The 115343-nt window shown below is 64.5% G+C and carries 106 protein-coding genes and 1 tRNA gene; 65 read left to right on the top strand and 42 right to left on the bottom strand.

All coding sequences use genetic code 11. From position 1 onward, the window contains the following. On the top strand, positions 1-199 hold a 199-nt coding region (locus tag GTP90_RS07900; RefSeq protein WP_161082986.1), incomplete at its 5' end, for a hypothetical protein. After that, complete coding sequence (gene rsmI / locus GTP90_RS07905) at positions 196-1104, top strand: 16S rRNA (cytidine(1402)-2'-O)-methyltransferase (RefSeq protein WP_161082987.1); 909 nt, start codon at positions 196-198, stop codon at positions 1102-1104. The genes GTP90_RS07900 and rsmI, both read left to right, overlap by 4 nt. Here rsmI and GTP90_RS07910 read toward each other — a convergent pair whose 3' ends face one another. Then, positions 1105-1737, bottom strand: coding sequence for a hypothetical protein (locus tag GTP90_RS07910; RefSeq protein ID WP_161082988.1), 633 nt, complete (start codon positions 1735-1737; stop codon positions 1105-1107). Positions 1738-1872: 135 nt separating this feature from the next. Here GTP90_RS07910 and GTP90_RS07915 point away from each other — a divergent pair. The 3 genes from GTP90_RS07915 to GTP90_RS07925 all read left to right on the top strand — a co-directional run bounded on the left by GTP90_RS07915 (position 1873) and on the right by GTP90_RS07925 (position 7395). Then, positions 1873-1949 (top strand) — tRNA-Pro (locus GTP90_RS07915). Positions 1950-2274: 325 nt separating this feature from the next. After that, positions 2275-5040 carry a TonB-dependent receptor gene (locus GTP90_RS07920; RefSeq protein WP_161082989.1) on the top strand — a complete coding sequence of 922 codons (2766 nt, stop codon included), beginning with the start codon at positions 2275-2277 and terminating at the stop codon, positions 5038-5040. Continuing rightward, positions 5041-7395: a beta-galactosidase gene (locus GTP90_RS07925; protein WP_161082990.1), complete on the top strand. Its 2355-nt coding sequence runs from the start codon at positions 5041-5043 to the stop codon at positions 7393-7395. A 4-nt stretch (positions 7396-7399) separates the two neighbouring features. On the opposite strand, the gene GTP90_RS07930 is transcribed toward GTP90_RS07925, so the two are convergent. From GTP90_RS07930 to GTP90_RS07980, 11 genes are all read right to left on the bottom strand, one after another. Beyond that, positions 7400-8311, bottom strand: coding sequence for a hydroxymethylglutaryl-CoA lyase (locus tag GTP90_RS07930; protein ID WP_161082991.1), 912 nt, complete (start codon positions 8309-8311; stop codon positions 7400-7402). 1 nt (position 8312) lies between these two features. After that, entirely contained in the window at positions 8313-9245 is a 933-nt protein-coding gene (locus tag GTP90_RS07935) for a 2-hydroxyacid dehydrogenase (RefSeq protein ID WP_161082992.1), read from the bottom strand. A gap of 11 nt (positions 9246-9256) precedes the next feature. Next, entirely contained in the window at positions 9257-11293 is a 2037-nt protein-coding gene (locus GTP90_RS07940; protein WP_161082993.1) for an acetyl/propionyl/methylcrotonyl-CoA carboxylase subunit alpha, read from the bottom strand. 62 nt (positions 11294-11355) lie between these two features. Then, positions 11356-12405 carry a biotin synthase BioB gene (bioB, locus tag GTP90_RS07945; protein ID WP_161082994.1) on the bottom strand — a complete coding sequence of 350 codons (1050 nt, stop codon included), beginning with the start codon at positions 12403-12405 and terminating at the stop codon, positions 11356-11358. 17 nt (positions 12406-12422) lie between these two features. After that, a complete protein-coding gene (gene bioD, locus GTP90_RS07950; protein WP_161082995.1) occupies positions 12423-13205 on the bottom strand; it encodes a dethiobiotin synthase in 783 nt (260 codons plus the stop codon). A gap of 1 nt (position 13206) precedes the next feature. After that, positions 13207-14391, bottom strand: a complete 1185-nt coding sequence (gene bioF / locus GTP90_RS07955; RefSeq protein WP_161082996.1) for an 8-amino-7-oxononanoate synthase — start codon at positions 14389-14391, stop codon at positions 13207-13209. Between the two features lie 2 nt (positions 14392-14393). Then, on the bottom strand, positions 14394-15722 hold the full coding sequence (gene bioA / locus GTP90_RS07960) for an adenosylmethionine--8-amino-7-oxononanoate transaminase (protein ID WP_161082997.1): 1329 nt from the start codon (positions 15720-15722) through the stop codon (positions 14394-14396). An 18-nt stretch (positions 15723-15740) separates the two neighbouring features. Next, positions 15741-16526 carry an enoyl-CoA hydratase/isomerase family protein gene (locus GTP90_RS07965; protein ID WP_161082998.1) on the bottom strand — a complete coding sequence of 262 codons (786 nt, stop codon included), beginning with the start codon at positions 16524-16526 and terminating at the stop codon, positions 15741-15743. Positions 16527-16528: 2 nt separating this feature from the next. Next, complete coding sequence (locus GTP90_RS07970) at positions 16529-17404, bottom strand: dienelactone hydrolase family protein (protein WP_161082999.1); 876 nt, start codon at positions 17402-17404, stop codon at positions 16529-16531. 7 nt (positions 17405-17411) lie between these two features. Continuing rightward, positions 17412-19034: a carboxyl transferase domain-containing protein gene (locus tag GTP90_RS07975; RefSeq protein ID WP_161083000.1), complete on the bottom strand. Its 1623-nt coding sequence runs from the start codon at positions 19032-19034 to the stop codon at positions 17412-17414. 46 nt (positions 19035-19080) lie between these two features. Then, positions 19081-19515 (bottom strand): YchJ family protein, encoded by a 435-nt coding sequence (locus GTP90_RS07980; RefSeq protein WP_161083001.1) that lies wholly within the window; start codon positions 19513-19515, stop codon positions 19081-19083. Positions 19516-19672: 157 nt separating this feature from the next. Here GTP90_RS07980 and GTP90_RS07985 point away from each other — a divergent pair, with 157 nt between their 5' ends. The 3 genes from GTP90_RS07985 to GTP90_RS07995 are packed head-to-tail and all read left to right on the top strand — an operon-like array spanning position 19673 to position 21755. Further along, the gene (locus GTP90_RS07985) at positions 19673-20413 is read left to right on the top strand and encodes a GntR family transcriptional regulator (protein WP_117012246.1); all 741 of its coding nucleotides are present in this window, start codon (positions 19673-19675) and stop codon (positions 20411-20413) included. A gap of 11 nt (positions 20414-20424) precedes the next feature. Then, a complete protein-coding gene (gene murQ, locus GTP90_RS07990) occupies positions 20425-21306 on the top strand; it encodes an N-acetylmuramic acid 6-phosphate etherase (protein ID WP_161083002.1) in 882 nt (293 codons plus the stop codon). Continuing rightward, positions 21303-21755 carry a GNAT family N-acetyltransferase gene (locus tag GTP90_RS07995; protein WP_161083003.1) on the top strand — a complete coding sequence of 151 codons (453 nt, stop codon included), beginning with the start codon at positions 21303-21305 and terminating at the stop codon, positions 21753-21755. The genes murQ and GTP90_RS07995 overlap by 4 nt, the downstream gene beginning before the upstream one ends. Positions 21756-21759: 4 nt before the next feature. Here the strand turns inward: GTP90_RS07995 and GTP90_RS08000 are convergent, their stop codons facing one another. Both GTP90_RS08000 and GTP90_RS08005 read right to left on the bottom strand, forming a co-directional pair. Beyond that, entirely contained in the window at positions 21760-22248 is a 489-nt protein-coding gene (locus tag GTP90_RS08000) for a GNAT family N-acetyltransferase (RefSeq protein ID WP_254451773.1), read from the bottom strand. A gap of 20 nt (positions 22249-22268) precedes the next feature. Continuing rightward, positions 22269-22559 carry a type II toxin-antitoxin system TacA family antitoxin gene (locus GTP90_RS08005; protein WP_161083005.1) on the bottom strand — a complete coding sequence of 97 codons (291 nt, stop codon included), beginning with the start codon at positions 22557-22559 and terminating at the stop codon, positions 22269-22271. A gap of 64 nt (positions 22560-22623) precedes the next feature. Between GTP90_RS08005 and GTP90_RS08010 the strand changes: the two genes are divergently transcribed. The 7 genes from GTP90_RS08010 (at position 22624) to GTP90_RS08040 (ending at position 28813) form a co-directional block, all read left to right on the top strand. Further along, positions 22624-23892, top strand: coding sequence for an MFS transporter (locus GTP90_RS08010; protein WP_161083006.1), 1269 nt, complete (start codon positions 22624-22626; stop codon positions 23890-23892). 43 nt (positions 23893-23935) lie between these two features. Then, positions 23936-25576 carry a glycoside hydrolase family 10-like protein gene (locus GTP90_RS08015; protein ID WP_161083007.1) on the top strand — a complete coding sequence of 547 codons (1641 nt, stop codon included), beginning with the start codon at positions 23936-23938 and terminating at the stop codon, positions 25574-25576. Between the two features lie 17 nt (positions 25577-25593). After that, positions 25594-26493: an N-acetylglucosamine kinase gene (locus GTP90_RS08020; RefSeq protein ID WP_161083008.1), complete on the top strand. Its 900-nt coding sequence runs from the start codon at positions 25594-25596 to the stop codon at positions 26491-26493. Positions 26494-26515: 22 nt separating this feature from the next. Then, a complete protein-coding gene (locus tag GTP90_RS08025) occupies positions 26516-27388 on the top strand; it encodes an N-acetylmuramoyl-L-alanine amidase (protein WP_161083087.1) in 873 nt (290 codons plus the stop codon). Between the two features lie 17 nt (positions 27389-27405). Beyond that, positions 27406-28017 carry a M15 family metallopeptidase gene (locus GTP90_RS08030; protein ID WP_161083009.1) on the top strand — a complete coding sequence of 204 codons (612 nt, stop codon included), beginning with the start codon at positions 27406-27408 and terminating at the stop codon, positions 28015-28017. Between the two features lie 137 nt (positions 28018-28154). After that, positions 28155-28406 carry a type II toxin-antitoxin system TacA family antitoxin gene (locus GTP90_RS08035; protein ID WP_161083010.1) on the top strand — a complete coding sequence of 84 codons (252 nt, stop codon included), beginning with the start codon at positions 28155-28157 and terminating at the stop codon, positions 28404-28406. After that, positions 28403-28813, top strand: coding sequence for a GNAT family N-acetyltransferase (locus tag GTP90_RS08040; RefSeq protein WP_161083011.1), 411 nt, complete (start codon positions 28403-28405; stop codon positions 28811-28813). Before GTP90_RS08035 ends, GTP90_RS08040 begins: the two co-directional genes overlap by 4 nt. 43 nt (positions 28814-28856) lie before the next feature. Here the strand turns inward: GTP90_RS08040 and GTP90_RS08045 are convergent, their stop codons facing one another. Continuing rightward, positions 28857-29834 carry an aldo/keto reductase gene (locus GTP90_RS08045; RefSeq protein ID WP_161083012.1) on the bottom strand — a complete coding sequence of 326 codons (978 nt, stop codon included), beginning with the start codon at positions 29832-29834 and terminating at the stop codon, positions 28857-28859. Between the two features lie 110 nt (positions 29835-29944). Between GTP90_RS08045 and GTP90_RS08050 the strand changes: the two genes are divergently transcribed. Continuing rightward, positions 29945-30844 carry a LysR family transcriptional regulator gene (locus tag GTP90_RS08050; RefSeq protein WP_161083013.1) on the top strand — a complete coding sequence of 300 codons (900 nt, stop codon included), beginning with the start codon at positions 29945-29947 and terminating at the stop codon, positions 30842-30844. Here the strand turns inward: GTP90_RS08050 and GTP90_RS08055 are convergent, their stop codons facing one another. From GTP90_RS08055 to GTP90_RS08070, 4 genes are all read right to left on the bottom strand, one after another. Continuing rightward, the gene (locus GTP90_RS08055) at positions 30845-31669 is read right to left on the bottom strand and encodes a DUF3037 domain-containing protein (RefSeq protein ID WP_161083014.1); all 825 of its coding nucleotides are present in this window, start codon (positions 31667-31669) and stop codon (positions 30845-30847) included. Further along, positions 31666-32409: a HipA family kinase gene (locus tag GTP90_RS08060; RefSeq protein ID WP_161083015.1), complete on the bottom strand. Its 744-nt coding sequence runs from the start codon at positions 32407-32409 to the stop codon at positions 31666-31668. Before GTP90_RS08060 ends, GTP90_RS08055 begins: the two co-directional genes overlap by 4 nt. A gap of 68 nt (positions 32410-32477) precedes the next feature. After that, the gene (gene dacB / locus GTP90_RS08065; protein WP_161083016.1) at positions 32478-34052 is read right to left on the bottom strand and encodes a D-alanyl-D-alanine carboxypeptidase/D-alanyl-D-alanine endopeptidase; all 1575 of its coding nucleotides are present in this window, start codon (positions 34050-34052) and stop codon (positions 32478-32480) included. 11 nt (positions 34053-34063) lie between these two features. After that, positions 34064-35302: a spore maturation protein gene (locus tag GTP90_RS08070; RefSeq protein ID WP_161083017.1), complete on the bottom strand. Its 1239-nt coding sequence runs from the start codon at positions 35300-35302 to the stop codon at positions 34064-34066. Positions 35303-35410: 108 nt separating this feature from the next. On the opposite strand from GTP90_RS08070, the gene GTP90_RS08075 reads away from it, so the two are divergent. The 7 genes from GTP90_RS08075 (at position 35411) to GTP90_RS08105 (ending at position 41788) form a co-directional block, all read left to right on the top strand. Then, positions 35411-37120 carry an ABC transporter substrate-binding protein gene (locus tag GTP90_RS08075; RefSeq protein ID WP_371875035.1) on the top strand — a complete coding sequence of 570 codons (1710 nt, stop codon included), beginning with the start codon at positions 35411-35413 and terminating at the stop codon, positions 37118-37120. Between the two features lie 20 nt (positions 37121-37140). Beyond that, positions 37141-38058 carry a YihY/virulence factor BrkB family protein gene (locus GTP90_RS08080; RefSeq protein ID WP_161083019.1) on the top strand — a complete coding sequence of 306 codons (918 nt, stop codon included), beginning with the start codon at positions 37141-37143 and terminating at the stop codon, positions 38056-38058. A 376-nt stretch (positions 38059-38434) separates the two neighbouring features. Beyond that, positions 38435-38749 carry an ArsR/SmtB family transcription factor gene (locus GTP90_RS08085; protein WP_161083020.1) on the top strand — a complete coding sequence of 105 codons (315 nt, stop codon included), beginning with the start codon at positions 38435-38437 and terminating at the stop codon, positions 38747-38749. Continuing rightward, positions 38746-39219 carry an arsenate reductase ArsC gene (locus GTP90_RS08090; protein ID WP_161083021.1) on the top strand — a complete coding sequence of 158 codons (474 nt, stop codon included), beginning with the start codon at positions 38746-38748 and terminating at the stop codon, positions 39217-39219. Before GTP90_RS08085 ends, GTP90_RS08090 begins: the two co-directional genes overlap by 4 nt. Continuing rightward, positions 39219-40499: an arsenic transporter gene (locus GTP90_RS08095; RefSeq protein ID WP_161083022.1), complete on the top strand. Its 1281-nt coding sequence runs from the start codon at positions 39219-39221 to the stop codon at positions 40497-40499. The genes GTP90_RS08090 and GTP90_RS08095 overlap by 1 nt, the downstream gene beginning before the upstream one ends. 9 nt (positions 40500-40508) lie before the next feature. Continuing rightward, positions 40509-41213, top strand: coding sequence for an arsenical resistance protein ArsH (arsH, locus tag GTP90_RS08100; RefSeq protein WP_161083023.1), 705 nt, complete (start codon positions 40509-40511; stop codon positions 41211-41213). Further along, positions 41213-41788 (top strand): flavin reductase family protein, encoded by a 576-nt coding sequence (locus GTP90_RS08105; protein ID WP_161083024.1) that lies wholly within the window; start codon positions 41213-41215, stop codon positions 41786-41788. Before arsH ends, GTP90_RS08105 begins: the two co-directional genes overlap by 1 nt. A gap of 129 nt (positions 41789-41917) precedes the next feature. Here the strand turns inward: GTP90_RS08105 and GTP90_RS08110 are convergent, their stop codons facing one another. From GTP90_RS08110 to GTP90_RS08135, 6 genes are all read right to left on the bottom strand, one after another. Then, a complete protein-coding gene (locus GTP90_RS08110; RefSeq protein ID WP_161083025.1) occupies positions 41918-43045 on the bottom strand; it encodes an acyl-CoA dehydrogenase family protein in 1128 nt (375 codons plus the stop codon). Positions 43046-43069: 24 nt separating this feature from the next. After that, positions 43070-43738: an SDR family oxidoreductase gene (locus tag GTP90_RS08115; protein ID WP_161083026.1), complete on the bottom strand. Its 669-nt coding sequence runs from the start codon at positions 43736-43738 to the stop codon at positions 43070-43072. A 4-nt stretch (positions 43739-43742) separates the two neighbouring features. After that, positions 43743-44942, bottom strand: coding sequence for an acetyl-CoA C-acyltransferase (locus GTP90_RS08120; protein WP_161083027.1), 1200 nt, complete (start codon positions 44940-44942; stop codon positions 43743-43745). Beyond that, positions 44935-46758: a bifunctional isocitrate dehydrogenase kinase/phosphatase gene (gene aceK / locus GTP90_RS08125; protein WP_161083028.1), complete on the bottom strand. Its 1824-nt coding sequence runs from the start codon at positions 46756-46758 to the stop codon at positions 44935-44937. The genes GTP90_RS08120 and aceK overlap by 8 nt, the downstream gene beginning before the upstream one ends. A 67-nt stretch (positions 46759-46825) precedes the next feature. Beyond that, the gene (locus GTP90_RS08130) at positions 46826-48010 is read right to left on the bottom strand and encodes an isovaleryl-CoA dehydrogenase (RefSeq protein ID WP_161083029.1); all 1185 of its coding nucleotides are present in this window, start codon (positions 48008-48010) and stop codon (positions 46826-46828) included. A gap of 112 nt (positions 48011-48122) precedes the next feature. Continuing rightward, on the bottom strand, positions 48123-48527 hold the full coding sequence (locus GTP90_RS08135; RefSeq protein ID WP_161083030.1) for a MerR family transcriptional regulator: 405 nt from the start codon (positions 48525-48527) through the stop codon (positions 48123-48125). A gap of 88 nt (positions 48528-48615) precedes the next feature. On the opposite strand from GTP90_RS08135, the gene GTP90_RS08140 reads away from it, so the two are divergent. The 3 genes from GTP90_RS08140 (at position 48616) to GTP90_RS36380 (ending at position 50725) form a co-directional block, all read left to right on the top strand. Continuing rightward, complete coding sequence (locus GTP90_RS08140; RefSeq protein ID WP_161083031.1) at positions 48616-49656, top strand: MBL fold metallo-hydrolase; 1041 nt, start codon at positions 48616-48618, stop codon at positions 49654-49656. A 243-nt stretch (positions 49657-49899) separates the two neighbouring features. Then, positions 49900-50307 (top strand): hypothetical protein, encoded by a 408-nt coding sequence (locus tag GTP90_RS08145; protein WP_028819584.1) that lies wholly within the window; start codon positions 49900-49902, stop codon positions 50305-50307. A gap of 247 nt (positions 50308-50554) precedes the next feature. Further along, entirely contained in the window at positions 50555-50725 is a 171-nt protein-coding gene (locus GTP90_RS36380) for a hypothetical protein (RefSeq protein WP_008443115.1), read from the top strand. 15 nt (positions 50726-50740) lie between these two features. Here GTP90_RS36380 and GTP90_RS08150 read toward each other — a convergent pair whose 3' ends face one another. From GTP90_RS08150 to GTP90_RS08160, 3 genes are all read right to left on the bottom strand, one after another. Next, the gene (locus tag GTP90_RS08150; RefSeq protein ID WP_161083032.1) at positions 50741-51337 is read right to left on the bottom strand and encodes a UbiX family flavin prenyltransferase; all 597 of its coding nucleotides are present in this window, start codon (positions 51335-51337) and stop codon (positions 50741-50743) included. Beyond that, entirely contained in the window at positions 51330-51641 is a 312-nt protein-coding gene (gene grxD / locus GTP90_RS08155) for a Grx4 family monothiol glutaredoxin (protein WP_161016047.1), read from the bottom strand. The genes GTP90_RS08150 and grxD overlap by 8 nt, the downstream gene beginning before the upstream one ends. Positions 51642-51722: 81 nt before the next feature. Beyond that, entirely contained in the window at positions 51723-54071 is a 2349-nt protein-coding gene (locus tag GTP90_RS08160) for a Tex family protein (RefSeq protein WP_161083033.1), read from the bottom strand. Positions 54072-54274: 203 nt separating this feature from the next. On the opposite strand from GTP90_RS08160, the gene GTP90_RS08165 reads away from it, so the two are divergent. The 31 genes from GTP90_RS08165 to tatC all read left to right on the top strand — a co-directional run bounded on the left by GTP90_RS08165 (position 54275) and on the right by tatC (position 85402). After that, positions 54275-57403: a DEAD/DEAH box helicase gene (locus GTP90_RS08165; protein WP_161083034.1), complete on the top strand. Its 3129-nt coding sequence runs from the start codon at positions 54275-54277 to the stop codon at positions 57401-57403. Further along, positions 57404-58537 (top strand): PAS domain-containing sensor histidine kinase, encoded by a 1134-nt coding sequence (locus GTP90_RS08170; RefSeq protein WP_161083035.1) that lies wholly within the window; start codon positions 57404-57406, stop codon positions 58535-58537. A 55-nt stretch (positions 58538-58592) separates the two neighbouring features. Continuing rightward, positions 58593-59273, top strand: a complete 681-nt coding sequence (locus tag GTP90_RS08175; protein ID WP_117012214.1) for a response regulator transcription factor — start codon at positions 58593-58595, stop codon at positions 59271-59273. 104 nt (positions 59274-59377) lie between these two features. Next, complete coding sequence (locus GTP90_RS08180) at positions 59378-60973, top strand: methyl-accepting chemotaxis protein (RefSeq protein WP_161083036.1); 1596 nt, start codon at positions 59378-59380, stop codon at positions 60971-60973. A 57-nt stretch (positions 60974-61030) separates the two neighbouring features. Next, entirely contained in the window at positions 61031-61732 is a 702-nt protein-coding gene (locus GTP90_RS08185) for an REP-associated tyrosine transposase (protein WP_161083037.1), read from the top strand. Positions 61733-61924: 192 nt separating this feature from the next. Beyond that, positions 61925-66652 carry a glutamate synthase-related protein gene (locus GTP90_RS08190; RefSeq protein ID WP_161083038.1) on the top strand — a complete coding sequence of 1576 codons (4728 nt, stop codon included), beginning with the start codon at positions 61925-61927 and terminating at the stop codon, positions 66650-66652. A gap of 35 nt (positions 66653-66687) precedes the next feature. Beyond that, positions 66688-68151 (top strand): glutamate synthase subunit beta, encoded by a 1464-nt coding sequence (locus GTP90_RS08195; protein ID WP_161083039.1) that lies wholly within the window; start codon positions 66688-66690, stop codon positions 68149-68151. A gap of 255 nt (positions 68152-68406) precedes the next feature. Next, positions 68407-69210 carry an ABC transporter ATP-binding protein gene (locus GTP90_RS08200; RefSeq protein ID WP_161083040.1) on the top strand — a complete coding sequence of 268 codons (804 nt, stop codon included), beginning with the start codon at positions 68407-68409 and terminating at the stop codon, positions 69208-69210. Next, positions 69207-69992 (top strand): lipid asymmetry maintenance ABC transporter permease subunit MlaE, encoded by a 786-nt coding sequence (gene mlaE, locus GTP90_RS08205; protein WP_161083041.1) that lies wholly within the window; start codon positions 69207-69209, stop codon positions 69990-69992. The genes GTP90_RS08200 and mlaE overlap by 4 nt, the downstream gene beginning before the upstream one ends. A 24-nt stretch (positions 69993-70016) precedes the next feature. Beyond that, on the top strand, positions 70017-70487 hold the full coding sequence (gene mlaD, locus GTP90_RS08210; protein WP_161083042.1) for an outer membrane lipid asymmetry maintenance protein MlaD: 471 nt from the start codon (positions 70017-70019) through the stop codon (positions 70485-70487). Next, positions 70484-71347, top strand: a complete 864-nt coding sequence (locus tag GTP90_RS08215) for an MlaA family lipoprotein (RefSeq protein WP_161083043.1) — start codon at positions 70484-70486, stop codon at positions 71345-71347. The genes mlaD and GTP90_RS08215 overlap by 4 nt, the downstream gene beginning before the upstream one ends. 31 nt (positions 71348-71378) lie before the next feature. Continuing rightward, positions 71379-72023, top strand: coding sequence for an MlaC/ttg2D family ABC transporter substrate-binding protein (locus GTP90_RS08220; protein ID WP_161083044.1), 645 nt, complete (start codon positions 71379-71381; stop codon positions 72021-72023). A gap of 11 nt (positions 72024-72034) precedes the next feature. Continuing rightward, positions 72035-72460, top strand: a complete 426-nt coding sequence (locus tag GTP90_RS08225; protein ID WP_161083045.1) for an STAS domain-containing protein — start codon at positions 72035-72037, stop codon at positions 72458-72460. 184 nt (positions 72461-72644) lie between these two features. Then, positions 72645-73559, top strand: coding sequence for an ABC transporter ATP-binding protein (locus tag GTP90_RS08230; RefSeq protein WP_161083046.1), 915 nt, complete (start codon positions 72645-72647; stop codon positions 73557-73559). Beyond that, entirely contained in the window at positions 73556-74323 is a 768-nt protein-coding gene (locus tag GTP90_RS08235; RefSeq protein ID WP_161083047.1) for an ABC transporter permease, read from the top strand. The genes GTP90_RS08230 and GTP90_RS08235 overlap by 4 nt, the downstream gene beginning before the upstream one ends. Before the next feature lie 26 nt (positions 74324-74349). After that, complete coding sequence (locus tag GTP90_RS08240) at positions 74350-74586, top strand: BolA family protein (protein WP_161083048.1); 237 nt, start codon at positions 74350-74352, stop codon at positions 74584-74586. Positions 74587-74588: 2 nt separating this feature from the next. Then, entirely contained in the window at positions 74589-75839 is a 1251-nt protein-coding gene (gene murA / locus GTP90_RS08245) for a UDP-N-acetylglucosamine 1-carboxyvinyltransferase (RefSeq protein ID WP_161083049.1), read from the top strand. Position 75840: 1 nt separating this feature from the next. Then, a complete protein-coding gene (gene hisG, locus GTP90_RS08250; RefSeq protein ID WP_161083050.1) occupies positions 75841-76503 on the top strand; it encodes an ATP phosphoribosyltransferase in 663 nt (220 codons plus the stop codon). Positions 76504-76509: 6 nt separating this feature from the next. After that, positions 76510-77826, top strand: coding sequence for a histidinol dehydrogenase (gene hisD, locus GTP90_RS08255; RefSeq protein ID WP_161083051.1), 1317 nt, complete (start codon positions 76510-76512; stop codon positions 77824-77826). Beyond that, positions 77823-78641, top strand: a complete 819-nt coding sequence (locus GTP90_RS08260; protein ID WP_161083052.1) for a DNA-methyltransferase — start codon at positions 77823-77825, stop codon at positions 78639-78641. Before hisD ends, GTP90_RS08260 begins: the two co-directional genes overlap by 4 nt. A gap of 13 nt (positions 78642-78654) precedes the next feature. After that, a complete protein-coding gene (gene hisC, locus GTP90_RS08265; RefSeq protein WP_161083053.1) occupies positions 78655-79749 on the top strand; it encodes a histidinol-phosphate transaminase in 1095 nt (364 codons plus the stop codon). 30 nt (positions 79750-79779) lie between these two features. Then, complete coding sequence (gene hisB / locus GTP90_RS08270; RefSeq protein WP_117012196.1) at positions 79780-80370, top strand: imidazoleglycerol-phosphate dehydratase HisB; 591 nt, start codon at positions 79780-79782, stop codon at positions 80368-80370. An 8-nt stretch (positions 80371-80378) separates the two neighbouring features. After that, on the top strand, positions 80379-81017 hold the full coding sequence (gene hisH, locus GTP90_RS08275) for an imidazole glycerol phosphate synthase subunit HisH (RefSeq protein ID WP_161083054.1): 639 nt from the start codon (positions 80379-80381) through the stop codon (positions 81015-81017). A 32-nt stretch (positions 81018-81049) separates the two neighbouring features. Then, entirely contained in the window at positions 81050-81841 is a 792-nt protein-coding gene (hisA, locus tag GTP90_RS08280; RefSeq protein ID WP_161083055.1) for a 1-(5-phosphoribosyl)-5-[(5-phosphoribosylamino)methylideneamino]imidazole-4-carboxamide isomerase, read from the top strand. Then, positions 81841-82602, top strand: coding sequence for an imidazole glycerol phosphate synthase subunit HisF (gene hisF, locus GTP90_RS08285; RefSeq protein WP_161083056.1), 762 nt, complete (start codon positions 81841-81843; stop codon positions 82600-82602). The genes hisA and hisF overlap by 1 nt, the downstream gene beginning before the upstream one ends. Positions 82603-82615: 13 nt before the next feature. Then, positions 82616-83077, top strand: a complete 462-nt coding sequence (gene hisI, locus GTP90_RS08290; protein ID WP_161083057.1) for a phosphoribosyl-AMP cyclohydrolase — start codon at positions 82616-82618, stop codon at positions 83075-83077. Further along, positions 83074-83412 carry a phosphoribosyl-ATP diphosphatase gene (locus tag GTP90_RS08295; RefSeq protein ID WP_117012191.1) on the top strand — a complete coding sequence of 113 codons (339 nt, stop codon included), beginning with the start codon at positions 83074-83076 and terminating at the stop codon, positions 83410-83412. The genes hisI and GTP90_RS08295 overlap by 4 nt, the downstream gene beginning before the upstream one ends. A 21-nt stretch (positions 83413-83433) precedes the next feature. Beyond that, positions 83434-83805, top strand: coding sequence for a histidine triad nucleotide-binding protein (locus tag GTP90_RS08300; protein ID WP_161083058.1), 372 nt, complete (start codon positions 83434-83436; stop codon positions 83803-83805). Between the two features lie 102 nt (positions 83806-83907). Then, positions 83908-84111, top strand: coding sequence for a Sec-independent protein translocase subunit TatA (tatA, locus tag GTP90_RS08305; RefSeq protein ID WP_117012745.1), 204 nt, complete (start codon positions 83908-83910; stop codon positions 84109-84111). Between the two features lie 40 nt (positions 84112-84151). Beyond that, complete coding sequence (tatB, locus tag GTP90_RS08310; protein ID WP_161083059.1) at positions 84152-84646, top strand: Sec-independent protein translocase protein TatB; 495 nt, start codon at positions 84152-84154, stop codon at positions 84644-84646. Then, entirely contained in the window at positions 84647-85402 is a 756-nt protein-coding gene (gene tatC, locus GTP90_RS08315) for a twin-arginine translocase subunit TatC (protein ID WP_161083060.1), read from the top strand. 2 nt (positions 85403-85404) lie between these two features. Here tatC and GTP90_RS08320 read toward each other — a convergent pair whose 3' ends face one another. The 5 genes from GTP90_RS08320 to GTP90_RS08340 all read right to left on the bottom strand — a co-directional run bounded on the left by GTP90_RS08320 (position 85405) and on the right by GTP90_RS08340 (position 95061). Next, positions 85405-86208 (bottom strand): DUF1640 domain-containing protein, encoded by an 804-nt coding sequence (locus GTP90_RS08320; RefSeq protein WP_161083061.1) that lies wholly within the window; start codon positions 86206-86208, stop codon positions 85405-85407. Positions 86209-86316: 108 nt separating this feature from the next. Beyond that, positions 86317-88269, bottom strand: coding sequence for a DUF885 domain-containing protein (locus tag GTP90_RS08325; RefSeq protein ID WP_161083062.1), 1953 nt, complete (start codon positions 88267-88269; stop codon positions 86317-86319). Between the two features lie 143 nt (positions 88270-88412). Then, complete coding sequence (locus GTP90_RS08330) at positions 88413-88847, bottom strand: CBS domain-containing protein (RefSeq protein ID WP_161083063.1); 435 nt, start codon at positions 88845-88847, stop codon at positions 88413-88415. Between the two features lie 70 nt (positions 88848-88917). Next, positions 88918-93081 carry a DEAD/DEAH box helicase gene (locus GTP90_RS08335; RefSeq protein ID WP_161083064.1) on the bottom strand — a complete coding sequence of 1388 codons (4164 nt, stop codon included), beginning with the start codon at positions 93079-93081 and terminating at the stop codon, positions 88918-88920. Positions 93082-93087: 6 nt separating this feature from the next. Then, positions 93088-95061 carry a dipeptidyl-peptidase 5 gene (locus GTP90_RS08340; protein ID WP_161083065.1) on the bottom strand — a complete coding sequence of 658 codons (1974 nt, stop codon included), beginning with the start codon at positions 95059-95061 and terminating at the stop codon, positions 93088-93090. Between the two features lie 114 nt (positions 95062-95175). Here GTP90_RS08340 and hemE point away from each other — a divergent pair, with 114 nt between their 5' ends. Then, positions 95176-96258, top strand: coding sequence for a uroporphyrinogen decarboxylase (gene hemE, locus GTP90_RS08345; RefSeq protein WP_117012183.1), 1083 nt, complete (start codon positions 95176-95178; stop codon positions 96256-96258). Between the two features lie 567 nt (positions 96259-96825). Here the strand turns inward: hemE and GTP90_RS08350 are convergent. Then, positions 96826-97044 (bottom strand): hypothetical protein, encoded by a 219-nt coding sequence (locus GTP90_RS08350; protein WP_161083066.1) that lies wholly within the window; start codon positions 97042-97044, stop codon positions 96826-96828. Here GTP90_RS08350 and GTP90_RS08355 point away from each other — a divergent pair. Then, complete coding sequence (locus GTP90_RS08355; RefSeq protein WP_161083067.1) at positions 97043-99076, top strand: primosomal protein N'; 2034 nt, start codon at positions 97043-97045, stop codon at positions 99074-99076. The two genes, GTP90_RS08350 and GTP90_RS08355, sit on opposite strands and share 2 nt — an antisense overlap. Before the next feature lie 105 nt (positions 99077-99181). On the opposite strand, the gene GTP90_RS08360 is transcribed toward GTP90_RS08355, so the two are convergent. Further along, positions 99182-100072 (bottom strand): ArgP/LysG family DNA-binding transcriptional regulator, encoded by an 891-nt coding sequence (locus GTP90_RS08360; protein ID WP_161083068.1) that lies wholly within the window; start codon positions 100070-100072, stop codon positions 99182-99184. Between the two features lie 146 nt (positions 100073-100218). Between GTP90_RS08360 and GTP90_RS08365 the strand changes: the two genes are divergently transcribed. Further along, a complete protein-coding gene (locus tag GTP90_RS08365) occupies positions 100219-101661 on the top strand; it encodes a dihydrolipoyl dehydrogenase (RefSeq protein WP_161083069.1) in 1443 nt (480 codons plus the stop codon). A gap of 98 nt (positions 101662-101759) precedes the next feature. On the opposite strand, the gene GTP90_RS08370 is transcribed toward GTP90_RS08365, so the two are convergent. Next, the gene (locus GTP90_RS08370) at positions 101760-102242 is read right to left on the bottom strand and encodes an SRPBCC family protein (protein ID WP_161083070.1); all 483 of its coding nucleotides are present in this window, start codon (positions 102240-102242) and stop codon (positions 101760-101762) included. A gap of 135 nt (positions 102243-102377) precedes the next feature. Here GTP90_RS08370 and GTP90_RS08375 point away from each other — a divergent pair, with 135 nt between their 5' ends. From GTP90_RS08375 to GTP90_RS37295, 3 genes are all read left to right on the top strand, one after another. Next, complete coding sequence (locus GTP90_RS08375) at positions 102378-104438, top strand: UvrD-helicase domain-containing protein (protein ID WP_161083071.1); 2061 nt, start codon at positions 102378-102380, stop codon at positions 104436-104438. A 63-nt stretch (positions 104439-104501) separates the two neighbouring features. Then, on the top strand, positions 104502-104957 hold the full coding sequence (locus tag GTP90_RS08380) for a cache domain-containing protein (RefSeq protein WP_161083072.1): 456 nt from the start codon (positions 104502-104504) through the stop codon (positions 104955-104957). Positions 104958-104986: 29 nt separating this feature from the next. After that, entirely contained in the window at positions 104987-105202 is a 216-nt protein-coding gene (locus GTP90_RS37295; protein WP_161083073.1) for a SlyX family protein, read from the top strand. Here the strand turns inward: GTP90_RS37295 and GTP90_RS08390 are convergent, their stop codons facing one another. Both GTP90_RS08390 and GTP90_RS08395 read right to left on the bottom strand, forming a co-directional pair. Beyond that, a complete protein-coding gene (locus GTP90_RS08390; protein WP_161083074.1) occupies positions 105203-105670 on the bottom strand; it encodes a heme-degrading domain-containing protein in 468 nt (155 codons plus the stop codon). It abuts the gene before it with no gap. A 49-nt stretch (positions 105671-105719) separates the two neighbouring features. Beyond that, the gene (locus tag GTP90_RS08395) at positions 105720-107354 is read right to left on the bottom strand and encodes a TonB family protein (protein ID WP_161083075.1); all 1635 of its coding nucleotides are present in this window, start codon (positions 107352-107354) and stop codon (positions 105720-105722) included. A gap of 160 nt (positions 107355-107514) precedes the next feature. Here GTP90_RS08395 and GTP90_RS08400 point away from each other — a divergent pair, with 160 nt between their 5' ends. Then, a complete protein-coding gene (locus tag GTP90_RS08400) occupies positions 107515-107961 on the top strand; it encodes an SRPBCC family protein (protein WP_117012175.1) in 447 nt (148 codons plus the stop codon). 4 nt (positions 107962-107965) lie between these two features. Here the strand turns inward: GTP90_RS08400 and GTP90_RS08405 are convergent, their stop codons facing one another. The 3 genes from GTP90_RS08405 to GTP90_RS08415 form a co-directional block, all read right to left on the bottom strand. Continuing rightward, positions 107966-108355 carry a hypothetical protein gene (locus GTP90_RS08405; protein ID WP_161083076.1) on the bottom strand — a complete coding sequence of 130 codons (390 nt, stop codon included), beginning with the start codon at positions 108353-108355 and terminating at the stop codon, positions 107966-107968. Positions 108356-108513: 158 nt separating this feature from the next. Further along, the gene (locus tag GTP90_RS08410; protein ID WP_161083077.1) at positions 108514-110427 is read right to left on the bottom strand and encodes an NPCBM/NEW2 domain-containing protein; all 1914 of its coding nucleotides are present in this window, start codon (positions 110425-110427) and stop codon (positions 108514-108516) included. A gap of 13 nt (positions 110428-110440) precedes the next feature. Continuing rightward, complete coding sequence (locus GTP90_RS08415; RefSeq protein WP_161083078.1) at positions 110441-112402, bottom strand: sialate O-acetylesterase; 1962 nt, start codon at positions 112400-112402, stop codon at positions 110441-110443. Between the two features lie 170 nt (positions 112403-112572). Here GTP90_RS08415 and GTP90_RS08420 point away from each other — a divergent pair, with 170 nt between their 5' ends. Beyond that, a complete protein-coding gene (locus GTP90_RS08420; RefSeq protein ID WP_161083079.1) occupies positions 112573-114882 on the top strand; it encodes a glycoside hydrolase family 31 protein in 2310 nt (769 codons plus the stop codon). A gap of 7 nt (positions 114883-114889) precedes the next feature. Here the strand turns inward: GTP90_RS08420 and GTP90_RS08425 are convergent, their stop codons facing one another. After that, on the bottom strand, positions 114890-115288 hold the full coding sequence (locus tag GTP90_RS08425) for a VOC family protein (protein ID WP_161083080.1): 399 nt from the start codon (positions 115286-115288) through the stop codon (positions 114890-114892). Between the last annotated feature and the right edge of the window lie 55 nt (positions 115289-115343).

Consider the following 115343-nt stretch of genomic DNA (forward strand, 5'->3'; position numbering starts at 1 on the left):
CGTCGGCTCGGGCGGTGGCTTGGGCAGCGGCGCGGGGGCCGGCGGCGGCAGCGCGGCGGGCGCGACACTTGTATTTGACGAGCCGGGCGCGCACAATCCCCCGGGCGCATTGCAGAACGGCGTGCTGCACGCGCTCACCAGCGCCGCGGCCGCACACAGCAGCGACAACTTCACACTATTCATCCTACCCCCACAATGACCGCACAAGAATCCAGCTCCATCGCCACTCTGCCCGTGATGGGCGAAACGGCGCACCAGACCTATCCTAGCGCAACCTTGTACGTCGTGGCGACCCCGATCGGCAATGTGACGGATATCAGCCTGCGGGCGTTGCACGTTTTGAGCCTGGTCAATGCCGTGGCCTGCGAGGACACCCGCAACACCGCCCAGCTGATGACCCGCTTCGGCCTGCACAAGCCGCTGATCGCGGCGCACCAGCACAACGAGCGCGAAGTGGCGGAAACGCTGATCGCCCGCCTGCAGGCCGGCGAGCGCATCGCGCTGGTGTCGGACGCGGGCACGCCGGCCGTGTCCGATCCGGGCGCGCGCATCGTCGACGCGGTGCGCGCGGCCGGCCTGCGCGTGCTGCCGCTGCCGGGCGCGTCGGCGGCGGTGACGGCCTTGTCGGCCAGCGGGCTGGTGAACGATCAGTTCTACTTTGTCGGCTTCCTGCCGGCCAAGGCCAAGCAGCGCGAGAACTTCCTCGCCACGCTGCGCGCGGTGACCGCCACGATGGTGTTCTACGAGGCGCCGCACCGCATCCTCGATTGCGCCACGGCGCTGGCGGCGGTGTTCGAGCCGGAGCGCCAGGTGGTGTTCGCGCGCGAGCTGACCAAGATGTTCGAGGAAATCCACCGCTGCCCGCTGTCCGAGGCGGAGGCCTGGATCAAGGCCGACCCGCACCGCGAGAAGGGCGAATTCGTCGTGCTGCTGGCCGGCGCGCCGGCCGCCGAGGACGAGCAGGACGTGGAGGCCGAGCGCATCCTGAAGATCCTGCTGACCGAGTGCTCGGTCAAGCAGGCCGCCAACCTGGCGGCGCAGATCACCGGCCGCAAGAAGAACGCGCTGTACGACCGCGCGCTGCAACTCAAGGGCGGCGACTGATCAGAACTTGCAGCCGCTGTCCTTCTTGTCCAGCATCCAGATGAGCGGCGCCAGCAGGCCGCCGCTGCTCTTCCGGCAGTCGGGCCGGGTGGCGCCCTGGATGTCGCGCCCCAGCTTGGATTCGCGTTGCTCTGGATACAGCGGATGATCATCCAGCTGGGCCACCGGCAGGCCCGCCCGCGCCGGATCCTTGGCGTTGGCTTCCTTGCGGGCTGTTTTCAGCGCCGCGTTCATGTCGAATTTCTTCGGTTGCAGTTCCGGGTGCAGCGGATCGGGCGCCGTGCTGGCCGGCGCCGGCAGCGTGATCGCCTGCGCCGTGACCTGTGCGGGCGCCTCCACCTCCACCTCCGCCTTGGCCGGCGCTCTGGCGCGCTCCGCCACCTGCGGCCGTTCGCGTCTGCGCGGCTGGGCAGGCTCCGGCTTCGGCGGCGGTTCCACCTTGGCGACGATGGGCTTGGGCGGCTCGGCCGGCCGCAGCCACACGGTCATGGCCTTGGCCGGCTGCGTCGGTTCCGGCGCGGTGGGCGCCGCCAGCCGGTAGCCGAAGATCAGCGCCGCATGCAACACCAGCGAAACGGCGATGCCCGCAATGATCCTTGGCCGCCGCATCGGGGTGGGCTGGAATGAAGTCAAGGTCGCGCTCATGGCTTTTTAGATAATTTATTCACACCGCCATAATCTCACATTGAAAAAATTTCGCCATGGTCGATACTGATTTCATAGTGGCACTTGACGGATACTGAACCAGCTTGTATTATCTTGCTTCTTCGGAGTGTGGCGCAGCCCGGTAGCGCACCTGGTTTGGGACCAGGGGGTCCAAGGTTCGAATCCTTGTACTCCGACCAGTTTCAGAAAAAAAGACTCAAGAGTTTCGGCTCTTGGGTCTTTTTTTTATTCCCCCACGGTTCATCGAGCTATACGAATTGATCATAGATTCGATTGAATACGCAATTGGTTGGCAAGCGAGCTCTTACGTAATATGAAATGAGCGCGGGCAAAACGCGCATAAGAAAATTACGGAGAGACCATGCATTCGACCAAGTTCAGCCGCCCCATCGCCTGCTAGCTCGCCGCATCGCGCGAGCGCCTGCTGTCCAAAACCAGAGCTATATGCCGCACCAGGCAGGCCTTCGCACATTCATTCATTCCTAATAAGAGCACGGAGACACAATGAAAATGAATACTTCCAAGACGGTCATAGCCGCCCTGATCGCCGAAATGTTGATGATGACGGGCGCGTCGGCGCAAACCGCCGGCGAGGCCAAGCCGCTCGACACCAGCGCGACCGTGGTGGTCAGCGGCATCCGCGCCTCGCTGTCGTCGTCGCTGACCACCAAGCGCCTGCAGGACGGCGTGGTCGACGCGGTCTCCGCCGAAGACGCCGGCAAATTCCCGGACACGAACATCGCCGAATCGCTGCAGCGCGTCACCGGCGTGCAGATCCAGCGCAACAACGGCGAAGGCCGCTACATCTCCGTGCGCGGCCTCGGGCCGGAATTCAACAACGTGCTGGTCAACGGCCGCACCATGACCAGCGACACCGGCGGCCGCGAGTTCTCCTTCGACCTGCTGTCCTCCGACCTGATCTCGAAAGCGCTGGTCTACAAGACCTCGCAAGCCTTCCTGCCGGAGGGCGGCATCGGCTCGACCGTGGACATCCAGACCGCGCGCCCGCTGTCGGGCAAGCTGGGCCACTCGTCGGTGGTCAACGTCTCGGACTCGTACGACACCAACTCCAAGAAGAACACGCCCAACATCGCCGGCATGTACTCGTTCGCCAACGAGAACCGCACCTTCGGCGTGACCGGTTCGCTCTCCTACACCGACCGCGCCTCCAAGCAGAACAAGGCCGTCAACGACGCATGGAACTACCGCGACGTCTCGATGATCAACGGCGACCTCAACTCCAAGGGGTTGACCATGGCCGACGTGACCACCAAGAAGCTCTACATGCCGCAGAGTTACGGCTTCCAGCAGGAGAATGAAAGCCGCAAGCGCCTGGTCGGCAACCTGACGGTGCAATACAACCCGTCGCCGACGTGGAAACTGACGGCCGACGCCCTGTACTCGCGCCTCGACCAGAAGAACGACGTGATCGCGTTCAGCGACTGGAACAATCCGCAGCAGCTGGGCGTGAAGACCGACTCGAATAACCAAGTCACCAGCTTCCTGCGCCCCGGCTCGATCTTCTACGCGAACAATCCGGAACTGGCCGGCAGCGGCAAGCTGCTGGGCGAGGCCAATTCGAACGACATGATCGTCAAGGGCGGCGACCGCCTGTCCACCACGCAGGCGTTCGGCCTGAACTCCAAATGGGCGCTGGCGCCGGAGCTGAAACTGGAAGGCGACATCTCCAGCTCGCGCACCACCTCCAAGTCGCCGAACATGTGGATCGTGGCCGGCATGGTGCCGAAGAACGGCGACGTGCTGACCTTCGGCAGCACGCCGGGCCTGGTGTTCGGCGACGGCATCGCCGACCCGACCGCGGTGCGCGCGCACGCCGTCTCGTATGGCGACATCCGCAATCTCGACGACCTGCAGGAAGGCCGCTTCAACCTGTCGTGGAACCACGAGATGGGCTACTTCAAGGGCATCGATTCCGGCGTGGCCCACTCGCAGCGCAACGTCGAGCGCACGCAGTGGAACAACGACGCATGGAACGCCTTCAGCGGCTACCACGTCTCCCTGCCATCGTCGCTGTTCACGGTCACGCCGATGGATAACTTCCTGGGCAATGGCGCGCAGATTCCAAGCGCCTACCTGAGTTTCAATCCGTACGCGTACATGAACTACCTGAACCAGCCGTCGCTGCTGGCGCAGTCGAACGACCCGGCGCTGTACCTGGACAAGAGCAAGTACCCGAACGGCCCGATGGCGATCGACTACACCAAGCCTGACATGTGGGGCGTGAAGGAGAAGGTATCGAGCTTCTTCCTGGATTCGAAATGGGAAGGCGAACACTGGTCGGCCAACGCCGGCGTGCGCGTGGTGCACGTGAACTCCACGTCGACCGGTATCAGCCGCGTGCTGCTGTCGGCGACCAAGAGCCCCAACGACACGACCTATATCCTGAACTGGGGCCCGAACGCGGTGAACTCCGTCAGCAACAGCTACAACAGCTATCTGCCATCGGCCAACCTGAAGATCGACCTGACGCCGGACATGATGCTGCGCCTTGCCGCGTCGAAGACCGAGACCCGTCCTACGCTGAACCAGATGGGCGTCAGCAATTCCTACGGCGGCCGCTTCGGCGACGTGCAGACCGGCGGCGGCAATCCCTACCTGAAGCCCATGCAGTCGAAGAACTACGACCTGTCGTATGAATGGTATCTGTCGAAGACCAACTACGTCAGCGCCGCCATCTTCCGCAAGGATGTCTCCAACTTCCTGGAGACCAAAATGGTCGACATGAAGATTCCGCAGTACGATGAAATCGTCCACGACACCCGCGTGCGCAACGGACAAGAGGGCAAGATCAAGGGCGTGGAACTGGCCGGCCAGTACGCCTTCGATAACAGCGTCTCGTGGCTGAAGGGCTTTGGCGTGGCCGCTAACTACACCTACGTGGACGCCAGCGCCACCCGCGAATCCGACGCCACCGCGCCGGCCTGTGGCTACCCTGGCCTGTCGCCGCAGTCGTACAACGGCTCGGTGTTCTACGAGAACGACAAGTTCATGGCACGTGTGAGCTACAACTGGCGCAACCACTTCTCCGTCGATTGCGGCGGCGGCAGCACGCTGCCGCGCAACCGCGCGGCCTACGGCCAGACCGACGCCAGCCTGCGCTACAATCTGACGCCGAAGATGGCGCTGTACGCGGACTTCATCAATCTCTCCAACTCGCGGATGCACGAATATGCCAACAACGAATCGCAGTTCCTCACCCTGGAAGATGTCGGCCGCCGCGCCAACGTTGGCCTGCGAGTGGCGTTCTAAATGATGCGTGCGAACCTGCCTCGCCGCCGCCTGTTGCAAGGCGCCGCCGCCGCCGCTGGGGGCGCCCTGCTGCCGATCCACGCCGGCGCACAAGCGGCGCCGCGCTTCGCGGTCGGCGCCAGCGACTTCCTCATCGACGGCAAGCCGTTCCAGATCCGCTGCGGCGAAATGCACTTCGCCCGCGTGCCGCGCGAGTACTGGGGCCACCGCCTGAAGGCCATCAAGGCGATGGGCCTGAACACGGTGTGTGCCTACCTGTTCTGGAACTATCACGAATGGCGCGAAGGGAAGTTCGACTGGAGCGGCCAGCGCGACGCGGTGGAGTTCTGCCGCCTCGCGCAGCAGGAAGGGCTGTGGGTAATCCTGCGCCCCGGCCCCTACGCCTGCGCCGAGTGGGAGATGGGCGGCCTGCCGTGGTGGCTGTTGAAGAAGAATCCGGGCGACGCCTTCCTGCGTACGCGCGATCCGGCCTTTATCGATCCGGCGCGGCGCTACCTGCGTGAAGTCGGCCGCGTGCTCGGGCCGATGCAGGTGACGCAGGGCGGGCCGATATTGATGGTCCAGGTGGAGAACGAGTACGGCTTCTTCGGCGAAGACCTGGACTACATGCGCGTGCTGCGCCAGGCGCTGCTCGATGCGCGTTTCGACGTGCCGCTGTTCCAGTGTAATCCGACCAACGCGGTGGCCAAGACCCACCTGGCCGGCATGCTCTCGGTGGCCAACTTCGGCAGCGATCCGGCCGGCGGCTTCAAGGCGCTGGCGGCGGTGCAGCAGGCGCCGTTGATGTGCGGCGAATACTACTCCGGCTGGTTCGACACCTGGGGCAATCCGCACCGCCGTGGCGACAACACCAGCGCCGTCGTCGACATCCAGGCCATGCTGAAGGCGAACGGCTCGTTCAGCCTTTACATGGCGCATGGCGGCACCACCTTCGGCCTGTGGGGCGGTTGCGACCGTCCCTTCCGGCCGGACACCACCAGCTACGACTACGACGCGCCGATCAGCGAAGCCGGTTGGATGGGCGCCAAGTTCAACGCCTACCGCGAGGGCATGCGTCCCTTCCTGGCGGCGGGCGAAGTGCTGCCCGAAGCGCCGGCGCGCAATCCCGTCATGAGCATCGACGCCTTCGCGCTGAGCGAATCGGCGCCGGTGCTGGCCAACCTGCCGCCGCGCGCGATCAAGGCCGTGTCGCCTGAGCCGATCGAGCAGTACGACATCAGCCGAGGGCTGGTCGCCTATCGCGTGCAGCTGCCGGCCGGTCCTGCGGGCCTGCTGGCAGCCGCCAAGGTGCGCGACCTGGCCTGGGTCTACATCGACGGCAAGCTGGCGGGAACGATGGACACGCGCCACCGCCGCTTCTCGGTCGCGGTGCCGGCGCGCAGCAAGGCCGTGACGGTGGAGATCCTGCTGTACACCATTGCGCGGGTTAACTTCGGGCTGGAGGTCCACGACCGCAAAGGCCTGCATGGTCCGGTGACCTTTACCGCCAAGGGCGGCGCGGCGCAGGCGGTGGAGAACTGGGAAATCCGCGCCATCGATTTCGACGCCGACGGCGTGCTGCCACCGCTGTCGTTCAAGCGCGGACGCGCCAAGGGCCCGGCTTTCTGGCGCGGTGGTTTCGAAGCCAGCCGGCAGGCCGATACCTTCCTCGACATGTCGAGCTGGGGCCAGGGCATCGTGTGGATCAACGGCCGCTGCCTGGGCCGCTACTGGAGCATCGGACCGACGCAGACCATGTACCTGCCCGGCCCGTGGATCAGGAAGGGCCGCAACGAAATCGTGGTGCTGGACCTGACCGGCCCGCGCAGCGCGCGCATCGCCGGCCTGACGGAGCCGATACTCGACCAGCTCAATCCGGAGCTGGACCTGGCGCGTCCACCGAGCACGGTCAAGCCGGCGCTGGAGGGCGTTGTGCCGGCGCAGGCGGGCGAGTTCGCGCCCGGCGGCGCGACGCAGGATGTGATGTTCGCCGCGCCGGTCAAGGGCAAGCAGTTCTGCCTTGAATCGCTGAGCGCCTTCGACGGCAAGCAGTACGCGGCGGTGGCCGAGATTTCACTGCTGGGCAAGGATGGCAAGACCATCAACCAGCAATCGTGGACGATCGCCTACGCCAGCAGCGAGGAGTTGAAGAAGGAGGACGGCTCGGCGCTCAACGCCATCAACGGGCAGGCGTCGGACCACTGGCACACGGCGTTTGCCGGCGGTACTGGCCACCCGCACCAGCTGATCATCGATTTGGGTCAGCAGGTGGAGGTGGCGGGCGTGCGCTACACACCGCGCCAGGGGACCGACACCGTCACCGGTCGTATCAAGCAGTACCGCATGTACGTCGCGGACAAGCTGGTACGCGAGTGACGTCTTAACCAGCGCGCTTGGCGGCGATGGCGTTGCCGGCGCGGCTGGCGCCTTTGCGGCCCAGGAACTGCGAGATGAACTGGCCGGCGTCGACCACGATATCGAGGTCGATGCCGGTTTCAATTCCCAGTCCCTGCATCATGTACAGCACGTCCTCGGTGGCCACGTTGCCGGTGGCGCCCTTCGCATACGGACAGCCGCCCAGGCCCGACACCGACGAGTGGTAAATCGAGATGCCCAGCTCCAGGCTGGCGTAGATGTTGGCCAGCGCCTGTCCATACGTGTCGTGGAAGTGGCCGGACAAGCCGTCCAGGCGGAAGGCGCGGATCGCCGTCTCCATCACCGCCTGCGTCTTGCGTGGCGTGGCCACGCCGATGGTGTCGGCGATGTCGATCTCGTCGCAGCCCAAATCGCGCATGCGGCCCACCACGTCGGCCACCGCGTCCAGCGGCACCTCGCCCTGGTACGGGCAGCCGAACGAGCAGCTGATGCTGCCGCGCAGGCGCAGGCCGTTGTCCTTGGCCGCCTTCGCCACGCCTTCAAAGCGCGCGATCGATTCGGCGATCGAGCAGTTGATGTTCTTTTGCGAGAACGCCTCCGAGGCCGAACCGAAGATCACCACCTCGTCCGCCTTGGCCGCCAGCGCCGCCTCGAAGCCCTGCATGTTCGGCGTCAGCGCCGAGTAGATCACGCCCGGCTTGCGCGCGATCGCGGCCATCACCTCTTTGCTGGTGGCCATCTGCGGCACCCACTTCGGCGACACGAACGACGCCGCTTCGATGTTCTGGAAACCGGCGCTGGTCAGGCGGTTCACCAGCTCGATCTTCACTTCGGCGGGCACGCTTTCTTTTTCGTTCTGCAGGCCGTCGCGCGGGCCGACTTCGACGATCTTTACCTGTTTCGGCATACTGCTCATATCAATATCCTCGTTTGCGGTCGACCACGCCGGCGACGGTTTCGCCCTGCGCGGTCTTGCGGATTTTTTCGGTGATTTGCTGGACGCTCTCGCGGCGCAAGGTCAGCGCCGAGATGTGCGGCGTGATCGTGATGCGCGGCTCCTGCCAGAACGGATGCTGCGCCGGCAAGGGCTCGTTGCGGAACACGTCCAGCGTGGCGGCGGCGATGTGGCCGGACTTGATCAGTGTGAGCAGGTCCGGCTCGGCCAGGTGCGCGCCGCGCGCCACGTTGATCAGGTACGAGCCTTGCGGCAGCTTGCACATATTGGTGCGGTTGACCAGGTTGTTGGTTTCCGCTGTCAGCGGCAGTATGCAGACCAGGACCCGGCTGCCGCGCAGGAAGGTGTCCAGCCCATCGGCGCCGTGGAAGCACTGCACGCCCGGCATGCTCTTCTCGCTCCGGCTCCAGCCGCGCAGCGGGAAGCCGAACGGCGCCAGCGCCTGCAGCACGCGCGTGCCCAGCACGCCCATGCCCAGCACGCCGACCGAGAAGTCTTCCTTTGGATACTGGGGCAGCGGCAGCCACTGGCCGGCGCGCGCCTGGGTCTCGTATTCGTCGAAGCGGCGGAAATAGCGCAGCACAGAGTAGGTCACGTACTCCGCCATCTGCAGCGCCATGCCGGCGTCTTCGAGGCGGATGATGGGAATGTGCGGCGGCAGCGCGTCGCTGAACTTCAGCAGCGCGTCCACGCCGGCGCCGGTGACGAAGATCGCCTTTACCAGCGCCAGGTCCGGCAGCATCGCCTCCGGCGGCGACCACACCACCGCATAGTCGCAAGCCTCGCACTTTTCGCCGGCATGCCAGATCTCGACTTCCGCTTCCGGCAGGTATTTCGCAAAATCCTTGATCCACGGCTCGGTCTTGCCGTCCGCGCGATGTAAAAGAATACGCATGATGTCCTCCCTTACGCCGTCTTGAACGCCAGCAGTGGGGCGCCATCGGCCACCTGGTCGCCCACGCCGTACAGAACCTCGTCGACCACGCCATCGTGCGGCGCGGCGATGGTGTGCTCCATTTTCATGGCTTCCATGATGACCAGGGCGTCGCCCTTCTTCACTTCCTGGCCTTTGGCGGCCAGCACAGCGACCACCTTGCCCGGCATTGGCGCGGTCAGGCGGCCGCCTTCAGCCTCGGTTTCGCCGGCATGCGCCATGGGGTCATTGTAGGCCAATGGATAGTGCGCACCGTTGGTGAACACGTGCAGCATGTCGCCGTCGCGGCGCACCGTGCCGTGCACGGCCTGCTCGCCCAGCTTGATGCTGAAATCGTGGCCGTCCTGCGACATCAGGCTCAGTACCTGCGGCTGAGCCGTGCCGACGCTGAACAGCCAGTCGGCTGCGCGGTAGCTGACATTGACGCTGTACGGCTTGGCCGCCGCGAACTCGTCGCCGAAGGACAGCGCGCGCACGTATGGATGGTTCATGCGCCAGCCCAGCGCCTGGCCCCACGGGTCGGCGGCGTTGGCGCCGGATTGCGCGGCTGAGAGGTCCTTCTCGGATTCGATCAGCGACACGGCGGCCAGCGCCAGCGCGGCATCCGGCGCCGCGTGCGCGGCCGGGAACAGCGCGTCGTGATTGCGTTCGATCAGGCCCGTGTCCAGGTCGGCCGTGGAGAAGGCCTGGCCTTCGACCAGGCGTTTCAGGAAGGCGATGTTGGTGGCCAGGCCGATGATCTGGTACTGCGACAGCGCCTGCGCCATGCGGGCCAGCGCCTGCTTGCGGTCCGCGCCCCAGACGATCAACTTGGCGATCATCGGATCGTAGAACGGCGAGATTGCATCGCCGGCGCGCACGCCCGAATCGATACGCACGCCGGCCGGCAGGTTGACGGCGCCGCCCAGTTCAAAGGCGACCGCGCCCGGCGTCTCCATGTGGCGCAGCGTGCCGATCGACGGCAGGAAGCCCTTCTCCGGATTCTCGGCGTAGATGCGCGCTTCGATGGAGTGGCCGTTGATGGCCAGTTCGTGCTGCTGCTTCGGCAGCGGCTCGCCGGCGGCCACGCGCAGCTGCCATTCCACCAGGTCGGTGCCGGTGATCATTTCGGTGACCGGGTGTTCGACCTGCAGGCGGGTGTTCATCTCCATGAAGTAGAACGATCCGTCCTGGTTGGCGATGAACTCCACCGTGCCGGCGCCCACGTAGCCCACGGCCTTGGCGGCGGCGACCGCCGCTTCGCCCATCGCCGCGCGGCGTTCGGCCGGCATGTTCGGCGCCGGCGCTTCCTCCAGCACCTTCTGGTGGCGGCGCTGCACCGAGCAATCGCGCTCGAACAGGTAGATGCAGTTGCCGAGGGTGTCGGCGAAAACCTGGATTTCAATGTGGCGCGGGCGCTGGAGGTATTTCTCCGCCAGCACCTTGTCGTCGCCAAAGGAACTGATCGCCTCGCGCTTGCAGGACGCCAGCGCGTCCTTGAACTGCGCCGAGTTCTCGATCACGCGCATGCCCTTGCCGCCGCCGCCGGCCGAAGCCTTCAGCAGCACCGGGTAGCCGATCTTGTCGGCCTGCGCGTGCAGGAAGTCGGCGTCCTGCTGTTCGCCGTGGTAGCCGGGCACCAGCGGCACGTTGGCCTTCTCCATCAGCTGCTTGGCGGCGGACTTGGAGCCCATCGCGCGCATGGCCGATGCAGGCGGGCCAATGAACACAAGGCCCGCTTCGGCGCAGGCGTCGGCGAATTCGGCGTTCTCGGAGAGGAAGCCGTAGCCGGGATGGATCGCTTGCGCGCCGGTGGCCTTGGCGACGGCGATGATTTTCTCGCCGCGCAGATAGCTTTCCTTGGCGGCGGCGGGGCCGATCAGTACCGCCTCATCGCACACCGCCACGTGCTTGGCGTTGGCGTCCGCCTCCGAGTACACGGCGACGGTCTTGATGCCCATGCGGCGCGCGGTAGCGGCCACACGGCAGGCGATTTCACCACGGTTGGCGATCAGTATTTTTGTGAACATGGTCTCTCTCTTTGCAGCTTGTGGCTGGAAGTTTTTTTATAGTGGTGCATCGACGGGCTGGATCAGCAGCCGCACTTCTCCTTCGGTGCCGAGTCCAGCACGGCGCCACGGGTTTTCAGGCCCAGTTTATTCAACAGCGCGCGGTCGTCTTCCGCTTCCGGATTGTCGGTGGTGAGCAGCTTGTCGCCGTAGAAGATCGAATTGGCGCCGGCCAGGAAGCACATCGACTGTACCGCTTCGCCCATCTGGCGGCGGCCCGCCGACAGACGCACGCGCGCCTTCGGCATGGTGATGCGGGCCACGGCGATGGTGCGCACGAATTCGAACGGGTCCAGCGGGTCCATGCCGTACAGCGGCGTGCCTTCCACCTGCACCAGGTGGTTCACGGGCACCGACTCAGGATACGGATTCAGGTTGGCCAGTTGAGCGATCAGGCCAGCGCGCTGCAGGCGCGATTCGCCCATACCGACGATGCCGCCGCAGCAGACCTTCAGGCCCGCTTCGCGAATGCGGCCCAGCGTGTCCAGGCGGTCCTGGTATTCGCGGGTGGAGATCACGTTGTCGTAGAACTCGGGCGCGGTGTCCAGGTTGTGGTTGTAGTAATCGAGGCCGGCGGCCTTCAGGCGCTCGGCCTGTTTTTCTTCCAGCATGCCCAGCGTGGCGCAGGTCTCCAGGCCCAGCGCCTTCACTTCGCGCACCATCTCTTCGACCTTGTCCATGTCGCGGTCTTTAGGGCTGCGCCATGCGGCGCCCATGCAGAAGCGGGTGGCGCCGTTGTCCTTGGCCTGCTTGGCCGCATCCAGCACGGTGTCGATGTCGAGAATCTTCTTGGCTTCGACGCCGGTGTCGTAGCGCGCCGCCTGCGGGCAGTAGCCGCAGTCTTCCTCGCAGCCGCCGGTCTTGATCGACAACAGCGTGGCCAGTTCAACGTCGCCGTCTGGGAAGTTGGCGCGGTGCGTTTGCTGGGCGCGGAACATCAAGTCGTTGAACGGCAGGTCGAACAAGGCCATCACGTCTTCCAGCGGCCAGGTCGCTGCGGGCGGCAAGGTGATGGCGGCCGCCGGACGGTGCAGCTCAACGGTTTTCGGTTCCTGGAGGGTGTTTTGGGACATCGTGTTTCCTTCTTCGTTCAAAGTTTGTTCTGAGCTGGCCAGTTGGGCAGCTGCGTAAAATCGAGATATTCGGCGGCGGCTTGCGCGCTCGGTTCGGCCAGGCGCGGAATGCGGCCCAGCAGCGGTGCGCTGATGCGCTGCTCCAGCGCGGCGACGTTTTCGTCGGCGAAGGCCATGTCGTCCCGCGTTTCGTTGGCGACCCAGCCGGCCAGGCGCAGGCCGCGCGCTTCGATCGCTTCCACCGTCAGCAGCGCGTGGCTGATGCAGCCCAGCCGCAGGCCGACCACCAGCACCACCGGCAGGTCGAGCTGCTCGGCCAGGTCGGCGGTGTCGAAATCGTCGTTCAGCGGCACGCGGAAGCCGCCCACGCCTTCCACCACCGAGGCGTCGGAGGCGGCGTTGATTTCGATATAGGCGGCCAGGATGGGCACCGGCGAAATCGTCACCCCTTCCAGCGCGGCGGCGATGTGCGGCGCGGCCGGTTCCTTGAGCAGGAACGGCGTGGTGATCGACTGCAGCAGGTGGACATTGCCGGCGGCGGCCAGCTGGTCGCAGTCGTCGTTGTGCCAGGCGCCGTCGCGCAGTTCGGCGCCGGCGGCCACCGGCTTCATGCCGCAGGCGCGCACGCCGGCCTGCACCAGCGCGTGCAGCATCGCCGACGAGACCAGCGTCTTGCCGATTTCGGTGTCGGTGCCGGTGACGAAACAGCTGAAACGCGGCGGGATGCCGGTGGCGGCTGGCGCGGGCTGCACCTGGGTTTGCGGTGTGACCACGGCTATGACGGGATCGTCGAGACTCATATCAAGTCCTTTCCAATGCGTTGATTGCGGCTATCAGCTTGGCGACTTCCATGCTGCTATGGCCTGCCGACAGCGTCACGCGCAGGCGCGAGGTGCCCGGCGCCACGGTCGGAGGACGGATGGTGCCCACCCACAGGCCCTGTTCGTACAGGGCCGCGCCGGCGCGCATGGTCTCGGCATTATCGCCGATCAGGATGGGCTGGATCGCAGTCATCGAGGGCAGGCGCTGCCAGCGCTCCAGGCGCAGGCCATCGTCCAATTGTGCCACCAAAGCCTGCAAGTGTGCGCGCCGGCTGCGGCCTTCGTCGCCTTCCAGCAGTTCGAGGCTGGTCAGCAGCGCGTGCGCCAGCGCCGGCGGGGTGGCGGTGGTGAAGATGTAGGGGCGGGCTTTCTGGATCAGCGTTTCGATCACCGTCTCGTGCGCCGCCACGAAGGCCCCACTGACGCCGGCCGCCTTGCCCAGCGTGCCCATATAGACCAGGTTGGGCGAGCGCAGGTTGAAGTGCTCCAGCGCGCCGTGGCCGTTGGCGCCCAGCGTGCCGAAGCCGTGGGCGTCGTCCACCACCAGCCAAGCGCCGTGTTGCTCGCATAGGGCCAGCAACTGCGGCAGCGGCGCGAGGTCGCCGTCCATGCTGAAGACGCTGTCCGTCACTACCAGCTTGGTAGCGGCGTTGGAGGCGGCCAGCAGCTTCGCCAGCGCTTCCAGGTCGGCATGCGGGTAGACCTTGACGTTGGCGCGCGACAGGCGGGCGCCGTCGATCAGCGAGGCGTGGTTCAGCGATTCGGAGAAGATGTCGGCGTCGCGGTCGGCGGCGGTCAGGCCGGTGACGATGGCCAGGTTGGCCATGTAGCCGGTGCAGAAGGTCAGCGCGCGCGGCGATTCCAGGTGGGCGCCGACGAATTCCACCAGCCGTTCCTCCAGCATGGCGTGGGCGCGGCCATGGCCGCTGATGAGATGCGAGGCGCCGCTGCCGACGCCGTACATCGCCGCGCCTTCCTGCAGCGCGAGCTTGATGCTGCGGTGGTTGGCCAGGCCGAGGTAGTCGTTGGTGCAGAAGGCCAGCAGCTCGCGGCCGCCGACTGACACGCGCGGACCGCAGGGCGTGTCGACCGTGCGGCGGGTGCGGATCAGGTCCTGTTCTCCCAGCGTTTGCAGCTGGCGCTTGAGTTGATTCAGCATTTCCATAGTCAGCCCGCCATCACCTGGTTGAACACGGCCAGCGTGTTGGCGGCGAGGCCGTCGATTTCCTCGTCGTTGAGGATATACGGCGGCATCATGTAGACGGTGGCACCGATGGGGCGCATCAGCAGCTCGTGCTCCACCGCCGTGGCGAAGAAGCGGCGCGAGAAGTCCGGCGTGGCGTCGATGGCGTCGAAGGCCCAGATCATGCCGCGCTGGCGGAAGTTGCGCACCTGCTGGTGCTGCGCCAGCGGTTGCAGTGCGGCGGTCAGGCGCGTGGCCTTCACGCGGTTGGATGCCAATACATCGTCTTCCTCGAAGATCTGCAGCGTCGCCAGCGCGGCGCGGCAGGCCAGCGGGTTGCCGGTGTACGAGTGCGAGTGCAGGAAGCCGCGCGTGACGTCGTTGCTGTAGAAGGACTGGTAGATGTCGTCGCGCGTCATCACCAGCGACAGCGGCAGGTAGCCGCCGCTGATACCCTTCGACAGGCACAGGAAGTCCGGCCACACGCCGGCCTGTTCGCAGGCGAAGAAGGTGCCGGTGCGGCCGCAGCCGACGGCGATTTCGTCGAGGATCAGGTGGACCGAGTGGCGGTCGCACAGTTCGCGCACCAGCTTCAGGTACAGCGGATCGTGCATCGCCATGCCGGTGGCGCATTGCACCAACGGCTCGATGATGATGGCGGCGATCTTGTCGGCGCGTTCGAGGAACAGGCGTTCGACGTCGGCGGCGGCTTTGCGGGCCATGTCTTCGGCGGTTTCGCCGTCGGCCGCGTTGCGGGCATCCGGCGACATCACCGTCTGCGAAGCGCGCAGCAGCGGGCCGTAGGCGTCCTTGAACAGGGCGACGTCGGTCACGGCCAGGGCGCCGATGGTCTCGCCGTGGTAGCTGCCTTTGAGGCAGACGAATTCCTGCTTGCCGCCCTTGCCGTTGTTGCGCCAGGAGTGGAAGCTCATTTTCAGTGCGATTTCCACCGCCGAGGCGCCGTCGCTGGCGTAGAAGGTGTGGCCGAGCACATGGCCGGTCAGCGCCGACAGTTTTTCCGACAGCTCGATCACCGGTTCGTGTGTGAAGCCGGCCAGCATCGCATGTTCCAGCGTGTCCAGCTGGTCCTTCAGCGCGGCGTTGATGCGCGGGTTGGCGTGGCCGAACAGGTTCACCCACCAGGAGCTGATCGCATCGAGGTAGCGGCGGCCTTCATGGTCGACCAGCCACGCGCCCTTGCCGCTCTTCACAGGGATCAGCGGGACGGTTTCGTGGTGCTGCATCTGGGTGCACGGATGCCATACGCTGCGCAGGCTGCGTGCGACCCAGTCGCTTTGTTTATTCAATTCCAAAACTGCTCCAGACTTTTTCTAGCTTAGCCAATTTGGCTTGCGCTTCTCAAGGAACGAGGCCACGCCTTCGCGGCCCTGTTCCGAGGCGCGGATTTGGGCGATGCGTTCGGCGGTATCGGCCAGCAACGCATCGTTGACGGTTTGCCCGACCACTTCGCGCACCAGCACCTTGGCTTGCTGCACGGCGTTCGGGCTATTGTTGACCAAGGCCTTGACGATTTCCGCCACCTTGGCGTCGAGCGCGTCGGCGGCCACCACTTCGTGCGCGAAGCCGATGCGCAGTGCTTCCTGCGCGCCGAACCGTTCGGCGGTGAGGAAGTAGCGGCGCGACGCGTTCTCGCCCATGGCCTTGATCACGTAGGGCGAAATGGTGGCGGGGATCAGTCCCAGTTTCACTTCGCTCAGGCAGAAGTTGGCCTGGTCGGCCGCGACGATGATGTCGCACGCGGAGACCAGCCCCATGCCGCCGGCGTAGCAATCGCCCTGCACCTTGGCCACCACGGGCTTGGGACACAGGTAGATCGTGCGCAGCATCTCCGCCAGTTGCAGAGCGTCGGCATGGTTTTCGGCGTGCGTGTAGCCCGCCATTTTTTTCATCCAGTTCAAATCGGCGCCGGCGCAGAAGGCCGGGCCGTTCGCCGCCAGCACAATGGCGCGCAGGTCTTGTTCCGCACCGAGTTCGCCGAAGGCTTGCGTGATCTCGGCGATGGTGGTCTCGTTGAAGGCGTTGCGCACGTCCGGGCGGTTCAGCGTGACGGTGGCGACTTTTCCTTCGCGGCTGATGGTCAGCGTGGTAAAGCTCATCTCTAGTCCTTGATCTTGTATTTGATTTCGGTCGGCATGCCGACGCTTTGCAGGAAGCGCGTGGTCTCCGGCAGCCAGATGGCCACGCCGTCCGGGCTGGAGCTCATGCCGTGCGCGTCGCGCTTGAATGGTCCGTAGGCCACCAGCTGCGCCTTGCCGCCGGCGCCGGTGTAGGCCGCGTACATGTCGGCCGCCAGACGGGGACCGAAGTGGCGGTCGTTGGCGCCGTAGAACCAGATGGTGGGCGTGGTGCTGACCGCGCCGTAGGCCTTGAAGGCGCTGATCAACGCGGCCTGCCAGTCGCAGTGCGAGCGGCTGTTGACGCCACCGGCGAAGTTGATTACGCCGCGCACGCCGCTGATGTTATGGCTGCCGGCGGCGATGGCCGTCAGGCCGCCGTGCGACTGGCCGGCCAGGATCACGTGCTGCTGGTCGGCCCACGGCTGCTTCATCACGTAGGCCATCGCGGAGTACAGCGACGCCGCCTGGTCCTCGCCGTTTTCCCGCGCCTGGCAATGGGAGTTGACGTAGCTGCCGCCGGAACCGGCAAAGCCCATGCGCATCGGGATCACCACCGCGTAGCCGCGCTTGACGAACTCGCGGCTGATGACGGGGTAGCGGGCGCGCGCTTGCTGATGGGCGTCGCCGCCGTCCTTCCCGTGGTTCATGAACAGCACCGGGAACGGACCATCGCCGGGTGGTTTGAAGATGGTGGTTTGCAGTGTGATGTCGGCGCCGGCGATCTTCGCGGGAATCGCGACCACCTGCTCGCCCATGCTCGCGTCGACCGCCGGCACATGGATGGCCTGCGCAGAAGCGCATGCCGCCGCCAGCAGCGGCGCGGCCAGTCCTTGTCGGTATCGGGTCTGCACGGTCATCGTCTGCTTACATCCTGAAGACGCCGAACTTGGTGTCCGGGATTTCGGCGTTGAGCGCCGCCGACAGGCCCAGGCCCAGCACCATGCGGGTGTCGGCCGGATCGATCACGCCGTCGTCCCACAGGCGCGCGGTGGCGTAGTACGGGTGGCCCTGGTGCTCGTACTGCTCCTTGATCGGCTGCTTGAACGCGGCTTCTTCTTCCGCCGTCCATGAGCCGCCCTTGCCTTCGATGCCGTCGCGCTTGACGGTGGCCAGCACCGACGCGGCCTGGTCGCCGCCCATGACGGAGATGCGGGCGTTGGGCCACATCCACATGAAGCGCGGCGAGAAGGCGCGGCCGCACATGCCGTAGTTGCCGGCGCCGAAGCTGCCGCCGATGATGACCGTGAACTTGGGCACGGCGGCGGTGGCGACGGCCGTCACCATCTTGGCGCCGTTGCGGGCGATGCCTTCGTTTTCGTATTTGCGGCCGACCATGAAGCCGGTGATATTTTGCAGGAACACCAGCGGGATCTTGCGCTGCGCGCACAGCTCGATGAAGTGCGCGCCCTTCAGCGCGGACTCGGAGAACAGGATGCCGTTGTTGGCGATGATGCCGACCTTCATGCCGAAGATGTGGGCGAAGCCGCAGATCAGGGTGGTGCCGTAGCGTGCCTTGAATTCATCGAACTCGCTGCCGTCGACGATGCGGGCGATCACTTCGCGCACGTCGAAGGGCTTGCGGGTGTCGACCGGGATCACGCCGTACAGTTCCTCGGTGGGGTACTTAGGTTCCGCCGTCTCGCGCAACGCGCCCTGCTGGGGCTTGGTGCGGTTCAGATTCGAGACGATGGTGCGGGCCAGCGACAGCGCGTGCAGATCGTTCTGCGCGAGGTGGTCGGCCACGCCGGACAGGCGCGTGTGCACGTCGCCCCCGCCCAGGTCTTCGGCGGTGACCACTTCGCCCGTGGCGGCCTTCACCAGCGGCGGGCCGCCGAGGAAGATGGTGCCCTGTTCCTTGACGATGATCGATTCGTCGCTCATCGCCGGCACGTAGGCGCCGCCGGCGGTGCAGGAGCCCATCACCACGGCGATCTGCGGGATGCCCTTGGCCGACAGGTTGGCCTGGTTGTAGAAAATGCGGCCGAAATGGTCGCGGTCGGGGAAGACGTCGTCCTGGTTGGGCAGGTTGGCGCCGCCCGAGTCGACCAGGTAGATGCACGGCAGGTTGTTCTGGTCGGCGATCTCCTGCGCGCGCAGGTGCTTCTTGACCGTGATCGGATAGTAGGTGCCGCCCTTGACGGTGGCGTCGTTACAGACGATCACGCACTCCTGGCCGGCCACGCGGCCGATGCCGGTGATGATGCCGGCGGCCGGCGCGGCGTCGACGCCGTTGGCGTCCTGGTACATGCCGTAGGCGGCCATCTGCGACAGTTCGAGGAAGGGCGTGCCGGGATCGAGCAGCATCTGCACGCGGTCGCGCGGCAGCAGTTTGCCACGGGCGACGTGCTTGGCCGATGCCGCCTCGCCTCCACCTAAGGCGATTTTGGCGACCTTGTCGCGCAGGTCGTCGACGACGGCCTGCATGGCGGCCGCGTTGGCCTTGAAATCCTCGCTGCGGGGATTGAGTTTGCTTTCGATCTGCGGCATTGCTTTTCCTTTTTTCTGCGCGGTGTCTCCGCCGCGTCCTGATGATTTATTCTGGAAAACTACCGTCAACGTAAAACCAGCGCAGCCCGCCCTCGGCCGGCTCGCGCACAAAGTTGCTGATCTCGTGCAGGCGCTGCGCCCGGCCATTGGTCTTGAACCGGGCGACAAACTCCACCGTATCCTTGGTCGGGTCGGCGTCTTCTGCTTTACGTTGACGTAAACGTAAAGCAGATTTTACCTCAAGTCCCAGCCACTGCAATTTTTCTTCCTTGCTCATGATGGGCTCGGCCGGACGGGTGCTGGCGTGCCAGGTGGCCATCAGGTAGGGCTCGTTGCGCTGCACATAGGCGGTATAGCGCGAACGCATCAGCGCTTCGGCGGTGGGCGGGATGGCGGCGCCGGCGATGTACGGGCCGCAGCAGCTCGCCAGGGAGGGGCCGCCGCAGGGGCAGGCCGCGGGCGCGGTGGACTTCTTGGACATGTGTTCGGATGGTGGGGCTGGTCTGACGATCCAGCATTATCCGCCAAAAGGCCGCATTCCGCCGGGCTTGCCGTTCTGCTATGTGAACAAATATTGTTATTTTCAACCCCACATGTTTTCTGTAACGCTATTACACTAGAGGCGTGAGGAGATATGAATGAGCCAGAGCAGTTTTGAATTCAAGGCGGATGCCAACGACAGTACGCCGCTGTACATGCAGATAGCCCGCAAATTGAGCGATGATGTGCACAACGGCCGCTATCAGGTGGACCAGGCGCTGCCGTCGGAGCGGACCTTGTCGGAGTTGCTGAATGTGTCGCGGGTGACCGCGCGCAAGGCCATCGACCAGCTGGTGGACCAGGGATTGGTGGTGCGCCGTCGCGGATCGGGCAACTATATTGCGCCGCGCATCGAGCAGCCGCTGTCCAACCTGACCAGTTTTTCCGAGCAATTGCAGCAGCGCGGCCACATTCCCGGCTCGCGCTGGCTCAAGCGCGCGGTGGTGACGCCGACGCCGGAAGAACAGCTGAGCCTGGGCCTGTCGCCGTATTCCAAGGTGGCGCGGCTGGAGCGTTTGCGCCTGGCGGACGACGTGGTGATGGCGTACGAGGTGTCGGTGCTGCCGCAGACCGTGCTCAACGATCCGAACGCGGTGGGCGCCTCGCTGTACCAGTATCTGGAGAGCATCGGCCAGGCGCCGGCGCGCGCGCTGCAGCACATCCGCGCAATGAACGCTTCGGCCGAGCTGGCCAAGCAACTGGGTGTTCCCGAGGGGCAGGCGGTGCTGTACATTACCCGTATTGCTTATCTGGAATCGGGCGAGGCGATGGAGTTGACGCATTCCTATTGCCACAGCGATCACTATGATTTTGTCGCGGAGATGCGTCGCGCTACGTAACATAACTACCTATGCTAAAAACCGAAACGCCGAGTACGCAGCACGCGCAGCTGGACCAATATTCGGTTGAGGCATTGGTGGCGGCGCTGGTTGACGACCAGACGCAAGCGCTGCGCGCGGTGCAGGCGGCCGAGCCCAGCATCGGCGCCGCCGTGCACGCGATGGCGCCGCGCATCGCCGCCGGCGGGCGCTTGATCTATGTGGGCGCCGGCACGTCGGGGCGGCTGGGTATCCTTGACAGCGTGGAGCTGTTCCCCACTTTCTCGTGGCCTCATGAGCGCGCCGTCGCCTTGCTGGCCGGCGGGCTGGGCGCGATGTTCGAGGCGGTGGAAGGGGCCGAGGACGACCGCGCCAAGGGCGCTTCGGATCTGCGGCTGCTGTATCCGGTTTATAACGACGTGGTGTTGCTGGTGGCGGCATCGGGTACCACGCCGTATGTGCTGGGCGCGTTGCAGGCGGCGCGTATGGTGGGCGCCTTAACGGTGGGCATCGCCAACAATATCGGCACGCCGCTGACTGCCGACGCGGACGTCGGCATCACGCTCGACACCGGGCCGGAAGTCATTTCCGGCAGCACGCGGCTGAAGGCGGGCACGGCGCAGAAGGTCGTGCTCAACACCTTGTCGAGCGCGTTGATGGTGCGCTTGAACAAAGTCTACGGCAACCTGATGGTGGACATGCACGCCACCAACGTCAAGCTGGTCGAGCGCGCGGTGCGGCTGACCATGCACGCCACCGGCGTCGACGCGGACATTGCGCGGGGCGTGCTGGAGCGCTGCCATTTCCACGTCAAGGTCGCGATCGTCGCGCTGTTGAAAAACACCTCCATCGAAGACGCGCAAAACCTGCTCGACGCAGCGGACGGCAATGTCCGCAAGGCGTTGAAGCCATGATCGAGATACGCGCGGTCGCGCAAGCGGATTACGACGCCTGGCATGCGTTATGGCTGGGGTATAACAAGTTCTACGGCCGGCATGGCGACACGGCGCTTCCCGAAGAAATCACCCGGACCACCTGGTCGCGTTTTTTCGATGTGAACGAGCCGGTGCATGCGCTGGTTGCCGTCCACGAAGGCAGCCTGGTCGGACTCGCCCACTACCTCTACCATCGCGGCACGACACAGATTGGCCTGAGCTGCTACATGCAGGACTTGTTCACCGCCGAGGCCGCCAGAGGCCGGGGCGTGGCGCGCAAGCTGATTGAGGCAGTGTATGAGCAGGCCCGCATCGCCGGCAGTCCGCGAGTCTACTGGCAAACCCACGAAACCAATCAGACCGCGATGCAGCTGTACGATAAAGTCGCCGACAAGTCCGGCTTCATCGTCTATCGTAAGCTGCTGTAGCCAATCACACCTGATTGTTGGGCGAGTTCAATGCTGCGGTTAAATCCGATAGCGTGACCATCAACGTCATGGCGTCCAGCGGTGAAACCACGAAGCCGACCCGTTCATAAAACGATTTGGCCGCCGGCGTCAGCGCGTGGGTGATGATTCCGCGGATACCGATCGACTCCGCGACTTGAAGAATGCGATGACTGGCATCACGAACCAGTGCGCGTCCCAGCATTCTGCCTTGGAGACGCCGGTCGATGGCGAGACGCCCAAGCAGTACAACGGGAATGGGCTCAGGCATATTGCGACGAAAAGAGCCGGCAGCCGCATTGGCACCGATGGCGCCCGCTGCCAGCGCGTAATATGCGATGACGTTTTTTCCCTGGCAAATGACAAAGGTGCGCGATGCACCGCTGGCCTGATTTTGCATCGCGCGGCGTTTGAGCCATGCACCCAGGCTGTCGACTCCGCAGGAAAAGCGATTGGTGGCATGCTGGCTGGTCATCGGCTCCGGTGGCCGTACGATCATTTTTTATCCCAGGGTGCCTTGGTTTGCATGGTTTTCAGCAGCTGCGCGTTGGGCGCGGGAGGCATGTCCAGCCGGGCCAGGAATTCCGCGTAGGCTTCCGGTGTGGCGACGATGTTGACCTGGTCTAGCAACGCATCGTCCGCCGCGCTCCGCAAGGCATCCAGGATGAAATCGTTGCGATTTTTGCCAGAGGCTTTGGCGGCGCGCTCAATGAGGTTGCGTTCTTTCGAACCCATGCGTATGGTGAGCGTTTCCGGCTTGCTTTGGGTATCGGCTGGCGTGGACATGTCTCGATCTCCGATGGCTGTCTGTATTGTAGTCCGAATTTTGCCGAACAAAATCGAAGGGTGTATGGATCGAGCGCAACAACGCAATGCCTGGGCCTGGGTGCCTAGTATTTCATTTAGCCAGGCTGTGCCTTACGTCGCGGTGATGATGCTGTCGACGGTGATGTACAAGAACCTCGGCGTGTCCAATACCGACCTGGCGTTTTATACCGCGTGGTTGTACCTGCCGTGGGTGATCAAGCCGCTGTGGTCGCCCATCGTGGAGCTGTTCGGCACCAAGCGGCGCTGGATCGTCCTGCTGCAATTGCTGACCGGCGCGGCGCTCGCCTCGGTGGCGCTGACCCTGCACCTGCCTGATTTCTTCCGCATGAGCCTGGCCTTGCTGTGGCTGATGGCCTTCAGCTCGGCCACCCATGATATCGCCTCCGACGGCTACTACATGCTTGGCCTGCCGACCCAGCACCAGCAGGCCGCCTTCGTCGGCGTGCGCAGCGCGTTCTACAAGCTGGCGATGATCTCCGGACAAGGCGGCCTGGTCTACCTGGCCGGACGGCTGGCCACGTCCAGCGGCGATCCCGCCTGGGCGTGGTCCTTGGTGTTCGGCCTGATGGCGGCGCTGATGCTGGGCTTGAGCGCGTATCACCAGCTGGTCCTGCCCCGCCCCGACACCGACCGCAGCCACGCGGGCGGTGGTGCGCTGTGGCAGGATTTCCTGCGCACCTTCCACAGTTTCTTCCAGAAGCCGGGCATCAAGGCCACGCTGGGCTTCCTGCTGCTGTACCGCCTCGGCGAGGCGCAGTTGCTGAAGATGGCGGCGCCCTTCCTGCTGGATCCGCGCGCGCAAGGCGGCCTGGGCCTGAGCACCGAGACCTTCGGCGTGGTCTACGGCACCGTCGGCGTGTGCGCGCTGGTGCTGGGCGGGCTGGCCGGCGGCGTGGTCATCTCCCGCTTCGGCCTCAAGCGCAGCCTGTGGCCGATGGTGTTCATCATGCACGTGCCCGACCTGGTGTTTGTCTACCTGGCCACCGCGCTGCCCACCGACACCACGCTGATCTCCGCCTGCCTGGCGGTGGAACAGTTCGGCTACGGCTTCGGCTTCTCGGCTTTCATGCTGTACATGGTGCTGGTGGCGGACGGCGAGCACAAGACCGCGCACTACGCCATCTGCACCGGTTTCATGGCCCTCGGCATGATGTTGCCGGGGATGGTCAGCGGCTGGATACAGCAGCACCTGGGTTATCAACATTTCTTCATCTGGGCCTGCATTTCAACCCTGCCCGCGTTCGCGATGACGGCGCTGGTACGGATCGATCCCGAATTCGGCAGGAAATAAACGGCAAGCGCATTACAATACGGGTGCACAATAGTTTCGGGGAATGGTTTTGGTTTTTAATGCAAAAAAGCGGCTGACGCTGTCGGCCGGCGTGGCCGGCGCCCTGGCCGTGTTGCTGGACGGTTGCTCCAGCACACCGATAGCACCCGCCCCGGAGGCCGGCTCCGCGCCGCGCCCGGCGGCGCCCGGCACCACCGCGCCGACGGCGCCGGTCGACCTGAACATGCCGCCGCCGGCGCCGCGCGAGTTCCGCGCCGCCTGGGTGTCGACCGTGGCCAACATCGACTGGCCCAGCCGCAATAACCTGACCATGGCCAGGCAGCAGGCCGAAGCGCTTGCCATCCTCGACCGCGCGCAGGCATTGCATCTGAACGCCATCGTGCTGCAGGTGCGGCCGAGCGCGGATGCGATCTACCCGTCCGAGCTGGAGCCGTGGTCCGAGTTCCTGACCGGCCAGCAGGGCCGCGCGCCCGCCACCGCCTGGGATCCGCTGCAGTTCTGGATCGAGCAGGCGCACGCGCGCGGGCTGGAGCTGCATGCCTGGTTCAACCCCTACCGCGCGCGCCACGCGACGGCCAAGTCGCCGCTGGCGCGCAACCACATCGGCAGCACCAATCCGGATGTGGTCAAGTCCTACGGCCGCTACCTGTGGATGGATCCGGGCGAGGCCGCCGCCTCGCAGCACACGCTGGACGTGGTGCTGGACGTGGTGCGCCGCTACGATATCGACGGCGTCCACATCGACGATTATTTCTATCCCTACCCGATCGACACGGCCGGGGCGGACGGCGTGGTGCTGGACGCCGGCGCCAGCCCGAAGCAGGAGCTGGAGTTCCCTGACCAGCCGTCGTGGCAGCGCTACCTGCTGGGCGGCGGCACGCTGGACCGCGCGGGCTGGCGCCGCCAGAACGTCAACTCGCTGATCGAGGCGCTCTACCTCGGCATCCACAAGGAAAAGAGCTGGGTGCGCTTCGGCATCAGTCCGTTCGGCATCGGCCGTCCGGACCGGCGCCCGGCCGGCATCGTCGGCTTCAGCCAGTACGACAAGCTGTACGCGGACGCCGAGCTGTGGCTGGCCAACGGCTGGCTCGACTACCTGGCGCCGCAGCTGTACTGGCCGGTGGCGCAGGCGCCGCAGGCGTTCGACGTGCTGCTCGACTACTGGCTGGCGCAGAACACGCGCGCGCGCCACGTCTGGCCGGGCCTGTACACCAGCCGCATCGACAACAGCGCCAAGGCTTTCGCGCCGGAGGAGATCGTCAAGCAGATTGGCGTCACGCGCAGCCGTGCCGGCGTGCAGGGCCACCTGCACTTCAGCATCGCCGCGCTGATGGAGAACCGCAAGGGCATCGCCGATCAGCTGCGCGCGCAGACTTACCAGACCGCCGCGCTGGCCCCGGCCAGTCCGTGGCTGGGCGCGGAGCTGCCGCTGGCGCCGGCCGTGGCCGTGCGGCGCGAGGGCAATGGCGTCGGATTGAAGCTGTCCGCCGCGGCCGGCAAGCCGGTGGCGCATTACGCGATCTGGTCGCGCTACGGTTCGGAATGGCGCTTCGCGGTGGCGCCGGCTTCGCGTCCGGTGCTGCTGCTGCCGGACGACGCGGCGGCAGGCGCGGCGCAGGCGGTGGTGGTCAGCGCGATCGACCGCCTGGGCAATGAAAGCGAACGCGTCAGCGTGATGCGCTGACCATCAGGGAGCGGACCATGGGCGAGCTGGGACTGGGCATCGATGCGGGCGGCACGCAGACCCGCTGGGCGCTGGCCGACGCGGCGGGCGCGATCGTGGCCGAGGGCGCGGTGGCCGGCCTGTCCGCCACGCAGATGGGCAACACCGCCGGCCGCGACGCGGTGCGCGGCATCTTCTCGCTGCTGGCGGCGCAGGTGCTGGCGGTGGGCAAGCCGCAAGCCGTGTGCGCCGGCCTGACCGGCTTTGACGGCCTGGCCACGTTGCCCGCGCAATGGCTGGCCGAGTTGCTGCAAGTGGCGCCGCCATCGGTCGCGCTGCGCAACGATGTGGAAATCGCCTACCTCGACAGTTTCGCGCCCGGCGAGGGCTACCTGGTTTATGCCGGCACCGGCTCCATCGCGGCGTGGATCGCCGAGGACGGCAGCTTCCACCGCGCTGGCGGACGCGGCGTGACGCTGGACGATGGCGGCGGCGGCTTCTGGATCGCGCGCGAGGCGATGCGCCACATCTGGCGGCTGGAGGACGAGCAACCCGGCATCTGGCAACAATCGCCGATGGCGCGCGCGGTGTTCGAGCAGGTCGGCGGCAGCGACTGGGCCTTGTCGCGCCAGTTCATCTACGGCCAGGACCGGGGCGCCATCGGCCGCCTGGCCCTGGCCGTGGCCGCCAGCGCGGATGCCGATCCGGTGGCGCGCGCCATCCTCGAACAGGCCGGCCGCGAGCTGGCGCGCATCGCGCTGGCGCTGGTGGGCCGCTACGGTCCGCGCCCGCTGGTGCTGAGCGGGCGGGCCGCCACGCTGCATCCGCTGATCGCGCAGGCGATGCGCGCGGCGCTGCCGCCGGAATTGCCGCTGCGGCAAAAAGAAGCGCAGGCGCACCACGCTGCGGCCCGCATTGCACTACACTCACGATATTGAAACGTTGCCGAGACCGCTAATGATGAAGCTCTTGCCGCTTGCCGCCCTGTCCACCGCCGTCGCCCTGCTGGCCGGCTGCGCCACCGTGCCGCCGCCCGGGCCGCGCCTCGACACCACTCTGACGGCGCGCAGCCAGAGCGACCGCATCAAGTACATCATCCTGCACTACACGGTCAGCGACCTGCCGCGCTCGATCAAGATCCTGACCCAGCAGGAAGTCAGCGCTCACTACCTGCTGACCGACACCGACCAGCCCTTCTTCTACACGCTGGTGGACGAATCGCGCCAGGCCAACCATGCCGGCCTGAGCAGCTGGAAGATCTACAACCAGCTCAACTCGGCGTCGATCGGCATCGAGATCGTCAATCCGGGCTTTGTCGACACGCCGCAGGGCCGGGTGTACGCGCCGTTCAAGCAGGCGCAGATCGACCAGCTGATCTTGCTGTTGAAGCAGATCGTCGCGCGCCACGACATCAAGCCGGAGAACATCCTCGGCCACAACGACATCGCGCCGCAGCGCAAGCAGGACCCCGGCCCGCTGTTCCCGTGGAAGCAGCTGGCCGACGCCGGCCTGGTCGCGTGGCCGGAGCCGAGCCGCGTTGCCGCGCGCCTGCAATTGTTCCAGCAACAGGTGCCGGACGTGGCGTGGTTCCAGCGCAAGCTGGCCCAGCACGGCTACGCGGTGCCGCAGACGGGCGAGCTGGACCAGGCCACCCGCAACGTGATGGTGGTGTTCCAGTCCAAGTATCGCCAGTCGCTGTACGACGGCGAGCCGGATGCGGAAACGGCGGCCATCCTCGATGTGCTGACCAGCCCGCTGCCGGTGCAAATGGCGGTGCCGCCCACCGTGATGCCGCCGCCGCAACCGGCGCCGGGCACCTTGCCGACCGAATAAGCCGTTGGGAGCGCAACATGGCTGTCACCGTCCGCTGTGAAGAAATCGCCGGCCACCCGGATTTCCGGCGGCTCGGCAGCATCGCCGGCATCGCGGTCGACCTGCGCTACGCCACGCCGGACAACTTTGTCGGCCGCGACTTGTACTCGCCGCTCGACTGCGCCTGGCTGCACCAGGACGCGGCGGCGGCGCTGGAGCGCGTGGTGGCGTGGCTGGGCAGGCGCCGGCCCGACTGCAAGGTGCTGGTGCTGGACGCCTTGCGCCCGCAGCGCGTGCAGGAGCAGCTGTGGCTGGCGCTGCAAGGCACCGAGCTGCTGGGCTACATCGCCGATCCGGCGCGCGGCTCGATCCACTCCTTCGGCATGGCGCTGGACCTGACCCTGCTGGACGCGCAGGGCCGCGAGCTGGACATGGGTACCGGCTTCGATGACTTGTCCGAGCGCTCGCACCCGGCGCTGGAGGCCGAACTATTGGCGCGCGGCGAACTGAGCGCACAGCACGTCGCCAACCGCCGCCTGCTGCGCGAGGCCATGTTCCAGGCCGGCTGGGTCGGCATCAACAGCGAATGGTGGCACTTCGATTGCGGCGACCGCCTGCTGGTGCGCCGCGACTACATCCGCGTGCTTTGACAGGGTTTGACTTGGGTTCGTTGAGGTTTACTTGTACGGCCGTTGGCCGTATTGTTGGTATGGAATGACAAGCAAATACCACGGAGGGCAATTCAATGACGACAACTCCGCCAAGCGAGCCATTGAAGCGGGCGCGAATGGAGCTCAAGACCACTGACGCGGCAAAGGAATTGCTCAGTCTGGTCGCTGCCTTGGATGGAACGGATCTGACCGCATTCATCTTGAATACCGCCATGGAAAAGGCTCGTAAAGTTGTGTCTGAGCACAGGTCCATTACGCTCAGCAGAGACGGGCAGGAGGCGCTTGCTCGCCTGCTGCAATCGACGCCCGGCGAACCCACGAAGGCGATGCGTGAGTTGATGTCCTTGCCTGATTTGGATAAGGCATGACGATCGTTTTTTCGAAATACGACCCGAACCTCACTTACGCTGGCCAAAAGAAGTTTGACTGTGGGAATGCGGCTATCAATAAGTTCGCACACGACTCTCTTAAATCACAAGTGAGAAAAGGAGTCTGTGTAGCTTACGTGCTGCTACCCAAACAAATTCCGTGTACCCGACTCATCATGCTTGGCGTTGACAACCAGTACAAAGGGCGGAACTTGGGCAAGCAACTGATGAAAGAGGCCTTCAAGGCGACCAAATTGGCTGCCCAAGCGGTAGGCTCGTTCGGCATGTATCTCGACGCCGATGCCGAAGCAGTCGGCTTCTATGAAGCGTTAGGCTTTAGTCTATTGGAAGGTAACAAAAGCCCTAACCCGTCGCCTATGTTCCTTCCAATGAGCGGCGTTCCCTAATTGCCCAGTCCCGTTATGCTCCAACGCTGAAGGCGACCGGATTTTAGCGATCCACCATCGCCATGCGCTCCTTGCTGTAGCGCGGGCCGGACACCTGCTTGAGCGCGTTATCCAGCACCGCCATCTCGGTCGCATCGAGCGTGATCTCCGCCGCGGCCACGTTCTGCTCCAGGTAAGTGCGGCGGCGCGTGCCGGGGATGGTGACGATATCGTCGCCCTTGTGCATGGCCCAGGCCAGCGCGATCTGCCCCGGCGTGACCAGGCGATGGTCGGCCAGCTCGCGCACGATGGCGGCCGCTTCCATGTTGCGGTCGAAGTTCTCGCCCTGCAGGCGCGGGTCCAGATGGCGGAAATCGCTGGGTGGATACTCTTCCGCGCGCTTGGCGGTGCCGGCCAGGAAGCCCCGTCCCAGCGGGCTGAACGCCACCAGGCCGATGCCCAGTTCGCGCAGCGCTGGCAGCACGTCGGCCTCCAGGTTGCGCTCCCACAGCGAATACTCGCTTTGCAGCACGCTGATCGGATGCACCGCGTGGGCGCGGCGGATGTTGGCCACGCCCGCCTCGGACAGGCCCAGGTAGCGCACCTTGCCCTCGCGGACCAGCTCGGCCATGACGCCCACCACCTCCTCGATCGGCACCAGCGGATCGATGCGGTGCTGGTACAGCAGGTCGATGTGGTCGGTGTTCAGCCGGCGCAGCGAGCCTTCCACTTTTTCGCGGATGTGTTTCGGATCGCTGGTCACGCCGACGGTCTTGCCGTCGCGGATGTCGAAGCCGAACTTGGTGGCGAGGATCACCTCGCTGCGGCGGCCTGCGAAGGCGCGGCCCAGCAGCGCCTCGTTGTCGTAGGGGCCGTATTGCTCGGCCGTGTCGAAGAAGTTGACGCCCAGTTCCAGCGCGCGGTGCAGCGTGGCGACCGCCTCGGTCTGGTCGGCCGGCCCATAGGTGTTGCTCATGCCCATGCAGCCCAGACCCTGCGCCGATACCGTCAGGCCCTGGCTGCCTAAAGTGCGTTGTTTCATGGTGACTCCTGCTTGATGTGGTGCTTTCAGTATGGCGACCGCACAAAAAATACACAATCCACTTACAATGCAAAGCATTGTTGATGCAGCTGCAACGGTGGAGTGGGGCGATGGAAATGTTGAAGGAAATGGCCATCTTTGCACAGGTGGTCGATAGCGGCGGTTTCTCCGCGGCGGCGCGGCAGCTGGAGCTGACCACGTCGGCGGTCAGCCGCCACGTCTCGCGGCTGGAGGCGCACATGGGCGGACGGCTGCTGCAGCGGACCACGCGTTCGCTGTCGCTGACCGAGCTGGGCCAGCAGGTGCACGCGGCCTGCGCGCGCATGGTGAGCACGGCGCGCGAGGTGCATGCGCTGGCCGGCAGCTACAGCGCGCGGCCGAACGGCACCATCCGCGTCAGCGCGCCCATCGTGCTGGGCCAGGTGTGGCTGGCGCCCAAGCTGCCGGGTTTCCTGGCGCGTTATCCCGAGGTCGATGTCGAACTCCAGCTGGTGGACCGCAAGATCGACCTGATCGAGGAAGGCATGGATCTTGCGATCCGCATCGCCACCGAACTGGCGCCCGGGCTGGCGGCGCGTACGCTGGGGCCGGTGAGCTATGTGCTGGTGGCCTCGCAGCAGTACCTGGACGCGCATGGCGAGCCGCAATCGCCGCACGAGCTGCCGGCGCACCAGTGCAGCTACCTGGGTTATGCGCGCTTCGGCGACGCGTGGAGCATGCGGCGCGGCGGCGAGACGGCCAGCATCCGCGTGCCGTCGCGGCTGACGATCAACAACAGCGGCGCCTTGCTGTCGGTGGTGGAGGCGGGCGGCGGCATCGGCCTGGTGCCGGATTTCACGGCCCGTCCGGCGCTGACGCAGGGGCGGGTGCGGCGGGTGCTGCCGGAGTGGATTTTCGACCAGCCGTATGCCGGCACCGTGCACGCGGTCTACATGCCCGGCCCGCACCTGGCGTTGAAGGTGCGGGCGTTCATCGATTACCTGGTGGAGGAAGGATTGCCGGGGATGTGATTACCGGGAGCGAGCAAATGCCAAGATCGGCGCAACGTTGTCGTGGCTAACCACGATGACGTTCTTTGCTTTCAACTCAGCGACGATCTCGCCTTGAGCACGGCCGCGCGGCGTATGCTCATGGGCCTCGGGCCCTTTGACGGCAAAGAGGACTTGAGCGGGTAACAGATCGCGCTTTTTAAGCGAATCAATACGGTAGAGCCATTGGCCGCCGTGGTCAATGATTTTCGCCGCGTCGGTGTAATTGAGGTTGAGTGGCTTAATGATTTTTTCGGGATGCTCTTCCGTGCCTGCCACGAAAGGAAAATGCGCGTGATATTCCTCGTTGCCGATGCGCGCCGCATGAAATTTGTTTTGGAGTCCGGCATCGCGCAACCATCCGCTGACATCGCGTTCCAGGAGTTTTTCCTGATACTCCTTGTTCGCAAAATTGTGTCCGACATAGTAGTCATAGAGCTCGTGCAATTTCGACGTGCAGTCCTCGGCCAACACCAAGCGTGGTTCGCTAAAGCGCAACATGGTTTCGCGAGGCTTAACCAGCTCTGTCCAAATGCGCAGCAGAGCTTCTTTATCGTAACTGCCAGTCTGGTTGAATATCAAATCGAGCCGTTTCATCTCCTCGTTCAGATCGCCGATAGAGGCTTTGAAAACCTTGGGATCGAGCCCTTCAAAGAAATTGGTAACGCGAGCGTATCGGTTGATCAAAAGCTTAAACCCGAAGAAGCGTATGCCAGGTGCAAGCATCACCACGCCGACATTGGCGAACTCTCCCGTTTCGATGAACGGGGTAAAGCGAACAATGGCGTAATGACAGGCGATATTCATGTTGGTGGCAACTGCCAGAATGCATCTGTTAGAGCGCGCTTCAGAAGCCGCTTGATTTCATCAAACGGGAACTTGGTCGGCATGGTCATTTCGGCGTCGATAAAGTGCCAAGCTAAGGGAAGCGTATCACAAATATCATCCCAATTTTCCAGTGCCGTGGCAAAGCGGGCACGGTACGTGTCGCGCAGGAGGAAATCGCTGAACAGATCGGCTACTTCGGCGGAAAACACATGAAGATGAAGAAATTGTGCTGGGTCGAAGTCCGCATCAAAAGCCAAATTGTGATCAATCATGACCAAGGATGGCGGCTCACCGACAGTCCATAGAAGATTGGGATTGCCGCCGATATCCGTCAAGTTGCGATCCGCATTGCGTACCCACCAGTCAAACAAGACGATGTCGCGACGAAGGCTTCGCTGCACTCGTTTGATATGGCTGCGCATCAGGTTCTTCGCGTTCACTCGGCGTGAAGCGAAGACTGGCCCGGAACCCAAGTCTTGGTAGGCGCCAGTTAAGTCGGCTTCGACTATTTCGACGGGTACAGTCGCCAATGCATAGTGGGCAATTGGCAGTTCCAATGCAGAGCATAACTGAGCGCATATCCACTCGGCGATCAGTTGATATCGAGTAGTCGATTTGCCCTTGACGAAGTAGACGTCACCGTCATCGCACCGGCAGATGTAAGGACGAGTTTGTCCTTCTTGGGAGCGGCCTAGTATTTCGGTGACGGTTAAGGACATCTCGCAATGTTCCCCGTGACGTTGTGTTCAGCTCATTCTACGCGAATTTCAATGTGGAAAATTACAGCTCATTTGCTGCGGGCCACCCAGTCGATCACGCCGTCCAGCACGGTGCGGCCGGCGCCGTTGGCGACGTGTTCGTCGTTCAGGATGGCGACCACGATGCAGGGCTGGTTGTTGTCGTCGGTGACGTAGCCGGCAATGGCGATCACGCTCTTCAGGCTGCCGGTCTTGATGCGCGCGCGCAGCGCGGCCGGGCTGTCCTTGAGGCGCTTGCGCATGGTGCCGTCGGTGGCGGCGATCGGCAGGCTGGACAGGAACTCGGGCATCCATAGGCTCTTCAGCCCGGCTTGCAGCACGCCGGCCAGTTGCGCCGGCGTGGCGCGCTCGGTGCGCGACAGGCCGGAGCCGTTGTCGAAGACCAGGCCGTTGGCGTCAATGCGCTGGGTTTGCAGCCAGGCGCGGATCGCGGTCTCGGCGCGCATCGGCGTGCTGGCGGCGCTGCCGTCCGGGGCGATCGGGCGGCTGCCCAGCACCGGGTCGGCTTGCAGGCTGCCCAGCATCAGGAACACCGTGCGGGCCAGGGTGTTGTCGGAGAACTTGTTGATGTCGCGTAGCATTTCCGGCAGCGGGCGGGAGACGTGTTCGGCCAGCAGGCGGGTGGCCGGGGCGGCAGAGGGCTGTGCGGACGCAGCGTCGGCGTTCGCGGCCGGGCTGGCGTCTGCGTCCGGGTTGGCAGGCATGGCGCTGGCGGCGGGCGAGGTGGTCACGATGGCGGTCGGCGTGGCGGTGGCCGTCGCGTCGGCCTCGCGCACCTCGCCGCTGATGCTGCCGCCGAGCTTGCGCCAGGTGGCGCGCAGCAGGCGCTCCAGGTAGTCGTGGTGGTCCATCACGTCGACGCTGGTCGACTTGATGCAGTTTTTCGGGAAGCTGCCATGCAGCACCACCTCGATCTTGTCGCCGCTGCGCGCCACGTCCGGCGAGCGCCAGCCGGCCTCCCATGAGGAGCACGGCGCATCGCTGAGCTTCATTTCCGAGCGGATGCCGACCTTGTCCATCTCCGGCATCATCACCAGCCCCAGCTTGTTGCCGGTCGAGCGCATTTCCAGTTTCAGCAAATTGGTGTTGGTCAGCAGCGCGTCGGGAATCACGTTGTAGTAGGCCCACGGATACTCGTCGAACGGTGGCTGCCCCACATCAGGCCGCGCCGGCTGGAACAGCTGCCGGTCCAGCAACACGTCGCCCTTAATCTTGCGGATGCCCTGGTTGCGCAGCGCCTGCAGCATGTGCAGCAGCACATCCTCGTTCAGGTCGACATCGCCGCCGCCGCGCAGGATCAGGTCGCCCTGCAGCACGCCGTTGACCACTTCGGCGCTGGTGCGGAATTCGGTGCGGCCGCGGAAGGCCGGCCCCAGTTGTTCCAGCGCCGTCATCGTGGTGAACAGCTTCATGGTGGACGCCGGCTGCATGCTCTGCTGCGCGTTGTGCGAGACCAGCGTGGTGTCGCCGCGCAGCACGACGATGCCGGCGGCCTCCGGCGGGATATGCGCCGCCTGCAGCAGCGCGCTGATGGGCTCCGGCAGGTCGGCGGCGTGGGCGGTGCCGGCCGCGATCAGCGCGGCAAGGATGAGGCGACGGAACATGGTTATCCGATTCAATGGAAGAAAACGTAAGCGACAAAAATCGCGGCGATCACGCCGGTCAAATCGGCGATCAGGCCGCAGGAGATCGCGTAGCGCGTCTTGCGTATGCCCACCGAGCCGAAGTACAGCGCGACGATGTAGAAGGTGGTGTCGGCCGAGCCGTTGAACACGCAGGCCAGGCGGCCGACGAACGAGTCCACGCCGTAGGTGCGCATGGTGTCGATCATCATGGCCTTGGCGGCGCTGCCGCTGAGCGGCTTCATCAGCGCGGTCGGCAGCGACGGCACGAAATCGGTGTTGATGCCGAGGTGGCCGAACAGCCAGCTGAAGCCGTCCACCACGTAGGCGAACACGCCGGCGTTGCGGATCACGCTGATGGCCACCAGCATGCCGACCAGGTAGGGGATCACGGTGATCGAGGTCTGGATGCCGCCCTTGGCGCCTTCGATAAACGCCTCGTAGACGTTGACCTTGCGCCGCAGCGCGCCGATGATGAAGCCGGCGATCACCACCATCAGCACCAGGTTGCTGAAGACCTTGGAGAACAGTTCGATTTCGAGCTTGGTCATGTAGTGCGTGAAGGTCCAGACCATGCCGGCGATGGCGGCGGTCATGCCGCCCAGCCAGCCCAGCACCACGCCGTTGAACAGGTTGATGCGCTGGCGGATGGCGACGGCGATGATGCCGGTGACGGTCGCCACATAGGTCGCGATCATGCACGGAATGAAGATGTCCGATGGGTCGGCCGCGCCCAGGATCGAGCGCTGCGCCATGATGGCCAGCGGGATCAGCGTCAGGCCCGAGGTGTGCAGCACCAGGAACATGATCTGGGCGTCGGTCGGCTCGTCCTTGCTGGGGTTGAGGGTTTGCAGGCTTTCCATGGCCTTGAGGCCGAACGGCGTGGCCGCGTTGTCCAGGCCAAGCAGGTTGGCCGAGAAGTTCATCACCATGTGGCCGGTGGCCGGGTGGTTCTTCGGCACGCCGGGGAAGATGCGCGAGAAGAACGGCGCGATCAGCCGCGCCAGCAGGTCGATGGCGCCGGCCTTTTCGCCGATGTTCATGATGCCCAGCCACAGCGTCATCACGCCGGCCAGCGGCAGCGCGATGTCCATCACGCCGGCCTTGGCGGAATCGAAGGTGCCGTCGATGATGCGTTTGAAAATCTCGGTGTCGCCCGTCAGGAGGAACTGCGCCAGCGCTGCCACAAAGCCGACCAGGAAGAAGCCGGACCAGATGTAATTGAGCGACATATCGAGAAATTTTCCTGAAAGCAGTGGACGATGCGCAAAGTATAGCGGGTAAGCCCGTCAAAAAAGTTATAAGCTGCCGCTTTACGTATGCGAGGTGGAATGGACCTGATGCCCAAAAGTTATGCCGCAGCCCTGCTGGCGCTGGTGTTATCGGCCGGAGCCGCCGCTGCCGCCGAGCCGAAAGTCTTGCACGCCTTCCTCAGCACCGGCGAGACCGGACTTGATCCGGCGGTGGCGTCCGATATCGCCAGCCTGAGCCTGCTGGAGAACCTGTTCGACCCGCTGCTGCGCTACGATTACCTGGCCCGCCCCGTCAAATTGCAGGCCAACACGCTGAGCGCCATGCCGACCGTCGAGGACAACGGCCTGAGCTACACCTTCCACCTGCGCCAGGACATCTACTTCACGCCCGATCCGGCGTTCAAGGGCGAACACCGGCAAGTGACCGCGCAGGACTACGTCTACAGCCTCAAGCGCCTGTACGACCCGGTGCTGAAGTCGCCATGGCTGTTCCTGTTGGAAGGCAAGATCGCCGGCGACGAGGCGCTGAAAACAAAATTCAGCTACGACAGCAACATCGCCGGCCTGCAAGCGGTGGACAGGTTCACCTTGCGCATCCGGCTCAACGCGCCCGATCCCAACTTCCTGTTCTACCTGGCCACGCCCTCCACCGGCGTGGTCGCGCGCGAAGTGATGGAGGCCTACGGCGCGCAGGCCGGCAACCACCCGGTCGGCACCGGTCCCTTCCTGATGGGCCGATGGAAGCACAGCGACCAGATCACGCTGCTGGCCAACCGCGACTTCCGCCCGACGATGTTCCAGGGCCGCCGCCTGCCGCTGCTGGACCAGGTCGACATCAAGATCGTCGAGGAATACCAGTCGCGCGTGCTGGGCTTCCTGAACGGCGAATTCGATTTCCTCGAACAGCTGCCGGAATCGATGAAGGACATGGTGCTGACTCCCGACGCCAGGCCGACCCTGAAACCGGCGCTGGCCAGGCAGGGCATGGTGCTGTCGCCCTTCCCGGTGCTGCAAACGTACTACATGTGGATGAACATGGAAGATCCGCTGATCGGCGGCTACAGCAAGGAGAAGCTGGCCCTGCGGCGCGCCATCGCGCTGGGCTACAACAGCGGCGAGGACGTGGCGCTGATGAAGAAAGGCCTGGCGCTGCCGGCCGCGACACCGCTGCCGCCCAATGTGCTGGGCTACGATCCCGCCTACCGCAGCCCGGTCGCCTACGATCCCGCGCTGGCCAACGCGCTGCTGGAGCGCTACGGCTACCGCAAGGGCGCCGACGGCTTCCGCACCCAGCCCGACGGCAAGCCGCTGACGCTGGTGATGCACAGCGAATCGTCCACCGTAGGCCGCCTGCGCGACGAGCTGTGGCGCAAGAACCTGAACGCCATCGGCCTGAAAGTCACGTTCAAGAGCGACAAGAAAACCGAGATCATCAAGGCCTCGCGCCTGGGCTCGGTGATGATGTTCGAGACCAACTGGGTGGCCGACTTCCCCGACGGCGAGAACTTCTACCAGCTGCTGTACGGCCCCAACAGCGGCCGCGCCAACTACGCGCGCTTCAACCTGCCGGCCTACAACCAGCGTTACGAGCAGAGCCGCAAAATGGGCGACTCGCCGCAGCGCACCGCGCTGTACGACGAGATGGCGCAGCTCATCCACGCCTACACGCCGTGGGTGCTGCTGACCCATCCGATTTCCGCCGACCTGCAACAGCCGTGGCTGAAGAACTACCAGCGCCATCCGGTCGAATTCACCAACTGGCGCTATCTGGACGTAGCCGCACATACGCCGCGCTGAGTCATGCGTACAATGGCGGCATGAGACTATTCAACCGCAGGGCGTTGCTGCACGTCAGCGCGCACCCGATGGCTTTCCTGGTGCAATGCGTGAAGGGCTTCCGCGCCAATCAAGGCTTGCTGCTGGCGGGCGCGGTCGCCTATTACTCGCTGCTGTCCATCGTGCCGCTGGTGATGCTGGTGGTGGTCGCGCTGTCGCATGTGATTGCGCAGGATGAACTGCTGGCCACGCTGGGCCGCTACCTGAACTGGCTGGTGCCGGGCCAGGCCAAGGCCATCGTGACCGAGGTCGGCCATTTCCTCGACCACCGCGACCTGATCGGTGGCGTGCTGGTGGTCAGCATGATTTTCTTCAGCTCGCTGGCGTTCACTGTGCTGGAGAACGCCATGTGCGTGATCTTCAAGCACCGGGTCGAGATACGGCGCCGGCATTTCCTGATCTCGGCGATCATGCCCTACTGCTACATCCTGTCGCTGGGCGTGGGCATGCTGCTGGTGACGCTGGTGGCGGGCAGCCTGCAGGTGCTGGGCGAGGAAAGCGTGCAATTCCTTGGCTACAGCTGGTCGCTGCATGGCGTGTCCGGCGTGCTGCTGTACCTGCTGGGCCTGGGCGGCGAGGTGCTGGTGCTGACCTCGATCTACCTGGTGATGCCGGTGGGACGCCTGTCGCTGTCGCACGCGCTGATTGGCGGCGTGACGGCGGCGCTGCTGTGGGAACTGGCGCGCCACATCCTGGTTTGGTATTTTTCAACCTTGTCGCAGGTGAACGTGGTGTACGGCTCGATGACCACCGCCATTGTCGTCATGTTCAGCCTGGAGATCGGCGCCACCCTGCTGCTGTTCGGCGCCCAGGTCATCTCCGAGTTCGAACGGGTCGGCCGCCACCGCCAGCCGCGCGCGCCGGTGCCGATGACCACTCAAGCTACAGAAGTAAAATAATTTGTGCGTCGCACAAAAAACTGTGTTACACTACGTTCGTGGTTGAGGTTGAAAGGGAGGAATCCCGGAAAACAGTCCCACCCACGTCCAAGTGGAGCGCCGCGATTCGATATGTGTAAGACCGAACCGCAGTTGACGCGAAGCCTGGAGTTGTAATTCCGGATACGATGGTCGATTTACACGTTGGAGGCACCACGCAGATAGCATGGGCGTCCGAGACTCTGGAGTCACTTTGCAGATAGCACTGGATTCCGGCATACGATTAAAGCATTGGTAATACATTGGAACGAAGCCCGCTGAGATGCGGGCTTTTTTTTATGGCCGATTCATTTCGATATTATTTGAAATGTCGAATCGATTGCGGTACTATCGCCGCATGGATACTAAACAAGCTCTGGCGGCCCTGTCGTCGCTGTCCCAGGAAAGCCGGCTGGCCGTGTTCCGGCTGCTGGTGCAGGCTGGGCCGGACGGCATGGCGGCCAGTAAAATTGCGGAACGGCTCGCTATTTCGCCGTCGTCGCTATCGTTTCACCTGAAGGAGCTGAGCCATGCCGGCATGGTCAGCTCGCGCCAGGATGGCCGCTTTGTCATCTACGCGGCCGATGTGGGCGCGATGAACGGCCTGATCGGCTTCCTTACCGAAAACTGCTGCAGCGGCCTGCCCTGCGGCGTCAATGACTGCACCTCATGAACGTTCTTTTTCTTTGTACCGGTAATTCCTGCCGCTCCGTGTTGAGCGAAGGCGTCTTCAACCATCTGGCGCCGGCGGGCTGGCGCGCCATCAGCGCCGGCAGCCAGCCGATGGGCGCGCTGCATCCGCGCGCGGTGGCGCTGCTGGCGCGCAAGGGCATTTCCACCGAGGGCTATTACAGCAAATCGTGGAATGACTTGCCGGTCACGCCGGACATCGTCATCACCGTATGCGGCAGCGCGGCCGGCGAGACTTGCCCGGCCTACCTGGGCCAGGTGTTGCGCGCGCATTGGGGCGTGGACGATCCCAGCCATGTGGTCGGCACCGAGGAAGAAATCGAGGCGGCGTTCGAGCACGCCTACCGCATCATCCGAGCACGCATCGAGGCCTTCCTGGCCTTGCCGCAGGGCCTGGACAAGCACCAACTGAAACAGGAACTGGACCGCATCGGCGGCCTGAGCGTGTCCTGATGGTGGCCGCTTCCCTGATCTTCCTGGCGACGCTGACCCTGGTCATCTGGCAGCCGCGCGGCCTGGGCATCGGCTGGAGCGCGGTAGCCGGCGCCTGCGTGGCGCTGCTGGCCGGCGTGATCCATGTCGGCGACATTCCCGTGGTGTGGCACATCGTGTGGAACGCCACCGGCACCTTCGTGGCCATCATCGTCATCAGCCTGTTGCTGGACAAGGCCGGCTTCTTCGAGTGGGCCGCGCTGCACGTGGCGCGCTGGGGACGCGGCAGCGGCAAGCTGCTGTTCGCGATGTTCGTGCTGCTGGGCGCGGCGGTGTCGGCGCTGTTCGCCAACGATGGCGCGGCGCTGATCCTCACGCCCATCGTCATCGCCATGCTGCGCGAGCTGAAATTTTCCGGCAAGGCCACGCTGGCCTTCGTAATGGCGGCCGGCTTCGTGGCCGACACGGCCAGCTTGCCGCTGGTGGTGTCCAACCTGGTCAACATCGTCTCGGCCGACTACTTCAACGTCAGCTTCGCGCGTTACGCGGCGGTGATGGTGCCGGTGAACTTTGTCGCCGTGGCCGCCACGCTGGCGGTGCTGTTGTGGTTCTTCCATCGCGACATCCCGGCCGACTACGACCTGGCGCAGGTCAAGCGTCCCGAAGACGCGATCCACGACCGCGCCACCTTCATCACCGGCTGGTGGGTGCTGGGCTTGCTGTTGATCGGCTTCTTCTGGCTGGAGGATTTGGGCGTGCCGATCAGTGCCACCTCCGCCGTCGGCGCGGCCATGCTGCTGCTGGTGGCGGCGCGCGGGCATCGCGTCTCGACCCGCGAGGTGATCGGCAACGCGCCGTGGCAGATCGTGGTCTTCTCGCTGGGCATGTACCTGGTGGTGTACGGCCTGCGCAACGCCGGGCTGACCGACTACCTGACCTCCGCGCTCAACGCCTGCGCGCAGCACGGCGTGTGGGGCGCGGCGATGGGCACCGGCGTCATCACCGCCATCCTGTCGTCGATCATGAACAACCTGCCGACCGTGCTGATCGGCGCGCTGTCGATCGACGCCAGCACCGCGCAGGGCGCGGCGCGCGAGGCCATGGTCTACGCCAACGTGATCGGCAGCGACCTGGGGCCGAAGATCACGCCGATCGGCAGCCTGGCCACGCTGCTGTGGCTGCACGTGCTGGAAAACAAAGGCATCAAGATTTCGTGGGGCTACTACTTCCGCGTCGGCATCTGCCTGACCTTGCCGGTGCTGCTGGTGACGCTGGCGGCGCTGGCCCTGCGCCTTAACTGAGGAGTCTGCATGGATCTGCCCAACATCAACCCAGCCCTGCTGGATACGCCGACGCTGGACAAGCTGGCCCCGGCCGGCGACTTCGATCATCCGCCGCGCATCCTGATGCTGTATGGCTCGCTGCGCGAGCGTTCGTTCAGCCGCTTCCTGACGGAGGAGGCCGCGCGCATCCTGGAGCACTTTGGCGCCGAGGTGAAAATCTTCGACCCGACCGAGTTGCCGATGGTGGGCAGCGTATCGGAAGACCATCCCAAGGTGCAGGAGCTGCGCGCCCTGTCGCTGTGGTCCGAGGGCCAGGTGTGGTGCAGCCCGGAGCGCCATGGCGCGATCACCGCCGTGATGAAGAACCAGATCGACTGGATCCCGTTGGAGCAAGGCGCGCTGCGTCCGAGCCAGGGCCGCACCTTGGCCGTGATGCAGGTGTGCGGCGGATCGCAGTCGTTCAACGTGGTCAACACGCTGCGGCTGCTGGGACGCTGGATGCGCATGTTCACGATTCCCAACCAGTCGTCGGTGCCGATGGCCTACAAGGAATTCGACGACGCCGGCCGCATGCGGCCTTCCGCGTACTACGAGCGGGTGGTGGACGTGATGGAAGAGCTGTTCAAGATGACCCTGCTGCTGCGCGGCAGGACCGACTACCTGACCGACCGCTACAGCGAGCGCAACGAGCGATCGGTCACGGCGATCAACCGGCAACTTGGGAAGATTTGATGGACCCGCACATCCTGCCAGTCGAACTGGAAAAAGCGTATCGCTTATTGAACCACGGCCCGACGGTGCTGGTCTCGGCCACGCATGGCGGCACTGCCGATGTAATGGCGGCGGCCTGGTCATGCGCGCTGGATTTCATGCCGCCGAAGATCACAGTGGTGCTGGATAAATCGACCAGCACGCGCGCGTTGGTCGAGCAGAGCGGTTATTTCGCGCTCCAGGTGCCGAACATGGCGCAGATCGACCTGACGCACGCGGTTGGCAGCATGAGCCTGGCCGATGTGCCGGACAAGCTGGCGCGCTGCGGCGTCGAGCTGTTTCATGTGGAAGGCCACGAGACGCCGCTGGTGGCTGGCTGCTCGGGCTGGCTGATTTGCAAGGTGGTACCGGAACCGCACAACCAGCAGACCTACGACCTGTTCATCGGCGAAGTGGTCTCGGCCTGGGCCGACAGCCGTGTGTTCCGCAATGGCCACTGGGAGTTTGAATCCGCCGGCCCGGAATGGCGCAGCCTGCACTACATCGCCGGCGGCACTTTCTACGCCATCGGCGAACTTGCCAAAGTCAAAACCTAAACTTGCGGTCGATAAACTTGGGGTCAAGTCTGACATTCGGACACGAGCTCTGCCGTAAGCGCGTGCTTAAGGCAGAGCTCGTGTCCGAATGCCAGACTTGACCCCAAATTGCTTAGCCCCAATGTGGGGTTAGAGTGCGCGGGCGATCAGCAGTTTCTGGATGTCGCTGGTGCCTTCGTAGATCTGGCAGACGCGCACGTCGCGGTAGATGCGCTCCACCGGGAAGTCGGATACGTAGCCATAACCGCCGTGCACCTGGATCGCATCCGAACACACCTTCTCCGCCATCTCGGACGCGAACAGCTTGGCCATCGCCGCTTCCTTCAGGCATGGCAGGCCGGCGTCCTTCATCGAGGCCGCGTGGCGGATCAGCTGGCGCGCCGCTTCGATCTGCGTCGCCATGTCTGACAAGCGGAACTGCACCGCCTGGTGCTCGAAGATCGGCTTGCCGAAGCTTTCGCGATCGCGCGCGTAAGCCAGCGCCGCTTCGTACGCCGCGCGCGCCATGCCCACCGCCTGCGAGGCGATGCCGATGCGTCCGCCCTCCAGTCCCGACAGGGCGATCTTGTAGCCCTGGCCTTCCTCGCCGATCAGATTCTCCGCCGGAATGCGGCAGTTCTCGAACAGGATCTGCGCCGTGTCCGACGAGTGCTGGCCCATCTTCTGCTCCAGCCCCGCCACGATATAGCCCGGCGCCGAGGTCGGCACCCAGAACGCGCTGATGCCCTTCTTGCCGGCCGCCTTGTCGGTGACCGCCATGACGATGGCCACGTCCGCATACTTGCCGCTGGTGATGAACTGCTTCACGCCATTGATCACGTACTCGTCGCCATCGCGCGTGGCGGTAGTGCGCAGGGCGGCGGCGTCGCTGCCGGTGTGCGGCTCGGTCAGGCAGAAGGCGCCCAGCATCTCGCCCTGCGCCAGCGGACGCAGCCACTGCTGCTTCTGCCTGTCGTTGGCGTACATCATCGCGATGCTGCACACTGGGCAGTTGTTGACCGAGATGATGGTGGACGTGCCGCCATCACCCGCCGCGATCTCTTCCAATACCAGCGCGAGCGACACGTAATCCATGCCGGCGCCGCCCAGCGCCTCCGGCACCGCGACGCCGAACGCGCCCAGCGCGGCCAGCTCCTTCAGCTCCTCTTTCGGGAAGTGATGTTCCTTGTCCCAGCGGGCCGCGTTGGGCGCCAGGCGCTCCTGTGCAAACGTGCGCAGGGCGTCGCGTATCATTTCGTGTTCTTCGCTCAGTATCATGTTGTCTCGTTTATCGTTATTGAATCACCAGCCGATGCTTGTGCCATCGTAGTTGCGATACACCGCCCGGTCGGACGCGGGTAGCGCCGCCAGCGTTGCGCGGATGCCTGCCGCGCTTTCTTCCACCGAGAGGTCGGCCTCGCCGCCGCCCATGTCCGTGCGCACCCAGCCCGGATGCAGCGCGACGCACGTCGCCCCCTGCTTGCCGAAGCTGAGCGCGGTATCGATCAGCACCGAGTTCAGCGCCGCCTTGCTGGCGCGGTACAGCGAGCCGCTTGGATTGCCGCGCTCGCTGAGCGAACCCATCTTCGACGACACCACCGCCAGCTTGCCGCGCACCGCGCACACCATCGGCGCGATGATGGGCAGCAGCCGCATCGCCGCCAGCACGTTGGTGTGCATCACGTTGTCGAAGTCCGATTGCAGCGGGAAGCCGTCGTGGCGCGGACCGTACACGCCGGCGTTGAGGATGGCCACGTTGAGCTCCTCGCCATCCAGCTTCCAGCCCAGGCCTGCAACGGCCTCGACGTTGGTCACGTCCAGTCCGTGCGCCTCGGCGCCCAGCTCGGCCAGGGCGTCCACGTCCTCCGGCTTGCGCGCGGTGGCGATCACGCGCCAGCCGTCGGCCAGGTACTGGCGCGCCAGTTCCAGGCCGATGCCGCGCGAGGCGCCGATGATCAGTGCCGTCGCCATCCGCTTACACCAGCTCGATGGCCATCGCGGTCGCTTCGCCGCCGCCGATGCACAGCGCCGCCACGCCCTTCTTGCCGCCGGTGCGCTTCAGCGCGCCGATCAGGGTGACGATGATGCGCGCGCCGGATGCGCCGATCGGGTGGCCCAGCGCGCAGGCGCCGCCGTGGATGTTGACCTTGTCGTGCGGGATGTCGAGGTCGCGCATGGCGGCCATCGGCACGGCGGCGAACGCTTCGTTGATCTCGAACAGGTCGACGTCCTTGGTGCCCCAGCCGATTTTCTTGTACAGCTTTTCCACCGCGCCGATCGGTGCGGTGGTGAACAGGTTGGGTTCCTGCGCGAAGGTGGCGTGGCCATGGATCTTGGCGATGATGGTGGCGCCCAGTTTCTTGGCGGTCGATTCGCGCATCATCACCAGCGCGGCGGCGCCGTCGTTGATCGACGACGACGAGGCGGCGGTGATGGTGCCGTCTTTCTTGAACGCGGCGCGCAGCGTCGGGATCTTGTCGACCTTGGCCTTGAGCGGACCTTCATCCTTGTCGATGACGGTGTCGCCGGCGCGGCTGGTCACGGTCACGGGCGCGATTTCCCACTTGAAGTAGCCCTCGCTGGTGGCGACCTGTGCGCGCTTGACCGATTCGATGGCGAAGTTGTCCTGCGCCTCGCGGGTGAACTCGTACTTGGCCGAGCACTCTTCGGCGAAGGTGCCCATCGAACGGCCTTCGCCGGTTTTCTCGTTGCGCGAGTAGGCGTCTTCCAGGCCGTCGTACATCATGTGGTCGAACAGCATGCCGTGGCCGATGCGGTAGCCGCCGCGCGCCTTCGGCACCAGGTAGGGCGCGTTGGTCATCGATTCCATGCCGCCTGCGACCACCACTTCGGCGCTGCCCGCCACCAGCTGGTCGTGCGCGAAGATCGCAGCCTGCATGGCCGAGCCGCACATTTTCGACAGCGTGACCGCGCCGGTCGAAGTCGGCAGGCCGGCTTTCAACAGCGCCTGGCGCGCTGGCGCCTGGCCCTGGCCCGCCATCAGGCAGTTGCCGAAGTAGACGTGCTCGACCAGGTTGGCCGCTATGCCGGAGCGTTCGACGGCAGCCTGGATCGCCACAGCGCCCAGGTCGTGCGCGGCCTTGCCGGAGAAGTCGCCCTGGAAGGCGCCCATGGGGGTGCGGGCTGCACCGACGATTACGATAGGATCATTCATTTTCTAGAGTCTCCATAAATGGCGGCTGGATGGCCGCCGGTGGGGTGGTGTGTTGATTGCAAAAACGGATGTGCTGCGGATACGGGAACACGTCTTCCACATAGCCGTCGAGGATGCGCTGCTTGCGCGCCTGCCACCAGGCTTGCGTCAGCAGTTCGCTGTGGTGCTTCATGAAATACTTGCGGATCTTGGCGTTCCCCAGCAGGAAGCGACCGAACTGCTCGGGGAAAACGTCGTACTTGCCGATCGGGTACCACGGCTCGGAGGCCATTTCCTCTTCCTCCGTGCGCGCTTCCGGGATCACGCGGAAATTGCAGTCGGTGATGTATTCGATTTCGTCGTAGTCGTAAAACACCACGCGCTGGTGGCGCGTGACGCCGAAGTTTTTATAAAGCATATCGCCGGGGAAGATGTTGGCGGCCACCAGTTCCTTGATGGCGTTGCCGTACTCCAGCACGCCGTGTTCGATCTGCACGTCGTCGTTGTCGTTGTCGGCGTTGGTCAGCCATATGTTGAGCGGCACCATGCGGCGCTCGATGTACAGGTGCTTGATGACGAGCTGGTCGCCCTCCTCCTCCAGCAGCGACGGCACGAAATGCTTGAGCTCGGCGATCAGCTCTTCGCTGAAGCGGTGGCGCGGGAAGGCGACGTTGGAATATTCCAGCGTGTCGGCCATGCGGCCGACGCGGTCGTGGTGCTTCACCAGCAGGTATTTTTCCTTGATCAGCGCGCGCGAGGTTTCCTTGGGCGCGGGGAAGAAATCCTTGATGACCTTGAACACATACGGGAACGACGGCAGCGCGAACACCAGCATCACCAGGCCGCGGATGCCGGGCGCGATGTCGAACAGGTCGGACGAGTGCTTCAGGTGCTGCAGGTAGTCGCGGTAGAACAGCGTCTTGCCCTGCTTTTGCAGGCCGAGGATGGTGTAGATCTCGCTGCGCGGCTTGCGCGGCAGCAGCGTGCGCAGGAACTGCACGTAGGCCGACGGCACTTCCATGTCGACCAGGAAGTAGGCGCGCGTGAACGAGAACAGGATCGTGATCTGCTCGTGGTCGAACAGCACGGTGTCGAGTATCAGCTCGCCATGCTTGTTGTGCAGGATGGGCACGACGAACGGGTATTCCTTGTTGCCGTTGATGCCCTTGCCGACGATGTAGGCGCCCTTGTTGCGGAAGAACAGGCTCGACAGCACATGGATCTGGTGGTTCGGCTCCAGCTTGATGCCGCCGAACAGCGTGCGCAGCCGGGCTTCGACCTGCGTCACGTCGCGCGACAGGTTGGCGAATTTCGTGGCCAGCTGGAAGTTGGTGATGATGCGCTTGAGCGTGTAGTGCAGGCCGTCGGTGCCGGGGTAGTAGACGCGGTAGGTCGGCGCCACCTCCTCGGTTTCGATGTACTCGGTGGAGACCACCGGGCGCACGAAGATGAACTCGTTGTGGAAGTAGCGGCGGTGCAGGATGTTGCAGCAGACCGAGTTGAAGAAGGTCTCGGCCAGCTCGGGCTGCTTGTGGTCGGACAGCATGCCGATGTAGTGCAGCTTGAGTTCGCGCCACACCTCGTCGGTCAGCTCGGCCGGGTCGTACTCGTCCTCCAGCATCTGCACGCATTCCTGCACGCGGCGGTCGTAGAAGCCGATGCGTTCGCGCGCGGCCTGCTGCGCCACGCGCCAGGCGCCCTGCTCGAAGTGCTGCTTGGCCTGCTGGCTGGTGAGCCGGAACAGGCGGTAGTGCTTGTCGAAGCCGTCGCGGATGGTGCGCGCGATGTCGAACGCGATCTGCGAGCGCAGCAGTTTGGGGAAAGCAGCCTGGATCATGGGTCAGCCCTGGTGTGCGTTGGCGGTGGGTTAATACTGCCGCCGGGCCAGCCAACGCACACGATGCTTACTTGGTTTCCGCGAACAGTTCGCGGCCGATCAGCATGCGGCGGATTTCGCTGGTGCCGGCGCCAATCTCATACAACTTGGCGTCGCGCCACAGGCGGCCGACCGGATACTCGTTGATGTAGCCGTTGCCGCCCAGCGTCTGGATCGCCTCGCCGGCCATCCAGGTCGCTTTTTCTGCGCTATACAAAATGGCTCCCGCTGCATCCTTGCGCAACTGGCGGACCGCTTCCGGGGTTTTGGCCCGGTCGCAGGCCTGACCGACGGCGTACACATATGCCTTGCACGCCATCATGGTCGAGTACATATCCGCAATCTTACCCTGCATCAGCTGGAATTCGCCGATCGGCTGGCCGAATTGCTTGCGGTCGTGGATGTAGGGCACCACCGCGTCCATGCACGCCTGCATGATGCCCAGCGGGCCGCCGGACAGCACGGTGCGCTCGAAGTCCAGGCCGGACATCAGCACGTTGACGCCCTTGCCCAGGCCGCCCAGTACGTTCTCGGCCGGCACTTCGCAGTTGTCGAACACCAGCTCGCCGGTGTGGGAGCCGCGCATGCCCAGCTTGTCGAGCTTCTGGGCCACGGAGAAGCCCTTGAAACCTTTTTCGATCAGGAAGGCGGTCATGCCTTTCGGGCCGGCTTCCAGGTCGTTCTTGGCGTAGACCACCAGCACGTCGGCGTCGGGGCCGTTGGTGATCCACATCTTGGTGCCGTTCAGCACCCAGCGGTCGCCCTTGAAGTCGGCGCGCAGCTTCATGCTGACCACGTCGGAACCGGCGTTCGGCTCGGACATCGCCAGCGCGCCCACGTGTTCGCCGGAGATCAGCTTGGGCAGGTATTTTTGTTTTTGCTCTTCGGTGCCGTTGCGCTTGATCTGGTTGACGCACAGGTTCGAGTGGGCGCCGTACGACAGGCCGACCGAGGCCGAGGCGCGCGAGATTTCCTCCATCGCCACGATGTGGGCCAGGTAGCCCATGTTGGCGCCGCCGTATTCCTCGCCGACGGTGATGCCGAGCACGCCCAGCTCGCCCATCTTGCGCCACAGGTCCATCGGGAACTGGTCGTTGCGGTCGATTTCAGCGGCGCGCGGCGCGATTTCCGCTGCGGCGAACTGTTGCACGGCTTCGCGCAGGGCGGCGATGTCTTCGCCGTGGTCAAAGGTCAGGCCTGGGAGATGGAGCATGTCGTCCTCATTCTTGTGTTTTGGTGGAAGCGTCAATAATACGCCGGTGTGACGTTAACGTAAACGTAAAGCAGCGGTGACGGTGGGCCGTCACGCAATCTTATTATTTTTATCAGATGGTGGCCGGCTTGGGCTCGCCGATGGCGGCCAGCAGGCGCTTGCATTCGTCCTCGTGGGCGGTGATTTCCGCCAGCGACATTTCGATGTCCTCGCGCTGCTGTTCCAGCGTTTCGCGGTGCTGCGCCAGCACGCCCAGGAAGCGGTTCATCTGGGCGCTGGTATCCTTGGGCGATTCGTACATGTCGACCAGGCTCTTGATTTCCGACAGCGACAGGCCCAGGCGCTTGCCGCGCAGGGTCAGCTTGAGGCGGGTGCGGTCGCGCGGCGTGTAGACGCGGTTGCGGCCGCCGGCGCCCTCGCGGGACGGGCTCAGCAGGCCCTGGTCTTCGTAAAAGCGGATCGCGCGCGCCGTGATGTCGAATTCACGGGCCAGTTCGGTGATGGTATAGGTGGGCATCTCTAGGTTTGCGGTAAAGTCGTACAATTTCCGTTTACGTCAACGTCAAGCACATTGTAGCGCGCCTGACTTTCCGAAAGAAGAAAATATGAACCCGCTCGAATCGCAACTGGACTACCCGCTGGGCGACACCATCCCGGCCATCGGCGCCGTGCACGAGATCGCGCCCGGCCTGCGCTGGCTGCGCATGCCGCTGCCATTCGCGCTGGATCATATCAACCTCTGGCTGTTGCGCGACGGCGAGGGCTGGAGCGTGGTCGACAGCGGCGTGGCCGCCGACGCCACCCGCGCCGCCTGGGAGTCCATCTTCGAAAACGGCCTGGACGGCCTGCCGGTGCGGCGCGTGTTCGCCACCCATTGCCATCCCGACCACATCGGCCTGGCCGACTGGCTGTGCCGCCGCTGGGACGCGCCGCTGTGGACCACCACCGGCGAGTACGGCTTCGCGCGCATGATGTCGGCCGCCCTGCCGGGCGTGGACGGGCTGGCGGCGCTGCCGCACTTCCAGCGCCACGGCCTGCGCGATCCGGGGATGCTGGAAAAGATGGGCAGCCGGAAAAACTACTATCCGACGCTGGTGCCGTCGGTGCCGGCCGCCTACAACCGCATCCAGGACGGACAGTTGATTGTTGTTGGTGAGCAACAGTGGCGGGTGATCACCGGTTTCGGCCATTCCCCCGAGCACGCGGCGCTGTATTGCGCGGAATTGAACGTGCTGATTTCCGGCGACATGGTGCTGCCGCGCATATCCACCAATGTATCGGTTTTCGCTGTCGAGCCGGAAGCCAATTCGCTGACGCTGTATTTGGAATCATTAAGCAAGTTTGTTGACTTGCCGAATGATGTATTGGTGTTGCCGTCGCACGGCAAACCATTCCACGGACTCCACACCCGCATCGTCCAATTGCGCCAGCACCACGTCGAGCGGCTGGCCGAAGTGGTCGACGCCTGCCGCGATTGGCAGTCGGCGGCCGACATCGTGCCGCTGATGTTCAAACGGCCGCTGGACGCCCACCAGCTGAGCTTTGCGCTGGGCGAGGCGCTCGCCCATTTGCACAATTTGTGGCACGACGGTATCGTGCGCCGTCAAACAGGGGCGGACGGCATCATACGCTTCCGCGTCGCGTAGCGTTGAAAGTCTGGCCGTAAACTAGCAGTAGTGTTATTGTAATAACTTCACTATTTCCGCTGGAAACGGCTCCGAGGCTCAGGCCCATTTCGCAGCGGGAAACCGAATAAAGTTCGGCGCCTGTTATTGCGGGCGCTTGCACTTACAGAGGATAAAGTGTTAATTATAAAATCCCATCACGTCACAATCAGATCTTAAAAACAAGAGACTGACTTTCATGACGCAACGTGAAATAGTGCAATTATGAATTCTTCCAATGAACGCGAAAGCTTTAGCCAGCGCTTGCAACAGGCTCTCAAAAACGCCCACTACTCCCCCGACAGTCCAACCCGGTTGGCGCGGGAATTCAACATCCGCTTCGATGGCCGGCCCATCACCGTCCACGCCGCCCGCAAATGGCTGGTAGGCGAGGCGATTCCGACCCAGGAAAAGCTGCGCATGATCGCGCAATGGCTGGGCGTGCCGGCCGAATGGCTGCGCTTTGGCGGCGCCGAGGCGGACGCGCCGGCTGGAGACGGCGGCAACGGCCTGTCGCGCTTCGAGTCGGCCGACGTCAAGTTGATCGCGGATTTGCAACGCCTGGACGAGCATCACCGCCAGATCGCACGCGAATTTATACGCATGTTGGTGCGTGTAAACTACCAAAAGTAGTCATTTTATGTACTACTACGGAGTTATTTTTACCGTTTGTGGCTGAAGACCGGACTGTTTCCTTGTGAAACTAGTTTCACGGGAAATCAAGTTTTTGTTCGGAATGGGCGTCCCCAAGGGGGCGCCTTTTTTATTTTTGGGGGCTTTACGAATTGTCATAGTTTCGACACGGTTTTGAGGCACAATAGGTAATCAGCGCCGCTGAGCCGCAGCATTTACTTCGGGAGCCTAGCTTTTGAGCCGTCTTATGAAAAGTAACTACAGCAACGTCGCGCAGCTAAAAGATTTGATGACCGCCCCCCCGATGACCGCCGCCCAGCATGCGGAGGTGATGCGCAAGCGTATCGCCCACCGTCGCATGGTGGAGGAAGCACGGGATCTGAAGAAGGCCAGCGGTTCGCAGTTCGATAAACGCTAGCGCGGTACAGGCGGGTTAGTTCGGTTCGCTGGCGGGCTTCATGCCGTTCCAGCGCGGGGCCAGCGTGTGCCCGATGCTGAACAAATCCAGCACCCGGCCCACCGTGTGGTCGACCATCTCCGCAATGCTTTGCGGGTTGTGGTAAAAGCTGGGCAGCGGCGGGAAGATGATCCCGCCCATTTCCGTCACCGCCGTCATATTGCGCAAGTGCGCCAGGTTGAACGGCGTTTCCCTCACCATCAGCACCAGCCGGCGGCGCTCCTTGAGCACCACGTCGGCCGCGCGCGCGACCAGGTTGTCCGACAGGCCGTGCGCCACCGACGCCAGCGTCTTCATCGAGCATGGCGCGATGATCATCCCATCCGACTGGAAAGAACCGCTGGCGATGGCCGCGCCGACGTCGCGCACCTTGTGCACCACGTGGGCCAGCGCCTCGACCTCGCGCCGCTGCAAGCCGGTTTCCTGGTGCAGCGTGAGGACCGCGGCGTCCGAGACGATCAGGTGCGTCTCCACGCCGGCGGTGTGTTGCAACTGTTGCAGCAGACGCACGCCATACACCGCGCCGGTGGCGCCGGTGATGGCGATAATAATCCGCCGCGGACGATCAGGCATCCAGCAGGGCCTTCAGCTCACCCGACTCGAACATTTCGTTCATGATGTCCGAACCGCCGATGAATTCGCCCTTGATGTACAGCTGGGGAATGGTTGGCCAGTTCGAATAATCCTTGATGCCCTGGCGGACTTCAGGATCTTCCAGCACGTTCACGGTTGCAATGTTCTCAACGCCGCAAGCTTTCAGGATCTGGATGGCACGGCCGGAGAAGCCGCATTGCGGGAACTGGGCGGTGCCCTTCATGAACAGCACCACCGGGGTGTTGGTCACGGTTTCTTTGATCCAGGTTTGTACGTCGCTCATAGCTGCCTCAGTGAAAAGATGTAATTAGATGCCGTCATTTTATAAGAAAACGTCGGCCTCGGTATTTTTACGGCCGGAAGATCAGCCGCGCAGCTTGGCGAAGGCGGCCGCCATGCTGCCGCCGATCGGCTCGGACCTGGCGGCTTGCTTCTGGTGCTGGCCCATGCTCTTGCGGTCGTTGCGGTCGCCGCGCTGCTGCGGCTGCGAACCGGCTTGCGGCGCGCTGTCGGTCAGGCGCATGGTCAGGGCGATGCGCTTGCGCTTCTCGTCCACCTCCAGCACCTTGACCTTGACCACCTGGCCGGCCTTGACCACCGTGTGCGGATCCTTGACGAAGGTGTTCGACAAGGCCGAGATGTGCACCAGTCCGTCCTGGTGCACGCCGATGTCGACAAACGCGCCGAACGCGGCCACGTTGGTGACCACGCCTTCCAGGATCATGTCCGGACGCAGGTCGCGGATCTCTTCCACGCCTTCCTTGAAGGTGGCGGTGGTGAACTCGGGACGCGGATCGCGGCCCGGCTTCTCCAGCTCCTTCAAAATATCGGAGATGGTGGGCACGCCGAACTTGTCGTCGGCGTACTTGGCCGGGTTGAGCGTCTTGATCAGCGCGGTTTCGCCGATCACGGCCTTGATGTCCTTCTTGATGTCGCCGAGGATTTTCTCAACCAGCGGATACGATTCCGGGTGCACCGCCGAGGCGTCCAGCGGGTTCTCGCCGCCCATCACGCGCAGGAAGCCGGCCGCCTGTTCGAAGGTCTTGTCGCCCAGGCGCGGCACCGATTTCAGCGCCGCGCGCGAGGTGAACGCGCCCTTGACGTCGCGGTAGGAAACGATGGCCTGCGCCACCGAGGCCGACAGGCCCGACACCCGCGCCAGCAGCGGCGCCGAGGCGGTGTTGACGTCCACGCCGACCGCGTTCACGCAATCCTCGACCACCGCGTCCAGCGAGCGGGCCAGCTGGGTCTGCGAGACGTCATGCTGGTACTGGCCGACGCCGATCGATTTCGGATCGATCTTGACCAGCTCGGCCAGCGGGTCCTGCAGGCGGCGGGCGATCGACACCGCGCCGCGCAGCGATACGTCCATGTCCGGCAGTTCGCGCGAGGCGAATTCCGACGCCGAATACACCGACGCGCCCGCCTCCGAGACGACGATCTTGCTCATTTTTTGCTCAGGGAAGCGCTTGATCAGGTCCTGCGCCAGCTTGTCGGTCTCGCGCGAGGCGGTGCCGTTGCCGATTGAAATCAGCGATACATTGTGCTTGGCCGCCAGCTTGCCCAGCGTGTGCAGCGAGCCGTCCCAGTCGTTCTTCGGCTGGTGCGGGTAGATCACGGCGGTGTCGACCACCTTGCCGGTGGCGTCCACCACAGCCACCTTGACGCCGGTGCGCAGGCCCGGGTCCAGGCCCATGGTGGCGCGCTGGCCGGCCGGCGCGGCCAGCAGCAGCGCCTTCAGGTTGGTGGCGAAGACGTTGATCGCGTCCTGCTCGGAACGCTCGCGCAGCGCGCCCATCAGCTCGGTTTCCAGGTGCATGAAGCTTTTCACGCGCCAGGTCCAGCGGGCCGTGTCGCTCAGCCATTTGTCGGCCGGGCGGCCCTGGTTCTTGATGCCGAAACGGGCGGCGATGCGGCCCTCGCACGGGTTGTGCGGCGCGTCCCACTTCGGTTTCTCGGCCTCGGTGTCCAGCCGCAGCGTGACGTCGAGGATGCCTTCGCGGCGGCCGCGCAGCAGGGCCAGCGCGCGGTGCGACGGCACGGTGCCGATGGTTTCGGAATAATCGAAGTAATCGGCGAATTTTTCGCCCTCGTCTTGCTTTCCTTCAATAACCTTGGATTCCACGATGCCATGCTCTTGCACATATTCGCGCAGGGATTGCAGCAGGGTGGCGTCTTCGGCAAAGCGTTCCATCAGGATCTGGCGGGCGCCGTCCAGCGCCGCCTTGATGTCGGCCACGCCCGGATTGTTGCCGTCGGCGGTGGTGAAGGCGTCGCGCAGGTATTTGTTGGCTTCCATTTCCGGGTTCAGTTCCGGATTGGCCAGCAGGCCGTCGGCCAGCGGCGCCAGGCCCGCTTCGATGGCGATTTGCGCCTTGGTGCGGCGTTTTTGCTTGTAGGGCAGGTATAAGTCTTCAAGACGGGTCTTGTCTTCTGCATGCATGACTGCATCTAACAGTTCCGGCGTCATTTTATTCTGCTCGGTGATCGATGCCACGATGGCGGCGCGGCGGTCTTCCAGCTCGCGCAGGTAGCGCAGCCGCTCTTCGAGCAGACGCAATTGAATGTCGTCCAGGCCGCCGGTGGCTTCTTTCCGGTAGCGGGCGATGAAGGGCACCGTGGCGCCTTCGTCCAGCAGGGCGATGGCGGCGGCGACCTGCACCGGTTTGCAAGTCAGTTCCAGGGCAAGACGTTGTTCGATTGAAGGCAACATGTGGGCGATTCCTAAGCAGTCAAGCCCGGAATGATACGCAATCGGCGCGAATGCGCCAGTCTTGACAGTCCAAACGGACTGTGGGCGGCCGAAGTAGCACGTTTATCTGCGGGTTTTTGAAGAATCCGCAAACACGAAGGCGTGTATGGCGGATAATATCGCCTGTTGCCGTTTTTGAACCATGCTGACCAACAATGCGACCTATGGATTTTACCCGCGACGACGCCACCGATGTCCCAGCTGCCCCGGCAGCCCCCGTACGCCCTGCGCCGCCCGCGAATCAATTGTCGTACGCCGTAGCCACCTGGCTGCAGCGTGTGGATGCCGCAGCGCATCCAAAAGCCAAACTGAACGCGCCGCCGGTCGATAACGATCCCAAGCAGCAGACCCAATACAAGTTGATCTACGTGATGGCGCCCACCAGCGGCGGCCGCCATGTGGCGCTGTGCCTGTACAAGGCGCGGCTGCGCTCGAACGGCGATGTCGCCGCGGCCAGCCCGGTGAGCGAGATATTTTCGCTGCTGTCGGCCCCGCCGAGCTTCCTCGCGCCCGGCGACGAGGACTTGATCCGTTTCTTCGTTGCAATGCGCAGCGGACAGAATTCCCAGACCGGCTCCGCCACCGAACCGCGCGGCAAGATCGGCGCGGCGCTGCTCAACATGCTGGCCGAACAGGATAAATTGCTTTGGGCAAACTCCTGGGCCGACGTCGGCAACGGCCTGGTCTACCCGCTCAAGGGCGGCGTGATGCGCGAAGCCAACCTGGCCTGGCGCGAGGAAGGCAAGGGCCTGCGGCTGGGCTGGCAGGTGCAGGCGCCGCCGAACGCCAAGCATGTCGGCGCCGACCAGGTCGACTACATGCTGCCGACCGATCCGCCGTGGTACATCGACAATCTTTCCTGCGGCGTGCTGCAACTGAACCAGGGCGGCGCGGCGATCCCGCTGGCCGACCTGCAGGCGCTGGTGGCGCAAGCCCCGCTGCTGACCAACAACGACAAGATGCGCGTGTCGCAGCTGCTGCTGGCCCACGGCCTGCAACAGCTGATGCCGCTGCCGCAGCCGCTGCCGCAGCGGGTGCGCGATGACGTCAAGCCGCGTCCGGTGCTGACGCTGGACGCGGCCATGCTGGCCGACGGCTCGCTGCAACGCTGGCACGACTTCGCCGTGCTGTCCTTCGACTACGACGGCGAGCGCGTTTCCTTCGACCCGTCGCAGCGCGTGGTGCGCCAGAAGGGCGAAGTGACCGAAATTATCCAGCGCGACAGCGCCGCCGAGGAGCTGGCCCTGTCGTTGCTGACCGAGCGCCACTTCCACCCGCCGGTCACGCTGCCGCTGAGCAGCGTCAAGGGTGGCCTGTTGCTGCCAAGCCAGGCCGAATGGATACGCTTTGCCCGCGACGGCATCGACGCGCTCAAGCAAGCCGGCTGGAAGGTCGAGAAAACCGTCAAGTACCGCTACGACGTGAGCGAGGTCGGCGACTGGTATGCCGATGTGGTGGAAGACCCGGCCGACGGCGGCCACGCCTGGTTCGAGCTGGAACTGGGCATCATGGTCGAGCAGGACCGCGTGCCGCTGCTGCCGGTGCTGGTGCAGATGATCCGCAGCGCACCGAACGACTTCAATCCGAAAACCATCGCCCAGCACGGCGACGAGGACCAGATGCTGGCCGTGCTGCCCGACGGCAGCCGTGTCGCGCTGCCGTGGGGGCGCGTCAAGCCCATCCTCAACACGCTGGGCGAGCTGTACTTCAACGACAAGATCAAGACTTCCTTGCGCATGGCCACGCTGGACGCGGCGCGCCTGGACGACCTGGCCCGCAACGTCGAGCTCAACTGGACCGGCGGCGCCGAGCTGCGCGAAATGGGCGCGCGCCTGAACCAGTTTGGCGCCGTCAAGCGCATCGCCACGCCGGCCGGCCTGCAGGCCACGCTGCGCGACTACCAGACCGACGGCTTGTCGTGGATGCAGTTCCTGCGCGAATACGGCTTTGCCGGCATCCTGGCCGATGACATGGGCCTGGGCAAGACCGTGCAGACCTTGGCCCACATCCTGGTCGAGAAGGAAGCCGGCCGCCTGACCGCGCCGGCGCTGGTGATCGCGCCAACCAGCCTGATGGGCAACTGGCAGGAGGAGGCGGCCCGTTTTGCGCCCGGCCTGCGCGTGCTGCTGTTGCAGGGCAAGGACCGCATGGGCCAGTTCGACCAGATCGAGGAAGCCGACCTGGTGCTGACCACCTACGCGCTGCTGCCGCGCGACGAGGAAAAACTGCGCGAGCATGATTTCCACCTGGTCATCCTGGACGAATCGCACTACATCAAGAACACCCGCAGCAAGGCCGCGCAAAGCGCCGGCCTGTTGCGCGCGCGCCATCGGCTGTGCCTGTCCGGCACGCCGCTGGAAAACCACCTGGGCGAGTTGTGGTCGCAATTCCACTTCCTGCTGCCCGGCTTGCTGGGTGACGAGAAGGGTTTCAACACCGTGTTCCGCCACCCGATCGAACGCCAGGACGACCCGCTGCGGCGCGCGCTGTTGAACCGCCGCATCAAGCCCTTCCTGCTGCGCCGGACCAAGGACAACGTGGCCAAGGAATTGCCGCCGAAGACCGAGATGGTGCGCAAGGTCGAGCTGACCGGCGCCCAGCGCGACCTGTACGAGACGGTGCGCCTGGCCATGGACCAGAAGGTGCGCGAGGAGATCGACCGCAAGGGCGTGGCGCGCAGCCAGATCGTGATCCTGGAGGCGTTGCTGAAGCTGCGCCAGGTGTGCTGCGATCCGCGCCTGGTCAAGTCGCTGCCGTCGAAGAAGCAGACGGCCGGCTCGGCCAAGCTGATCGACCTGATGCAGATGGTCGAGGACCTGCTGGAGGAGAACCGCAAGATCCTGGTGTTCTCGCAGTTCACCAGTATGCTCGAGCTGATCGAGGAGGAACTGGAAGCGCGCGATATCCCGTATGCCTTGCTGACCGGCGAGACCAAGGACCGCAGCGCGCAAGTGGCGGCGTTCCAGCAGGGTGCGGTGCCGATCTTCCTGATCAGCCTGAAGGCGGGCGGCGTCGGCCTGAACCTGACGGCGGCCGACACCGTGATCCACTACGATCCGTGGTGGAATCCGGCGGCGGAAAACCAGGCCACCGACCGCGCCTGGCGCATCGGCCAGGACAAGCCGGTGTTCGTCTACAAGCTGATCGCCAAGGGCACGCTGGAGGAAAAAATCCAGCTGCTGCAGCAGAAGAAATCCGATCTGGCGCAATCCATCCTGGCCGAAGGCGAGTCGCAGAAAATGGCGCTCACCCAGGAAGATTTGCAGCAGATCTTCGCCCCGCTGGCGGAATAAGTGGCGACCGTCACTGAACTGCAAGCGGCGCTGCGCCAGTCGCAGGAGGAAGCCGAGCGCTACCGCCTGCTGCTCCAGCACAGCGGCGAGGTCAGCTGGATGGCCGACTGCGCCAGCCTGCGCCTGACCTGGCTCAGCCCGGCGGCCGAACGGCAGTTCGGCTACACGCTGGAGTCCGCGCAGGCGCTGGCCGCCGGCCTGTTGCAGCAGTTGCCGGCCCGGCTGGCGCGCCACGCCAACGGCGACCCGAGCCGCCTTCGCCTGCTGCGCGAAACCGAGCTGCCCCACGCGGACGGCCGCCTGCTGCCGGTGGAAATCGAATCGACGCTGATCCTGGACGAGCAAGGCGCCGCCGTCTCGGTGGTGGGCGTGGTGCGCGACCTGAGCGCGCGGCGCGAGCTGGCGGCGCAGCAGAAGAAATTCGCCTCCATGCTGTCGCATGAATTCCGCACGCCGCTATCGACCATCGACGGCGCCGTGCAGCGCCTGGAAATGACCGGCGCCCATCACGACGAAGCCACCCGCAAGCGCTACCGCAAGATCCAGACCGCGGTCGACCGCATGCTGGCGATGCTGGACGAGTACCTGTCGCCCGAGCGCATGGCCAGCATCGGCCGCGAGCGCCAGCCCAATGAAATCTCGCCCGCCACGCTGCTGGAATCGGTGGCGGAACAGGCGCGGCGGCGGCGCGACGCCGTCAGCGTGCGCACCGATGCGTTGCCGCAATGGATGCGCTGCGACCCCGCCGGCATGCGCTTATGCCTGGAAATTTTGCTGGACAATGCAATTAAGTACACGAGTGCCAATACTCCGATAGAATTGATAGGCAAAATGGCAAGCGAGGGCGGTGTCGAGTTCCTGGTGCGCGACCACGGCGCCGGCGTGCCGGCGGCCGAACTGGCGCATGTGTTCGACAAATCCTTCCGCGGCAGCAATGCTGTCGGCGTCGCCGGATCGGGCCTGGGGCTGTACATGGCGCGCGCGGTGGTGGACGTCCACGGCGGCACGCTGACTGCAACAAATGTTTCTGAAAGCGGCGCGGAATTTCGGATTTGGTTGCCCGTGACGGCTGGCGCCGGGAAAAGCCTTGCGCGGTCGGGTGGCAGCAGTGATAATTCCTTGGACGCAAGCTGAAGCAGCAAGGCAGGACTGAGCACCGTTGCTCAATAATCGATCGAATGGCGCATCAATGACGCAAATACTCATCGTGGAAGACAATCTGGACTATGCCGAGGAAATGGCAGAGTTTTTGACTGAGCTTGAACACGAAGTGCACATCACCAACAACGCCAGCGAAATGTGGTCCGCCCTGAGCCAGGGCAATGTCGGCGTGGTGGTGCTTGATCTGGGTCTGCCGGACGAAGATGGTTTCAATGTGATACCCAGGATGCGCCAGTTGTATCCGCAGATCGGCCTGCTGGTGCTGACCGGCCGCGTCGCATTCGACAACCGCATCCTCGGCCTGCGCCTGGGCGCCGACCACTACCTGACCAAGCCGATCAAATTCCCTGAACTGGCCGCCCACATCGAGGCGCTGGACCGCCGCGTCGGCCCGCAGGAAACCGTCCCGGCGCCCAGCAAGTGGACGCTGCGCGTCAGCGCCCGCCAGCTGGAGCTGCAAGGCATGGCGATCACGCTGACCGAGAAAGAATGCAACTTCCTTCATTTGCTGACGATTAACACCCGTCCCGTGCCGCGCCAGGTCATCGTGGCCGGCATCGGCGGCGACGATCCGGACGCCGGCCGCCGGGTCGACATGCTGGTGTATCGTTTACGCAAAAAAGCTCGCACCGGCCTCGGCCAGGACCTGCCCCTGCGCAGCGCCTATGGCGAGGGCTACAGCCTCTCCGCCAGCTTCAACTTGTCTTGAGTCAGACTCAATAGTATTTCTGTACTGTGGAAATCTGTGAGTTTCCTAAGTGCAGCTTTGTCGTAGCATGAATTTTCCACCTACAAAAACTGGGGAGAATTGTAATGCGCTACAGCGATTGGAAAATTGGGATGCGCCTGGCCGGCGGTTTCGGCCTGGTGATGTTGCTCATCGTCGGCATGGCCATGGCCGGCATGTGGCGGCTGCAGGCGGTGGGCGACCTGACCGAACAGATGGTCGGCAGCGCCAGCGTCAAGGAGCGCCTGACCGCCGAATGGCATAACCAGATCAGCATCAGCGGCGTCAGCGTGCTGGCCTTCGCCCGCAATACCGAAACCGCCGAATCTCCGGCGCTGGCCGAGAAGGCAGCCGCCACCCGCGCGCGCGTCAACGCCATCCAGAAACAACTCGAACCCCTGCTGACCAGCACCGAGGAAAAAGCCTTGCTGGAATCGGTGGCGTCCGTGCGCAAGGAGTATGCGGCCAGCCGCGATGCCTTGTTCAAGCTCAAGAAAAGCGGCGACATCGCCGGCGCCCGCGCCCTGGCCGACAACAAATTGGAAGCCCAATTCAATGCCTACCTGGACAGCGTGCACAAGATCGGCGACTACGAGGCCGGCGTCGGCCGCGCGCTGGCGGCGGAAGTGCAGCAGCAATACCACTCCGGCCAGCGCTTCCTGCTGGCGCTGACGGCCGGCGCGCTGGTGCTGGGCGCCTGGTTCGCGTACATGATCGGCCACTCGATTACCGATCCCATCCACAAGGCGGTGCGGGTGGCGCAGACCGTCGCGGCAGGCGACTTGAGCAGCAAGATCGACGTGCGCAGCAAGGACGAGACCGGCGTGCTGCTGCAGGCGCTGAAGGACATGAACGCCAGCCTGATCAACATCGTCGGCCAGGTCCGCAGCGGCACCGACACCATCGCCACCGCCTCGGGCCAGATCGCCACCGGCAACCTCGACTTGTCGGCCCGCACCGAACAGCAGGCCAGCTCGCTGCAGCAGACCGCCTCGTCGATGGAAGAACTGACCGCCACCGTCAAGCAGAACGGCGACAACTCGCGCCAGGCCCATACGTTGGCGCTGTCGGCCTCCGAAGTGGCGGTCAAGGGCGGCACCGTGGTCGACGAGGTGGTCGACACCATGAGCGAGATCAGCACGTCGGCACACAAGATCGTCGACATCATCGCCGTGATCGACGGCATCGCCTTCCAGACCAACATCCTGGCCCTGAACGCGGCAGTGGAGGCGGCCCGCGCCGGCGACCAGGGCCGTGGCTTCGCCGTGGTGGCAAGCGAGGTGCGCAACCTGGCCCAGCGCAGCGCCAGCGCGGCCAAGGAAATCAAGGAGTTGATCAACAACTCGGTCGACAAGGTGGAAAGCGGCGCCCGGCTGGTGGCCCAGGCCGGCAGCACGATGCGGGAAATCGTCGTCAACGTGCGGCGTGTGACCGACATCATCGGCGAAATCACCACTGCCAGCGCCGAGCAGACCAACGGCATCGAGCAGATCAACCGCGCCATCGCCCAGATGGACCAGGTGACGCAGCAGAACGCGGCGCTGGTCGAGGAGGCGGCGGCGGCCTCCGCCGCGCTGCAGGACCAGAGCGGGGCGCTGGCCCGCGTGGTCAGCGTGTTCCAGCTTTCCGGCAATGGACCGAAAAACAGGGACAGAGTCATGCCGGTTTTGCTGGGCGCCTGATTAATCGGGGACAGAGTGGTGTAGAATCGGTGTTTCCGATTCCTTTTGCTGAAATTTATGGCACGTCTACCCCGCTTGATCGTCCCCGGCCAGCCGCACCACGTTATCCAGACCGGCAACAACAACCAACCGATCTTCCGCGAGACCGAAGATTACCAGGCCTTCCTCGGCTGGCTGCGCACCGCCGCCAAAAACTACAAGGTGGCGGTGCACGCCTATGTGTTGATGCCGGATCACCTGCATTTGCTGGTCACGCCGGCCGATGCGGACGGGCTGGGCCAGATGATGCAATGGATAGGCCGCTACTACGTGCCCTATTTCAACCAAAAATACGGCCGCAGCGGTACTTTGTGGAACGGACGCTACAAAACCTCGCTGATCGACGCCGAGCAATACTTCATGTCGTGCAGCCGTTATATCGAGTTCAATCCGGTGCGCAACGGCATGGTGGGGCGGGCCGAGGATTATCCGTGGTCCAGCTATCCACACCACGCCGGCCTGCGCTCCGACGGCCTGATCGTCGACCATCCGAAGTTCTGGGAGCTGGGCAACACGCCATTCCAGCGCGAGGCGGCGTACATCGCGCTGGCCGAGCCGGCGCTAAGCGAAGATGAGATCACCCTCATCAGCAAGGCGCTGCTCAAGGGCTGGCCATTGGGCACTGAGCAATTCAAGACTGCGTTGCAGCACAAGGTCAAGCGCCAGGTCTTGCCGGCCAAGCGCGGCCGGCCGTTCAAAATCAAGCCTGAAGCGGCCTGAACAGCTAGCCAGAACCGCGGGAAGCGCCAGATCCCGCGGTTTTTTTAAAGCCGCCATCACTCTGTCCCTAATTAAAATTTTCAGCGACTTGGGAAAAATTAATTCGACTCCGACCCTAATTGTTATTGTTGAAGTTTACGCTGCATTGCACTACTCTAGCTTTTCGTTAGTCAAAATTGCAGTGGAGAGCCCATGAAAGCCCAAGGTCTGTACGATCCGTCCAATGAACACGATGCCTGCGGCGTCGGTTTTGTCGCCCACATCAAAGGCAACAAGAGCCACTCCATCGTGGAACAGGGTCTGTTGATCCTGAAAAACCTCGATCACCGGGGCGCCGTGGGCGCCGACGCGCTGATGGGCGATGGCGCCGGTATCCTGATCCAGATCCCGGACCAGTACTATCGCGATGAGATGGCCAAGCAGGGCGTGGAACTGCCGCCGCCAGGCGAGTACGGCGTCGGCATGGTGTTCCTGCCGAAGGAAAACGCTTCCCGCATCGCTTGCGAACAGGAAATCGAGCGCGCAGTGCGCGCCGAAGGCCAGGTCGTGCTGGGCTGGCGCAACGTGCCGGTCGACTGCGACATGCCGATGTCCCCGACCGTGCGCGCCAAGGAGCCGGTGATCCGCCAGATCTTCATCGGCCGTGGCGCCGACATCATGGTCACCGACGCGCTGGAACGTAAGCTGTACGTGATCCGCAAATCGTCCGGCCACGCGATCCAGGCGTTGAAGCTGATCCATGGCAAAGAATTCTTCGTGGCCTCGCTGTCGGCCCGTACCATCGTCTACAAGGGCCTGCTGCTGGCGGACCAGGTCGGCGTGTACTACAAGGACCTGCAGGATGCGCGCTGCATCTCGGCGCTGGCGCTGGTGCACCAGCGTTTCTCGACCAACACCTTCCCGGAATGGCCGCTGGCCCACCCGTACCGCCTGATCGCCCACAACGGCGAGATCAACACCGTCAAAGGCAACTTCAACTGGATGCGCGCCCGTGAAGGCGTGATGAAATCCGCTGTGCTGGGCGACGACCTGCACAAGCTGTTCCCGCTGATCTATGAAGGCCAGTCGGACACCGCCTGTTTCGACAACGCGCTGGAACTGCTGCTGATGGCAGGTTATCCGATCGCCCAGGCGATGATGATGATGATCCCGGAAGCCTGGGAAAATCACGGCACGATGGACGACAATCGCCGCGCGTTCTACGAATATCACGCCGCCATGATGGAACCGTGGGACGGCCCGGCCGCCATGGCCTTCACCGACGGCCGCTACATCGGCGGCACGCTGGACCGCAACGGCCTGCGTCCGGCCCGCTATATCGTCACCGACGACGACCTGGTGGTGATGGCGTCGGAATCGGGCGTGCTGCCGATTCCCGAATCGAAGATCATCCAGAAATGGCGCCTGCAGCCAGGCAAGATGTTCCTGATCGACCTGGAAGCGGGCCGCATCATCGACGATAAAGAGCTCAAGGACACCTACGCCAACGCCAAGCCATACAAGGCATGGATCAACGCGGTGCGCATCAAGCTCAACGAAATCAAGCTGAGCGAAAGCCAGCTGGCGCACAACCGCGCCAAGGACGTTGCGCCGGCGCAGGGCGAAAAAGCCGTGCCGTCGCTGCTGGACCGCCAGCAAGCCTTCGGCTACACCCAGGAAGACCTGAAATTCCTGATGGCGCCGATGGCCGCCGCCGGCGAAGAAGCCACCGGCTCGATGGGCAACGACTCGCCGCTGGCCGTCATGTCCAACAAGCTCAAGCCGCTGTACAACTATTTCAAGCAGCTGTTCGCGCAGGTGACCAACCCGCCGATCGACCCGATCCGCGAAGCGATGGTGATGTCGCTGGTGTCCTTCATCGGTCCTAAACCGAACCTGCTGGACACCAACAACGTCAATCCGCCGATGCGCCTGGAAGTGTCGCAGCCTATCCTGGGCTTCGACGACATGGCACGGCTGCGCAGCATCAGCGCACATACCGGCGGCAAGTTCAAGTCATATGAGCTGAACATCTGCTATCCGCTCGCATGGGGCAAGGACGGCGTGGAAGCCTGCCTGGCATCGCTGTGCGCCGAGGCGGTCGACGCGGTCAAGTCCGGCCACAACATCCTGATCGTGTCGGACCGTTCGGTCGGCCCGGATCGCGTGGCGATTCCTGCGCTGCTGGCAACCTCGACCGTGCACCAGCACCTGGTCAGCAAGGGCCTGCGCGCGTCCACCGGCCTGGTCGTCGAGACCGGCTCGGCCCGCGAGACCCACCACTTCGCGCTGCTGGCAGGCTACGGCGCCGAAGCGATCCACCCTTACCTGGCGATGGAAACGCTGGTCGAGATGGCGCTGGGCATGCCGGGCGACATGACCGGCGAGAAGGCGGTCTACAATTACACCAAGGCGGTCGGCAAGGGCCTGATGAAGGTCATGTCCAAGATGGGCATTTCGACCTACATGTCCTACTGCGGCGCGCAAATCTTTGAAGCAGTCGGCCTGAACAAGTCGCTGGTCGACAAATACTTCAAGGGCACGGCTTCCAACGTGGAAGGCATCGGCGTGTTTGAAGTGGCGGAAGAAGCGCTGCGCCTGCACAACCTGGCGTTCGGCGACGATCCCGTGCTGGCCAACCACCTGGACGCCGGCGGCGAGTACGCCTACCGCGTGCGTGGCGAAGACCACCTGTGGACCCCGGATGCGATCGCCAAGTTGCAGCATTCGACCCGCAGCAACAACTTCTCCAGCTATAAAGAGTACGCGCAAATCATCAACGACCAGAGCAAGCGTCACCTGACCTTGCGCGGCCTGTTCGAGTTCAAGCTCGACCCGGCCAAGGCGATTCCGCTGGACGAAGTCGAGCCGGCCAAGGAAATCGTCAAGCGCTTCGCGACCGGCGCGATGTCCATGGGTTCGATCTCGACCGAAGCCCACGCCACGCTGGCGGTGGCGATGAACCGCATCGGCGGCAAGTCCAACACCGGCGAAGGCGGCGAGGATCCATCGCGCTACACGATGGAACTGAAGGGCATCAAGATCAAGCAGGGCGAGACCATGGCCTCGGTCATGGGCAAAGAGCAGATGGTGGTCGACATTCCGCTGCAGGCAGGCGATTCGCTGCGCTCGCGCATCAAGCAGGTGGCGTCCGGCCGTTTCGGCGTGACCGCGGCTTACCTGAACTCGGCCGACCAGATCCAGATCAAGATGGCGCAGGGCGCCAAGCCGGGCGAAGGCGGCCAGCTGCCGGGCCATAAAGTGTCCGAGTACATTGCAACGCTGCGCTTCTCGGTGCCGGGCGTGGGCCTGATCTCGCCGCCGCCGCACCACGATATTTATTCGATCGAAGACTTGGCCCAACTGATCCACGACCTGAAGAACGCCAACCCGCGCGCTTCGATCTCGGTCAAGCTGGTGTCGGAAGTCGGTATCGGCACCGTGGCCGCCGGCGTGACCAAGGCCAAGGCCGATCATGTGGTGGTCGCCGGCCATGACGGCGGCACCGGCGCGTCGCCGCTGTCGTCGGTCAAGCACGCCGGTACGCCTTGGGAGCTGGGCCTGGCGGAAACGCAGCAGACCCTGGTGCTGAACGGCCTGCGCAGCCGCATCCGCGTCCAGGCCGACGGCCAGATGCGTACCGGCCGCGACGTCGTCATCGCCGCCATGCTGGGCGCCGACGAGATCGGCTTCGCCACCGCGCCGCTGGTGGTCGAGGGTTGCATCATGATGCGCAAATGCCACCTGAACACCTGCCCGGTCGGCGTCGCCACGCAGGATCCTGTGCTGCGCGCCAAGTTCTCCGGCAAGCCCGAGTATGTGGTGAACTACTTCTTCTTCGTTGCCGAAGAAGCCCGCCAGCTGATGGCGCAACTGGGCATCCGCACGTATGACGAGCTGATCGGCCGCGTCGACCTGCTGGACAAATCCAAGGCGATCACGCACTGGAAAGCCAAGGGCCTGGACTTCAGCAACATCTTCTACTCGCCGGAAGTGCCGAACGGCGACTCCATCTACCACACGATGGACCAGGACCACGGCCTGGACAAGGCCCTCGACCACAAGCTGATCGCGCAAGCCAAGGCCGCGCTGGAGAAGGGCGAGCGCGTCTCGTTCATCTCGCCGGTACGCAACGTCAACCGCACCGTCGGCACCATGCTGTCGGGCGAAGTGGCCAAGCGTTACGGCCACGCCGGCCTGCCGGACGACACCATCCACATCCAGCTGCAGGGCACGGCCGGCCAGTCGGCCTGCGCCTTCCTGGCGCACGGCATCACCATCGACCTGGTCGGTGAGGGCAACGACTACGTCGGCAAGGGCTTGTCGGGCGGCCGCATCATCGTGCGTCCGAACACCGAGTTCCGCGGCTGGGCGGTGAACAACATCATCATCGGCAACACCGTGCTGTACGGCGCGATCAGCGGCGAAGCCTTCTTCAACGGCGTGGCCGGCGAGCGTTTTGCCGTGCGTAACTCGGGCGCCACCGCCGTCGTCGAAGGCACCGGCGACCACGGTTGCGAATACATGACCGGCGGTACCGTGGTCGTGCTGGGCGCCACCGGCCGCAACTTCGCGGCGGGCATGTCGGGCGGCATCGCCTACGTGTACGACCCGGAAGGCGATTTCGAAGCGCGCTGCAACACCGCGATGGTGACGCTGGAGCCGGTGCTGACCGCCAAGGAGCAGGAAGCCCACAGCGCCACGTGGCACGTGCAGCACAAGGACCACGGCCGCGAAGCGGACGAGGTGATCCTGAAGCGCCTGATCGAGCGCCACTTCAAGCACACCGGCAGCACCCGTGCCCGCCTGTTGCTGGACAACTGGGCCGAAGGCCGCGGCAAATTCGTCAAGGTCTTCCCGAGCGAATACAAGCGCGCTCTGGTGGAGATGGCCGAGGATGTGGCGAACGAAGCCGCCTCCGCGCAGCCGATCGCAGCCTGATGCTGACCGTACAGAACAATATTTAAGGAATTATCGTGGGTAAAATCACCGGCTTCATGGAATTCAAGCGTCAGGACGAGAGCTATCTGCCGCCTGCTACGCGCTTGAAAAACTATTCCGAATTCGTCATCACCCTGACCAACGAACAGGCCAAGGTGCAGGGCGCGCGCTGCATGGATTGCGGCATCCCGTTCTGCAACACGGGCTGCCCGGTCAACAACATCATCCCGGACTGGAACGACCTGGTCTATCGCGGCAACTACCGCGAGGCGCTGGACACCCTGCACTCGACCAACAACTTCCCGGAGTTCACCGGCCGCATCTGCCCCGCGCCGTGCGAGGCCGCCTGCACGCTGGGCATCAACAACGATCCGGTCGGCATCAAGTCGATCGAGCACAAGATCATTGACGAAGGCTGGGAACACGGCTGGGTCGTGCCGCAGCCGGCCGCCCGGCAGAGCGGCAAGAAAGTGGCCGTGGTCGGCTCCGGCCCCGCCGGCCTGGCGGCGGCGCAGCAGCTGGCGCGCGCCGGCCACGCCGTCACCGTGTTCGAGAAGAGCGACCGCGTCGGCGGCCTGCTGCGCTACGGCATCCCCGACTTCAAGATGGAAAAGTCGCACATCGACCGCCGCATCAAGCAGATGGAAGCCGAAGGCGTGGTGTTCCGCACCAGCGTGCTGGTCGGCAAGGACTTCCCTGCCAACGTCAACAACTGGGCCAAGGAAACCATCTTCCCCGAGGACCTGGAGAAGGAATTCGACGCCGTGATCCTGGCCGGCGGCGCCGAGCAGCCGCGCGACCTGCCGGTGCCTGGCCGCGAGCTCAAGGGCGTGCATTTCGCCATGGACTTCCTGCCGCAGCAAAACAAGGTCAACGCCGGCGACAAGGTCAAGGACCAGCTGAAAGCCACCGGCAAGCACGTGGTGGTGATCGGCGGCGGCGACACCGGTTCCGACTGCGTCGGCACCTCGAACCGCCACGGCGCCGCCTCGGTGACCCAGTTCGAACTGATGCCCATGCCGCCCGAGCAAGAGAACAAGCCGCTGGTGTGGCCGTACTGGCCGACCAAGCTGCGCACCTCCTCGTCGCACGAGGAAGGCTGCGAGCGCGACTGGGCGGTGGCCACCAAGCGCCTGGAAGGCAAGAACGGCAAGGTCGAGAAGCTGGTCGCCTGCCGCGTCGAGTGGAAAGACGGCAAGATGAGCGAAGTGCCGAACTCGGAATTCGAGATGAAGGCCGACCTGGTGCTGCTGGCGATGGGCTTCGTGTCGCCGGTCGCCAACGTGCTGGACGCATTCGGCATCGAGAAAGATGCACGCGGCAACGCCAAGGCCACCACGGACGGCGAAGGCTGCTACAAGACTTCCGCCCCCAACGTGTTTGCCGCCGGCGACGTGCGCCGCGGCCAGTCGCTGGTGGTGTGGGCGATCCGCGAAGGCCGCCAGTGCGCGCGCGCGGTCGATGAGTTTTTGATGGGCTCTTCGGAACTTCCACGCTAATCCCAGCGGTCCGCGAAAGCCTTCTTCGCGCCGGTGGCAACGGGTGATCCCCGTTCCCACCGGTTTTTTTTGCCTGAAACTTGTGCAATGCAGCAATGTTACAATTCTTGATAGGTGTAAATTGCTGACTTTGGGTTCAGTAGTGTTGTATTATCCGCTACTTACAATGCCTCTCTCTGTCACAAAAGAAGGGGGCGCCAGCAGAGATTAACCTTTCTGCACTACAATACGGCATTCAAAAAAATGAGTTCAGTCGTGGCTAATCTAGTCGAAATCCGTGATTTACACTTCTCCTATGGAAAGCGCGCCATCCTGTCGGGCCTCCAGATGGACTTCCCACGTGGAAAAGTGATCGCTGTGATGGGCGGCTCGGGCAGCGGCAAGACCACGGTATTGCGCCTGATCGGCGGCCAGATCCGCCCGCAACGCGGCCATGTGAAAGTGCAGGGCCAGGTGGTGCACAAGCTCAATACCGCCGGCCTGTATCTGCTGCGGCGCAAGATGGGCATGTTGTTCCAGCACGGCGCGCTGTTTACCGACTTGACCGTGTACGAAAACGTCGCCTTCCCGCTGCGCGAGCACACCGACCTGTCGGAAGAGCTGATCCGCAACCTGGTGCTGATGAAGCTGCACGCGGTCGGCCTGCGCAACGCCGCCAAGCTCAAGCCGGGCGAAATCTCCGGCGGCATGGCGCGCCGCGTGGCGCTGGCCCGCTCGATCGCGCTGGACCCGGAACTGATCATGTACGACGAGCCGTTCGCCGGCCTGGATCCGATCTCGATGGGTGTCACCGCCAACCTGATCCGCAACCTGAACACCGCGCTGGGCTCGACCACCGTGCTGGTCTCGCACGACGTCAAGGAATGCTTCGCCATCGCCGACTATGTGTACTTCCTGTCGCAAGGCAAGATCGTCGCGCACGGCACGCCGGCCGACATGATGGTGTCGACCGACCCGTATGTGAAGCAATTCGTCAACGCCGAGGCCGATGGCCCGGTGCCGTTCCACTATCCAGGCAAATCCCTGGCCGATGACCTGGGCCTGGGAGTGCAAGTATGAGTCTGAAGAACTGGTTGTCCAAGCTGGGCGCGCCGCTGCGCGATTACGTTGAAAGCATCGGCTACGGCAGCCGCACCTTTGCCAACATGCTGGGCGTGTCGCCCGGCCTGCTGAGGCGGCCGTCGCTGGTGGTCGAGCAGCTGCATTTCATCGGCAATTATTCGATGCTGATCATCACCCTGTCCGGCCTGTTCGTCGGCATGGTGCTGGGCTTGCAGGGCTATTACACGCTCAACAAATACGGCGCGGAACAGTCGCTGGGCCTGCTGGTGGCGCTGGGCCTGACCCGCGAACTGGGCCCGGTGATCACCGCGCTGCTGTTTGCCGGCCGCGCCGGCACCTCGCTGACGGCTGAAATCGGCCTGATGAAGGCGGGCGAGCAGCTGTCGGCAATGGAGATGATGGCCGTCAACCCGGTCCAGCGCGTGCTGGCGCCGCGCTTCTGGGCCGGCGTGATCTCGGTGCCGCTGCTGGCGTCGGTGTTCAGTGCGGTCGGCGTGTTCGGCGGCTACTTGGTCGGCGTGCAGCTGATCGGCGTTGACGAGGGCGCGTTCTGGTCGCAGATGCAGGGCGGCGTCGACATCTGGAAAGATATTTACAACGGCTTTGCCAAGAGCGTGGTGTTCGGCATCGCCATCACGTTCATCGCGTTGTACCAGGGCTACGAAGCCCAGCCGACCCCGGAAGACGTGGCGCGCGCCACCACCCGCACGGTCGTGATTTCATCGCTGATGATCTGGTGGCTGGACTTCATGATGACGGCGCTGATGTTCAGTAAATAAAAGATAAGAAACTAAGGAATCGCTATGCAACGTAAATCTCTGGATGTCTGGGTCGGTCTGTTCATCGTCGTCGGCGTCGCCGCGCTGATGTTCCTGGCGCTGAAGGCCGGCAACATGGGGTCCATGTCCTTCGGCAAGGCCTACCCGATCACCGCCAAGTTCGACAACATCGGCAGCCTGCGCCCGCAGGCCCCGGTCAAGGCGGCCGGCGTGGTGGTAGGCCGTGTGGGAGAGATCAAGTTTGATGACAAGAGTTACCAGGCGCTGGTAACCTTGAACATGGAAGAAGGCTACAAGTTCCCGAAAGACAGCTCGGCCAAGATCCTGACGGCCGGCCTGCTGGGTGAGCAATACGTGGGCATCGAAGCCGGCGGCGACACCGCCAACCTGGCCGCCGGCGACAAGATCGCCCGGACCCAGTCGGCCGCCGTACTGGAAGACCTGATTAACCAGTTCATCTACAGCAAAGCTGCAGAAGGAAAGGACAGCAAATGACGCAACGCACCGCCAAACACCTCCGCAGCGCCGCACTGGCGCTGGGCGTCACCGTGCTGCTGGCCGGCTGCGCCGGCCCGAACCCGCGCGACCCGTACGAGGGTTTCAACCGCGCCATGTTCAGCTTCAATGACACGGTCGACACCTACGCGCTCAAGCCCGCCGCGACGGCTTACCGCAACGTGTTGCCGAACTTTGTGCAGACCGGCGTCAACAACTTCTTCGGCAACCTGGCCGACGCCTGGACCGGCGTCAACAACCTGCTGCAAGGCCATGGCGAAGCCGGCATGTCGGACGTCACCCGCTTCGCGCTGAACTCCACGCTGGGCATCGTCGGCCTGTTCGACATCGCCTCGGAAGCCGGCCTGCAGAAGCACAAGGAAGACTTCGGCCAGACGCTGGGCACCTGGGGCGTGCCGTCCGGCCCGTACCTGATGCTGCCGCTGCTGGGGCCTTCGACCGTGCGCGACACGGTGGCCTTGCCGCTGGACATCAAGGGCGATATCTGGGGCTACAAGGAACCGGTCTACATCCGCAACACCGGTACCGCGCTCCGCGTAGTCGATCAACGTGCTAACCTGCTGAACGCGACCAGTTTGCTGGAAGACGCCGCCCTGGACCGTTACGAATTCATCCGCGACGGCTTCCTGCAGCGCCGCGAAAGCCAGATTCATCCGGACGGCGACGACGCGCCGCGCAAGCCTTCCAAGGATGACTCGGCCGAGCCAGAAGGCAAGCCGGAAGCCAAGCCGGAAGCCAAACCGGTCGCTGCCGCACAAAGTTCTACCCCTGTGTCATCCGAATCGGCGCCAAAAGAGTTAAACTCTGGCGCACCGGCTGCGGCTACCGTCAGCCAGTGACCCCGAAGAACCACACAAAGGTAACGACAACATGAAATTGATTAAACAACTTATCGCCTTGGCAACTGTCGCGCTGGCCGTCAACGCCCACGCGGCCGCCGCGCCGTCCAATGAAGCGCCGGACGTGCTGGTCAAGCGCATCAGCCAGGAAGTGATCGAGACCGCCAAGGCCGACAAAGCCATCCAGGCCGGCGACCAGAAGAAAGTGCTGGACCTGGTCGAAAGCAAGATCCTGCCCTACGTCGACTCGCAGCGCATGACCGCGCTGGCGGCCGGCCGCTTCTGGCGCGACGCCACCCCCGAGCAGCAAAAAGCGCTGTCGGACCAGTTCCGCACGCTGCTGATCTTCACCTACTCGGGCGCGCTGTCGCAGATTAAAAACGAAACCGTCGAGTTCAAGCCGATGCGTTCCGACCCGTCCGACAACGAAGTGGAAGTCCGCTCACAGGTCAACGTGACCCGCGGCGAACCGATCCCGCTGAACTACCGCGTCGCCAAGACCCCGGCCGGCTGGAAGATCTACGACATCAACGTGCTGGGCGCGTGGCTGGTCGAGACCTACAAAGGCACGTTCGCCTCCGAAATCAGCAAGGGCGGCATCGACGGCCTGATCAAGACGCTGACGGAAAAGAACAAGTCGCTGGCCAACAAGCCCCTGAAAACCGTCGCCAAGTAAGCCATAACGCCATGTCCACCGCCGTTTCCGAAGCCACCGACAACCTGCAGTCGCTCACGACCCTGACCGTGCTCAACGCCTCCGCGGCGCTGGAGCGCGGCCTGGCGGCCCTCAAGGCCGGCCAGACCGTGTTCGACCTGCGCCATGTATTGACGGTGGATTCGGTGGCGGTGTCGGTCATGCTGGCGTGGCAGCGCGCCGCCCAGGACGCCGGCGTCAAGCTGGAACTGAAAAACCTGCCGCCGGCGCTGCAAAGCCTGACCAAGCTGTACGGCGTGTGCTCGCTGCTGTTCCCGGCCAGCGTCAAGCTGGACCAGGACTGCGGCGCACCAGCCAATCCCGCCCACGAAGAGTTTGCCCCGGTCAACGCGCCGGAATCCTTCTTCACCAAAAAGACCGGTCTCGCCGACGACTCGTCTTCGCATCACCATCATTGACCCCCGCCCCACCCCGCCGCCCGCTGTACCCCTGGTAAAAAGCCAGTCCGGCTCTGCCGATCCGAATTTCCAATATAATTGAACGTTGCCGCTGCCTGAGAGCCGCGGCGCCCGCAACACCTTCCGCCAAGTTTAGGCCACACCGCGCCGGTTCGCGCCGCCGCACCTTACAGATAAGTCAAGCATGACAGCGATCCAAATAAGTAATGTCGAGAAGCGCTACAAGTCGCTCCAGGCACTGGGCGGCGTGTCCCTTTCCATCGAGGAGGGGGAATTTTTCGGCCTGCTGGGCCCCAACGGCGCCGGCAAGACCACCCTGATTTCCATCATCGCGGGCCTGATCCGTCCCGACGCCGGCAAGGTCACCATCCACGGGCATGACGTCACCGGCGATTTCCGCGCCGCCCGCAAGAAGCTGGGCGTGGTGCCGCAGGAACTGGTGTTCGACCCCTTCTTCACCGTGCGCGAGACGCTGCGCCTGCAGTCCGGCTACTTCGGCCTGGCCAACAACGACGCCTGGATCGATGAGGTGATGCACAACCTCGACCTGACCAACAAGGCCGACGTCAACATGCGCGCCCTGTCCGGCGGCATGAAGCGCCGCGTGCTGGTGGCGCAGGCGCTGGTGCACAAGCCGCCCGTCATCGTGCTCGACGAGCCGACCGCCGGCGTCGACGTCGAACTGCGCCAGACGCTGTGGAAGTTCATCTCGCGCCTGAACCGCGAAGGCCACACCGTGGTGCTGACCACCCACTACCTGGAGGAAGCGCAAGCCATGTGCAAGCGCGTGGCCATGCTCAAGAGCGGCAAGGTCGTGGCGCTGGACACGATGGCATCGCTGATCCGCCGCATCTCCGGCTCGCAGCTGACGGTCAACCTGGCCGCCGGCGACCTGCCGGAGGACCTGCGCCACCTGGTCACGCATCCGGAAGAGTCGGAGCACGGCAAGAAGTACAGCCTGCGCGTCAACGAATACGCCGAAGTCGAAACCCTGCTGGCGCGCCTGCGCGAATCCGGCGCCGTGATCGACGAAATGCAATTGCAACAAGCTGATTTGGAAGACATCTTCTTGCAGATCATGGACAAGGGGACCGTATGAACTTCATCTCCACCGGCTTCTGCACCCTGGTCTACAAGGAGACGCTGCGCTTCTGGAAAGTGGCCACGCAAACTGTCGCCGCGCCGATCCTGACGGCGATGCTGTACCTGCTGATCTTCGGCCATGTGCTCGAAGGCCGCGTCACCGTGTACGCGGACGTCAGCTACACCGCCTTCCTGATCCCCGGCCTGGTGATGATGAGCGTCTTGCAGAACGCTTTCGCCAACTCGTCGTCGTCGCTGATCCAGTCCAAGATCACCGGCAACCTGGTGTTCGTGCTGCTCACGCCCTTGTCGCACTGGGAGATCTTCTCGGCCTACGTGATCGCCGCCATGGTGCGCGGCATCGTGGTCGGTTTCGGCGTGTTCGTGGTGACGGCGTGGTTCGCCCACCTGTCGTTCACGGCGCCGTTCTGGATCGTGGTGTTCGCGCTGCTGGGCGCCGCCATCCTCGGCACCATGGGCCTGATCGCCGGCATCTGGGCCGAGAAATTCGACCAGCTGGCCGCGTTCCAGAACTTCCTGATCATGCCGCTGACCTTCCTGTCCGGCGTGTTCTACTCCATCCATTCGCTGCCGCCGTTCTGGCTGACGGTCTCGCACCTGAACCCGTTCTTCTACATGATCGACGGCTTCCGCTACGGATTCTTCGGCCAGTCGGACGTCAACCCGCTGGTCAGCGTGAGCATCGTCTCCGCCTTCCTGGTCGCGCTGGCGCTGCTGGCGATACGCTTGCTGCGCAGCGGTTACAGGTTACGCCACTAAGGCGCCACTAATTCTAAGGACCCATCATGCCTACTACTCCAGAACTGATCCACGGCTACATCTCGGCCGGCCTCGAATGCACCCACCTCGAAGTGGAGGGCGACGGCCAGCACTTCCAGGCCTTGATCGTCTCGCCCGCGTTTGCCGGCAAGCGCCCGATCCAGCGCCACCAGATCGTGTACGCCGCGCTGGGCGACCGCATGCGCGAGGAAATCCACGCGCTGTCGATGAAAACCCTCACCCCTGAAGAATACCAAGGATAAGCATGGACAAGCTCCTCATACAAGGCGGCAATCGCCTGAACGGCGACATCAACATCTCCGGCGCGAAGAACGCGGCCCTGCCCATCCTGTGCGCCGGCCTGCTGACGTCGGGCGATGTCGAACTGTCCAACGTGCCGCACCTGCACGACGTGGCCACCATCCTCAAGCTCCTGGGCCAGACCGGCCTGAAAGTGGCGCAGGACGGCGACAAGGTCACGCTCAACGGCAGCGCCATCGACAAGCTGGAAGCCCCGTATGAGCTGGTGAAAACCATGCGCGCCTCGATCCTGGTGCTGGGCCCCTTGCTGGCGCGCTTCGGCGAAGCCAAGGTCTCGCTGCCGGGCGGCTGCGCCATCGGCTCGCGTCCGGTGGACCAGCACATCAAGGGCCTGCAGGCGCTGGGCGCGGACATCACCGTCGAAGGCGGCTACATCTACGCCAAGTGCAAAAAGCTCAAGGGCGCGCGCATCGTCACCGACATGATCACCGTCACCGGCACCGAGAACCTGCTGATGGCCGCGACGCTGGCCGAAGGCGAGACCGTGCTGGAAAACGCCGCCTGCGAACCTGAAGTGACCGACCTGGCCAACCTGCTGGTGGCGATGGGCGCGAAGATCGAAGGCATCGGCACCAACCGCCTGGTGATCCAGGGCGTGGTCGAGCTACACGGCGCGAAGCACGCCGTGATCTCCGACCGCATCGAGGCGGCGACGTTCCTGTGCGCGGTGGCTGCCACCGGCGGCGACATCACGATCCGCAACACCCGCGTCGACATCATGGACGCCGCGCTGGACAAGCTGCGCGAGATCGGCCTGCAGATGACCATCGGCGACAACTGGATCCGCGCGCAAATGGACAAGCGCCCAACGCCGGTGACGTTCCGCACCACCGAATACCCGGGCTTCCCGACCGACATGCAGGCGCAGTTCATGGCGGTGAACACTATCGCCGACGGCGCCAGCCGCGTGACCGAAACGATTTTCGAAAACCGCTTCATGCACGTGCAGGAGATGAACCGCCTGGGCGCGTCGATTGAAACCGACGGCAACACGGCCTTCATCAAGGGCGTCGAGCAGCTGGTGGGCGCGCCCGTGATGGCGACCGACCTGCGTGCCTCGGCATCGCTGGTGATCGCGGCGCTGGCCGCGCGCGGCGAAACGCTGATCGACCGCATCTACCACCTCGACCGCGGCTACGACCAGATGGAAGTGAAACTGTCCGCGGTCGGCGCCAACATCAAACGGATTAAATAACATGAGCGCATTCCAGGCCAACCCGCAGCTGATCCTCGCGCTGTCGAAGGGACGTATTTTCGAGGACACCTTGCCGCTGCTGGAAGCGGCCGGCATCACCGTCACCGAAAACCCGGAGACTTCGCGCAAGCTGATCCTGTCGACCAACGATCCCGATGTGCGCGTGATCATCGTGCGCGCCACCGACGTGCCGACCTATGTGCAGCATGGCGCGGCGGACTTCGGCGTGGCCGGCAAGGACGTGCTGCTGGAGCATGGCGGCGAAGGCCTGTACCAGCCTATCGACCTGCACATCGCGGCCTGCCGCATGTCGGTCGCGGTGCGCAACGGCTTCGATTACGAGACCGCCGTGCGCCAGGGCGCGCGCCTGCGCGTGGCCACCAAGTTTGTCGAGACGGCGCGCGAGCACTTCGCCAAGAAGGGCGTGCACGTCGACCTGATCAAGCTGTATGGTTCGATGGAACTGGCGCCGCTGGTCGGCCTGTCGGACGCCATCGTCGACGTGGTCAGCACCGGCAACACGCTGCGCGCCAACGACCTGAAAGAAGTCGAAGCGATCATGGACATCTCGTCGCGCCTGATCGTCAACCAGGCCGCCCTGAAGATCAAGCGCGCCCGCCTGCAACCGATCATCGAAGCCTTCGAACGCGCCTCTAAAAAGTAAACCATCATGCCGATTCAAATCACCAAGCTCGATTCCACCCAAGCCGATTTCAAAAAGTCACTGGACGCCCTGCTGGCATTTGAAGCAAGCACCGATGAAGCGATCGAACGCGCCGTCGCCGGCATCCTGGCCGACGTGAAAACGCGCGGCGACGCCGCCGTGCTGGAATACACCAACCGCTTCGACCGCATTCCGAACGGCGGCGCCGCCAGCATGGCCGCCTTCGATATTCCCGAAGCCGAACTGCAGGCCGCATTGGCCGCCATCCCCGAAGCGCAGCGCAACGCGCTGCACACCGCCGCGCAGCGCATCCGCGTGTTCCACGAGCGCCAGAAGCAGGAACTGAACGGCTTCACCTACACCGAGGCCGATGGCACGGTGCTGGGCCAGAAGGTCACGCCGCTGGACCGCGTGGGCATCTACGTCCCCGGCGGCAAGGCCGCCTATCCATCGTCGGTGCTGATGAACGCGATTCCCGCGCACGTCGCCGGCGTCAAGGAAATCACCATGGTGGTGCCGACCCCGGACGGCGTGAAGAACCAGATGGTGCTGGCCGCCGCCGCGATTGCCGGCGTCACCCGCGTCATCACCATCGGCGGCGCGCAGGCTGTCGCCGCGCTGGCGCACGGCACCGAGACCATCCAGCCGGTCGACAAGATCGTCGGTCCCGGCAACGCCTACGTGGCCGCCGCCAAGCGCCGCGTGTTCGGCATCGTCGGCATCGACATGATCGCCGGCCCGTCCGAAATCCTGATCATCTGCGACGGCACCACCGATCCTGACTGGGTGGCGATGGACCTGTTCTCGCAGGCCGAGCACGACGAGCTGGCGCAAGCCATCCTGCTGTGCCCCGACGCGGACTACATCGCCAGGGTGGAAGCGAGCATCAACAAGCTGCTGCCGGCGATGCCGCGCGCGGAAACCATCCGCACCTCGCTGACCGACCGCGGCGCGCTGGTGAAAGTGCGCGACATGGCCGAGGCCTGCGCCATCGCCAACAGCATCGCCGCCGAACACCTGGAAATCTCGGCCGAGAACCCGCAGCAGTGGGCCGACCAGATCCGCCACGCCGGCGCCATGTTCCTCGGCCGCTTCTCGTCCGAATCGCTGGGCGACTACTGCTGCGGCCCTAACCACGTGCTGCCGACATCGCGCACCGCGCGCTTCTCGTCGCCGCTGGGCGTGTACGATTTCCAGAAACGCTCGTCGATCATCCACGTCAGCGAAGCCGGCGCGCAAACGCTGGGCAAGGTCGCGGCGGAACTGGCCTACGGCGAAGGCCTGCAGGCGCACGCCCGCAGCGCGGAGCTGCGCCTCAAATGACCGAAGCGTGGATCAATCAGGTCTTCTGTGAGGATGCGCTGGCCGGACTGGCGCGCATCCCGGACGGCTCCATCGACCTGATACTGACCGACCCGCCGTACAACCTGGGCAAGGACTACGGCAACGACTCCGACTCGCAAACGGTGGAGGAGTACCTGCGCTGGACCGAACAATGGATAGACGCAGCGCTGCCCAAGCTCAAGCCCAACGGCAGCCTGTACATCTTCCTGACCTGGCGCTTTTCGCCGGAGATCTTCGTGCTGCTGAAAAAGCGCATGACGATGATGAACGAGATTATCTGGGACCGCCGCGTGCCGTCGATGGGCGGCAGCGTGCGCAGCTACTCGTCGGTGCACGACACCATCGGCTTCTTCGTGCGCCGCAAGGATTACTACTTCGACCTGGACTCGGTGCGCATTCCCTATGACGCCGAAACCAAGAAGGCCCGTTCGCGCTCGATCTTCGTCGGCGCCAAGTGGCTGGAAGTGGGCTACAACCCCAAGGATTTGTGGAGCGTGTCGCGCCTGCACCGTGAGCATCCCGAGCGCGCCGACCATCCCACGCAAAAGCCGCTGGAGATCATCGAGCGCATGGTCAAGGCCTCGTGCCCGCCGGACGGCGTGGTGCTGGACCTGTTCATGGGCAGCGGCACGACGGCCATCGCCGCCAAGCGCTGCGGGCGCAATTTCGTCGGCTTCGAACTGAATCCCGACTACTGCGCCATCATCGCCGAACGCCTGGCGATGCCGGAAGTGCCGGCGCCGCCGGAGAAGAAGAAAAAAGCATCACCCAAGCGAAGTTTAATCAACTCATAGGAGCCTTAGTAAGATGTCTTCCATCGACACCCTGGTCAACACCACCATCCGCTCCGACGTGCGCGCCATCCATGGCTACCACGTCGCCGACGCGAGTGGCTATATCAAACTGGATGCGATGGAGAACCCTTACCACCTGCCGCATCACCTGCGCGAGGAGCTGGCCAACCGCCTGGTGGACGTGACGCTGAACCGCTATCCGGTCGCCTCCTACGCCACCATCAAGGAACGCGTGCGCGCCAAGCTGGGCGTGCCGGCCGGCTACGACGTCATGCTGGGCAACGGCTCCGATGAATTGATCTCGATCCTGTGCACCGGCTGCGCGCTGCAGGACCGCCGCGCCGTGGTGCTGGCGCCGACGCCGTCGTTCGTCATGTACCAGCGCTCGGCGCAATTCGCCGGCATGGACTATGTCGGCGTGCCTTTGAAGGCCGACCTGACGCTGGACCTGCCGGCCATGCTGGCCGCGATCGCGCAGCACAAGCCGTCGCTGGTGTTTTTGTCCTATCCAAACAACCCGACCGGCAACCTGTTCGCGGCCGACGACATCGTCGCCATCATCAAGGCGCTGGACGGCTTCGGATTGGCTGTGGTGGACGAAGCCTACGAGCCGTTCGCGCAGCAGACCTTCATGCACCGCCTGCCGGAGTTCGACAACCTGGTGGTGATGCGCACCGTCTCGAAGCTCGGCCTGGCCGGCATCCGCCTCGGCTACATGTCGGCGGCGCCGGAATTGCTGGCGGAATTCGACAAAGTGCGGCCTCCTTACAACATCAACGTATTGACGCAGGCAGCGGCCGAATTCGCGCTCGACCACGTGGAGGTGCTGAACCAGCAGGCCACCGATTTGCGCGCCGCACGCGCCGATCTGATGGCTGCATTGGCCTCCATGCCCGGGGTGCAGGTCTTCCCGTCGGCGGCGAATTTTATCTTGATACGGGTGCCGAATTCCGATGATGCCTATGCGAAACTGCTGTCCCGCAAGGTATTAATCAAAAATGTAGGTAAAATGCACGATGTGCTGGCCAATTGTTTGCGTATCACGGTCAGCACCCCGGAAGAGAATTCCGCCTTCCTCGATGCCTTCGCAGCATCGCTGGCATCCTAACGTTATCGCCATCGCCATCGCGAGCCTTTCATGAACCGCACCGCAGAAATCACCCGCAACACCAACGAGACGCAAGTCCGCGTTTCCATCAACCTTGACGGCACCGGCCAGCAAAAGCTGAACACCGGCGTGCCCTTCCTGGACCACATGCTGGACCAGATCGCCCGTCACGGCCTGTTCGACCTGGAAGTGGAAGCGACCGGCGACATCCATATCGACAACCACCACACGGTGGAAGACGTCGGCATCACGCTGGGCATGGCCGTGGCCAAGGCCATCGGCGACCGCAAGGGCATCGTCCGCTACGGCCATTCGTATGTGCCGCTGGACGAGGCGCTGTCGCGCGTGGTGCTGGATTTCTCCGGCCGGCCAGGCATCGAGTACCACATCCCGTTCACGCGCGCGATGATCGGCACCTTCGACGTCGACCTGACGCTGGAATTCTTCCGCGGCTTCGTCAACCACGCGCTGGTCACGCTGCACATCGATAACCTGCGCGGCACCAACGCCCACCATCAATGCGAAACCGTGTTCAAGGCCTTCGGCCGCGCGCTGCGCATGGCGTCCGAGCTGGACCCGCGCGCCGCCGGCACGATCCCGTCGACCAAGGGCAGTCTCTAAGCAAAATCATGAAAAAAATCGTAGTAGTTGATTACGGCATGGGCAATCTGCGCTCGGTCGCGCAGGCCCTGCGCGCCGTCGCGCCCGAGGCCAACGTGCTGATCTCCGGCGAAGTGGCCGACATCGAAAGCGCCGACCGCATCGTGCTGCCCGGCCAGGGCGCCATGCCGGACTGCATGCGCAGCCTGCGCGAATCCGGTGTGCAGGACGCGTTGCTGGTGGCCGCCAAAACCAAGCCGCTGATGGGTGTGTGCATCGGCGAGCAGATGCTGTTCGACGTCAGCGAGGAAGGCAATGCCGCCGGCCTGGGCCTGTTGCCGGGCAAGGTGGTGCGCTTCCAGCTGGACGGCCAGTTGCAGGAGGATGGCTCGCGCTTCAAGGTGCCGCAGATGGGGTGGAACCAAGTCCATCAAACCGCGTCTCATCCGATGTGGCAGGATATCGCGGACGATAGTTACTTCTATTTCGTGCACAGCTATTTTGCCCAGCCTGCGCTGAGCGAACACACCGTCGGACAAACTGTCTACGGTGCACCGTTCAGCTGCGCCGTCGCCCGTGATAATATTTTTGCGACCCAGTTCCACCCGGAGAAAAGCGCCGCGGCCGGATTGCAGTTGTACAAAAATTTCGTTCACTGGAACCCTTGATTTCATTTACCCCTAAATCTACCTAAACCATCATGCTGCTCATTCCTGCCATCGACCTCAAAGACGGTCACTGCGTTCGCTTGAAACAAGGCGATATGGAACTCGCCACCGTATTTTCCGAAGATCCGGCCGACATGGCCCTGCATTGGCTGAAACAGGGCGCGCGCCGCCTGCACCTGGTCGACCTGAACGGCGCCTTCGCCGGCAAGCCGAAGAACGAGGCCGCGGTCAAGGCCATCCTGAAAGTGGTGCAGGAATATGCCGAGGAAAACGACCTCGATGAAATCCCCGTGCAGCTGGGCGGCGGCATCCGCGACCTCGACACCATCGAGCGCTACCTGGACGCCGGCATCAGCTACGTGATCATCGGCACCGCCGCGGTCAAGGAGCCGGGCTTCCTGCACGACGCCTGCGGCGCCTTCCCCGGCCACATCATCGTCGGCCTGGACGCCAAGGACGGCAAGGTCGCCACCGACGGCTGGAGCAAGATGTCCGGCCATGAAGTGATCGACCTGGCGCAGAAGTTCGAAGCGTATGGCGTGGAATCGATCATCTACACCGACATCGGCCGCGACGGCATGATGGGCGGCGTGAACATCGAAGCCACCGTCAAGCTGGCGCAGGCGGTCAAGATCCCGGTCATCGCATCGGGCGGCCTGCACAACCTGGGCGACGTGGAAGCGCTGTGCGCGGTGCAGGACGAAGGCATCGAAGGCGTGATCTGCGGCCGTTCGATTTACGAAGGCACCATCGACCTGGCCTCGGCCCAGTTGCGCGCGGATGAACTGAGCGGCGACGTGGTCGAAGAAGACACGGAAGAATAATGCTCGCTAAACGCATCATCCCCTGCCTGGACGTGACCGACGGCCGCGTCGTCAAAGGCGTCAATTTCACCGAGCTGCGCGACGCCGGCGACCCGGTGGAAATCGCCCGCCGCTACGACGAGCAGGGCGCCGACGAACTGACCTTCCTCGACATCACCGCCACCAGCGACAACCGCGGCCTGATCCTGGACATCATCGAGGCCGTGGCTTCGCAGGTGTTCATTCCGTTGACGGTGGGCGGCGGCGTGCGCGAGGTGGCCGATGTGCGCCGCCTGCTCAACGCCGGCGCGGACAAGGTCGCCATGAACTCGTCGGCGGTGACCAACCCGCAGCTGGTGTTCGACGCCTCGCAAAAACACGGCTCGCAATGCATTGTGGTGGCGATCGACGCCAAGCAGGTTTCGCCGGGCAAGTGGGAAGTGTTCACCCACGGCGGCCGCAAGGCCACCGGCATCGACGCCATCGAGTGGGCAAAGAAAATGGAACAGCTGGGCGCCGGCGAAATCCTGCTGACCAGCATGGACCGCGACGGCACCAAGTCCGGCTTCGACCTGGGCCTGACGCGTGGCGTGTCCGACGCGATCAGCATCCCGGTGATCGCCTCGGGCGGTGTCGGCGGCCTGCAGGACCTGGCCGACGGCATCAAGCTGGGCAAGGCCGACGCGGTGCTGGCGGCCAGCATCTTCCACTATGGCCAGCACACCGTGCAGGAAGCCAAGCGGTTCATGGCGCAGCAGGGCATTCCGATGCGCCTGGTTTAATTGGAAAATGACGATGTCGACTACCCCAAGCGCCTTGGCCAAGGCTAAATGGCTGAAGAAGATCCAATGGGACGAGCACGGCCTCGTGCCGGTCATCGCCCAGGAAGCGGGCAGCAACGATGTGTTGATGTTCGCCTGGATGAACCGCGATGCGCTGGCCAAGACGGTCGAGCTGGGCGAGGCCGTCTACTGGAGCCGCTCGCGCAAGAAGCTGTGGCACAAGGGCGAGGAGTCCGGCCACGTGCAGAAGGTGCTGGAAATCCGCCTCGACTGCGACGAGGACGTGGTGCTGCTGAAGATCGAGCAGGCCGGCGGCATCGCCTGCCACACCGGCCGCCATTCCTGCTTCTTCCAGAAGTTCGAGGGCGACGCGCTGGAAGGCGACTGGCAGAACACCGAGCCGGTGCTGAAGGACCCATCGGAAATCTACACCCCCGCCACCGTGGCGAAAACCAAAGCAAAGAAACCGACATGAGCACTATCCTGGACCGCCTGGCCGACATCATCGAGTCGCGCAAACTGGCCAACGGGGGCGATCCCGCCACGTCCTACACGTCCAAGCTGTTCTCCAAGGGCGACGACGCCATCCTGAAGAAAATCGGCGAGGAAGCCACCGAGACCGTCATGGCCGCCAAGGATGCGCGCGCCGGCGGCGACAGTGGCAAGGTGCTGTACGAGGTGGCCGACTTGTGGTTCCATACGCTGGTGCTGCTGGCCCAGTTCGATTTGAAGCCGCAGCAGGTGCTCGACGAGCTGGCGCGCCGCGAAGGCGTATCCGGCATCGAGGAAAAAGCCGCCCGCAAGGAATAACCCCCCACTCACGGAGTCGTTGTGGAAAACTGCCTGTTTTGCAAGATAGCTGAAAAGAAAATCCCTTCCGCCATCGTTTACGAAGACGAAGACCTGCTGGCCTTCAAGGACATCAATCCGGCCGCGCCGGTGCATTTGTTGCTGATTCCGAAGAAACATTTCTCGACACTGTCCGATTGCAGCGCCAACGAGGCGCCGCTGCTGGGCAAGATGCTGGCGCTGGCCCCCCGTCTGGCAGAGGAAGCCGGCTGCGGCGTCGGCTATGATGCGGACGGCGCGCCGACCGGCGGCTACAAGACGCTGATTAACAGTGGGCCCAATGGCGGCCAGGAGGTGTACCATTTACACCTGCACGTGATCGGCGGCCCACACCCGTGGCGCGGCCAGCGCTAAGCCGTATGACATCTACATGACAGGCGGCGCATCGCTTATACTGTCGCAGCAGTTCTGGTCTCAATGGATAATCGGGCGCATGCGCCTTGCAAGGGGAATATGATGGGTTCATTTAGTATTTGGCATTGGCTGATCGTGCTGGTCATCGTGATGCTGGTTTTCGGTACCAAGAAACTGGGCAACATGGGTTCGGACATCGGCAAGGCCGTCAAGGGCTTCAAGGATGGCGTCAAGGGCGAGGACGACAAGCCGGCCACGCCAGCCGCGCCGGGTACCATCGACGTCGACGCTAAAGAGAAGAAGTAAGCTGGGGGAGCGCTGCTCCCTGCCCGGCTGAAACCACCTTATGATCGATCTCGGTCTTACCAAACTTGCTGTGATCGGCGTGGTTGCGCTGGTCGTCATCGGTCCTGAAAAGCTGCCCAAGGTGGCCCGCATGGCCGGGACGCTGTACGGCCGCGCCCAGCGTTACCTCAACGAAGTCAAATCCGAAGTCTCGCGCGAGATCGAACTGGAGGAGTTGAAAAACCTCCAGAAGGAAGTGCAGGCGGCGGCCGAGAGCGTGAAGGCGGACGTCGAGAATTCGATGTCGCAGCACGTGGCCGAGGTGGAAAACGCCTGGCACGACACGCCGACCATTCACACGCCGACCATCAGCCACGTCACCACCGACGACCTGTCGCGCAAGGCGCGCGAGTTCCGGCGCAAGAAGCTGGTGCGCAATTCGGCCATTCCCGGCTGGTACAAGCAGCGCAACGGCGGCAAGATGCACGTGACCTCCGGCGCCGCGCGCGTGGCGCGCTTCCGCCCCGGCAGCAACTCCTCTTCTTCGTTCTACTAAATGACTACTCCTGAAAAGGGCGAAGAGACCTTTATCTCTCACCTGATCGAATTGCGCGACCGCCTGGTCAAGGCATCGATCGGCATTGCCATCGTCTGCATCGCGCTGATGATCTGGCCCGGTCCGTCGCATATCTACGATTTCATCGCGCGGCCGATGATCGCCTCGCTGCCGGTCGGCTCGAAGATGATCGCCACCGGCGTGATCTCACCGTTCCTGGTGCCGATGAAGGTGACGCTGGTCATCTCCATCATCCTGTCGCTGCCGTGGGTGCTGTACCAGCTGTGGGCCTTCGTGGCGCCCGGCCTGTATGCGCACGAGAAGCGGCTGATCGCGCCGCTGGTGATTTCGTCGTCGGTGCTGTTCATGTCCGGCGTGGCGTTCTGCTACTTCCTGGTGTTCGGGCGCGTGTTCCAGTTCATCTCCGAGTTCTCGCCGCAGTCGATCGCGGTGACGCCGGATATCGAGAACTACCTGGATTTTGTGATGTCGATGTGCCTGGCCTTTGGCGCGACCTTCGAGGTGCCGGTGGTGGTGGTGATTCTGGTGCGTATGGGTTTGGTCAGCGTGGCCAAGCTGAAGGAGATACGGCCTTACGCCATCGTCGGCGCCTTCGTGGTGGCAGCGATCGTTACGCCGCCGGATGCGGTCAGCATGTTCTCGCTGGCGATTCCGATGTGCCTGCTGTTCGAACTGGGCCTGCTGGTGGCGCCGATGTTCGTGCGCATGTCAACGGCGCCGGAAGAGAAGGCCTGATCTCAGGAAAACAGTTTCACCAGTATCACGACATTCAATGTCAGCGAAATTCCCATCATCCAGAATAGCGTGGTGAATTTCGCTTTGACGCTGGCTTTCAGGGCTTCCAAGTCGCGTCCCAAGACCGCCACGTCTTGCCTCAAGGCCGCCACGTCCTGCTTCAAGGCCGCCACGTCCTGTTTCAAGGCCGCCACGTCCTGCTTTAAGGCCGCCACGTCCTGTTTCAAGGTCGCCACGTCCTGCTTCAAGGTCGCCACGTCCTGCTTCAAGGCCGCCACGTCCTGCTTCAAGGCCGCCACGTCTTGCTTCAAGGCCGCCACGTCCTGCTTCAAGGCCACCATGTCTTGCTTCAAGGCCGCCACGTCCTGCTTCAACGTCGCCACGTCCTGCTTCAAGGCCACCACGTCTTGCTTCAAGGCCGCCACGTCCTGCTTCAAGGCCACCAAGTCTTGCTTCAAGGTCGCCACGTCCTGCTTCAGAATAGCGACGTCTTGCTTCAACGTTTCCACGGCCTGCTGCAGCCATTCCACGATCTGCTTCAGGATAGCCAGGTCCTGCTTCAACGTTTCCATGTCTTGCTTCAGCAAATCCACGATCTGCCTCAGCGTATCCATGTCGTGCTTAACGATTTCTATGCGGGCGACGAAATCCGTTCTGAGCAGCACAAGCTCGCTGGGCGTGACGGTCGCCTCGGCAAACGCTTCAATCAGCGCTTGAGCCTGGGCCTCGGCTTGAGGCTTGGGTATCCCGGCCTCTACGAGTGTTCGAACGTACTCAAGTGTGTCGAATTTGATGGGCATGGTCATGATCACTCCCCGATTAAATAGTAGCAGAAGCCAGCCAAAACGCAGGCCAGCTCCCACCCTATCGAATCAATGGATGAGCCGTTTGCGCGCACGCAAACGGCCGTGATCCTACTGCGTCATTAAGCCCTTGATCACGCGCACCGGCGCGCTGCCGTAGCTCAGGAATTGCTCGTGGAATTCCTTCAGGTTGAACTTGGCGCCCAGCTGCTGCTTGCGCTGCTCGCGCAATTCCATGATCTCGCTGTAGCCGCTGAAATAGCTGGTCAGCTGCACCGACGACACCTGCACCCGATGCCACTTCTCCACCGCCTCGCTGCGCGTCTGGAAGGCCTGGCGCGTCAGCAGGTCGATGGCCTGCTCCTCGGTCATGCCCAACACATGCACGCTGTAATCGAGGATGGTATTGGTCACGCTGCGCAGGTTCCATTTCGAGTACATCAGCCACATCTCGGGCGCGTTGTCGCCATAGCCGGACTCCAGCATCATGCGCTCGCCATACACCGCCCAGCCCTCCACCATCGCGCCATTGCCGAAGATGGATTTGACGATCGACGGCGACTTGTTCGCATACACCAGCTGCGCGTAGTGCCCCGGTATCGCCTCGTGGATATTGAGGATCTGCAGTATCCAGTAGTTGTACTCGCGCAGGCTGCTCTCGGCCGCCTCCGGCGTCGCGCCGCCAAGCGGCGTCACGTTGTAGTAGGTGCGGTCCTGCGGGCGATACGGCCCCGGCGCATCGATGCTGGCGCCCGCCACACCGGCCTGGTAGGCGGGCGTCGCGCGCACTTCCAGCTGTTTCTTCGGATCCAGCGTCAGCAGGTTGTGGCTGATCACCCAGTCCTGCAGCACCGGCACCTGGCGGCGGATCTCGGCGAAGAAATCCTCGCGCTTCACGTGGCGCTCGGACAGCTTGTCGATCACCATGCCGATCTTGGCAAAGCGGTCGGCCGGCTTGGCGGTGGCGCCCATGGTCTTGTCCCACAGCTCGTCGGAGATGCGTTCCATATTGGCCAGCAATTCCTCGCGCGCGGCCAGCGCCTTCTGGTAGGTCTGCTCGGCCGTGCTGCCGGACTGGATGTCGAAGGCGAACTTCTGCTCATACAAGTCTTTGCCCAGGCGGAAGCTGCGGCGGCCCACAGTGTCCATCTGCTTGTCCATCTCGGTCAGGAAGGCGACGTAGCCGTCCACCGCCGTCAGCGCCGCGTTCACGCGCTGGGTGAACAGCTGCTTCTCCACCGGCGTCAGGATGGACGCCTGCGCCGCCTTGTCCACCTCGGTCAGCAAGGTCTGCACGCCGGGCGCCTGGGCGATCGCCAGGCGGGTGTGCTCGCGCGTCGGGTTGACGATGTTGGCGCGCGCCGCGTCGTAGTAGGCCGGGATGCCGGCGATGCGCTTGAGCAGCGTGCGCAGGCGCTGCGGCTGGGCCGCGTATTCCGTGTTCAAGATCAAGTCGATCGGGCCGGCCACGTTGTAACTGGCCGGATTCCACTCGAATTCCTTCAGGGTGGTCAGGCGGAAGCGGTCGCTGTCGAGCTTGTTGATCAGCAGCGCCAGGTCGGTGCGCTGCTTGGCCGACAGCTGGCTGGCGTTGATCGCGCTGAAACGCTGCTTCCATTCGTCGATGAAGGCCAGCTCCTTGGCCTGGCCGGCCTTGTCGGGGATGGACAGCGTGGCGGCGGTGTCGTACTTGCCGGCGTAGATCGCGCTTTCCGAATCGATGCGCCACAGCGCGTTCAGGAACTGGCTGCTCTGGCCGTCGAAGGAACGGTCCTGGCGGCGTTCCGGCGTGCCGGACGGCTTTAGCGACGGCGCCACCGCTGCGGCGGCCACGGCGGTGGCGGCGACCGCCCTGGTCTTGCCCTTGCCTTTGCTGGTGCTGTGTTTGCTGCTGCCCTTGGCGGCCTTGCCGCCGCTCCTGGCGTGCGCCCCATGGGTCGAATGCGTGGACTTGCCGCTGCTCTTGGCCGCGGCGTGGGCGGCTTTGTGGTGCGTGCTGGCGCCGGCTGGTGCGACGGCGAGCGTCGTCATCAATACAGCCAGCGCGATTTTTGTCTTGATCATCGTAGGTAGCCTCTGTTTATTTTGACCAGGCCCGCCCATGCACGAGGCGGGCTCAGTCGAAGCGTGGGAGATTATCACTAATCGACCCGCTTGAGAGCGCCCGTTACAAGACAAAAACCGGAAACCGCGATTATTCGGCCGTGCTACATCGGCGGCATCGGGGAGGAGATATCGCGCAAGGTCTCCACCGTGCGCCCTTCCATGGCCTCGTCCCGCACCAGGTCCGCCATCGCGACGATGCCGACCAGCTTGTGGTCGTCCCGGCTGACCACCGGCACCCGGCGCACCTGGATGTCGCCCATGTCCTCCATCACCTCCTCGACGCTCTGGTCCTCGTAGCAGTAACAGATATCCTCGGACATCACCTCGGTCACCAGCGTTTCCTCGGGCCCGAGGCCGGCGGCGGTGGCGCGGATGGTGATGTCGCGGTCGGTGATCATGCCAACCAGGCGGTGGCCCTCGGTGACCGGCAGCGCGCCGACATCGAGATCGTCCATCAACTCGGCCGCGCGGCGTATGGTTTCCTCCGGCGACACGCTGGTCACGTCGCGACTCATTATGTCTGCTATGGTTTTCATGGCGCTCTCCTCTTCACAAACCCGGTGCGGGCAATGCCAGTAAGACCGGAGCGGGCCAGGCAAAGTTCATCTACTTTTTCAGGCCTTCCTGCAGCATGTTGAGCATCTCGCTGGCGGACATGCGGCCGCTGACATCGCTGCCTTCGAGCAGGCTGTCGGCCAGGTCGCGCTTGTGCTGGTGCAGCTCGACGATGCCTTCCTCGATGGTGTGGCGCGCCACCAGCCGGTAGATGGTCACCGGCCGCAGCTGGCCCATGCGGTGCGCGCGGTCCGAGGCCTGGTCTTCCACCGCAGGGTTCCACCACGGGTCCATGTGGATCACGTAGTCTGCGGCGGTCAGGTTGATGCCGACGCCGCCCGCCTTCAGGCTGATGAGGAACACGTCGCCCTGGCCGGACTGGAACAGGTCCACGCGCTTCTTGCGGTCGGCCATGGTGGTCGAGCCGTCCAGGTACTGGTAGCTGATGTTGTTGGCGTCCAGGTGCGCGCGGATCAGCGACAGGTGGTCGACGAACTGGCTGAACACCAGCACCTTGTGGCGGTTCTCCAGCAGGCCTTCCAGCAGGTGGGCGAAGGCCGCCAGCTTGCTGCTGGCCAGGCCCAGCTCCGGCGCGATCAGGTTGGGATTGCAGCAGGCGCGCCGCAGCCGCATGATCTCGGCCAGGATCTGGATCGACTTCTTCTCGGCCGGACCTTCGACCGCGGCCAGGTTTTCCAGCGCGGCGCGGCGCAGCGATTCGTACAGCGCCGTCTCTTCCGCCGACAGGTCAACCTCCATCGTGATCTCGGTGCGCGACGGCAGCTCGGTCAGCACCTGCGCCTTGGTCCGGCGCAGCATGAAGGGCTGGATCAGACGCCGCAGGCGGTTGCGGGCGCCCAGTTCGGCGCGATGGTCCTGCGGCTTTTCGATCGGCGCGGCGAAGCGCAGGTTGAATTGCTCGATGCTGCCCAACAGGCCCGGATTGATGAAGCGGAACAGGTTCCACAACTCGCCCAGGTGGTTCTCCAGCGGCGTGCCGGTGGCGATCATGCGGAAGTCGCCCTTGAGCGCCATCACGGCCTGCGAGCGCTTGGTGGCGCCGTTCTTGATCGCCTGCGCCTCATCGAGCACGATGGTGTTCCACTGCACACCGGCGAACAGCGCGGACTCCAGCTGCAGCAGGCCGTAGCTGGTCACCACCAGGTCGTAGGGCTGCAGCGTGGACATGGTCTCGGCGCGGTCGCCGGGGCCGAACAGCTTCACGTTCAGGGTCGGCGCGAAGCGCGCGGCTTCGCTGATCCAGTTCATGCAGACGGAGGTCGGCGCCACCACCAGCGTCGGGCCTTGCGGCGCGCGCGACAGGATCAGCGCCAGCGCCTGCAGCGTTTTGCCCAGGCCCATGTCGTCGGCCAGGCAGGCGCCCACGCCCCAGCTGGCGAGGCGCGACAGCCAGTTGAAGCCTTCCAGCTGATAGTCGCGCAGCTCCGCCTGCAAAGTGCTCGGCAGCTGCGGCACGAAGGACGCCTGCGCCTCCATGCGCGCCAGGTGCTCCTTCCACAGCTTGTCCGATTTCAGGCCGCCGATATCGTCGGCCAGTTCCTCCAGCGCGAACGACGCCAGCGGATGCAGGCGCACGCCGTCGCCGGTGATCTCGCCGTAGACCGACACCTCCATCAGGCGGCGGTGCAGTTCCTCGGTCAGCGCCAGGTAGCGGTTCTCGCCCAGCTCCACGAAGCGGCCCTGGCTCTTCTGCATCAGCTCCAGCAGCGTCTTCAGGTCCATGACCTTGCCTTCGTCGATCTGCAGTTCGCCGCTGGCCGCGAACCAGTCCTTGTTGCTCTTGATGGCGAGGCGCAGCTGCTTGGTCTCCACCTTGGCGGTCACGCGGAAGCTCTCGCCTTCCGGCCAGGCCAGCACGATGCTGTCCGGGTTCATCTCCTGCAGCTCCACCAGCAGCTGCAGGCACAGCGCCGGTTGGCCCAGCAGCCATTCGCCGTGTTCCTGCTCGGCCGATTCCAGCACCGGACACTTGGCGATCAGTTCGCGCTCGGCGTCGCGTTCGTCGATCAGTTTGCGGCGCGCCTGCACCGGCTTGCCGTTGACGTCCGCGATCACACTGTCCGCGCCGGCGCCGGGTGCGTAGTACGCGCCGTTGGCCAGCGGCCGCACCAGCACCTGCATCTTCAGGCCGTGCTGGTAGGGCAGCAGGTGCAGGTGCAGGCGCATGTCGGCCTCCACCTGTTCCATGTCCGGCGCGGCGCCGCCGATTTCCGACTGCACCGTCACCAGCGACGAGATGGAGCTGATCGCGTGCAGAACCTGCTGTTCCGCGTGGGCCGGCACGCTCAGGCCATCGCCGACGATGGCGGCGATGCGGCGGTGCTCGTCGAGGATGGTGACCACGCGCAGGCGGGTCGGCGTCTCCTTGGTGACGATGACGGAGGAGCTGTCGTCCGGGATCGGCGGTTGCAGGCGCAGTTCCAGGTTGCCGGGGCTTTTTTTGATCAGCAGTTCAGGCTCGCCGGCCAGCATCTCCACGCGCGTATCGGGCGCGTCGGCCCAGAACAGCAGCGGGTGGCCGATCAGCGCGGAGGCGGCGCGCTGCGGATCGATTTCGTAAGCGAGGCCGCTGGACTGGTAGGTGCGGTGCGCCACCGAGATCGCCTCGGACGCGCGCACGTCCTGCGGCGTGAGGAAATCGAACTGCTCGGCCTCGAAGCGCAGGCGCTTGAGGCCCACGGCGCGGCCCTTGCTCCACAGGCCGCGCGCGTCGCGCTTCTGCTCCACCGGCGCGACGTCGGTCAGCCCGTGGCGGTTATCGTAGTTCAGCATCCACACCAGGCGCGTGCTGCCGGCGGCATCGACGGCGGCGGGCTGCTGCAGGTTGATCAGCGCCGTCAGCTGCCGCTGCCACGCCTCCTGCCGCTCGAACCACACCGTCAGGTCAGGGTAGCCGAGGCGCGAGCGCAGCGCGTTCGCGTGGCGCTGCTGTTCGACGTCGCCCAGGTGGCCCAGCAGGCAGGCGGCCTGCCCGGCGATGAACAGGTAGCCGGCGCGTTCGGCGTTCTGCGCCAGCTCCTCCAGTTGCGCCTTGCGCTCGGACAGCTGCGGCAGCGACAACCAGAAATACAGCAGGCACTGGAACATCTGCGTCTGCAGGCCGGTCTCCCACGCCAGCGTGGAGACGGCGGCGGGCGGCATGATGCCGGCGCGGATCTGGCGCAGCATGTCGATCTGCTGGTGCACGGCGGTGTCGCGGTTCTGCGGCATGCGCACGGCGATTTCGAGGTAGGCCTCGGCCGCCTTCAGGTGTTTCGGGTCGCCGCTGCGCAGCATCGACAGCAGGTACAGGTAGCCGCCCATGCCGGTGAGCAGGTGCTTGCGCTTGCCGGTGTCGCGCCGCAGCGTCTTGAGCGCCGCGTCGAAGCCGACGATGGCCGCGCCGCTGGCGCCGCGCAGCAGCACCACGGCGCTGGCGAGGTACTGGCTCTGCGGGCCGGCGGTGCGCTCCAGGTAGCGCTTGGCGTCGTCCAGGCGGCCGCACAGGATGGCGTCTTCCGCCAGTGCCATGCGCAGCTCGGGGCTGATGTCGTCCTTGGCGGCTTGGCGGCGCTGCATGTGCTGCTCGCAGAATTCGCGTATCACCGGCACGGTCAGGAATTCATGCTGGGCGTTTTGCAGCAGCACCATCAGCACATCGTCCTGCAGCAGCGGATGCACGCGCGCCAGCATGCCAGGCTCGAACGGACGGCCGAAGATGTCGACAATGGGATGCAGCTGCGCCGCCTCGTAGCTGCCCAGGCAGAAGGCCAGTATCGGCTGGATCTGCTGCGGCGTCTGGCCGCGCAGGAGGCCCATGCGCAGGCGCGCCATGCCGGCGCGGTAGCTGCGCGGTTCGACGCTGTTCCAGGTCTGGCGCATCGGCACCAGCTCGTCGTAGGCATTGCACAGGTCATCCAGCGCGTGCGTGCCGATGGACGCGCGCATCGCCGGCCAGCGCAGCTTGGGGTTGCAGACAAAGCCGCGCCCCGTCACCACGCTGATGAAGGCCAGCCGTTCCAGCTTGCGCAGCGCCTCGTCCAAGGTGCCGACGCTGTAGGCGTTGCCGTCCTTGTCCTCGATGCGCGCGCGGTTCAGGTGATCGAGGATGGAAGTGCGTCCCACCGGCTCGCCGATCAGCGCGAGCAACGCCAGTATCATTTTTTCGTTGAACTCAAGCGTGTCAAATTCGGCGAGCAGCTTTGCGTCGGTCATGCGGGGTCAGTCTTTCAGGTTATCGATGTGTACCGGCGGCGTGGCGGCCGGGTCGTGCAGGCCACGGGTTAGCTTAAATACGCGCTGATAGAAGTACAGCTCCGCCTCCAGCGTGCGGACGATGTTCTCGCCCTTGCGGAAGCCGTGGCCCTCGCCCTCCAGCGGCACATAGGCCACCGGCACGCCGCGCGCCCTGAGCGCGTCGACCATCATCTCCGACTGCTGCGGCGGCACGACCTTGTCGTCCAGGCCCTGGAAGAAGATCATCGGGCGCGCCAGCTTGTCGGTGTGGTTGATCGGCGAGCGGGCCTGGTACAGCGCCTCGGCCTGCGGCTGCGGCGCGATCAGGTATTCGTTGTAGTGCGATTCGAACTTGTGCGAGTCCTGGTCCAGCCCTTTCAGGTCGGACACGCCGTAGTAGCTGGCGCCGGCCTTGAACACGTTGTGGAAGGTCAGCGCGCACAGCGTGGTCAGGCCGCCGGCGCTGCTGCCGCGGATGATCAGGCGCTCGCCGTCGGCCAGGCCGCGTTCCACCAGCGCCTGCGCGCCGGCCACGCAGTCCTCGACATCGACGATGCCCCACTGGCCTTTGAGCAGGTCGCGGTAGGCGCGGCCAAAGCCGGTGCTGCCGCCGTAGTTCACATCCAGCACGCCGAAGCCGCGGCTGGTCCAGAACTGGGTCTTCAGGTTCAGCGTGTTGACGGTCATCCCGGTCGGGCCGCCGTGGCTGATGACGATCACCGGCGGCTTGCTGCCTGCGGGCGCGGTCACGTCGCGGTTGCGCGGCGGGTAGAAGAAGGCATGCGCGGTGCGGCCGTTGGCGCTGGGGTAGCTGATGCTGTCGGGGATGGACAGCTGGTCCTCGTCCGGCAGTTCCTCGATCGACTGCGCCAGGATCTCCACGCCCTCCTCGGTGAAGTCGATGCGCGCCAGCTCCATCGGGATGGTGGGGCCGCCCGCCAGCATGGCGATGTAGCCAGGGGCCACGCGCAGTTCGCGGATTTCCTCGTAGGGATTGGCGATGGCTTCCAGCTTGCCGCTGCCCGGCAGCAGGCGCGCCAGGCGGCTCACGCCCTTGTCGATGTAGGTGCAGATGATTTCGGAGGCCGAGCGGAAGCCGTACATCGAGTTCCCGAAGGTCCAATGCGGCGAGGCGAATTCCGCCTCCATCGGGCACAGGCCCTCGGTGCGGTCGCGGCCCCGGCACAGACGGTACAGGTTCCACCAGCCGCTGCGGTCGGAGACGAAGTGCAGCAGGCCGTCCGGCGACCATTCGGGCTGGCATACCGATTCCTCATCGCCGCCGGCGATGCGCAGCGGCGCGGCCACCGTGCCGTCGTCGGCGATGTCGGCCAGCCACAGCGTGGTGCCCTGCCATGGCATGCGCGGGTGGTCCCAGCTCAGCCAGGCCAGCGAGCGGCCGTCCGGCGACAGGCGCGGCGACGAGTAGAAATCGGCTCCCTGCGCCAGCACGGTCTCGCCGCCGTCGGCGTCGATCGCGCAGATGGTGTTGGCTGGCTGCGTGTGCGGATCATCTCCATGCAGCTCGCGCACGCCGATCAGGCGATTGCGCGCGCGGTCCACCACGAAATCGGCGAAGCGCTGCTTGCCGGCCGTGGTCAGCGCGACCGGCGCGGCGCCGTCGTCGGCTAGATCAAGTTTGTAGACGCGGTTGTCGGCAAAATGCGAAAAATAGACGGTATCACCGTCCACCTGGTAGGCGCCGCCGCCATATTCGTGTACCCGGCTGCGCACATTGAAGGGGGCCGGGGTCAATTCGCCAATGGTCGCGCCGTGGTGGCGCAGCAGGGTATTGCGGCCCGCTTCGGCGGCGCGGCCGGCCAGCCAGAAGATATCGCTGCCATCGGCGCCACCCAGCATCAGCGTGGACAGGGGCGTGGCGCCGGCGGCGACGCGCGCGGCGCTGATGGTCGATGGCCAGGCGCCGTAAGGGGCGGTAATGGGTGGGGCGGATGTCATGGCGTCTCCAAAGTCGGGTGCTACGCATGATAGTGAATGAACGGACTATCATCCAGCAAAAAAAAACCGCGCAGGATGCGATAATAGCTCTTTGACCGATTTCGATTGCCTTCCATGCCACAATTTGCCCCGCTCCAGAACGACACCTTCTTGCGCGCGTTGTTGCGCCAGCCGACCGACTACACGCCTGTGTGGCTGATGCGCCAGGCGGGGCGATACCTGCCGGAATACCGCGCCACGCGCGCCAAGGCCGGCTCCTTCATGGGCCTGGCCACCAATCCCGACTACGCCACCGAAGTCACGCTGCAGCCGCTGGACCGCTTCCCGCTGGACGCGGCCATCCTGTTCTCGGACATCCTGACGGTACCGGACGCGATGGGCCTGGGCCTGTACTTCGTCGAAGGCGAGGGCCCGAAATTCGAGCGTCCGCTGAAAACCGAGGCCGATGTGATGGCGCTGCGCGCGCCGGAACTGGGCTCGCTGGACTATGTGTTCAAGGCCGTCACCCAGATCCGCACCGAATTGAACGGCCGCGTGCCGCTGATCGGCTTCTCCGGCAGCCCGTGGACGCTGGCCTGCTACATGGTCGAAGGCCAGGGCTCGCGCGAGTTCCACACCATCAAAACGATGCTGTACAACCGCCCGGACCTGATGCATCACATTTTGAGCATCAACGCCAAGGCGGTGGCCGAATACCTGAACGCCCAGATCGACGCCGGCGCCCAGGCGGTGATGGTGTTCGACTCGTGGGGTGGCGCGCTGGCCGACGGCGCCTACCAGGAGTTCTCGCTCAAATATATGCAGCAGGTGGTTTCGCTGCTTAAACGCGACAAGGACGGCGTCAAGATCCCGGCCATCGTCTTCACCAAGGGCGGCGGCCACTGGATCGAGCAGATCGCCGACATCGGCGCCGACGCGGTCGGCCTGGACTGGACCGTCAACCTGACCCAGGCGCGCAAGCTGGTCGGCCACAAGGTCGGCCTGCAGGGCAACCTGGATCCGGCCATCCTGTTCGCCAGCCCGGACCAGATCCGCGCCGAAGTGCACAAGGTGCTGGACGCCTACGGCACGCCGGCCGCCGGCAATGGCCACGTGTTCAACCTGGGCCACGGCATCTCGCAGTTCACGCCGCCGGAGAACGTCGCCGCCATGGTCGAAGCCGTTCATAGCTACAGCAAGGCCCAGCGCGCCGGCTGATGTAATTTGCGAACAGAGGGCACGTTTCTCCGGAGGCGTGCCCTTTTTCGTTGGTGCGCACGGGAAAGCAAATACCGACTTATACACAATTTTTTTTGCTGCGGAAATATTAGGCAGTGCTTTTTTTCTAGCCCGAGAGCTCCTTGCAAGTCGTTGATTACATGGAATAAATTTTGTGGACGAAGAGTCAATAGATGGCAAGTCGTAAACCTTGACTGTGCGCTGAAACTAGTTTATTTCTTCATTGTCCACAAAGTTATCCACAAAAACTGTGGATAAAAAATAAAAGTACTTAGTAAACCGTGACTTAGCCATAATGTTGCTGTTTTGCTTGAAGTGTATGTTGCGTTGCACGATTTTTAGGCAAAGTTTAGACCGCGATAACGAAGTTGCGAACAGACAAACCTTATACATAAAGTACCTACTGGCTTCCGCGTTGATAGTATTGCATTGTGCTTTGCAATATCGGTGGATAAGCCCCAAAAAGTGCTTGATTTCAGCAAAAAAAGCATCCTAAATACTTCACTTATGCACAGCGGCGGAGAAAAAACGCGAAATTTTCTTCTCCTAGGAAGCATTTTCCAAGTGGTTGATTTTAAAGAGAAATAATTTTGAATTTTTGCCCGGTTTACGACGATGCCAAGCCTGAAGTCTGTGCTTTCCGGGGATTAAGATTCCTTTGTCCACAAAGTTATCCACAAAAACTGTGGATACATCAAACCGGGCCTGCGGGCGCGGTATTTGCGCCCTATTGCCGCGGGAATTTTCTACTGTGACGGGATCCATGCAGGGCCTTTTCCACCATTGCATTCTTCAGATTGCGCTTGATACGCCGCTGAACGCGATTTTCGACTACCGCTGGCATTGCGATGCGGCAGAGCAGCCGCAGGTCGGCCAGCTGGCGCTGGTGCCGTTCGGGCGGCGCGAGGTGATGGGGCTGATCGTCGGCGTCGCGGCCGAGACCGACGTGCCGGTGGATAAGTTGAAGGATGCGCTGGCCGTGCGCAGCCAGCTGGGGCCGTTGTCGGCGCAATGGCTGGCGCTGGCGGGCTTTGCCGCCGACTATTACCAGCGTCCGCTGGGCGAGGTGGCGCTGCCCGGCTTGCCCAAGAACCTGCGCGTGCTGACCACGGTGGCGCTGGACCGGGCGCTGAAGAAGCTGGCCAAGCTGGATGCACCGCACGACGGCACGCCGCTGAACATGCCGGCGCTCAATCCCTCGCAGCAGGAGGCGGCGGACGCCATCGGCGGCGCCACAGGTTTCAAGCCGACCTTGCTGTACGGCGTGACCGGCAGCGGCAAGACCGAGGTCTACCTGCAATCGTGCGCGCAGGTGCTGGCGCGCGAGCCGGACGCGCAGATCCTGATCCTGGTGCCGGAGATCAACCTCACGCCCCAGCTGGAGGGCAATATCCGCGCGCGCTTCCCGGGTGTGATGCTGGCGACCTTGCACAGCAGCCTGTCTGAAGGCGAGCGCATGCTGCACTGGCTGGCCGCGCACCAGGGCAAGGCGCGCATCGTGCTGGGCACGCGGCTGGCGATCCTGGCGTCGCTGCCGAATTTGAAGCTGATCGTCATCGACGAGGAGCACGATCCCTCGTACAAGCAGCAGGAAGGCCTGCGCTACTCGGCGCGCGACCTGGCCGTGTGGCGCGCGTGGCAGTTGGGCATCCCCATCGTGCTGGGGTCTGCCACGCCGTCGCTGGAGAGCTGGCACCACGCGCAATCCGGCCGCTACCGCAAGCTGGAGTTGCGCGAGCGGGCGGTCAAGAACGCCGTGCTGCCGCAAGTGAAGCTGCTGGACATGGAGCGCGACAAGCCCAAGGACGGGCTCACATCCCAATTAATTGCGGCCATCAGGCAGAGGATGGAGCGCGGCGAGCAGTCGCTGCTGTTCCTGAACCGGCGCGGTTATGCGCCGGTGATCTGCTGCGAATCCTGCGGCTGGATCAGCGAGTGCACGCGCTGCACCTCGTTCATGGTGCTGCACCGTCCCGAGCACCGGCTGCGCTGCCACCATTGCAGCCTGGAGATGCGCATCCCGCGCCATTGCCCCACCTGCGGCAACGTCGACCTGCAACCGCTGGGCCGCGGCACGCAGCGGGTGGAAGAAGGCTTGCAGGCGCTGTTCCCGGAAGCGCGGGTGCTGCGCATCGACGCCGATTCCACGCGCAAGAAGGGCAGCGCGCAGGAAGCGTTCGACACCGTGCACCGGGGCGAGGTCGACATTTTGATCGGCACGCAGATGGTGGCCAAGGGACACGATTTTAAGAACCTGACGCTGGTCGGCATCCTGAACCCGGACACGGCGCTGTTTTCGCAGGACTACCGCGCCAGCGAGCGCCTGTTCGCGCAGCTGATGCAGGTGGCGGGCCGCGCCGGCCGCGCCGCGCAGACCGAGGGGGGCAGCGTCAGCGAAGTGCTGATCCAGACCCGGTATCCGCAGCACCCGCTGTACGGTGCGGTGGTGAACCACGACTACGACCACTTCGCCTCAGCCCTGCTGGAAGAGCGCGAACAGGCCGCCTTGCCGCCCTATCTGTACCAGGCGTTGCTGCGGGCCGAGGCGCCCGAGTTGGCCACCGCCATTGAATTCCTGACCATCGCCCGCGACTGCGTCGAGCATCCCGGCATCACCATCAACGATCCGATACCGATGAGCATGACGCGAGTCCACAACGTCGATCGCGCGCAGTTGCTGGTGGAATCGGCCTCAAGGCCGATGTTACAAGCCTTCCTGCGAGAGTGGCTACTCACTCTGCGCGAAATGAAAAGCCGCGTGAAGTGGTCGCTCGAAGTAGACCCGCTGGACATCTAATTTGTCTAATTTGGGGTCAAGTCTGGCATTCGGACACGAGCTCTACCGTAGCTTGGTGCTACGGTAGAGCTCGTGTCCGAATGCCAGACTTGACCCCAAAATGGGTTAGAGCAAGAAGCGTTGCGCGGTGGCTACGATTTGCTCGGTCAGCGCGCGGGTGAACGGGGTGTCGAGGTTCCAGGCGTGCCAGTTCAGGGCGACGTCGATGTGGTGGCCGGGCGCGAGGTCGACCAGGCGCCCGGCAGCCAGGGCGCTCGATACCTGGATCTGCGGCATCAGGCCGTAGGCCAGGCTGCCGTGGATGCACTCGCTGGTGGCGGCCGATTGCGGCATGGTGTGGTGTGGATAGGGGCCGTTCAGGTCCAGCGTCGTGCGCAGGAAGCCGGTCATCATGTCCTGGTCGCTGATCACTGCCGGCGCCAGCCGCGCCGCTTCCTGCGAGAAGCCGTCGCCGAACCAGTGCCCTGCGAACGCGGGCGTGGCGACGCACACGTAGCGCAGCTTGCCCAGCGCCGTGACTTCCGGCCCGTTGGCGTGCTGGTCCGGGTGCTCCTGCGCGGCGGCGATGCTGCCGAAGACGCTGCCTTCCTGCACCAGGTGCAGCGCCAGCCGCTGGTCGGCCAGTTGCACCTTCAGCTGGCAGCGCGGCGGCGATAGCAGGGGTTGCAGGCTCATCGGGAACCAGGTCGCCAGGCTGGCCGCGTCGACCGCCAGCGCGATCTCCGGCATGCTCACTTTGTGTCCCATATCAATGTCGAGCGCCGCCTCCATCAACCGGACGTTGCGGTGGTGCGACACCAGCCGCTGGCCCAGGCCGGTCGGGACGGCCGGCTGGCCGCGCACGATCAGCAGCCGGCCGGCGGCATCCTCCAGCGCCTTGATGCGCTGCGAAACGGCCGATTGGCTGATGCCCAGCGCCAGGGCGGCCTTTTCGAAGCTGCCCTGGCTGGCGACGGCGTCCAGCACGGCCAGCGCGCGGTAGTCCAGTGATCCCATAAGCTGCACTTATAAAAATTAAAAACGATAAGTAATACTAATGCTATTTGGAAATTAAGTAAAACTCGATTACACGCAATCGTGCGCGGGAAAAGCTTGCTTTTTGGGCGAGGATGCGGTCCGGCCAAACGGTGTAGACTCTGGGAATGAAAACGCTACGCACCGAAGTCGCGGTGATCGGCGCCGGCACCGCCGGCATGACCGCTTATCGCGCCGCCTCCACCGGCGGCAAGAAAACCCTGTTGATCGAAGGCCATGTCTACGGCACCACCTGTGCCCGCGTCGGCTGCATGCCCAGCAAGTTGCTGATCGCGGCGGCCGAGGCGGCCCATGCGCTGCAGGCGGCGCCGGCGTTCGGCGTGCATCCGGGCCAGCCGCGCATCGACGGCAAGGCCGTGATGGCGCGCGTGCGCAGCGAGCGCGACCGGTTTGTCGGTTTCGTCGTCGAGAGCGTGGACGGCTATCCGGCCGAGGACAAGCTCCACGGCCACGCCCGCTTCCTGAGTCCGACCCAGCTGCAAATCGACGACCACACGCTGGTCGAGGCGGAACGCTTCGTCATCGCCACCGGTTCGACGCCCATCGTGCCGGACGAGTGGCGCGCGGCCGGTCCGCGCGTGATCACCAGCGACGATGTGTTCGACTGGGACGACCTGCCGGACTCGATCGCCGTGGCCGGCACCGGCATCATCGGCCTGGAGCTGGGCCAGGCGCTGGCGCGGCTGGGCGTGCGCGTGACCGTGTTCGGCCGCGGCGGCAGCGTCGCCCAGCTCAGCGACCCGGACGTGCTGGAGGTGGCGCGGCGCGCCATGGCCGACGAGCTCGACGTGCGCTTCAAGACCAAGGTGGTGCGCGTGGTGGCGGACGCCGATGGCCTGGCCGTCACCAGCGAGGGCGCCGACGGCACGCAGCGCACCGAGCAGTTCAGCTACCTGCTGTCGGCCATCGGCCGCCGGCCCAATGTCCACAAGCTGGGCCTGGAGCACACCGGCCTGTCGCGCGACCATCAGGGCATTCCATTCTTCAACCCGCAGACGATGCAGTGCGGCGACAGCGCCATCTTCATCGCCGGCGACGCCGACCAGGAACGCCCGCAGCTGCCGGAGGCGGCCGACCAGGGCCGCATCGCCGGCGACAACGCGGCGCGCTATCCGGCCGTGCAGCCCGGCCTGCGCCGCACGCCGCTGACCATCGCCTTCACCGAGCCGCAGATCGCCACGCTGGGCGCCAGCTACCAGGAGTTGTGCGCTTCGCAGAAGGGCCGCTTCGCGGTCGGCAAGGTGTCGTTCGAGAACCAGGGCCGCAGCCGTGTCATGTTGCAGAACAAGGGGATGTTGCGCGTGTACGCCGAGCATGCCACCGGCCGCTTCCTGGGCGCCGAGATGATCGGCCCGCGCGCCGAGCACATCGGGCATCTGCTGTCCTGGGCTTGCCAGGCCGGGCTGACCGTCAGCGCCATGCTGGACATGCCGTTCTACCACCCGGTGGTGGAGGAAGGCGTGCGCACCGCGCTGCGCGACCTGGCGCACCAGCTGGCCAACGCGCCAGCCCACGACTGCGCCTGCATCGACTGCACGCCGGCGCCGTAGTTCAAGAATTTGCGCCCCAGCGGCTAATCCCGCGGTCTATGGATTCCCGCCTGCGCGGGAATGACGGTCTCCGGGGCGCCGCAGGCGCGGCGGCCCGCTCAGTTGAGCAGCGCGTCCAGCCGGCCCTGCTGCGCCAGGTCGCGCAGCACGCGGATGGTGTCGATGTCCGATTCCTGGTAGGCCGAGCGGCGGAAATCGTCGTACATCGCGTTGGCGGCGTCGGTGGCCGCGTCGTGGCCGTCGTCGTACTGGAAGCGCACGTACAGCGTGTCGGCGGTCGGCGTTTCGATCGTCATCGTCAGGCTGGACTGGCTGATGTCCTGCTGCGCCGCCACTTCATAGCGCACCTCGCGCATCGGTTCCAGCACCACGCGGTCCTCGATCACCAGCTCGCCGTAGCGCAGGCTGCGGCGGAAGCTGAGCTCCTCGCGTTCGGTGATCGTGCATTCGTCCAGGTGCGGCACGAACAGCTTCGGCGATTCGGCGCGCAGCACCAGGCCGCTCCACAACTGCTTGATGCTCAGCGCATCGATCAGCGGATTGAGCGGGTCGTTAATTTCAATCAAATGTTCGAATTTCATGGGGCAACCATCTAAAAGCCAGGCGCGCGTGCGCCTCATCCCCGCATGGTAACGCAAATGTCGCCACGACCTCTGCGCCCGCTCAGGCCAAGCGCTGTACAATGGCTGGTTGTCACCCTGCCATAGCGCCATTCGATGTCCAAAGCACCACAATTCGGCCTTAACGTACCGCAGAGCGAAGCGGTCACCTACCTGGACGGCCCCTGCCTGGTGCTGGCCGGCGCCGGCTCGGGCAAGACGCGCGTGATCACCCAGAAAATCGCCCACCTGATCGAGGACCGCGGCTACGATCCGCGCACCATCGCCGCGCTGACCTTCACCAACAAGGCCGCGCTGGAGATGCAGGAGCGGATCGCCAAGCTGCTCAAGCAGCCGCGCCAGGCCAAGCAGCTGACGGTGTCGACCTTCCACTCGCTGGGCGTCAAGATCCTGCGCCAGGAGGCCAACGGCGTCGGCCTCAAGGACCGCTTCTCCATCATGGACGCCGACGATTGCGGCTCGCTGATCCAGGACCTGGCCATCACCACCGACAAGCAGGTGGTGCGCCGCATCCAGACCGACATCTCGCTGTGGAAGAACGGCCTGGTCGATCCGGCGATCGCGCTGCAGAAAGCCAAGGACGAGGACGAGGCGCAGTCGGCGCGCATCTACGCCAGCTACGTGGCCACGCTGTCGGCCTACCAGGCGGTGGACTTCGACGACCTGATCCGCCTGCCGGTGGAGCTGTTCCGCAACAACGAGCCGGTGCGCGACAAGTGGCAGCGCCGCCTGCGCTACCTGCTGATGGACGAGTACCAGGACACCAACACCTGCCAGTACGAGCTGGTCAAGCTGATGGTGACGGGTATCGGCAAGAAGCCGATGTTCACCGCCGTGGGCGACGACGACCAGGCGATCTACGCCTGGCGCGGCGCGTCGGTGGAAAACCTGAAGACGCTGCAGACCGACTTCCCCGACCTGGCGGTGATCAAGCTGGAGCAGAACTACCGCTCCACCACCCGCATCCTGCAGGCGGCCAACGCGGTGATCGGCAACAATCCCAAGCTGTTCGAGAAGTCCCTGTGGTCCGAACACGGCCTCGGCGAGCCGATCAACGTGCTGGGCATGGCCAACGACGACCAGGAAGCCGAGCAGGTGGCGATCATGATTTCGGCCGACCATTTCCAGCGCAAGAACAAGTGGTCCGACTACGCCATCCTGTACCGGGGCAACCACCAGGCCCGCGTCATCGAGCAGACGCTGCGCAAGGAGCGCATTCCGTACACCATCTCCGGCGGCCAGAGCTTCTTCGACAAGGCCGAGATCAAGGACATCATCAGCTACCTGCGCCTGCTGGCCAACACCGACGACGATCCGGCCTTCATCCGCGCCGTGACCACGCCGCGCCGTGGCGTCGGCCAGTCGACCATGGAAACGCTGGGCACCTTCTCCGGCCAATGGCAGTGCTCGCTGTTCGAGGCGGTGTTCAAGGGCGGCATCGAGGCGCTGCTGAACGACCGCCAGCTGGGCCCGCTGCGCGACTTCTGCAACTTCATCAACAACCTCGAGGCGCGCGCCAGCCGGCCCGGCCCGAGCGGCAGCGGCGACAACGCGGCCCAGGTGCTGGACGACTTGCTGGAAGCGATCAACTACGAATCCTATCTGTACGATATGTTCGACGAGCGCGCCGCGCAGAGCCGGTGGCAGAACGTGCTGGAGTTCATCAACTGGCTCAAGGAGCGCGGCCGCGGCGGCAAGGACCGCGACGGCGAGGAAAAGAACGTGCTGGAGCTCACGCAGATGGTGGCGCTGATGTCCATGCTGGAAGGCCAGGACGAGGATCCGGACGCGGTGCGCATGTCCACGCTGCACGCGTCCAAGGGACTGGAGTATCCGCACGTGTTCCTGGTCGGCGTGGAGGAAGGCATCCTGCCGCACAAGGGCGACCCGGACGCGCCGGCCGAGACCATCGCCGCCCGCGTGCAGGAGGAGCGGCGCCTGATGTACGTCGGCATCACGCGCGCGCAGCGCACGCTGCAGATCACCTGGTGCAAGAAGCGCAAGCGCGCGGGCGAGCAGGTGCATTGCGATCCGTCGCGCTTCATCAAGGAGATGGAGCTCGACGTCGGCAACGCCGTGCCGGCCGAATCCGAAGTGCTGACGCCGAAGGAGCGGCTGGCACGGATGAAGGAACTTTTGACCACACCGAAGACGTAATCCCACGCAGGTTGTGCTAGCATCGGCACGTGCCGATCCGGCATGCTTCCGTTGGAGATAATCTTGCGTAAACAGTTAATCGCGTCGCTGGTTTTAAGCTGTGCCCTGCTGCCGTCGGTGCAGGCCGCCGAATTCGCCACCAAGCCGGAAGCGGAGGCGATGGTGCACAAGGCCCTGAAGTTTTTGAAGGCCAACGGCAAGGAAAAAACCTACAGCGAAATCGACAGGAAGGACGGCCAGTTCGTCGACCGCGACCTGTACCTGACCGTGTACGGCATGGACGGCGTGGTGCGCGCCCACGGCGCCAACGCCAAGATGATCGGCAAGAACCTGCTGGAAATTAAGGACGTCGACGGCAAGGCCTTCGTCAAGGAGCGCGTCGAGATGGCGAAGAAGAAGCAGCCGTTCTGGCAGGACTACAAGTTCACCAATCCGGTCAGCAAGCAGATCGAGCCGAAGTCCATGTATTGCGTGCCGGAGGACGACATGGTGGTCTGCGGTGGGGTCTATCTCAAGTAGAATGCGGGCTTTCCAGCAGGGAGTATGCCGTGAGCACCACCGAAGACCGCTTCATCGATATTGAAATCAAACTGGCGCACCAGGAGCACATCGTGGAGTCGCTGAACCAGCGCGTCTACGAGCAGCAGCAACAGATCGACAAGCTGGAGCAGATGTGCGCGGCGCTGGTGCAGCATGTGCGCGACCAGGCGCAAGGCAGCGGCGGCGGTGGTGCACTGGCGCACGAGCCGCCGCCGCATTACTGATTACGTCAGCACTGCCCGCAGTGCTTCCACGATGATCGCATGGTCTTCCGCCTGGCGCAGGCCGGAGACGGTGGCCGTGCCGATCAGCCCGACATTTTTGACCACCACCGGGAACGAGCCGCCGAAGGGGGCGTACTCTTTCGGGTCGAGGTATTTCACGTCCTCGAACACCACGCCGCGATTCTTGTAGTCGGTGCCGACGTGGAAGGAACAGCGGCCGAAGCGCGTCACCACATTGCTCTTGCGCCGTATCCAGTCGGCCTGGTCGGGCGTGGCGCCCTGCATCGCGTGGTGGAACAGCACCTTGCCGTTGACGGTCACGTTGACCGTCACGCTTTTCTCGCGCTGCCTGGCCAGCTCGACCACCTTCAGGCCCAGCGCCAGCGCGGTGTCGCTGGTGAAGGCGGTAAATTGCAATTCCTTTTCCTGCTGTGCCAGGGTTTCCAGCAGCTCGACAAAATTTTCCATCGTTGATCCTCATGCGGTACAAGACGGCAGTGTAGCCGAGCCGGCCGGATTAGCGGAACTCGAATCGCGGCGCGGCGGCCTTCTGATCAGCCTTGGCCTGCCAGGCGCGGGCCAGCGCCGCGTCCGGCTTCAGGCCCAGTTCGCCTTTTTCGTAGGCCGTGGCCAGGCGGCGCATGGCGGCCTCGAAATCCAGCGTGGCCGCGCGCTGGTACATGGCGGCGGCCGTGGACGCGCTGTGTTGCACACCCAGTCCGGCCTCGTGCAGCGCCGCCAGGCGATACAGGCCCTCGGCGTTGTTTTGCGCAGCCGCCAGCTGGTACTGCGCCGCCGCGCGGACCGGGTCCTTGTCGCCGCCCAGGCCGTGCTCGTACAGGCCGCCCAGCGCCGCCTGCGCGTTGCCGTTGCCGCGGCCGGCGGCGCGGACATACCAGTCGCGCGCGGCGGCGTAGTCCTGCGCGACGCCGCTGCCGGTTTCATAGGCATAGCCCAGGTTGTTTTCGGCGATCGCATTGCCGCGCTTGGCCGCGGCGCGCTGCCACTTCACGCCCTCGGCCGGATCGGCGGCCACGCCCAGCAGGCCGTGGCTCAACACCAGGCCCAGCCGGATTTGCGAGTCGACGTTCTTGCCTTCCGCCGCCAGCCGCAGGTAGCGCAAGCCCTCCGCGTCGTCGCGCGGCACGCCGTTGCCGTTCAGGTACATCAGCGCCAGGTCGCGTTCGGCGTTGTGATTGGACTTGGCGGCGGCGCGCTCCAGCCATTGCCGCGCTTGCGGCAAGTCCTGGGGAACGCCGCGGCCGTACAGGAGGAACATGCCCAGGTTGGCCTCGCCCCAGGCGTTGCCGCCCTCGGCCGCCTTGCGGTACCAGACGGCCGCCTCGGCGAAATCGATGGCGACGCCGCGGCCATAGGCGTGCAGCAGGCCGATATTATTTTCCGCAACGTGGTTGCCCTGGGCCGCCGCCTTCAGATACCAGGCCATCGCCTCGGCGTAGCTTTGCGTAATGCCCTTGCCGTGTTCGTAGCGGTAGCCCAGTTCAAGCTGCCCTTCCACCTTGCCCGCTTCGGCGGCTTTGCGATACCAGGCCGTTGCCTCGACCGGGTCCTTGGGCGCGTTCGTTCCGGTTTCCAGCCGGTGGGCCAGCTCGAACTGCGCGTCCGCCAGGTTCTTGTCCAGCGTCTCGCGGAACTGCTGCAGGGTCGTCGCCTGGTTGGCCGCGCCGTTGCTGTAGGCCTTGGCCAGCTGGTACAGCGCTTCGGCATCGCCGGCCAGCGCGGCCTCGCGGTACCGGTTCACGCTGGCCTGGTCGACGTGCGGCCGGGAGCCGCCCTCCAGGGTCCAGACGTATTGCATTTGCATCCAGGCGCTGACGGCTTTGCCGTCCACGGTGCCGGGCTTGAAGTGGCACAGGCGCACGGCGGACACTGCCGCGTCGTCGAGCAGCGGGAAGCCGCTGGAGCGGACGATTTTGCTGTCGGCGACGCTACCGTCGGCGTCGACCAGGAAGGACAGCGTGACCGTGCCGGTCTGCTCGTTGCGCAGCGCCTCTTTCGGCCAGACCGGCTTGGCGCAGGTGTTGAAATCAGCGGTGGCCAGCGTGCGCTGTTCCGCCGCGCCGGCGTTCAACGAGACAGCGGCGCCGAGCGCCACGGCCAGCAGCGGCCGGGTGGAAAAAATCTGCCTCATGGCGTATCCTTAATATTTCAAATTTGAAAACATGCAGGATAGGCGCTCGTTACGTATTTGTCTATTACTGACAGGATAGGCGCGGCGTGTCGAATTCGCGGACCGTCGTTCGTCGTAGCTGGCAGAGGGATGTCCTCTGGCTTATTTGGGAGATACGATCATGACCACGAATACTGTACAACTGCACCGCGTGTTCAAGGCCAAGGCTGAGCGCGTTTATCGGGCCTTCCTGGATGCCGACGCGCTGGCCAAATGGCTGCCGCCGCACGGCTTCACCGGCAAGGTGCACGCGCTGGACGCCAAGGTGGGCGGTGGCTATCGCATGTCGTTCACGAACTTCACCACCGGCGGCGGCCACCACTTCGGCGGCGAGTACCTGGAACTGGTGCCGAACCAGCGCCTGGTCTACACCGGCAAGTTCGACGATCCCAACCTGCCCGGCACCATGCAAACCACGGTGACGCTGCGCGAAGTGTTCTGCGGCGTGGAGTTGAAGGTGGTGCAGGAAGGCATACCGGCGATGATTCCGGCCGAAGCGTGCTATCTCGGCTGGCAGGAATCGTTGCAGTTGCTGGGGCAGCTGGTGGAGCCGGAAATCCGCGAGTGAGGCGCTAGAGCAGGCCGAAGACCTTGACGATCAGGCTGAGGGTGCCCAGGGCTGTGGTGAGGCTGATGCTCAACAGGATGCGGAAATCCGTGGTGCGTATCTTCATCAGCTGTTCATGTACACGAACGAACTCCGCGTCGACACGAGCGAACTGGGCATCGACACGAGCGAACTGGTCGTCGACATGGGCAAACTTGTCGTTGACATGAGCGAACTTGTCGTCGACGTGGGCGAAACCTGTGTTTACGCTTGCGTCCGCTCGGCTAAAGCCGGCGCGCATCTCCTCGCGTAGCACGGAAATGGCTTGGCTCTGATAGTCGACCGCCGTTTCAAGACGGGCTATGCGTTCGGTGATGTGGTGCTGCTCGTGCTGAGGTTGATTGTTACCATTCATGGCGGGCTCCTTGTCAGCATCCACCACTTTACGCCTGCGTGCGTGCGCGGCATAGCGCACACGATTGATGCAAGTCGCGACGGTACGCCCGCCCCTGCGATGAAGTATGTGACAGCTGCGCGGCGGCCGGGCCTGCTCAGGCCGCCGCGATCATGCCGTTAGTCGGAGCGCGCGGATGAGAGCAAGGCGGCGTTGCCCCAGCTGACCGGCAAGTGCTCGTTGGTGCCGGCCGTGCTGCGCGCCACCAGTTCGACCATGCGGACGCCGGCCACGTCGGCGTTCAAGGCTTGCGCCGGCTGGCCCCAGCGCAGCGGCTTGCTCTTGGCCAGCAGCTTGCCGTCGCCGTAGATCATGAAGGTGACGTCGTGCTTGCGGTCCTGCGCGGAATCGTCCACGCCCACTTGCGCGCTCATCCGGCGGTAGCCCTGGTTGCGCACCTCCAGCCGGGAGTTGGCCAGGATGCCGATGCCGGTGGCGTACTGTGTGCCGGCGATCTGCATGACCTGGCCGTAGGGCGTGCTGTCGGCGCGCGCGCCGCCCCAGCCGGCGTACATCGGCCGTTCGCCCGGTCCCTTGGTGCCGGTCCAGCCGGCCGACGAGCGGAAGATCGTCGGATCGACCTGCGGCCGGACCACGCCATCGACCGCCGGATTCACGCTGCCCGGCTGTTCCGACAGATAGACGCCCTGCGCCAGCGCCCGCTCACCGCTGACACGGAAGATCCGCGTCTCGCGCGGCATCACGCGTAGCTTGGTCTCCTTGGTGAACGTGCTGTCCGCCTTGGTCCACAGGTCGGTCAGCTTGACCGGCGCGTCGTTGCGGAACTTCAGTTGTTCGGCGGTCAGGTCGACGTCGATCGGCCCCAGCCCGCGGTTGAAGATCGCCACCGCCTTCTGCCCCGAGGCCAGCGGCTTGACCAGGATTTCCAGGTCGTCGGCGTCATAGGCGAGCACCGCCTGGTTGCCGGCCGGGTCCTGGTTGACCGCGATGATGTCGGCGTTGCCGACGATGTCCATCAGCGGCTGCGGCATGGTGCGCAGGTCGGCGCCCAGCATCAGCGGCGCGTTCAGTATGGCCCACAGCGCGAAGTGCGAGCGCGCTTCCACGAGATGGCCGGCGTCGAAGTCGCCCTTGCCGATGTACAGCATGTCGGGATCGTTCCAGCTGCCTGGATGGCCATACAATTCGCGCCGCGCCGCGCTGTCGAAATTGCTCAGCAGGCGGCTCCACGATGGCGTGATGTCGTCGCTGGTGCGCGACAGGTTGCCGTAGTTCTTGCCCCAGGCGCGCACGTCGGCGGCGCCCCAGATGCACAGCGACAGCAGGAAGTCGCCGTCCGGCTTGTTGCGCTGCAGTGCCGCGTTGATTTGCGTGAACTCCGCCTGCACCGCCGGGATGTCGGAATGGCTGACCGATTCCAGGTCCAACACCGGCGTCAGCGCACGGTACTGGCCGGAGCGGACCTTGGCGCTGTTGGCCCCGTAGGCGCGCAGGCCGCAGCCGTCAACCTTGATGAAGTCGAAACCCCAGTCGCCGAAGAACAGGTTGATGTCCTGGTCGATATGGCCGTACAGGCCGATCTCCCGCTCCAGCACGCTGCCCTTCGGCAGGTCGGTCTCGTTGCCGGAATACGCCTGCGAGCAGGTGTTGCGGCCGAGGTCGGAATAGATGCCGGCCTTGAGCCCCATCGCGTGCAGCTTGTCGGTGAGCGGGCGGAAGCTGCCGCCCTGCACCGACGACGGGAAGCGGTCGGCCCGTATCACCAGGCGGCCGTCCGGTATCTGGCGGCGTATCGCCCAGCCGTCGTCGATGTTGATGTAGCGGTAGCCGCGCGCGGCCAGGCCGCTGTCGGCGATGCGCTGGGCCGAGCCGAGGATCTTGGCTTCGTCGATGTCGGTGCCGAAGGCGTTCCAGCTGCTCCATCCCATCGGCGGCGTCGCGGCGCGGCCGGCGGTGTAGGCGCTCCAGCGCGCGGTCGGCGCCAGCGGATCGGCCGCCGCGTGCAGCGAGGCGGCGGCCAGCCACAGGGTGATCAGGGCCAGGCGCGGCGGCCGGCGGAAAGTCGTTTGCATGAGGGTCTCCGGTTTATTTTGTTGTGTCGAGCTGGAAGGTGCCGACCGGCAGGTCGTCGCCACTGAACAGGTTCACGAACGGTGCGTCGGCCCAGCCGTAGCGCACATGCGTGACGTTGGCGCCGGCGGCGCCGGGCAGCACCACGGTGTCGCCGGCCGCGCGGGCGTCGGCGTAGCGGCAGCTGGCGCCCGCGCATACTTCAAAGCCGATGGCGCGGTCGGACGAGTACGTCGCCAGCCCGCCGCCGGTGTCGCGGAAGGTAATGACGATGTCCTTGCCGCTTTGCCGCGCGGAGACCGGGGACGGGCTGCCGGGTGCTATTTTCTCGCCGTAGGCCACGGCCCGCGCCGCGCGCGCCATCCGCTCGCCGACCACCGTTTTCTGCGTCGGATGGATGTCGTAGCGGTCGCCGACATCGAGCGTGACGGCCAGGCCCGCATGGGCGTCGCGCGCCACCGCCTCGGCCTGCGCGTCGCGCAGCTCGGCCCAGCTGGACTGGCCGGGCGCTTTGGACGTGCCGGCGAACGAGGTCAGCTGCGCGACCAGGAACGGCAGCGCCGGCTGGCCGAAGCGCTGGCGCCAGTCGCGCATCAGCAAGGGCAGCAGCGCGCGGTATTCCTGCCCGGCGCCCGCGTTCGCCTCGCCCTGGTACCACGCCACCAGCTTGAATTTGTAGCCGACCAGCGGGGCGATCATGCCGTTGTACAGGGTGGTCAGGCTGTTTGGTATGTCCCACGGCGCCGGTGGCACGGCCAGGTTGCGCAGGACGCTGCCGCGCTGGACTTTCCAGGCGGCCGGCAGCGCGATCGTCTGTCCATCCATGGTGCCGATGGCGCGGCTGTCCGGCCCACCCGACAGGCCGCCGCCCTGTCCACCGCTCAGCACGCGCATGGCGATCACGTTGCGTCCGGCTTTGAACACGCCGGCTGGCACGGCATACTCGCGCCAGATCCACGAGGTGCTGGCGCCGCCCACGCGTACGCCGTTGACCCAGGTGCTGTCGTAGGTGTCGACCGGACCCAGGCGCAGCATGTTGGCCGCCTTGGCCTGCGCCTCGGTCAGCGTGACGGCGGTGCGGTACCAGGCCACGCCGTCGAAGTCCTTGAAGCCGGCCAGGCCGCTGTCCTTCCACGAGCCGGACGGGGTGATGGTGGGCCAGGCGGCGTCGTCGAAGTCCGGCGCGGCCCACGCGTGTTGCGCGGCGGCGGCCGGATCGTGGGCGCGCCACCATGCCTCGCTGCGCGCTTCCTCGGCACGCATGCCTTCGGCCGGATCGGCGCCGTATTGCGCCACGGCCGCCACGCCTGCCGCGTAGTCGCCGAAGGTGCGCAGCGATTCGGCCCCGATCCAGCTCTGGATCGCGGTGCCGCCCCAGCTGGCGTGGATCATGCCGACCGGGATCTTGTAACGCGCCTGCAGCGTGCGCGCCATGTAGTAGCAGACCGCCGAGGCGTCGCCGACCGATTCCGGCGTCAGCGGCGTCCACGTTGCCTTGCCCTTGAGTTCGTCCTGCGGCGCGGCCGCGCTGTATTTCTCGATGTTCAGGTAGCGCAGGCTGTCGTTGCGCGCGCCATACGTGGCGCCCATGGCGTTGGTGGATGCGCGCACCGCGAATTCCATGTTGGACTGGCCCGAGCACAGGTAGACGTCGCCAACCAGCAGGTCGCTGCGGCTGACCGTCTGGCCGTCCGACGTCACCGTCAGCGCGTACGGGCCGCCGGCCGGTTGCGGGGGCAGCTCGGCGCGCCACTTGCCTTGCGCATCCGCGTTGGCGGTGACCGTCTGGCCGCCAAGCTTCACGGTCAGCTGGCGCCCGGCGCCGGCCGTGCCCCAGACGGCGATGGGCTGGTCGCGCTGCAGCACCGCGTGGTCGGAGAACAGCTTGGCCAAGCCGAGCTCGGCGGCCTGCGCGGGCAGGCCGGTGCAGCCAAGGGAAAGCGCCAGCAGGGGCGCGGCGGTGCGGAGTGTCGCCATCGTGAATCCTCATTGTTTGGGGGGGCAGGGCGGATTCTGCGATCTTGTGCATCGCCGGGCAATTATGAAAATGGCCAAAGGGGGCAACATTATTGAGGAAATCCGGCGGCATGGATTTTTGACGGGCGCATGTGCCGATAGAATGTGTGCTCTTCAATATGGGGACTGTCATGACGAAAAATCTTCCGCGCGCCGCCGTCGCGCTTGCCATCGCCTCGCTGTGCGCGGCGTCGATGCCCGCTTTCGCGCAGAGTGCCGCGCCGGCCGTTTCCGCCGCGGCCAGGAGCGCGAGCGGCCTGACGGTGACCACCGCGCAGGGCACCGTGCGGATCGAACCGTGGAGCGAGCGCATCGTGCACGTGCTGTCCGGCCCGGCGGCGCCGTGGAACGGCAACTACAATCCGGCCGTGATTGCCCGCCCGGCCAGCGTCGACTGGACCCTCACTGAAACGGCGGACTACTACCAGCTGGCGACGAAGGCATTGTCGGTGCGCGTGGCCAAGGCCTACGGCGGCGTCAGCTTCTTCGACGCGCAAGGCAAGCAGCTGCTGGCCGAGTCCGGGCGCGATGCCTCGAAGGCCGGCGTCATGCAGGGATTCGATTATTCCGGCCCGGTCTATGGGCTGGGGCAGCACCAGAACGGCAAGCTGGACTACCGCGGCACGACGGTGCGCCTGCAGCAGGCCAACCGCGACGTGGCGGTGCCGATGCTGACCACGCCGGAAGGCTTCGGCATCCTGTGGAACAACGCCTCGGTCACGCAGGTCGACGCCGGGCTGCCGGCCGGGCCGTATCCGCTGGTCATCCGCTCCGAGGCTGGGCAGGGCTCCGATTATCACTTCATCCTCGGCCCCGAGCTGGACGAGGTGGTGGCCGGCTACCGCGAACTGACCGGACGCGCACCGATGATGGCGCGCTGGACCTGGGGCCTGTGGCAATCGAAGGAGCACTACGCCACCCAGGCCGAGCTGCTCGATATCGCCGCCCGCTACCGCGCGATGAAGGTGCCGCTGGATGCGGTGGTCCAGGACTGGCAGTACTGGCAGCCGGGCGCCTGGGGCGAGCACCAGATGGACCCGGCGCGCTACCCGGACCCGAAAGGCATGCTCGACCGGCTGCACGCGCAGAACGTACACGCCATCATCTCCGTCTGGGCCCGCTTCGACGCCGGCACCCGCAACACGGCCGAGCTGGAGAAGGCGGGCGTGCTGTATCCCGAGCTGTACAACAACGTTTATCCGGCCGGCAAGGGCCGCTGGTACGACGCCTATTCGCCGCGCGGCCGCCAGCTGTACTGGGAGCAGATCAACCGCACGCTGGCCCCGGCCGGCTGGGATGGCTGGTGGCTGGACGCCAGCGAGGCCGAACTGGGTGGCTGGTGGGGCCAGATGCGCGACGTCGCCACCGCCGCCGGTCCCGGCGCGCAGGTGTACAACGCCTATCCGCTGCTGCACACGACGGCCGTGTTCGAAGGCTCGGCGCAGGCCGCGCCGGCCAAGCGGCCCTTCATCCTGACCCGTTCGGCCTACAGCGGCCAGCAGCGCAACGCGGCCATCACGTGGTCGGGCGACACCATGGGCACCTGGGACGTGTTCCGTGCCCAATTGCCGGCCGCGCTGAACTTCACGCTGAGCGGTATCCCCTACTGGTCGGCCGACATCGGCGGCTTCTTCGGCGGCAAGCCAACCGATCCTGAATATGCCGAGCTGTACACGCGCTGGTACCAGTTCGGCGCCTTCAATCCGATGTTCCGCGTCCACGGCACCGGCGACGGCAAGGAGATCTGGCGCTTCAGCCCGGCCACGCAGCAGATCCTGCGCGACGTGACGCAGCTGCGCTACCGCCTGCTGCCGTACATTTATTCGGCGTCGTGGGACGTCACCAGCCGCAACGGCACGATGATGCGCGCGCTGGCGATGGACTTCCGCGCCGACGCGCAGGCGGTCGCCACCGCCGACCAGTACATGTTCGGTAAGGCGCTGATGGTGGCGCCGGTCATGACGCCGCACACGGACGTGCGCACCGTCTACCTGCCGGCGCAGAACGACTGGTTCGATTTCTGGACCGGCAAGCGCTATGCCGGCGGCAAGGTCATCGCCGCCAAGGCCGATATCGCGACCATCCCGCTGTTCGCCCGCGCCGGCAGCATCCTGCCGCTGGGGCCGGTGGTGCAGTATGCGGACGAGCGGAGCGCGCAGCCGCTGGAGCTGCGCGTCTATCCCGGCCGCGACGGCAGCGTCGAACTGTACGACGACGCCGGCGATGGCCCGGGCTATGACAAGGGCGAGCGGGCGACCCGCCGCATCACGTGGACGCAGGCCGGCGGCAAGCTGGCGATCGCGCCGGTGCAGGGCAGCTTCCCCGGCATGCGGCGTGAGCAGGCGTTCGTGGTGCGCTGCGCGGCCACGCCGGCCGGCAAGGGTGTGCGGGTGGTGGCCGGCGGCGAGCCGGTGGAAGTGTCCTTGCCGGGGTGCCGTTGATTCGGGACTAGGCTTCCGGCGCCGTCCAGACCAGATTCCACATGTGGCCGTCGATATCCTCAAAGCCCTGGTCGTACATGAAGCCGTTGTCTTCGGGCGGATGCGGTATGCGGGCGCCGGCGGCGGTGGCCTTGGCGATCAGGCTGTCCACCTCTTCGCGGCTGTCGCAGTTCAGGCAAATGACGAGCTCATTGGTCTCCTTCGCGTTCGCGATGGGCTTGTCGATCAGGGACTGGAAGAAGGGTTCGGTCGTCAGCATGGCCTGGATGGTGTCATCGACGATGTTCATGAACGCCGCGCTCTCGCCGCTGAAGCGGGGATCGAAGCTGAAGCCGAGGGCCGAGAAGAAGGCCCTGGATTTGTCCAGATTCTTCACAGGCAGGTTGAGGATGATCTGATTCTTCATGACGGTTCCTTGGTTGGGTGATGGACAATCGGTGCTTCATCCCTACGACGGGTGA

It is taken from the genome of Duganella vulcania (assembly GCF_009857655.1).
GTDB lineage: Bacteria > Pseudomonadota > Gammaproteobacteria > Burkholderiales > Burkholderiaceae_D > Rugamonas > Rugamonas vulcania.

Coding starts and splice junctions, on each gene's coding strand:
- GTP90_RS08085 (WP_161083020.1), top strand. CDS start 38,435: ATGGATACTAAACAAGCTCTGGCGGCCCTGTCGTCGCTGTCCCAGGAA.
- bioB (WP_161082994.1), bottom strand. CDS start 12,405: ATGTCCCAAAACACCCTCCAGGAACCGAAAACCGTTGAGCTGCACCGT.
- GTP90_RS08390 (WP_161083074.1), bottom strand. CDS start 105,670: ATGGAAAATTTTGTCGAGCTGCTGGAAACCCTGGCACAGCAGGAAAAG.
- murQ (WP_161083002.1), top strand. CDS start 20,425: ATGCTAAAAACCGAAACGCCGAGTACGCAGCACGCGCAGCTGGACCAA.
- hisH (WP_161083054.1), top strand. CDS start 80,379: ATGAAAAAAATCGTAGTAGTTGATTACGGCATGGGCAATCTGCGCTCG.
- GTP90_RS08330 (WP_161083063.1), bottom strand. CDS start 88,847: ATGAAAACCATAGCAGACATAATGAGTCGCGACGTGACCAGCGTGTCG.
- GTP90_RS08060 (WP_161083015.1), bottom strand. CDS start 32,409: ATGTCCTTAACCGTCACCGAAATACTAGGCCGCTCCCAAGAAGGACAA.
- tatC (WP_161083060.1), top strand. CDS start 84,647: ATGACTACTCCTGAAAAGGGCGAAGAGACCTTTATCTCTCACCTGATC.
- GTP90_RS08340 (WP_161083065.1), bottom strand. CDS start 95,061: ATGACATCCGCCCCACCCATTACCGCCCCTTACGGCGCCTGGCCATCG.
- GTP90_RS08240 (WP_161083048.1), top strand. CDS start 74,350: ATGCCTACTACTCCAGAACTGATCCACGGCTACATCTCGGCCGGCCTC.
- GTP90_RS08225 (WP_161083045.1), top strand. CDS start 72,035: ATGTCCACCGCCGTTTCCGAAGCCACCGACAACCTGCAGTCGCTCACG.
- GTP90_RS07965 (WP_161082998.1), bottom strand. CDS start 16,526: ATGAGCTTTACCACGCTGACCATCAGCCGCGAAGGAAAAGTCGCCACC.
- GTP90_RS08040 (WP_161083011.1), top strand. CDS start 28,403: ATGACGATCGTTTTTTCGAAATACGACCCGAACCTCACTTACGCTGGC.
- GTP90_RS07980 (WP_161083001.1), bottom strand. CDS start 19,515: ATGTCCAAGAAGTCCACCGCGCCCGCGGCCTGCCCCTGCGGCGGCCCC.
- GTP90_RS08180 (WP_161083036.1), top strand. CDS start 59,378: ATGCGCTACAGCGATTGGAAAATTGGGATGCGCCTGGCCGGCGGTTTC.
- GTP90_RS08215 (WP_161083043.1), top strand. CDS start 70,484: ATGACGCAACGCACCGCCAAACACCTCCGCAGCGCCGCACTGGCGCTG.
- GTP90_RS08055 (WP_161083014.1), bottom strand. CDS start 31,669: ATGAATATCGCCTGTCATTACGCCATTGTTCGCTTTACCCCGTTCATC.
- dacB (WP_161083016.1), bottom strand. CDS start 34,052: ATGTTCCGTCGCCTCATCCTTGCCGCGCTGATCGCGGCCGGCACCGCC.
- mlaD (WP_161083042.1), top strand. CDS start 70,017: ATGCAACGTAAATCTCTGGATGTCTGGGTCGGTCTGTTCATCGTCGTC.
- GTP90_RS08010 (WP_161083006.1), top strand. CDS start 22,624: ATGGATCGAGCGCAACAACGCAATGCCTGGGCCTGGGTGCCTAGTATT.
- GTP90_RS08135 (WP_161083030.1), bottom strand. CDS start 48,527: ATGCCCACCTATACCATCACCGAACTGGCCCGTGAATTCGACATCACG.
- GTP90_RS08325 (WP_161083062.1), bottom strand. CDS start 88,269: ATGATCAAGACAAAAATCGCGCTGGCTGTATTGATGACGACGCTCGCC.
- GTP90_RS08370 (WP_161083070.1), bottom strand. CDS start 102,242: ATGAAATTCGAACATTTGATTGAAATTAACGACCCGCTCAATCCGCTG.
- hisD (WP_161083051.1), top strand. CDS start 76,510: ATGCCGATTCAAATCACCAAGCTCGATTCCACCCAAGCCGATTTCAAA.
- GTP90_RS07935 (WP_161082992.1), bottom strand. CDS start 9,245: ATGCGTATTCTTTTACATCGCGCGGACGGCAAGACCGAGCCGTGGATC.
- GTP90_RS36380 (WP_008443115.1), top strand. CDS start 50,555: ATGAAAAGTAACTACAGCAACGTCGCGCAGCTAAAAGATTTGATGACC.
- GTP90_RS08220 (WP_161083044.1), top strand. CDS start 71,379: ATGAAATTGATTAAACAACTTATCGCCTTGGCAACTGTCGCGCTGGCC.
- GTP90_RS08140 (WP_161083031.1), top strand. CDS start 48,616: ATGAACCCGCTCGAATCGCAACTGGACTACCCGCTGGGCGACACCATC.
- GTP90_RS07970 (WP_161082999.1), bottom strand. CDS start 17,404: ATGACCGTGCAGACCCGATACCGACAAGGACTGGCCGCGCCGCTGCTG.
- GTP90_RS08080 (WP_161083019.1), top strand. CDS start 37,141: ATGAGACTATTCAACCGCAGGGCGTTGCTGCACGTCAGCGCGCACCCG.
- GTP90_RS08355 (WP_161083067.1), top strand. CDS start 97,043: ATGCAGGGCCTTTTCCACCATTGCATTCTTCAGATTGCGCTTGATACG.
- GTP90_RS08360 (WP_161083068.1), bottom strand. CDS start 100,072: ATGGGATCACTGGACTACCGCGCGCTGGCCGTGCTGGACGCCGTCGCC.
- GTP90_RS08230 (WP_161083046.1), top strand. CDS start 72,645: ATGACAGCGATCCAAATAAGTAATGTCGAGAAGCGCTACAAGTCGCTC.
- hisA (WP_161083055.1), top strand. CDS start 81,050: ATGCTGCTCATTCCTGCCATCGACCTCAAAGACGGTCACTGCGTTCGC.
- tatB (WP_161083059.1), top strand. CDS start 84,152: ATGATCGATCTCGGTCTTACCAAACTTGCTGTGATCGGCGTGGTTGCG.
- GTP90_RS08050 (WP_161083013.1), top strand. CDS start 29,945: ATGGAAATGTTGAAGGAAATGGCCATCTTTGCACAGGTGGTCGATAGC.
- GTP90_RS08020 (WP_161083008.1), top strand. CDS start 25,594: ATGGGCGAGCTGGGACTGGGCATCGATGCGGGCGGCACGCAGACCCGC.
- rsmI (WP_161082987.1), top strand. CDS start 196: ATGACCGCACAAGAATCCAGCTCCATCGCCACTCTGCCCGTGATGGGC.
- GTP90_RS08110 (WP_161083025.1), bottom strand. CDS start 43,045: ATGATACTGAGCGAAGAACACGAAATGATACGCGACGCCCTGCGCACG.
- GTP90_RS08185 (WP_161083037.1), top strand. CDS start 61,031: ATGGCACGTCTACCCCGCTTGATCGTCCCCGGCCAGCCGCACCACGTT.
- GTP90_RS08365 (WP_161083069.1), top strand. CDS start 100,219: ATGAAAACGCTACGCACCGAAGTCGCGGTGATCGGCGCCGGCACCGCC.
- GTP90_RS08105 (WP_161083024.1), top strand. CDS start 41,213: ATGGACCCGCACATCCTGCCAGTCGAACTGGAAAAAGCGTATCGCTTA.
- murA (WP_161083049.1), top strand. CDS start 74,589: ATGGACAAGCTCCTCATACAAGGCGGCAATCGCCTGAACGGCGACATC.
- GTP90_RS07930 (WP_161082991.1), bottom strand. CDS start 8,311: ATGAGCAGTATGCCGAAACAGGTAAAGATCGTCGAAGTCGGCCCGCGC.
- GTP90_RS08030 (WP_161083009.1), top strand. CDS start 27,406: ATGGCTGTCACCGTCCGCTGTGAAGAAATCGCCGGCCACCCGGATTTC.
- GTP90_RS08090 (WP_161083021.1), top strand. CDS start 38,746: ATGAACGTTCTTTTTCTTTGTACCGGTAATTCCTGCCGCTCCGTGTTG.
- grxD (WP_161016047.1), bottom strand. CDS start 51,641: ATGAGCGACGTACAAACCTGGATCAAAGAAACCGTGACCAACACCCCG.
- GTP90_RS08130 (WP_161083029.1), bottom strand. CDS start 48,010: ATGCTCCATCTCCCAGGCCTGACCTTTGACCACGGCGAAGACATCGCC.
- GTP90_RS08395 (WP_161083075.1), bottom strand. CDS start 107,354: ATGAGGCAGATTTTTTCCACCCGGCCGCTGCTGGCCGTGGCGCTCGGC.
- hisF (WP_161083056.1), top strand. CDS start 81,841: ATGCTCGCTAAACGCATCATCCCCTGCCTGGACGTGACCGACGGCCGC.
- hisC (WP_161083053.1), top strand. CDS start 78,655: ATGTCTTCCATCGACACCCTGGTCAACACCACCATCCGCTCCGACGTG.
- GTP90_RS07995 (WP_161083003.1), top strand. CDS start 21,303: ATGATCGAGATACGCGCGGTCGCGCAAGCGGATTACGACGCCTGGCAT.
- GTP90_RS08150 (WP_161083032.1), bottom strand. CDS start 51,337: ATGCCTGATCGTCCGCGGCGGATTATTATCGCCATCACCGGCGCCACC.
- GTP90_RS08015 (WP_161083007.1), top strand. CDS start 23,936: ATGGTTTTGGTTTTTAATGCAAAAAAGCGGCTGACGCTGTCGGCCGGC.
- hisB (WP_117012196.1), top strand. CDS start 79,780: ATGAACCGCACCGCAGAAATCACCCGCAACACCAACGAGACGCAAGTC.
- GTP90_RS08075 (WP_371875035.1), top strand. CDS start 35,411: ATGCCCAAAAGTTATGCCGCAGCCCTGCTGGCGCTGGTGTTATCGGCC.
- GTP90_RS07975 (WP_161083000.1), bottom strand. CDS start 19,034: ATGCCGCAGATCGAAAGCAAACTCAATCCCCGCAGCGAGGATTTCAAG.
- GTP90_RS08350 (WP_161083066.1), bottom strand. CDS start 97,044: ATGGATCCCGTCACAGTAGAAAATTCCCGCGGCAATAGGGCGCAAATA.
- GTP90_RS08335 (WP_161083064.1), bottom strand. CDS start 93,081: ATGACCGACGCAAAGCTGCTCGCCGAATTTGACACGCTTGAGTTCAAC.
- GTP90_RS08165 (WP_161083034.1), top strand. CDS start 54,275: ATGGATTTTACCCGCGACGACGCCACCGATGTCCCAGCTGCCCCGGCA.
- GTP90_RS08115 (WP_161083026.1), bottom strand. CDS start 43,738: ATGGCGACGGCACTGATCATCGGCGCCTCGCGCGGCATCGGCCTGGAA.
- GTP90_RS07920 (WP_161082989.1), top strand. CDS start 2,275: ATGAAAATGAATACTTCCAAGACGGTCATAGCCGCCCTGATCGCCGAA.
- hisG (WP_161083050.1), top strand. CDS start 75,841: ATGAGCGCATTCCAGGCCAACCCGCAGCTGATCCTCGCGCTGTCGAAG.
- GTP90_RS08405 (WP_161083076.1), bottom strand. CDS start 108,355: ATGAATGGTAACAATCAACCTCAGCACGAGCAGCACCACATCACCGAA.
- GTP90_RS08000 (WP_254451773.1), bottom strand. CDS start 22,248: ATGACCAGCCAGCATGCCACCAATCGCTTTTCCTGCGGAGTCGACAGC.
- GTP90_RS08235 (WP_161083047.1), top strand. CDS start 73,556: ATGAACTTCATCTCCACCGGCTTCTGCACCCTGGTCTACAAGGAGACG.
- bioF (WP_161082996.1), bottom strand. CDS start 14,391: ATGGAAATGCTGAATCAACTCAAGCGCCAGCTGCAAACGCTGGGAGAA.
- hemE (WP_117012183.1), top strand. CDS start 95,176: ATGCCACAATTTGCCCCGCTCCAGAACGACACCTTCTTGCGCGCGTTG.
- GTP90_RS08190 (WP_161083038.1), top strand. CDS start 61,925: ATGAAAGCCCAAGGTCTGTACGATCCGTCCAATGAACACGATGCCTGC.
- GTP90_RS08260 (WP_161083052.1), top strand. CDS start 77,823: ATGACCGAAGCGTGGATCAATCAGGTCTTCTGTGAGGATGCGCTGGCC.
- GTP90_RS08420 (WP_161083079.1), top strand. CDS start 112,573: ATGACGAAAAATCTTCCGCGCGCCGCCGTCGCGCTTGCCATCGCCTCG.
- GTP90_RS08295 (WP_117012191.1), top strand. CDS start 83,074: ATGAGCACTATCCTGGACCGCCTGGCCGACATCATCGAGTCGCGCAAA.
- GTP90_RS08035 (WP_161083010.1), top strand. CDS start 28,155: ATGGAGCTCAAGACCACTGACGCGGCAAAGGAATTGCTCAGTCTGGTC.
- GTP90_RS08005 (WP_161083005.1), bottom strand. CDS start 22,559: ATGTCCACGCCAGCCGATACCCAAAGCAAGCCGGAAACGCTCACCATA.
- GTP90_RS08025 (WP_161083087.1), top strand. CDS start 26,516: ATGAAGCTCTTGCCGCTTGCCGCCCTGTCCACCGCCGTCGCCCTGCTG.
- GTP90_RS07925 (WP_161082990.1), top strand. CDS start 5,041: ATGATGCGTGCGAACCTGCCTCGCCGCCGCCTGTTGCAAGGCGCCGCC.
- GTP90_RS08095 (WP_161083022.1), top strand. CDS start 39,219: ATGGTGGCCGCTTCCCTGATCTTCCTGGCGACGCTGACCCTGGTCATC.
- GTP90_RS07985 (WP_117012246.1), top strand. CDS start 19,673: ATGAGCCAGAGCAGTTTTGAATTCAAGGCGGATGCCAACGACAGTACG.
- GTP90_RS08375 (WP_161083071.1), top strand. CDS start 102,378: ATGTCCAAAGCACCACAATTCGGCCTTAACGTACCGCAGAGCGAAGCG.
- GTP90_RS08425 (WP_161083080.1), bottom strand. CDS start 115,288: ATGAAGAATCAGATCATCCTCAACCTGCCTGTGAAGAATCTGGACAAA.
- aceK (WP_161083028.1), bottom strand. CDS start 46,758: ATGATCCAGGCTGCTTTCCCCAAACTGCTGCGCTCGCAGATCGCGTTC.
- GTP90_RS08120 (WP_161083027.1), bottom strand. CDS start 44,942: ATGAATGATCCTATCGTAATCGTCGGTGCAGCCCGCACCCCCATGGGC.
- GTP90_RS08175 (WP_117012214.1), top strand. CDS start 58,593: ATGACGCAAATACTCATCGTGGAAGACAATCTGGACTATGCCGAGGAA.
- GTP90_RS08145 (WP_028819584.1), top strand. CDS start 49,900: ATGAATTCTTCCAATGAACGCGAAAGCTTTAGCCAGCGCTTGCAACAG.
- GTP90_RS07940 (WP_161082993.1), bottom strand. CDS start 11,293: ATGTTCACAAAAATACTGATCGCCAACCGTGGTGAAATCGCCTGCCGT.
- GTP90_RS08320 (WP_161083061.1), bottom strand. CDS start 86,208: ATGACCATGCCCATCAAATTCGACACACTTGAGTACGTTCGAACACTC.
- GTP90_RS08045 (WP_161083012.1), bottom strand. CDS start 29,834: ATGAAACAACGCACTTTAGGCAGCCAGGGCCTGACGGTATCGGCGCAG.
- GTP90_RS08160 (WP_161083033.1), bottom strand. CDS start 54,071: ATGTTGCCTTCAATCGAACAACGTCTTGCCCTGGAACTGACTTGCAAA.
- tatA (WP_117012745.1), top strand. CDS start 83,908: ATGGGTTCATTTAGTATTTGGCATTGGCTGATCGTGCTGGTCATCGTG.
- GTP90_RS08410 (WP_161083077.1), bottom strand. CDS start 110,427: ATGCAAACGACTTTCCGCCGGCCGCCGCGCCTGGCCCTGATCACCCTG.
- bioD (WP_161082995.1), bottom strand. CDS start 13,205: ATGAGTCTCGACGATCCCGTCATAGCCGTGGTCACACCGCAAACCCAG.
- arsH (WP_161083023.1), top strand. CDS start 40,509: ATGGATCTGCCCAACATCAACCCAGCCCTGCTGGATACGCCGACGCTG.
- mlaE (WP_161083041.1), top strand. CDS start 69,207: ATGAGTCTGAAGAACTGGTTGTCCAAGCTGGGCGCGCCGCTGCGCGAT.
- GTP90_RS08415 (WP_161083078.1), bottom strand. CDS start 112,402: ATGGCGACACTCCGCACCGCCGCGCCCCTGCTGGCGCTTTCCCTTGGC.
- GTP90_RS08070 (WP_161083017.1), bottom strand. CDS start 35,302: ATGTCGCTCAATTACATCTGGTCCGGCTTCTTCCTGGTCGGCTTTGTG.
- GTP90_RS08400 (WP_117012175.1), top strand. CDS start 107,515: ATGACCACGAATACTGTACAACTGCACCGCGTGTTCAAGGCCAAGGCT.
- hisI (WP_161083057.1), top strand. CDS start 82,616: ATGTCGACTACCCCAAGCGCCTTGGCCAAGGCTAAATGGCTGAAGAAG.